Genomic DNA, 109,673 nt, shown 5'->3' with positions numbered 1-109,673 from the left:
TCGCCGAGTTCGGCGCCGCGGACCGCGAGCGGCTGCTGGCCGACGCCGGCATCGTCCGCAACCGCGCCAAGATCGACGCGGTGATTGCCAACGCCCGGGTTGCTCGGGACCTGCCGGTGAGCCTGGACGAGCTGCTGTGGTCCTTCGCGCCCGCGCCACGCCCGCGCCCGGCGACGATCGCGGATGTGCCCGCCACCACACCCGAATCCATTGCTCTGGCAAAGGAATTGAAGCGCCGCGGCTTCGCTTTCGTCGGCCCGACGACGGCGTACGCGCTCATGCAGGCGACCGGGATGGTCGACGATCACCTGGAGGTTTGCTGGGTGCGCCCGCCCGCGAACGGAACCGACTCGCGAGTCACATTTCGTACTCAGGTGTCCGCCCGAGACGGCAATAGGGAAGAATAGGACCGGTGTGGCCCGCCGAACACCCGGCGAGCCCGCTGGTTGGCGACAACCGGCAGACGAGAATCAGTGCGCAGACAGACCGCGCAGATCTGGAGGGAGCAGAGGATGGCGGCCATGAAGCCCCGTACCGGGGACGGTCCCCTCGAGGCAACCAAGGAAGGTCGTGGAATCGTCATGCGGGTTCCACTCGAGGGTGGCGGGCGTCTGGTCGTCGAACTCACACCGGACGAGGCTGCGGCGCTCGGTGACGAACTGAAGAGCGTCACCAGCTGACGGCACTCACCGAGGTCGCCGCGCTCCTGGCCTGCCCGGAGTGCGGTGACCAACTGCGACCGCGCGATCGCGCGCTGCGCTGCGGTACCGGACACAGCTTCGACATCGCCCGGCAGGGCTATGTCGGGCTGTTGACCGGCGCCTCGACGAAGATGACCGGCGATACCGCCGACATGCTCGACGCCCGCGCCGCGTTCCAGGGCGCAGGGCACTTCGCGCCCATCGCCGCGGCCGCGGCCCACGCTTTCACCGCGGAGGACGCGGCTGCCGCGCCGGGCGATCGGACGCCCACCGCCGCACCGCCCGAGGCGGCGGTGGTCCTCGAGGTCGGCGCGGGCACCGGCTATTACCTCGCCGCCGCGCTGGCCGCCGAGCCCACGTCCTTCGGCATCGCGCTCGATGTCGCCAAGCCCGCCGCGCGGCGGGCGGCCCGCGCGCACCCCCGCATGGCCTCGGTACTGGCCGACGCCTGGCGCGGCCTCCCGATCCGCGACCACTCCCTCACCGGCGTGCTGTCGGTGTTCGCGCCACGCAATCCCACCGAGGTCGCCCGGGTCCTCGCGCCCGGCGGCCGCTTCGTGGTCGTCACCCCCACCGCCGACCACCTGAACGAACTCGTCGGCCCGCTCGACATGGTTCGCGTCGATCCCGACAAGGAGCGACGGCTCGCCGATTCGCTCTCGGGGCTGTTCGACCGCACCGCCCACCTCCGCGTCGAGTTCCCGATGAAGCTGACCCGGCGCGACGTCACCGACGTCATCGCGATGGGCCCCTCGGCCTTCCACGGCACCCCCGCCGACGACCCGCGCATCGCGGCATTGCCGGACACCACCGAGGTCACCGCCTCGGTCACGGTGTCGACATACGTTCCGACCGCCTGATCGCCCGCGGCGGCTACTTCAGCACGCTCCGGTACACCTCGACGGTCTGTTCGGCGATCCGCGCCCAGTCGAACCGCGCGATGGCCCGCGCGCGCCCGGCGTCGCCGTAGCGGCGCGCCAGCGCCGGATCCCCCGCCACGGCGTTGACGGCGGCGGCGAGGCCCTGTTCGTAGTCGGTCGTCGTGCCCGCGTCGTAGTGCACCAGCCGACCGGTGACCCCGTCGTCGACGACCTCCGGGATGCCGCCCACATCGGAGGCGACAACCGCGGTGGCACAGGCCATGGCCTCCAGGTTGACGATGCCGAGCGGCTCGTAGACCGAGGGACAGACGAATACCGCGGAGGCGGTCAGGATCTGGCGGACCTGCTCGGTCGGCAGCATCTCCTTGACCCAGAACACATTCCCGCGCTCGCGCTGCAAGCCGTCGACGGCGGCGGCGATCTCGAGTTCGAGTTCCCTGGTGTCGGCCGCGCCGGCGCACAGCACCAGCTGGATGTCGGGATCGAAGTGCGCGGCGGCGGCGAGCAGGTGGCCGACGCCCTTCTGCCGGGTGATCCGCCCGACGAAGGACACGATCGGCCGATCGGCGCGCACGCCGAGCCGTGCCAGCACCGGCGTCTCGTCCCCGGTGGGCGGACCGGGATGCCAGACCGTCGCGTCGATGCCGTTGTGCACCACGTGGACCCGGGTCGGGTCGATGGCCGGATAGGCGTCGAGCACGTCGTGGCGCATGCCCTCGCTCACGGCGATCACGGCGTCGGCGTACTCCATCGCGTTGCGCTCCGACCACGACGAGAGCCGGTACCCGCCGCCGAGCTGCTCGGCCTTCCACGGCCTGCGCGGCTCCAGCGAATGCGCGGTGAGGATGTGCGGGATGCCGTAGAGCGCGCCGGCGAGATGCCCGGCCAGCCCCGCGTACCAGGTGTGCGAGTGGACCACGTCGACGGCGCCGACCGCGTCGGCCATCCGCAACTGCGCCGACATCATCTGCAGCGCGGCGTTGGCGGCGTAGAGCTCGGGATCGGGCCGGTGCACGACGGCACCGCTGCGGGGCGCGCCCATGCAGTGCACGGTGACCTCCGCCAGCGCGCGTAGCCGGGCGGTGAGTTCGGTGACGTGAACTCCCGCACCGCCGTACACCTCGGGCGGGTATTCCCGGGTCAGCATGGCGACCCGCAGCTGTTCCGCCGGCGCCAGGTCGCTGTCGGTGCCATAACTCACTGGTCCAAATTAGACCCTCGGGTCGACATGAGCCACCGTTGCGCCGCCCAGCCTGTACTTTGAGCAGGGTGAGGAGCCAGCCGCACGTACTCGGGATCGTGCTCGCCGGTGGCGAGGGCAAACGACTGTTTCCGCTCACCGCAGACAGGGCCAAGCCCGCGGTTCCGTTCGGCGGCGCGTACCGGCTGATCGATTTCGTCCTGAGCAACCTCGTCAACGCGGGCTACCTGCGGCTGTGCGTGCTCACCCAGTACAAGTCGCACTCGCTGGACCGGCACATCTCGCAGACCTGGCGGCTGTCCGGCTTCACCGGCGAGTACATCACCCCGGTGCCCGCGCAGCAGCGGCTCGGGCCGCGCTGGTACACCGGCAGCGCCGACGCGATCATGCAGTCGCTCAACCTGATCTACGACGAAGACCCCGACTACATCGTGGTCTTCGGCGCCGACCACGTGTACCGGATGGACCCGGAGCAGATGGTGGCCAGCCACATCGCCTCCGGCGCCGGCGTCACCGTCGCGGGCATCCGGGTGCCGCGCAGCGAGGCGAGCGCGTTCGGCTGCATCGACTCCGACGAGTCCGGCCGGATCACCCAGTTTCTGGAGAAGCCGGCGCACCCGCCCGGCACCCCCGACGACCCGAACATGACGTTCGCGTCGATGGGCAACTACGTGTTCACCACCCGGGTGCTGGTCGACGCGATCCGCGCCGACGCCGAGAACTCCGACTCCGACCACGACATGGGCGGCGACATCATCCCGTCGCTGGTCGCCGCGGGCAAGGCCGCCGTCTACGACTTCGCCGACAACGAGGTGCCCGGCGCCACCGAGCGCGATCGCGGCTACTGGCGCGACGTCGGCACCATCGACGCCTTCTACGACGCGCACATGGACCTGGTCTCGGTGCACCCGGTGTTCAACCTCTACAACAAGCACTGGCCGATCCGCGGCGCCGCCGAGAACCTGCCGCCCGCCAAGTTCGCCAGGGGCGGGCTGGCGCAGGAGTCGATCGTGGGTGCCGGCTCGATCCTGTCGGCGGCCACCGTCCGCAATTCGGTGCTCAGTTCCAATGTGATGATCGACGACGGCGCCACCGTCGAGGGCAGTGTGCTGATGCCGGGGGTCCGGATCGGGAAGGGCGCGGTCGTGCGGCACGCGATCCTGGACAAGAACGTGGTGGTCGGCGAGGGCGAGATCATCGGTGTCGACCTGGATCGCGACCGGGAGCGGTTCGCGGTCAGCAACGGCGGGGTGGTCACCGTCGGCAAGGGAATCTGGGTCGGTTAGCAGCGCGAGGCGCAGAGCAGCCCGTCGCCGATCGGGATCAGCACGCTGGTGAGTTCGGGGTTCTCCGCGATGGCCCTGGTCGCCGCGCGCACCGCCTGGGTGGCCGGGTCGCGCTGGGACTGGTCGGGCACGCGACCGCCGAGCAACGCGTTGTGCAGGATGAACGCGCCGCCCTCCCGAAGCAGCCGGACGCCCTGCTCGACGTAGTGCGGGTGCTCCATGGGGGCCGCGTCGACGAAGACGAGGTCGTAGGCGCCGTCGGCGAGCCGGGGTAGGACGTCGAGGGCGCGGCCGTTGATCAGCCGGGTGCGCGCGGGTGGGATCTCCGCAGTGCGGAAGGCCTCCTTGGCCGCGCGCTGATGCTCGGGCTCGGAGTCGATCGTGGTGAGCGTGCCGTCCTCGCGCATGCCGTCGAGCAGCCACAATCCGCTGATCCCGGCGCCGGTGCCCACCTCGACGACCGCGCGGGCGCCCAGCATCTGGGCGTACATGCTCAGCAGGGCGCCGACGGAGGCGGGCACGGGCACGGCGCCCAGCTCGGTGGCCCGCTCGCGCGCGTCGAGGAGGACCTCGTCCTCGACGACGGACTCCTCCACATAGGCCAGGTTCCGCTCCACGTTCGATGCCACAGCTATGAGGCTAGGGCACCGAACGGCTCTGTGTATTCAGCGAATGCGCCGATCCCGGTGAGTGTCGCGCACCGATCGAACAATTGCCGCGAGTTTGCGGAAACGTCACGAAGGGGCTGGAACTGCTGCTTTTCCCTTCTCCGGGGGACTAGGGTCGGTATCGATAAGGATTCTCAGGTCACGCTCAGGATCTCCACATCTGACCCATATCGGGGCAGGAAATAGTTGCCCTACGCAAGGCCAGCCGATCGCGGCGGGTACGAGACGCGGGAACAACCTCACACAGTTGCTGGTTGATTCCGATAGCAAGGTTCGCTGACCCGGACCGGCGTGGTTTCGTGCCAGCGGTCCCGAGTAGGAGGTGTCCCATCCCGATGGTAGACACGGCGCGTCACGCCACACCGACCGATCAGACTCTCTCCGCCGATCTCTTCGCCGCCGAGGGCGAGCAGCTCGATGCCGAACTCACCGGCACCGCCGCCTTCGACGCGACCGGTGATCGCACGGTCATGCCCTCCTGGGACGAACTCGTCCGCGAACACGCCGACCGGGTGTACCGCCTGGCCTATCGCCTCTCCGGCGACGCGCAGGACGCCGAGGACCTCACCCAGGAGACCTTCATCCGGGTGTTCCGCTCGCTGCAGAACTACCAGCCGGGCACCTTCGAGGGCTGGCTGCACCGCATCACCACCAACCTGTTCCTGGACATGGTCCGCCGCCGCAACCGCATCCGCATGGAGGCGCTGCCCGAGGACTACGACCGGGTGCCCGCCGAGGGCCCGACGCCGGAGGAGTCCTACCACGACGCCCGGCTGGATCCCGACCTGCAGAAAGCACTGGATTCGCTGGCGCCGGAGTTCCGCGCCGCCGTGGTCCTGTGTGACATCGAGGGCCTGTCCTACGAGGAGATCGGCGCGACGCTCGGCGTGAAGCTGGGCACCGTGCGCAGCCGGATCCATCGCGGGCGGCAGGCACTGCGCGAATACCTTGCGCATAATGGAACTGAGCAGCGGTACTCCGCTGACGCCTACGCAGGGTGACGCAGTTGTCGGCGTCACCGAGGCTCTCGGTTGATGTCGGTCGGAAGGAAGAACTCCGTATGAGCGTGGACCCCAGTGCCTCAGGTCGTACCCCGCGCTTTCAGCCCACCGAGCATCTGGCCAGCGAGGCGATCGCGGCCTACGTCGACGGCGAGCTGCGCATGAACGCGTATCTGCGCGCCGCCCAGCATCTTTCGGTGTGCCCGGAATGCGCGGCCGAGGTCGATGCCCAGCAGCAGGCGCGGATCGCGCTGCGCCGGGCCGCCGAGGTGGCCGTGCCGCGCAGCCTGCACGACAGCCTGACCCGGATCCCGCTGGCCGAACTGCCCGGCACGACGGCCGAGCCGCCGCGCCGTAACGAGGCATTTCTCGGATTCATCACCGATTCCTTCACCGCGACCCGGTGGACAACCTGGCGGCGCAAGTAGAGTCACGGGCGTGACAGGCGAATCGACGAATTCCGGATCGACCGAACACGCGGATTCGGCGGCCGACCGGGGGAACCTGCGGCCGTCGGACGCGCCGAACCTCGGCCCGCGTCCGGTGTACCGGCCGCACATCGACAGTCATACCGCGCACGCGTTCCGTCGCCCGAACGGCCAGACCGGCTCGTTCGCACCGCACGACCCGCAGCGGACGGGTCCGGCCGACGCCGCCGATCAGCTGGTCAGCCAGCGCCCGCCGGACGGCGTGCTGGCCGAGGCGTTCTCCCGTCCCGAGGGCTCCGACGAGCTGCTGCAGCGCGAACCGGGCTCCGACGAGCCGCGCACCGTCGTCGCCGGGCCGGTCGATCCCTGGCGTGATCCCGCCGCCGCCGCGCGCCTGGGCGCACCGGCGGTGGAGACCCCCGAGCCCGAGCGTCTGCCCGTCGCCCCCAAGCTGACCGCCCGCGAGGTGCTGTTCGGCTCCCGGGTCGCCCCCAAGGCCCTGGCCCTGCTGGCCGTGCTCGCGCTCGGCATCGCCGTCCTCGGCGGACTGGTCGGGCGGATCACCGCCGAGACCGCGTCGACGCTGACCTCCCGCAAGGTCACCCTGGACCAGACCGCGGGCATCGAGGAGCCGCACAGCCGGATCGCCGCGGTGGCCAACGCGGTGCTGCCCTCGGTGGTCTCGATCCGGGTCACCGTCGGCGACAACGGCGCGACCGGCTCCGGCGTGGTCATCGACGGCGCGGGCTACGTGGTCACCAACAACCACGTGATCTCGATGGCCGCGACCGACAAGTCCGACCGCGCCGCCATCCAGGTGCAGTTCTCCGACGGCACCCGGGTCCCGGCCAAGATCGTCGGCCGCGATCCCAAGACCGACCTGGCCGTGCTGAAGGTGGAGGCCAAGAACCTGACGGTGGCCAATCTCGGCAAGTCCTCCGACGTGCAGGTCGGCGACGACGTGCTGGCGGTCGGTTCGCCGCTCGGCCTGAGCAAGACCGTCACCTCCGGCATCGTCAGCGCCCAGCACCGCCCGGTGAAACTGGCGGGCGAGGGCAGCGACACCAACGCCGTCATCGACGCCGTGCAGACCGATGCCGCGATCAACCCCGGTAACTCCGGTGGCGCGCTGGTCGACATGCAGGGCCGGGTGATCGGCATCAACACCGCCATCCGCAGCGAGACCGGCGGTTCGGTGGGCCTCGGCTTCGCCATCCCGGTCGACGTGATGCAGACCGTCGCCCAGACGCTGATCCGCGACGGCCAGATGCACCACCCGGTGATCGGCCTGAGCGCGCGCACCAAGACCGTCGCCAACGAGGTGATGAGCGGTGCCGCCGTCGCCGACGTGGCCCCCGGCAGCCCGGCCGCCAAGGCGGGCATCGTCGAGGGGGATGTCATCGTGAAGATCGGCGACCGTGAGGTCACCGGACCGGACGAGCTGGTCGTCGCCGTCCAGGCGCGCAAGATCGGGGAGACGGTGAACGTGCAGTTGATCCGGGATGGCAGGCAGGTGGACGTCCCGGTCACCCTCGAATCCGACTGAGCCGCGACCGCGCCGTCCAGGTAGCCTGGACGGCGTGTTCAGCAACATCGGGTGGAGCGAGATGATGATCCTGCTCGTCGCCGCCCTCGTGATCCTCGGCCCGGAGCGCCTCCCCGGCGCGGTCCGCTGGACCACGCGTTCCCTGCGCCAGGTGCGCGACTACGCCAGCGGCGCCACCTCGCAGCTCAAGGAGGAGCTGGGGCCGGAGTTCGACGAGCTGCGCAAGCCGCTGGCCGAGCTGAACGAGCTGCGCAACATGAGCCCGCGCGCCGCCGTCACCAAGCATCTGCTGGGCGGTGACGATTCGGTGCTGCGCGAGCTGGAGACCGCGGTGCCCGACAAGCAGCAACTGTTCGGCACGAGCAGCGGGATGCCGGGCGGATCGGGGTCGTCCGCGCCCTCGCTCGCCAAGCCGCTCGGGCACAACGAGCGCCCGCCGATCGACCCCGACGCCACCTAGATCGCCGGATCACACCGCACGGTCGGCATTTGCCCCGGGGTCGCGCAGCCCGAACACAGCCGCGCTCACCTCGAAATATTGTGATAGCGGACAAGTCGGGCAGGATAGCCCTTGTGCCGCAATACAGTTCGATGTCAACCGATATAGACACGGAATGCTGTCGAGCTGTCTAGACTTCGCACATGTCGGCCGATGACGTGGCACGAGTCTTCGCGATCGAGGACAAGGTCGAGAGACTCAAAGCAGCCACCGACGGGGTGGCGGCTGCCCAGCAGACCATCAACGAACTCACCAGGATCAGGCGCGCCGTGATCCGCGAACTCCATGCCGAGGGCTGGACGTTCGCCCGGATCGGCGCCGCCGCCGGCCTCTCGCGTGCGCGCATCCATCAGGTGAGCACCCAGGGACCGGTCCCCGAGGGCCTGTTCTTCGGGCACGGCACGCTGACCGTGCTCGCGCCCGAGGTCCGCGCCGGGCGGCTACTCGGCGCCCCCGATCCGGCCGCAGCCCAGCGGCTGGCCGAGCTGCTGCGCCAGCTGGGCTTCGTGGCGAACGTGGAGACCTTCCTGCCCGGCAGGCCGGTCGACCTCAACCGCGACGGCCTGGTGATCCTCGGCGGCCCCGAGCTGTCGCCCAGCCTGCGCCAGCTGGTCGTGGCCGATCCACGGCTGCGCCGGACCGTCACCCGCGCGGGCGACACCCGGCGCGGCATCGAGGACCGGGCCGCGCGCCGCGTCTACCGGCCCGGCGGCACCGAACCACACGACATCGCCTACCTGGCCCGGCTGCCCCGTCCCGACCGGCGCGGCAGCGTCATGCTGATCGACGGCCTGCATCCGCCCGGCTCGCTGGGTGCGATCCGATTGCTGGCCACCCGGCTCGCCACCCTGCACGAACGCGCCAGCAGCCACCTCTTCTCGGTCCTCATCGCGGTCAGATACGACCGCACCTCCGGCGAACCCGTAGATGCCGACCTGCTCACCCCGGTTTATCGCCACGAAACCGACCCCAGGTTGGCTACGACCCGGGTTCGTCCATAGTTAGATCTAAACTAAGCTCACTTTGTGATCTGCATCACGCTATTGTTATGCAGCACAGAACGACGACGATGTTTAGATTGCTAGCGAGTAACCGAATGTGAGTAGGTGAGCGTCACATGTTCTCGTCTCCCGAGGCCAGCGCGTGCCGGGTCCTGCCCGTGCGGACGGCAGGCACCCAGGATCCGCGACCCGTCCCGCCCTTCGAGGCCGAGTCGACCGCCGCCGACGTCATCGTCGCGACCCATCGCCTCACCTACAGCGACCGCCTGAAGGTCTTCATCGGCCCGCACGAGGACGTGGACAGCTTCCTGCGCCCGTTGCGCCGGATGGACGGCAGGCAGCGCTACGCGCTCGATCTGACCGTGCTGCCCGAGCCGATGCCCGCCACGGAGGTCACCACGGCGGTGAGTGGCGCCCGCGGCGATCTCGCGCTGCGCTGCGCGGGCTCGGCCGACGCGATGACCCTCCAGCTACGCATGACGATCGACCACGTCACCCGCCGCTACACCCTCGGCTTCCCCGGCGGCAGGCTCGGCCTGCCGACGGTCTACCTGCCGCACGGCGACGACGACACCTACGTCTACCCCGAAGAGGTCTTCACCGCCGAACGCGCGGCGGAGGTCTTCCGCGCCTTCTTCCACGACGCCGCGATCCCCGGTGACCTGCAGCACCGCGAGATCCTCGACTGAGCTCCGCTCGCCGCGCGCCGATGCTGCGCGATAGCTAGGCTGGTCAGCACGGTCACAACGGCGAATCAGTGGCCGTGGAGAGGCCGGTGGGCGATGCGTGAGTTGTTCGGAGAGATCCTCGCGCTGCTGGCCGAGCAGCCCGTCGCACTGGCCAGGATCATCGATCGGACCGGGCCCGGACCCCGCGACACCGGCACCGCGATGGCGGTCGCCACCGACGGGCGGGTGATCGGGTCGCTGTCGGGCGGATGCGTCGAGGCCGCGGTCGTCACCACCGCGCGCCAGGTCCTGCGCGACGGCCACGCGAGCACCGAGCGCTTCGCCGCGGCCGACGAGTTCGCCGTCGGCCTCCCCTGCGGCGGTGAGATCGAGGTCTTCGTCGAACTCCTCGACGCGACCGATCGCCCCCTGATCCGCGCACTCGTCACCGCGCTCGCGGCCCACGAACCAATCGCCTACGCCACCACCCTCGAGGCCGCGCCGGACCGCAGGCTGCTGTCCCCCGGCCGGGTCGAGCCGTGGCGCGACCTCGACCGGGACGCGGCCGCGCTGCTGGCCGCGGGCCACAGCGGTCTCGTCGGCGCCCAGGACTGCACCCCGGCCGCCGCCACCCGGCCGCGCGCCTTCGTCCAGGTCTTCCGCTCCCCCGCGCGGCTGATCCTGGCCGGGGCCAACGACTACACCAGGGCGCTCACCGTGGCGGCGGCCCAGCTCGGCTATCACGTCACCGTGGTCGACGCCCGCGAAACCTTCACCACCCCGGCCCGTTTCCCCGCGGCCGACGCGGTGGTCGTCGACTGGCCGCACCGGTATCTGGACGCGGAGCGGCGGGCGGGCCGGGTCGACGAGCGCACGGTCGTCTGCGTGCTCACCCACGACGCCAAGTTCGACGTCCCGATGCTGGCGAGCGCGCTGCGGCTGCCCGCCGTCGCCTTCGTCGGCGCGCTCGGTTCCCGCCGCGCCCATGCCGACCGCACCGCGCGCCTGCGCGAGGCGGGGCTCAGCGCGGCCGAGATCGCCCGTGTGCGTAGCCCACTCGGGCTCGACCTGGCCGCGCACACCCCCGAGGAGACCGCGATCTCCGTGCTGGCGCAGATCCTCGCCGAGCGCGGTGGCGCGTCGGCCCGGCCACTGGCCGATCTCGACGGCCCGATCCACCGCCCCTGACCCGAATCCGCGCCCACCCCTGTTCTTGCCGCCCGAACTTCGATACAGTCTGTTTCATAGTTTTGAAACAGTTTGTCTCACAGGAGGTGCTGTGCGCCCACCCGATCCCCGGACCGTGCGCAGTCGCGAGGCCGCGCTGGTCTCGGCCAGGGAACTACTCGTGGAGCAGGGCCTGGCCGGGCTGACGCACAGCGCGGTCGCGGCGCGCAGCGGGATCAGCCGGGCCACGCTGTACCGCCTGTGGCCGGAGCCGACCGAGCTGGTGCGCGCCACCATCACCTGGCACATCACCTCGGCCCAGGCGGCGCCGACCGGTGACCTGCGCGCCGACCTGCTGACCCAGCTGGCGGGCACCCGCGCGATGCTGCACGAGCCCGCCAGCGAGCAGGCGATGCGGGTGCTGATCGAAAGAGCCGCCGTCGACCCGGCATTCGCGGCGGTCAAGGAGTCGCTGTACCGGTCGGGCACCCGGGTGGTGCGCGCGATCCTGACCGCGGCGGTCGAGGGCGGCGATCTGCCCGCCGATCTCGATGTCGACCTGGCCGTCGACCAGCTGCACGGCCCGCTGTTCTTCCGCAGGCTCGTCGCCCACCGCACCTTCGACCTCGACTACGTCCAGGCGGTCGTCGACGACTTCCTGCGCCGCCCACCGAATCCCGCACACCAGCAAGGACCTTCGTGACATGACGACCACCACCCCCGTCACCCGCTCCGTCCCACGGCTGCTCGCCGTCCTCGTCGCCCTCGTCACCGTCTTCGGCGCGCTGCTGGCGGATTTCGTCATCCCGGCGAGCGCCGACCAGCACCTCGGCAACGACGCCTGGCCCCCGCACGCGAAATTCCACGACGCCCAATACATCGTGATGTCGATCCTGCTCGGCGCCGTCGCCCTGTACCTGCTCCTGCGCGACACCACCCGATCCCGCTACCTGACCGCCTGCGCCCTCCTCGCCATCCCCTGGCTCAGCCTGCTCGCCGCATTCCTGTTCCCCGGCACCGCCATCCAGGACCCCGGCTTCGACAACCCGGCACCCCTGGGCCTGCACCCCCAGGTCCTTCTGTCGGTGATCCTGCTGGCCGTCCTGACCATCGCCGCCGCGCTCGTCGCCCGGCAGCAGACGGGCGCCCCGTCGAGGTGACGGGGCGCCCGGTGCGGTCGGTGACTACGCCGCGACTTGTTCGGGGCGGAGGGTTTTCATCGGGGGGCGGTCTTCGAGGGAGACCTCGGTGGCGTGGGCGATGAATTCGCCGCCGATCATCGGGAACTGGGTGAGGGCGGCGCCGGAGTCGATGACGCCGCTGCGGCCCAGCGCGGTGCCGAGGATCTGGCGGCTCATCACGCCGAGGTCGGCCAGCGGGCGGTTGCGGTGGGTGCGCACGCCCAGGTTGACCTGGGTGATGGCGTCCATGCCCATCTGGTCGTAGGTGTCGAGCAGCAGGCCGATCTCGACGCCGTAGCCGGGGGCGAACGGGACGGCGGTGAGCAGTTCGCGAGTGCCCGCGTACTCGCCGCCCAGGGGCTGGAGCACCTGGGACAGCTCGGGTCGCAGCGCCGCCAGCAGCGGGCGGGCGACGAGTTCGGTGACCCGGCCGCCGCCGTTGGCGTCGACGGACTCGCCCTGGCGCAGCGGACGGCGGTAGTAGGCCTTGGACAGGTGGGTGCCCGGCATGGTCAGCAGCGGGCCGAGCAGCTTGGGCACGAAGGCGGGGTCGGGGTCGATCAGGTCGGAGTCGACGAAGGCGATGAGGTCGCCGGTGGTGCAGGCCAGCGAGCGCCACAGCACCTCGCCCTTGCCCGGGACCGGCTCCAGCTCGGGCACGGCTTCCTCGCGGGTGATCACCTCGGCGCCCGCCGCGCGAGCGCGCTCGGCGGTGGCGTCGGTGGAGCCGGAGTCGAGCACGATCAGTTCGTCGACGAGTGTGCCGAGCAGCGGCCGGATACTGGCCACCACAGTGGCGACGGTGTCTTCCTCGTTCAGCGCGGGCAGCACCACCGAGACGGTGCGACCCGCCTTGGCGGCGACCAGGTCGCCGACCGTCCAGTCAGGGGTGTCCCAGGTGTGGGTAGTGGCCCAGGCGGGCTCGCGGTGTTGGATTTTCATGCCAGACCTCGCAGAGTTCGTGCGGGGGGCCGGATGCCCTGGATCGCGGCGATCATGTCCACCACCCGCCGGGTTTCGGCGACTTCGTGGACCCGGAAGATTCGAGCGCCCGCGGCGGCCGACCAAGCCGTCGCCGCCAATGTGCCCTCGACCCTTTCGGTCAGACCGACACCTAAAGTCTCCCCGATAAAATCCTTGTTGCTCAGTGCCATCAAGACTGGCCATCCGGTTTTTACAAGACCGTCGATTCCGCGCAACAACTCGAGCCCGTGATAGGTGTTTTTCCCGAAATCGTGGGTGGGATCGATCACGATCCCATCGCGCCGGACGCCGGCCGCGGCCGCGTTCTCCGCCGCGGCGACCACCGTCGCGGTCACCTCGGCCACCACATCGGTATAGCGGACCCGGTGCGGTCGCGTCCGCGGAATCGCGCCGCCGGTATGACTGCAGACGAGGCCCGCCCCCAGCTCGGCGGCCACGTGCACCAGCTCGGGGTCGGCGCCCGCCCAGGTGTCGTTGACGAGATCGGCCCCGGCCTCGACCGCGCTGCGCGCTACATCGCCGCGCCAGGTGTCCACACTGATCAACAGGTCGGGATACTTCGCGCGAATCGCCGCGACGAACGGGACCACCCGCTGCGTTTCCTCGGCCGCGTCGACGGTGACGCCAGGCCCGGCCTTCACCCCGCCGATATCGACCAGGTCGGCGCCCTCGTCGACCGCCCGCGCCACCCGGTCCATGGCGGCCTCGTCGCTGAAGGTGGCGCCACGGTCGTAGAACGAATCGGGGGTGCGATTCACGATGGCCATGACCAGGGCCCGATCGGTCGCCACCGCCCGCCCACAAAACGTCGGGCTAGCCCGCCTCTCCGCGGTTTCTGCCGACGGCTCAGGGCCGCTACTGCTTGTGCTTCGGGCAGGCGGTTGGTCGTGTGGTCGGGGTTCGGGCGTGCCCGACGAGTTACCCATGTTCATGCGAGATCAGACGTTACCTTGCTAGCGCGGGGCCTGACCGGCCGCGACGTCGGCGGCGTAGCCGTCGTAGGCGGGGACGTAGCCGGTGGACGGGCCCGACAGGACGTACAGCCGACTGTCGCTGTCGGGGGCGTAGCCCTGTTTGCGCAGCTCCACCTTGCGGCTCTTGAACGTCGAGGTCTGTTCCAGTTCGGCGACCACCCGGACGAACAGCGGGATCGCGTACATCGGCAGGCGCTGGTACGCGGTGGCCGCCAGCGACTTGCCGTCGAATTCCGCGCCGGGGTGCAGGGTGACCGCGGCCATGCCCGCCTTGCCGTCGGTGCCGGGGATGTCGACGCCGTAGACCACGGCCTGCTCGATGTTCTCGTCGTGGTCGAGCGCGCCCTCCACCTCGGTGGTCGCCACGTTCTCGCCCTTCCAGCGGAAGGTGTCGCCGAGCCGGTCGACGAAGGCGATGTGCCAGAAGTGCTGGTCGCGGACCAGGTCGCCGGTGTCGAACCAGCAGTCGCCCCGCTTGAAGCCGTCGCGGACCAGCTTGGACTCCGAGGCCCGCTTGTCGGTGTAGCCGTCGAAGGGCTGGCGGTCGTTCACCTTGGCCAGCAGCAGGCCGACACCGCCCGAGCGCACCCGGCGCAGTTTCCCGTCGCGCCCGCGCTTGGCCTTGCCGGTCTCGTCGTCGTATTCGACGACGGCGTAGGGCAGCGGGCACAGGCCTGCGGTGCGGTCCAGACCGAAGGCGTTGACGAACGCCAGTGGCGCCTCGCTGGACCCGTAGAACTCCACCACCCGGCCGATCCCGAACCGGCGGCGGAACTCGTCCCACAGCTCCGGCCGCAGCCCGTTGCCGACGGCCAGGCGCACCCGGTTGTTCCGCTCGGCCGGGCGCACCGGCTGATTGAGCAGGTAGCGGCACAGCTCGCCGATGTAGATGAACGCGGTGGCGCGCTCGCGGGCGATCTCGTCCCAGAAGCCCGAGGCCGAGAACTTGCGGCTGAGCACATAGGTCGACTCGCCCGCCAGCACCGCCGACAGCGCGACCGTCAGCGCGTTGTTGTGATACAGCGGCAGGCAGCAGTACAGGCCGTCCTCGGCGCGCAACCGCACCCCGAGACCGCCGAGCCCGGCCATGCTCTTGGTCCAGCGGTGGTGGGTCATCACGCTGGCCTTGGGCAGGCCGGTGGTGCCGGAGGTGAAGATCAGGAACGCGCGTTCGCCCGCGGTCACCTGGGCGCACACCGCCGGGTCGGCATCCGGTGCGGTGCGGGCGGATTCGGCCAGTTCCTCGGCGGCGAGCAGGTTCTCGGCGGGCGCGGGCAGCGAGTCCAGCGCCTCCCCGCACTCGGCGCCGACGACGGTGAGCACGCTGTCGAGCAGGCCGATGCTGTGCGCGAGCACCTGATCGCGCTGGTTGTAGTTGAGCAGGCCGACGGTGCCGCCGAGCTTGAGCACCGCCAGCACGGTGAACAGGGTCTCCGGCCGGTTGGTCATCAGCACGCCGACCACGTCACCGCGGCGCACCCCGCGCGCGGACAGCACCGACGCGTACCGGTTGACCTCGCTGTTGGCGGCGCGATAGGTATAGGAGCGGCCCTCGAACCGCAGGAACACCCGATCGGGCCTGCGGTGCGCGACCCGCTGGAAGTACAGGCCGATGGAGGCTTTGTCCTTGGGCCCCACCAGCATTCCGCGCGCGTTGCGCAGCATGCCGGGCGCGTCGAGCGCCATCGCGGGCAGCGCCTTGGCGAGGTCGAACACGCTGACGGTCGAGCGGGCGTCGTTGCTCACGTCGAATATCTCCTAGCCCTCGGCCGGTGCGGCCGGTTCCAGCGCAGCGAAGGCGGCGGGCAGATCGGTGACCACGGTGATGCGGTCGCGCGCCTGCTGCGTCACGATTCTGCGTTCGTACAGTTCATCGATCCAGCGGAAGAGTCCGCCGTAGAAGTCGTCGGCGTCCAGCACCACCACGGGTTTGGCGTGTTCGCCGAGGTAGCCGCCGGTCCAGGTCTCGAACAGTTCCTCGAGCGTGCCGACCCCGCCGGGCAGCGCGAGGAACGCGTCGGCGCGCGCCTCCATCAGCTGCTTGCGCTGGCGCATGGTGTCGGTGACGAGCAGTTCACCCGCGTCGACGTCGGCGACTTCCTTGTGCACCAGGTGTTTCGGGATCACGCCGACGGTGTGCGCCCCGCCGGCGCGGGCCGCGGTGGCGACCGCGCCCATCATGGACACGTGGCCACCGCCGGAGACCAGTTGCCAACCGCGCCGGGCGATCTCGGTGCCCACCCGGGCGGCCAGGCTGATCAGGCCGGGATCGGTGGTGCTGGCGGAACAGTAGACACAGACGGAGTAGGGGGCGCTCACCACTGGTCCTCGGTGCCGAGGCGCTCGATGTCGGCGTGATCGCCGGTCTCGCCACGGATGATCCGCACGACCTCGTCGACGCTGTCGGTGATCTGGATCAGGTCGAGGTCCTCCGGGGAGATCTTGCCCGAGACCGCCATCGTGTTCCGCAGCCAGTCGACCAGGCCGGACCAGTAGGCGCTGCCGAACAGGATGATCGGGAACCGGGTGATCTTGCGGGTCTGCACCAGGGTCAGCGCCTCGAACAGCTCGTCGAGGGTGCCGAAACCGCCGGGCAGACAGACGAAGGCCTGCGAGTACTTCACGAACATCGTCTTGCGGACGAAGAAGTACCGGAAGTTGATGCCCAGGTCGACCCACTCGTTGAGCCCCTGCTCGAACGGCAGCTCGATGCCGAGCCCGATCGAATAGCCGCCCGCCTCGGAGGATCCGCGGTTGGCGGCCTCCATCGCGCCGGGACCGCCACCGGTGATCACCGCGAAGCCCGCGTGCGAGAGCGCGGCGCCGATCTCCCGGCCCGCGATGTACTCGGGATCGTCGCGGTGCGTGCGCGCCGAACCGAAGACTGTCACCGCGGGCGGCACCTCGGCCAGCGCGCCGAAACCCTCGACGAACTCGGCCTGGATCCGCAGCACCCGCCACGGATCGGTGTGCACCCAATCGCTGTCCTGCCGGGAGTCGAGCAGGTTCCGGTCGGCGGTCCGCATGCCCTGCTTGCGATTGCGCCGGAACATCACCGGCCCCCGGAACTTCGCCGTGGATTTGACCTTCCCGGCCTGATCAGCGGAATCGGTAGACATACCCCCACGCTACTGGGTCGGGTCGAACACCAGTCGTCAGCGGGCTGACAGGTAGGTGCGCAGCATCGCGGTGACGGCGGTGATCTGGCTCAGCGGCACGTGCTCGTCGCGCTTGTGCGCGAGATTGGGGTCGCCGGGGCCGAAGTTGACCGCGGGGATGCCGCGCGCGGCGAAGCGGGAGACGTCGGTCCAGCCGTACTTGGCGCGGACCCCGCCGCCGCCGTGGGCGTTGACCGAGTCGATCAGGGTGCGCGCGGCGGGCGCGGTGAGGCCGGGCAGCGCGCCGGGCGAGGAGTCGGTCACCACGAACTCGACGTCGAGTCCGGCGAAGACCTCACGCACATGCGCGACGGCCTGCTCCACGGTCCGATCGGGCGCGAAACGGAAGTTCACATCCACCTCGGCGACATCGGGCACCACATTGCCCGCGACCCCACCGGAGACGCGCACCGCCGACAGTCCCTCGCGGTACACGCAGCCGTCGATGTCGACCTCGCGCGCCGCGTAGGCCGACAGCCGCGCCAGCACCGGCGCGAGCCCGTGGATGGCGTTCTCGCCCAGCCAGGCCCTGGCCGAGTGTGCGCGCACCCCCGAGGTGGTCAGCCGGACCCGCAGCGTGCCCTGGCAGCCCGCCTCGATCCAGCCGCCGGAGGGCTCGCCCAGGATGGCCAGGTCGCCGTCGAGCCACTCGGGAAGCTCGCGCTCGATATGACCGAGGCCGTTGAATTCGGCGGCGATCTCCTCGCCGTCGTAGAAGATCAGCGTCAGATCATGGGCCGGGTCGGCGATGGTGGCGGCCAGATGCAGGAACACCGCGTCGCCGGACTTCATGTCGACGGTGCCGCAACCGAACAGCACCGGCTCGCCGCCGACCTCGTCGGGGCGGCTCGGCACATTGTCGGCGATCGGCACGGTGTCGAGGTGACCGGCCAGGATCACCCGGGTCGGCAGCCCGCGCTGGGTACGCGCCAGCACCACGTTGCCGTGCCGCAGCACCTCGAACCCGGTGGTCTGCTCCCGTAATGCCTGCTCCACCAGATCCGCGATCTTGGCCTCGTCGCGCGACACGCTGGGGACGTCGACCAGGGCGGCGGTCAGCTGAATGGGGTCGGCATGCAAATCGAGAGTCACATCTCGACAGTAGTACGGACGCCGATCCGACTCGCGGGTTCGCCGACCACGCGAGGCGAATCACCGTGTCGACACAATCATTACCTGAGCGAATTAATGGCAAATATTACGATTGTTTGACGATGAACCCCCTTGCGCGGCAGTGAAATTCCACCGCGCTAGCGTTCGTTCGCCGCCTTTTCCGGGCGGTCGAGAATACGGAGGGATTCACACGAAATGAAGTTCGGAAAGATCACTACCGCTGCATTCCTGGCGATCACCGCGATGGGGATTACCGCGGCCACCGCCAATGGTCAGCCCGCCGTGGCGACCGAGCAGCCCGCGGTAGTGGCTGCGGGGGGCGCGACTTCCGGTACTACCCACGGGATCAACTACACGACCTCGGTGTCGCCCGCGGACAAGACCATCACCTGGGCGGTCGACAGCGGCCGGTTCGAGCTCGCCGCCGACGGCTCGGCCGTGCAGCTGCGCACCCAGGACGGCGTGACCGTCGACCAGGCGCCGCTGCGCTCCGAGGTCGCCGGGCTGCCGATCGCGGTCACCCCGCAGATCAGCGAGGACGGCCGCACCGTGAAGCTGGCGGCGGCGATGACGCCGGAGGACACCGCGAAGCTGCAGAGCGTCGCGGGGGCCAAGGACATCAGCTCCTACGACCGGCTGATGGAGCAGGTCAACAAGAACCTGCCCGGCATCGTCATCGGCGCGCTCATCGGCGCGTTCATCCCGTTCCTGTGGCTGATCACCATCCCGGCGGGCGCGCTGATCGGCGGCTACGTGATGGGTGGCCAGGAGTTCCTGGACGCCGTGATCGCGTTCGCCACCGGCCAGCCCTGATCGACCCGGCATGACGCGCGAGCGCGCGGACGTCGAACGTCCGCGCGCCCGCGTTCCGCGGCCGCCCCGGGGGTGGCCGACACAAAGCGCCGCGGAACCGGCAAAATGAACTCCGTGAGCATTCAGGGAGCAACTGCAGTCGGTATCGCGAACGTGACCTCGGACGGCACCGTCCTCGACACCTGGTACCCCAGCCCCGAGCTGGGCGAATTCACCGAAACCGGCTCCAAGCGCGTCGACGCCGCCGAGGCGGGCGAGTTCGCGGAGCTGCTCGGCGTTGACGCGGCGCGTGGCGTCGAGGTGATCGCGGTGCGCACCACGATCGCGGACCTCTCGGCCGCCCCGGTCGACGCGCACGACGTGTACCTGCGCCTGCACCTGCTCTCGCACCGCCTCGTGCAGCCGCACGGCCTGAGCCTGGACGGCCAGTTCGGCCTGCTCAGCAATGTGGTGTGGACCAACCACGGCCCGTGCGCGGTGGACGGCTTCGAGCAGACCCGGCTGAAGCTGCGCGCCCGCGGCCCGGTCACCGTGCTCAGCGTCGACAAGTTCCCGCGCCTGGTCGACTACGTGGTGCCCTCGGGCGTCCGGATCGGCGACGCCGACCGGGTCCGCCTCGGCGCGCACCTGGCCTCGGGCACCACCGTCATGCACGAGGGCTTCGTCAACTTCAACGCGGGCACCCTGGGCAATTCGATGGTCGAGGGCCGCATCTCGGCCGGCGTCGTCGTGGGCAACGGCACCGACGTGGGCGGTGGCGCGTCGATCATGGGCACCCTGTCCGGCGGCGGCACCCAGGTGATCTCGGTGGGCGAGCGCTCGCTGCTCGGCGCCAACTCCGGTCTGGGCATCTCGCTGGGCGACGACTGCGTGATCGAGGCGGGCCTCTACGTCACCGCGGGCACCAAGGTCACCGGCCCCGACGGCACCGTGGTCAAGGCCGCGACCCTGTCCGGCCGGAACAACCTGCTGTTCCGCCGCAACTCCACCACCGGCGCGGTCGAGGTCGTCCCGCGCAAGGGCACCGGCATCGAGCTCAACGCGGCGCTGCACGCCAACGACTGAGCGGAACTCCCCGGCGGCCCCGTACTCGCGAGAGTGCGGGGCCGCTGCCGTCTCCGGGCCCACACCGCCTAGCAGCTGTGACCCGCATCACCATCACAAATCGCGCCCCTGTCGCATCACATGGTCGAAGGCAGAAACCGACGGCAGGAGACAGAGATGAACATCGTGGTGGTCGGGGCAGGGTACGCGGGCACCGTCGCGGCGAACAGGCTGGCGCGCAAGGCCGGGGACGCGCGGATCACGGTCGTCAATCCACGACCGGATTTCGTCGAACGGGTGCGGCTGCACGAGCAACTCGCCGGGACCGGCTCGGCGGCGACCCCGCTCGCCGAGATGCTCGGTGCCGGGATCGCGACGCGCGTCGCCGGGGTCGACAAGATCGGCGACGGTGCCGTCACCCTCGACGACGGCACCACCCTCGGCTTCGACCACCTGTTCCTCGCGGTCGGCAGCACCGCGCGGCCGCTGCCCGGCTCGATCCCGATGGGCACCTGGGAGGGCGCCGAGCAGGCGCGCACCGCCCTCGCCACCCTGCCCGCGGGCGGCCGCGTCACGGTGATCGGTGGCGGCCTGACCGGCATCGAGACCGCGGCCGAGATCGCCGGCGCCCGGCCGGACCTGCGCGTCCGGCTGATCGGCGCGGAGCTCGGCGCGAGCCTGTCCGGCGGCGGACAGCGCAGCGCGCGGGCGGGGCTGACCCGGCTGGGCGTGGAGATCGTCACCGACGAGGTCGAGCGGATCGAGGCCGCGACGGTGTGGCTGCGCTCCGGCGACACGCTCGAATCGGACCTGACCCTGTGGGCGGTGGTGTCGACCGTGCCCGACCTGGCGGCCCGCAGCGGACTCGCGGTCGACACCGACGGGAAGGCCCTGGTCGACCCGTATCTGCGCAGTGTCACCGATCCCCGGATCTTCGCCGTCGGCGACTGCGCCGCCGTGCCGGGTCAGCGCATGGCCTGCGCCACGGCCGCACCGCAGGGCGCGCACGCGGCCGATACCCTGGCCAGGGTGATCGAAGGACGTGCGCCACGGCCCTATTCGATGGGGTACACCGGCCAGGCACTGAGCATCGGCAGGCGCGGTGGCATCGTGCAGACCGGGCGGCTGGACGGCACCGCCCTGCCGCTGCACGTCAGCGGCCGTCTCGCCGCGATCGTCAAGGAACGCATCAATCGCTACGCCGCCTACGCCGCCCGCACCGGCAACAGCGTGTGGCTGCCGGGCCCGACGCGGTGACCGACGAGTTCGCCGAGAACCGCAGGCTGCTGTTCTCCATCGCCTACGAGATCCTCGGTTCGGTCGTCGACGCCGAGGACGTGCTGCACGACAGCTACCTGCGCTGGCGCGAGGTCGACCACGCGAGCGTCGACAATCCGCGCGCCTACCTGGCCCAGATCGTCACCAGGCAGGCGATCGGCGTGCTCCGCTCGGCCGCGCGCAGGCGCGAGGAGTACGTCGGGCCCTGGCTGCCCGAGCCGCTGGCGGCGGAGTCCGAGGGCGGGGTCGAGCACGTGCTGACCGGCGAGGCGGTGACCACCGCGATGCTGCTCGTGCTGGAGACGCTGACGCCGGTGCAGCGCGCGGTCTTCGTGCTCCGCGAGGTCTTCGCGTTCAGCTACGCCGAGATCGCCGCGGCCGTCGGCAAATCCGAGACCGCGGTACGGCAGCTGAACCAGCGGGCCAGGGCGCGCGTGCACGCCAAGCGGCACACCGTGATCGCGACCCCGGCCGAGGCGCAGTCGGTGGTCGAGCGGTTCTCGATCGCGGCGGCCACCGGCGACGTCCAGGCGCTGATGGACGTGCTCGCCCCCGACGTGGTCTACATCGCCGACGGCGGCGGCGTGGTCAACGCGGTGCGCAGGCCGGTCCTCGGCCCGGACAAGGTGGCCCGGCTCGTCATCGGCCTGCTCCAGAAGGGCGACCGGCTGGGCGAGATGGGCGTGCGGGTCGGCGTCTTCAACGCGATGCCCGGCGTGGCGGTGACGATCGACGGCGTCCTCGACCAGGTGACCTCCATCGAGGTCACCGACGGCGTCATCACCGCGGTGTACTGCGTGCGCAACCCCGAAAAGCTCGGCGCGGTACGGATTCCGGGGTGAGGCCGGGTCGGCTGGGCGCGTCGGGACGTTCGGTGATGTAGGACTCGAGTGCCTCGACGCCGCCTCGGCGACCCGCTACGCTGATCGAGTATACGGAGCCGTATATCTGGAGGATCGTCATGGCACTCCCCCCTGGTCAGCGCGCGGTCGAGGGATTCCCGCGCTTCGGTACCCACCTCCATCACCCGCCGCCGCCGGTGCCCACCCACCCGACGATCGAACTCGGCGGCGAGCTCACCGAGCCGGTCTCGCTCTCGCGGACCGATCTCGCGGGGCTCCCCCGGCGCACCGAGCTGGCCGACTTCCACTGCGTCGCGGGCTGGTCGGCCACCGGGCTGCGCTGGGAGGGCATCCCGTTCGCCACGTTCTACCGGGATGTCGTCGAGCCGCGCCTGCGGCCGGGCGCGGCCATCAGCCACGTCGTCTTCGCCGGGCTGGACGGCTACCAGTCGATCGTCCTGCTCGACGACGCCCTGGCCGCGGACGTGCTCATCGCCGACCGGCTCGACGGGCAGCCGCTCGACAGCGACCACGGCGCGCCGATCCGGCTGGTGAGCCCGAGCCAGTACGGCTTCGTGAACACGAAACACCTGTGCCGCATCGAGTTCCACGTCAGCGAACCGCCCGATCCCGAACGGTTCTCGCCGATCGCGGCGCACCGTCGCGCCCGGGTGTGGGCGGAGGAACGACACCGCTACCTGCCCGGCCGGGTGGTGCGGCCGATCTACCATCGGCTGATCGGGCCGATCCGGGCGCTGAGCGCGCGCGGCAGCAGCACCCGGCGGGCCTGAGTCAGCCGAGCAGCTTCTTCTGCACCTTGCCCATGGCGTTGCGCGGCAGCGCGTCGACGAACCTGACCTCGCGGGGCCGCTTGTGCGCCGAGACCTGGTCGCCCACATGGGCGATCAGCGCGGCGCCGAGCTCGGCGGACCCGCCGTCGCGCGCGACGACGAAGGCGACGACGCGCTGGCCCAGATCGTCGTCGGGCAGGCCGACCACGGCGACCTCGGCGACCGCCGGATGGCCGAGCAGCGCGGTCTCGATCTCGCCCGCGCCGATCCGGTAGCCGCCGGACTTGATGAGGTCGATGGACTCGCGCCCGACGATGCAGTGGAAGCCGTCGGCGTCGATGACCGCGACGTCACCGGTGCGGAACCAGCCGTCCTCGGTCCAGTCCGCGGCGGTGGCGTCGGGGCGGTTGAGGTAGCCGTCGAACAGCATCGGCCCGCGCACCTGGAGCGCGCCGATGCTCTCGCCGTCGTGCGGGACCGCGGCGTCGGACTCGTCGCGCAGCCGGGTTTCCACCCCGCGCACTGGCGTGCCGACCCAGCCCGGCCTGCGTTCGCCGTCGGCGCGGGTGGACAGCGTGATCATGGTTTCGCTCATGCCGTAGCGCTCCACCGGCGCCTGCCCGGTGAGCTCGGCCAGCCGCTCGAACACCGGCACCGGCAGCGGCGCGCTGCCCGACACCAGCAGCCGCGCCTTGCCCAATTGCCGTGCCAGCTCGGGCTGTTCGACGACCCGCGACCACACGGTCGGCACGCCGAAGTACAGGCTGCCGCCCGCCGCCGCGTAGGCCTGCGCCGTCGGCTTGCCGGTGTGGATCACCGGGCTGCCGACCCGCAGCGGGCCGAGCAGGCCCAGGATCAGTCCGTGCACGTGGAACAGCGGAAGCCCGTGTACCAGGGTGTCTTTCCAGGTCCAGCCCCACGCCTCGGCGAGCGCGTCGAGACCGGCGGCGATGGCGGCGCGGCTGAGCATCACGCCCTTGGGCGCGCCGGTGGTGCCCGAGGTGTAGAGGATGAAGGCCGTCGACGCGGGATCGGGCTCGGGGTAGGTGTGCCAGGACCGCGCGTGCAGCCGCACCGGCACCACCGGCAGCCCGGTCCCCTCGGGCGCGGCGCCGAGCCAGGCCTGCGCACCGGAATCGCGCAGGATGTGCTCGAGTTCGGCCGCGCCGGAGTCGGGCGGCACCGGCACCACCGTCACCCCGGCGATCAGGCACCCGACGACGGCGAGCACGGTGCGCACGGTCGGTTCGGCCAGCACCGCGACCCGGTCGGCGCGGGCGATCCGCTCGGCCACCGAGGTCGCCGCACCCAGCAGATCGGAGCGCGACAGAGTGGCATCATCGATGGTGACGGCGTCGGGAATGTCGGCACCGGCGGCGACGGCGATCGGATCGAGCGAGGCGAGCAGCAGCGGCGGACCGTAAGGCATCCGTCCACGCTAACGCGGCGAGGTTCGGCGGTCGCGCGCCGCCGTCCGTTGACTCCCCGACGACATGATGAGACATTCGTCATATAGTTCTCTCACCGATGAAGGGGTCAACGATGACCATCCTTGCTCGCGCACGTTCGGGTCGCACCGAACCGGCCGAATTCGACATCCGGGACTACGTCGACGGTTCGACCGCCTTCTGGGGCGCGACCGCCAACGTGATCATGCAACTGAGTCTCGCGCCCGTCGGCTACGGCGTCGCGGAATCCCGGGTCCACAGCGGCAGCATCATGAAGCATCCGGTGAAGAGAACCCGCACCACCCTGACCTATCTGTCGGTGGCGCTGATGGGCGACGACGCCGATCGCGCCGCCTACCGCACCGCGATCAACGGCGCGCACAAGTACGTCCACTCCACCGCGGACAGCCCGGTGAAGTACAACGCCTTCGACCGGAAACTCCAGCTGTGGGTGGCCGCCTGTCTGTACTGGGGCGCGGTCGACGTGATGGCCCGCATCTACGGCCCCACCGACGACGACATCGCCGACACCTTCTACGAATACGCCCACCACCTGGGCACCACCCTGCAGGTGCCGAAGGAGATGTGGCCCGCCGACCGCGCCGCCTTCGACGCCTACTGGACCGAGCATCTGCCGCAGGCCCACATCGACGCCACGATCAAGGCCTACTTCGACGACCTGCTCGATCTGAAGATGGTCAGCCCGGCCCTGCGGCTGCCGTTCGCCCGGTTCCACCGCTGGTTCACCACCGGCCTGCTCCCCGCCCACCTCCGCGACGAGATGGGCATGACCTGGACCGAGCGCGACGAACGCGCCCTCAACCAGCTGATGCGCGCAGGCGGCAAGGTGACCGGCAGGCTGCCGCGGGTGGTCCGCAACTTCCCGTTCAACCTCACCCTGGCCGACATGCGCCGCAGGCAGCGCCGGGGCAAGCCGCTGATCTGACCGGTCCTGCCGCGCGCCTTCCGCGCCGACCTGCGACGTTCGGGTTTCATACCCACGATCGGATCGCCGTCGCACAGAACCGGAGGACGCTCATGAGCAGGCGAACAGTGATGTGGTGCGTGGCGGCGGCCGCCGCCGGTCTGGTGATCGGCGCGCCCGCCGCCAACGCCGACGAGGACCCGGCGACGGTGCCGTCCCGGACAGCGCTGTCGGTGCGGACCCCCGGTGGATTCGCCTGGGGGACGGCCAACGAGCACGAAACGCGGTCGGCGCTGTCGATGTCGAAGCTCTACATCGTCGACTACGCGCTGCGCCACGGCGACGGCGCGCCGGAGGACCGCGCGCTGGCCGAACGGATGATCCGCGACTCCGACGACGGCGCCGCCACCCAGCTGGCGAACAAGTATCCCCAGGCCATCGAGGCCACGGCGAGCGAATACGGGCTGCGCGCGACCCACGGCACCGCCGACTGGGGCCGCTCCAGCACGAGCACCGCCGATCTCACCGAATTCCTGGTCACCAAGCAGCGCACCGATCCCGGCTCGCCGATCTTCGGGTGGATGTCGGGCGCGAGCAACACCGCCGCCGACGGCACGCCCCAGAACTGGGGCACCGCCCAGCTGCCGGGGGTGCAGGGCAGCAAGTGGGGCTGGTCGGACCTGGATGCCCCCGAGGTGGCGTCGGCGTCCTTCGGCACCGGGTTCTCGGTCGCCGCGCACACCTACGGCACCCCGGCCGAGCAGTCCGCCGACGTGCTCGACGCGCTGCCCGCGGTGATCCTCAAGCTGGTCAGCGGGCGCTAGTCCATGTGCGGGTAGCGGTAGTCGGTCGGCGGGACGAAGGTCTCCTTGAGCACGCGCGGGGCGACCCAGCGCAGCAGGTTCAGCGGGGAGCCCGCCTTGTCGTCGGTGCCGGAGGCCCTGGCACCGCCGAAGGGCTGCTGGCCGACCACCGCGCCGGTGGGCTTGTCGTTGACGTAGAAGTTGCCCGCCGCGTAGCGCAGTGCGGCGCTCGCCTTCTCGATCACCGCGCGGTCGCGGGCGAAGACCGCGCCGGTGAGCGCGTAGGGCGAGGTCGAGTCGACCTCGGCCAGCAGGACATCGAAGGCGTCGGGCGCGTCGTCGTCGTAGACGTACACCGACAGGATCGGCGCGAAGTACTCGGTGCGGAAGGCGTCGTCGTGCGGGTCGTCGGCGAGCAGCACCGTCGGGCGGACGAACCAGCCGACGCTGTCGTCGTAGGTGCCGCCCGCGGCGATGGTGAGGCCCGCGTCCCTGGCGCGCTCGATGGCGGCGACGCCCTTGTCGTAGGCGCGCTGATCGATCAGCGCGCCACCGAAATTCGCGAGGTCGGCGACGTCACCGTAGGTCAGCTCCTCGACCGTTGCCAGGAACTTCTCCCCCATCGTCCGCCACAGCGAGCGCGGCACGTAGGCGCGCGAGGCGGCCGAGCACTTCTGGCCCTGGTATTCGAACGCGCCGCGAATCATGGCCGTGGCCAACGCGTCCGGGTCCGCGGAGGGATGGGCGAGGATGAAATCCTTGCCGCCGGTCTCCCCGACCAGGCGCGGATAGCTGTGGTAGCCCGCGATATTCGCGCCGACCTGCTGCCACAGGTAGCGGAAGGTCTTGGTCGAGCCGGTGAAGTGGATGCCGGCCAGGCGCGGATCCGCGAGCGCGATCTCGGAGAGGTCGCGGCCGTGGCCGGTGACCAGGTTGATCACGCCCGGCGGCAGCCCGGCGGCGACCAGGATCCGCATCGTGACCCAGGCCGCCAGGGTCTGCGACGAGGACGGCTTCCAGATCACCGTGTTGCCCATGAGCGCGGGCGCGGTGGGCAGATTGCCCGCGATGGCACTGAAATTGAACGGGGTGATCGCGTAGACGAAGCCCTCCAGCGGCCGGTAGTCCATCCGGTTCCAGACGCCGGGACCCGACTGCGGCTGCCCCTCGAGGATCTGGCGCGCGTAGGCGACATTGAACCGCCAGAAGTCGACCAGCTCGCACGGCGCGTCGATCTCGGCCTGCACCGCCGACTTGGACTGCCCGAGCATGGTGGCCGCGGCCACGGTCTCGCGCCACGGTCCCGACATCAGATCGGCGGCGCGCAGGAAGACCGCGGCCCGCTCGTCGAAGGACATCTCCCGCCACTGCGGCGCCGCGCGCACCGCGGCCTCGATCGCGTCGCTCGCCTCCTCGTGCGTGGTGTCGGTGTAGGTCCCCAGCACCAGCGACCGCCGGTGCGGCGCCACGATCCCGTGCCGCTCACCGTCCCCGCTCCGCTCCTGACCGCCGATCAGCAGCGGCACGTCGACGCACTCCCCCGCGATCTCGGCCAGCCGCGCTCGCAGCCGCTCCCGCCCCGCCGTCCCCGGCGCGTACGACTGCGCGGGCTCGTTCGCGGGCACCGGAACCACCGTGACAGCGTCCATACCCCGAGGCTATCGCCGCGGCCCCAAGATCGCCCGGACCGAGCTGTCGCCCGGCGCGTGGCGAGCTCCCACCGCTACAGCGGCGCCCACAGGTACCAGCCGAGCTGGGTCGATTCGAACGAGCCGCCCGCCGCGGCGACCTCGACGACGACCGGCTGGCCGACGCCGTCGACGGCACGCCGCACTGCGAGGGTGAAGGGCTCACCTGCGCGCGAGCGCCAGGCCGTGACGGTGGCGTTCGCGCCGAGCGCGGCCCCACGGGTGGTGGTGGGATCCGCCGTGGCGTGGCGACCGAGATAGGCGTCCGCGTCGGCGGCGGTGGCGTATTGGGTGTACCAGGAGGTGACGCCCAGCGAGTCCGTGCAGGTGATCTGCCGGACCGGCACCGGATCACCGGGTTGCACGATCATCGCGCCCGTGGGGAAACACTTCGAGTCCGACCACCCCGTGGCGGTCGGATCCTTGGGCAGCATCTGGGGGAAGTCGGAGACCAGCGCACTGTGCTCACCCCACGACGCGACGGGCGGCGGCGCGATCCGGCCGGGCCGCACGAACTTCCAGTAGACCGCGCCGATCCCGACCACCCCGACACCGCCCACCATGGCGAGCACGAGCAAGGTGACCGCGAGCGCGCGCCAGCGCGACGACACGGACTTGCGCGGCGGGGCGGACCGCGTACCGGACGCGGGGCATAGCCGGGTGGCGGCGCGTGCCAGCCGGGACCACCCGCGATCGGCAGCTGCGGCGCCGAGGGTGGCGGCGCCACAAGCGTCGCCATCGAGCTCGACTCCGGCTGCGTGCCGGGCCGCGGCGCCGGGTGGCTCGAACCGGGTGCGCTCGGCCCCTGGTGCGGTGCCCGCTCACCGTGCCCGGACGGCGTGAATGCCGTCGGCACTTGCTGATTCGGAGCGGACGGCGACTGCGCGTTCCGCACCGGCCCACCGCCGAGCGCGTCCACCACCGCCTGGGCGAATTCCGCACAGCTGTCGAATCGTTCGGCTGGGTCCTTGGCCAGCGCGCGGGCGATCACCGCGTCGACCCCCGGCGGCAAGGACGGCACCGTCGCGGATGCGCGCGGCACCGGCTTGCTCAGATGCGCGGCGACCACCGCGCCGGGATTGTCTGCGGGAAAAGGGCTTTCACCGGTGAGCAGGGTGAACAGGGTGCATCCGAGGGAGTACTGGTCGGAGCGGTGGTCGACGGCCGCACCGGAGAGCTGTTCGGGCGAGGCGTAGGCCAGGGTCGCCAGGAACGCGCCGGTCCGGGTGAGCTGGCGGGCGTCGCCGCGCAGGCGGGCGATGCCGAAGTCGGTGAGCAGCACGCGGTCGCCTGCACGGGCCGCGGCCAGCAAGATGTTGGCGGGCTTCACATCCCGGTGCAGCACACCGCGCTCGTGGGCGTAATCCAGCGCCTCGGCGGTCTGGGCGACGATGCCGACCGCACGGGCGGGGTCAAGTGCCGCGCCGCGGAACACCGACGCGTCGGTGCCGTCGACGTACTGCATGGAGATCCACATCAGCCCGGCCTCGACACCGCGGTCGAGCACCGACACGATGCCGGGATGGTCCAGGTGCGCCGAGACATCGGCCTCGCGTTCGAACCGGCCGCGCACCTCCGGGTCCGAGGACAGTTCGCGATTCAGCAGTTTCAGCGCCACCTGGCGCGGCAACCGCGGATGCGCCGCCAGGTAGACGGTCCCCATCCCACCCCGGCCGAGCAACCGTTCGATCCGATACCCGGCGAACACCGAGCCCGCGCCGAATTCCACCCCGTGCATCCGTGACGAGCCTTTCGATCCCATACCGCTCCGACTGCCGGACCCTAGCCGATCCGGCAGCCGGAACGCGAGATCAGCGCAGATCGTCGGCGATGATCCGCTCGATATTGCGCTCGGCCAGCGCGGTGATGGTGACGAAGGGATTCACGCTGGTGTTGCCGGGGATCAGCGCGCCGTCGATGACGTAGAGACCCGGGTAGCCGTGCAGGCGACCGTAGTTGTCGGTGGCCTCGTTGAGCACACAACCGCCCAGCGGGTGGTAGGTGAAGTCGTCACCCCAGGTCTTGTAGACGCCGAACAGATCGGTCCGGTAGATCGTGCCTTCCTTCTTGTTGATCTTGTCGAAGATCCGCTTGGCGGCGTCGATCGAGGACTGGTTCCAGGCGGTCTGCCAGTTCAGATCCACCTTGCCGGTGCCGGAGTTGAAGGTGAACTTGCCCCGGTTCGGGTTCTTCGTGATCGCCAGGTACAGGCTGACATAGGTCTCGATCCCGGACGGGAACGGCGCGACCTCGGCGAAGGCCGGACCGCCCGCGTCGGCCCAGTTGTCGATGCCCAGGCACGGCATGGCCGACTGCAGGCTGCCGGTGGCGTCCCACATGTGATTGGCCCGCCCGACCATGACATTGCCGTTGTTGCCCCACTTCTGCCCCACCGCGTCGGACAGATTGCGCAGCTGCCCTTTGGCTTTCATCGCGACCAGCAGCTTGCTGGTGCCGACGCTGCCCGCCGCGAAGAAGACCCGGTCCGCGGTCACCTTCTTGGTCGAGGTGGTCCGGCCCTGCGTATCGATCACCGCCATCTCCACCTCGTAGCCGCTGCCGCTGGGCGTGACCGAGGTGACCATGTGCTGGGCGGCGATGGTCACCTTGCCGGTGCCGGTGGCCGCCGCCAGGTAGGTCTTGTCCAGCGAGCGCTTGCCCGCGTTGTTGCCGTAGATCACCTCGCCCGCGAGCGCGGACCGGCGCACCGTGTTCGCCTGCTCCTTCTTCATGTACTCGAAGTCGTAGACGTTGGGCACGAAAGTCCAGCCGAATCCGGATCTTTCGGCATGTTTGCGCCCGACCCGCGCGAACTGGTAGCACTCGGCCGATTCGAACCAGTTCTGGTCGATGGTGTTCACCCCGAGCGCGCTGTTGGCGCGCGGGTAGTAGGTGGCGTACATCTCGTCGGCGTTCACCGAGGGCAGGATGGCGCCGAAGTTCTCCCGCTTCGGCGTCACCGCCATGCCGCCGTTGACCAGCGAGCCGCCGCCGACGCCACGGCCCTGGTAGACCCGGATGCCGCCGAAGCCCTCGGAGTCGAGCACGCCGGTGTAGCGGTCGATGTCCTTGTTGTAGGACCCGCCCATGAAGTAGCCCACCGGCTGATCGGTGGTCTCGCGCAGCCAGTAGGAGCGGCCGTCGGGCTTCAGGACCGGACAGAAGATGTCGCCGTCGGGCCCCGGCTTGGTCCAGGACATACCCATCTCGGCGACGAGGACGTCGACACCCGCCTGGGCCAGGCGCAGCGCGGCGACCGAGCCGCCGTAGCCGCTGCCGATCACCAGGGCGGGCACCTTGTCGCCGTCGGCCGCGGGCGCCGCCGCGGCGACCGCGCGACTCGCCAGCACGGCCGCGCCTAGCGTGAAACCTGTTGCAGCTAGGAACCCGCGGCGCGAAATGCCCCGGGTGTATTGGTACTGACCTGGCTTTTCATACAAGAATTCACGCACAGAGAGGCTCCTCATCGAGACTGCAATGAGAACCTGTTATACCGAGACTTGCACTGAAACGAACGTGTTTCGAACAAACGAAACCCCGGGCACTACGGTGCCCGGGGTTTGCGGAAGCGGTGCTTCAGGCCAGACGTTCGGCCGCGGCGGCCACCCGTTCGTCGGTCGCGGTGAGCGCGATCCGCACGTGCTCCGGCGAGCGCGGACCGTAGAAATCACCGGGCGCGGCGAGGATTCCACGCTCGGCCAGCCAGTCCAGGGTGCGTCGGCACGCCTCGCCGCGGGTGGCCCACAGGTACAGTCCCGCGTCGGAGTAGTCGATCCGGAAACCTGCCTCCTGCAATGCCTTTCGCAGGATCTCGCGACGCGCGCGGTAACGCTCGCGCTGGCGCGCCTCGTGCTCGTCGTCGGTCAGGGCGGCGGTCATCGCGGCCTGGATCGGGAACGGCAGCATCATGCCGGAGTGCTTGCGCACCTCGAGCAGTTCGGCGACCAGTTCCGGGTCGCCCGCGACGAAGCCGGCGCGGTAGCTGGCGAGATTCGAGGTCTTCGACAGCGAGTGGATCGCCAGCAGACCGGTGTGGTCGCCGTCGCACACGCGCGGGTCGAGGATCGAGACGGCCTCACCCTCCCAGGTCAGACCCAGGTAGCACTCGTCGGAGGCGACGACGGCCCCGCGCTCGCGCGCGAACGCGACCACCTTGCGCAGGTGCTCGATCCCGAGCACCTTGCCGGTCGGGTTCGACGGCGAGTTCACGAAGATCAGCGCGGGCTTCTGCGGGCCGATCTGGGTCAGACCGTCCGCGCGCCACGGCTTGGCGCCAGCCAGCAGCACGCCGACCTCGTAGGTCGGGTAGGCGATCTCGGGGATCACGACGAGATCGTCGGAGCCGAGCCCGAGCAGGCGCGGCAGCCCGGCGATGAGCTCCTTGGTACCGATCACCGGCAGCACGGCGGCCGGGTCGACGCCGGTGATCCCGAACCGGCGCGCCATGGCCGCGACGGCGGCGGCGCGCAGCTCAGGGGTGCCGTGCGTGGTCGGGTACCCGGGCACCTCGGCGACCGATCGCAGCGCCTCCTGGATCAGCGGATCGACCGGGTCGACCGGCGTACCGACCGACAGGTCGACCAGCCCACCGGGGTGGGCGGCCGCCTTCTCCTTGACCGCGGCGATCGTGTCCCAGGGGAAATCCGGCAGCAGGCTGCTGACCCTCATTCTTCAGCCATGGGCGGCAGCGCCTTGATGAAGGCCGGGTCGAAGTCGACCTTGCCCACCTTGGTGGCGCCACCGGGGGAACCGAGCTCGTCGAAGAAGTCGACGTTGGCGTTGATGTAACCGCTCCACTGGTCCGGGGTGTCGTCCTCGTAGAAGATCGCCTCCACCGGGCAGACCGGCTCACACGCACCACAGTCAACGCACTCGTCGGGTTGGATGTAGAGCATGCGGCCACCCTCGTAGATGCAATCCACGGGGCATTCCTCGATGCACGCCTTGTCCTTCACGTCAACGCACGGTTCAGCGATGATGTACGGCACTGCCGTTCTCCTAGTCTGTCCTCACCTGCGGTGGTACTCCGCCACCGAAACCCTATCCCGAGACCGCACCTCAGTCCCAGGTCAGCCTGCCCTAACTCGCACTCTCGATCAGCCGATCACTCTTTACCTCCGGCGTATCGGACCCTAGATTCAGAACAGGATCTCGTTGTCGTCAGCGCAACGAAGGGAGCCGCCATGAGTACGGCGGAAGATCGTGCGGCCGCGCTTGATCTGGTAGCCCGGCTGAAATCCGCATATCCCGAACTTCCCGACGCGCCGCCGCCGGACCTCCTCGACCACGCACGGCTGTGGGCCTATCTCAAGACCGACCACGATGTCGGCGGTGAACCCGACGCTGCGATCACCTACGAGAACAAACAGTACGAGGTCTGGGAGCACAACACCTATGTGATCTGCGAGGTACTCGCCTGGCGCGGGATCTGGCTGTCCGAGGAGCGGCGCCGGATCGGCAATGTCGACCTGGGCCGCACCATGTACCTGGGCCTGCCGTATTACGGCCGCTGGCTGCTGGCCGTCGCCCGGGTGCTGGTCGAGAAGCAGCACATCGGCCTGACCGAACTGAGTGAACGCCTGCTCGAGGTCCAGGCGCGGTACGTGGACGGCCTGGGCGGGAAACCGCCGACCGCCCAGCCGAAGTTCGAGGGCGACGGCACGGGGGTCGTCCGCAACCGGCACCACCTCGCTGCGGTCGGCAAGGGTGATCCACAGGTCTTCGCCGGGCAGGCGGGCGCGGCGGCCTTCGCGGTCGGCGATGCCGTGCGGGTCAGGGAACTGCCCGCGCTGTTCTACACCCGCACGCCGGAGTACGTGCGCGGCGCGGTCGGCCGGATCACCTCGCTGGCCTACGAGAGCCCGGCCCCCGAGGACGAGACGTGGGACCGGCACGACGCGACACCCGAGTGGTTCTACGTCGTCGAGTTCGAGCTCGCGCGCCTGTGGCACGGCTACACCGGCACCGCCGCCGACGTGCTGCGCACCGAGATCCCCGAACGCTGGCTCCAGGTGGCGTCATGACCGACCACGAGCACGACCACGATCACGAGCGCACCGTGGCGCCCATGGTTGACGAGATCACCGATTTCGAGGTGCTCGAGATCGCGCTGCGCGAACTGTGCATCGAGAAGGGGATCTTCACCGCCGAGGAGCACCGGCGGTTCACCGAGTTCGCCGAACAGATCGGGCCGACGCCCGCGGTGCGCCTGGTGGCCAGGGCCTGGCTCGATCCCGGCTTCCGGGCGCTGGCGCTGGCCGAGCCGATGACGGCGAGCAAGGCGGTGGGCGTGGACTGGCTGGAGCCGACCGGTTTCGGCACGCCCAGCGACTTCACCGCGTTCTCCATCCTCGCCGACACCCCGACGCTGCACAACGTGATCGTGTGCGCGCTGTGCTCGTGCTACCCGCGCCCGATCCTGGGCAACTCGCCCGAGTGGTATCGCACGCCGAACTACCGGCGCCGCATGGTGCGCTGGCCGCGTCAGGTGCTCTCGGAGTTCGGGCTCACCCTGCCGCCGGAGGTCGCGGTGCGGGTGCACGATTCGAATCAGAAGCACCGGTTCATGGTGCTGCCGATGCGGCCCGACGGCACCGACGGCTGGACCGAGGATCAGCTCGCGGAGATCATCACCAGGGACTGCCTGATCGGCGTCGCGCTCCCGAAACCGGGGGTGACCACCAACGTGATCACCGCGACCCGGCCAGCCATCCACCCGGCGACCTAGCGGAAGGCAGCGATGAGTACCCCACGCGAGATCGCGGCGTTGCGGGCGATCGTCGATCGCGACCAGGTGTGGCCCCGGATGGCCGCCGAGTACGGCGTGACCAATCCCCTGCCCCCGTGGAAGTCCAGCCTGGACGGCCTCTGCGACGCGCTCGATCACGCCGCGTGCGCACCGGGCGGCCTGGACTTCCAGGCCAGACGCGACGACGAGGACACGCTCGCGGCGACCGTCTACCCCGGCCTGCCCTACCCCGAGAACCAGCTCGTCGCCCTGGCGCACTCGCTGGTGGCCCGGGGCGTCATCGACGAGACCGAGCTGGCGGAGCGCCTGATCAGGATTCGAGCCCGGCTCGAATCCTGATCCGCCCGTTCGGCATTCGCCGCGCTCAGCCGATCGTCAGCGGCAGCGCCACCGGCTTGGGCGGCACCGTGCCGTAGACGGTGGTGCGCTCGCGCACCGGCCGGTCGATGCCCGCGGCGATCTCGGTGAGCTCGGCGACGGTCTTGGCCGAGCCGTGCTGGGAGCCCGCCATCCGGGAGATGGTCTCCTCCATCAGGGTGCCGCCGAGGTCGTTGGCGCCGCCGGTGAGCATCATCTGGGTGCCGACGGTGCCGAGCTTGACCCAGCTGGTCTGGATGTTGTCGATGCGGCCGTGCAGCATGATCCGGGCCAGCGCGTGCACCGCGCGGTTGTCGCGGTTGGTCGGGCCCGGCCTGGCCGCGCCCGCCAGGTAGAGCGGGGCGCTCTGGTGGACGAACGGCAGCGGGACGAACTCGGTGAAGCCGCCGGTCTGGTCCTGGATGCCGCGCAGCACCCGCAGGTGACCCACCCAGTGCTTCGGGTTGTCGACGTGGCCGTACATCATCGTCGAGCTGGACCGGATGCCCAGCTGGTGCGCGGTGGTGATCACCTCGATCCAGGCCGAGGTGGGCAGCTTGCCCTTGGTGAGGACCCAGCGCACCTCGTCGTCGAGGATCTCGGCCGCGGTGCCGGGAATCGAGTCGAGCCCGGCCTCCTTCAGCGCCGCCAGCCAATCGCGGATGCTCTGGCCGCCACGGGAGGCGCCGTTGACGATCTCCATCGGGCTGAACGCGTGCACGTGCATCGACGGGACGCGGGCCTTGATCGCGCGGACCAGATCGGCGTATCCGGTGACCGGCAGCTCGGGGTCGATACCGCCCTGCATGCAGATCTCGGTGGCCCCGTCGACGTGGGCTTCCCAGGCGCGGTCGGCGACCTCGTCGGTGCTCAGCGTGAACGCGTCGGCGTCGCCCTTGCGCTGGGCGAACGCGCAGAACCGGCAGCCGGTGTAGCAGATGTTGGTGAAGTTGATGTTCCGGTTCACCACGTAGGTGACGTCGTCGCCGTTGACCGTGCGGCGCAGCGAGTCGGCCAGCGCCGCGATGGCGTCCAGGTTCACCCCGTCGGCGGTGGCCAGGGCGAGGTACTGGTCGTCGGTCAGGCCCGCCGGGTCGTGCTCGGCGGCGCGCAGGGCGTCGAGCACGTCCGAGTCGAGCCGTTCCGGCGCGGTGACGGCCAGGTCGCGGGCGTGTTCGCGGATGGTCTCCCAGTCGCCGAAGGCGCCGACGACCTCCTGACCGAGCCCGGAATCGCTGCGGCTCTCGGTGTTTCGCCCCTCGGTGTCGATCGCGGTGTTCAGGTCGACGCGGCCGACCGAGTCCCACGATTCGTCGGGCTCCTGCCACGGCAGGCCGACCGGCAGCGCGTCGGGCCTGGCCAGGCCGGTCGCCGGATCGGTGAGCGCGGCGACGTGCGCGCCGATGCGCGGGTCGATCCACGGGTGGCCCGCGCGCACGTACTTCGGGTGCGCGGAGGTGCGCTCGACCAGGGTGTAGCCGGCCGCCTCGGTGATCTCGCGCAGGGTGTCCAGGTTCGGCCACGGGCGTTCGGGATTCACGTGGTCGACCGTCACCGGCGACACCCCGCCCCAGTCGTCGATGCCGGCGTCGATCAGCGCGCGGCAATCGCTGTGCGAGACCAGGTTCGGCGGCGCCTGCACCGGAACATCCGGTCCGAGCAGCAGTCTCGTCACCGCGACGGTGGCCAGGAACTCGGCGACATCGGCGTCGGGGACATCGCGCATGGCGGTGTCGTCCTTGGCGCGGAAGTTCTGCACGATCACTTCCTGGATGTGCCCGAACTCGCGGTGCTGCTTGCGAATCGCCATGATCGACTCCGCGCGCTCGGTGAGCGTCTCACCGATGCCGACCAGGATGCCGGTGGTGTAGGGCACCGAGAGCCTGCCCGCGTCGGTGATCGAGCGCAGCCGCACCGCGGGGTCCTTGTCGGGACTGCCGTAGTGGCACTGCCCCTTCTCGGTGAACAGCCGCGTCGAGGTGGTCTCGAGCATCATGCCCATCGACTGCGCGACCGGCTTGAGCCGGGCGATCTCGGCCCAGCTCATCACGCCGGGGTTCAGATGCGGCAGCAGACCGGTCTCCTCCAGCACCAGGATGGAGACGGCGCGCAGGTAGTCCAGGGTGGAGTCGTAGCCGCGCTCGTCGAGCCACTGCGCGGCCTCGGGCCAGCGGTCCTCGGGCCGGTCGCCCAGGGTGAACAGGGCCTCCTTGCAGCCGAGCGCGGCGCCCTCGCGGGCGATCGCGAGCACCTCGTCCGGTTCCAGGAACATGCCGTGGCCCTCGGCGCGCAGCTTGCCCGGCACGGTCACGAACGTGCAGTAGTGACACTTGTCCCGGCACAGCTTGGTGAGCGGGATGAAGACATTGCGCGAATAGCTGATCGTGCGGGGCCTGCCCGCCGATTCCAGGCCCGCGTCGCGGACCCGGGCCGCGCTGGCGCACAGATCGGCGAGATCGTCGCCGGTCGCGTGCAGCAGGACGGTCGCCTCGTCGACATTGAGGGTGACACCGTCGCGTGCCCGGCGCAGCGCCCGGCGCATGGCGGCGGGAGTCGGCGGCGGCAGGGGAACGCTCGGGTTCGGAAGCTCGGTCACCCCGTCGATCATGCGCTACTTCTTTCCGGAACGTGCGGTCGGCTGGTCACGGGCCCGGCTGGGCACGAGTTTGTCGTCCTCGTCGCACGACAACCCTCCACACGACCCCGCATATTCCCGAGGGGGTGAACTCCCCGGCCGCGCATGGAACCATGGCTTCATGTCGCTGCCGCGCTCCACCATTCTGGCCGAACCGGCCTGGCGTCCGAGTTCCAAGGCCACGCTGCTGTGGGCGCTGGAGAACGCGATCGCGATCGCGGTGCTGTGCGTGGTGCTCGTCGGGTGGGCGCTGCTCGACGACGACCATCGTGGATGGCAGCTGGTCGCGGCGTTGGCCGTGGGCGCGCTCGCGGTGCTCGGCGTGGTCGTGGTGCCGCTGTGGCGGTACGCGGTGCACCGGTGGGAGGTCACCGACGAGGCCGTGTACACCCGGGTCGGGTGGCTGGATCAGGAGTCGCGGGTCGCGCCGATCTCGCGGGTGCAGACCGTCGACACCGAGCGCGGACCGCTGGAGCGGATGCTCGGGCTGGCCACCGTCACCGTGACCACCGCGTCCTCGGCGGGGGCGGTGAAGATCAGCGCCCTGGATCTGCCGGTCGCCGAGCAGACCGTGGCCCGGCTGGCCGCCATCGCCGCCCAGCACCGCGGGGACGCCACGTGAGCACTCCGCCCGCACCGCAGGCCGAGTGGCAGCGACTCGATCCACGCATGCTGATGGTGTATCCGATCAACGAGATCATGAAATACATTCCGGTGCTGCTCGGTTCGATCATCGTCGGCACCACCAGCGGCAATCCGCTGTGGAGCCTGATCCCGGTGACGCTGGTCGCCGGCTTCGGTGTCGCCCGCTGGTTCACCACCTCCTATCGGATCGATGCCGATCACGTGCAGCTGCGCAGCGGCATCGTGCAGCGGCGGACGCTGTCGGTGCCGCGGCCGCGGATCCGTTCGGTGGACGTGGAAGCGCCGCTGCTGCACCGCGCGCTCGGGCTGGCGGTGCTGGCGATCGGCACCGGCAAGCAGACCGACAAGGGCGAGGAGTTCAAGCTCGACGCGCTCGACACCAGCCGGATTCCGGCCCTGCGGGCCGAATTGCTCTCGCACACCGGGCAATTCCCCACCGACCGGCCGGGATCGCCAGCGGCGCCACACGTCGCGCCCCACGACGCGGTCACCGAAGCCGGGGTCGAGATCGGGCACTGGCGGGCCGCGTGGGTGCGCTACGCGCCGCTGTCGCTGACCGGGCTGGCCGTGGTCGCGCCGATCGCGGGCATCGGCGCGCAATACGGGCTCATCGACATCCTGTCGGAGTCGCCCGCCGTGCAGCATCTCGACGACGACAGTCCGCCCATCGTCGCGATCGTGATCGTCGGCCTGTCGCTGTTCTCGGTGGCGCTGGTGAGCGTGGCCGCGTGCGCCCAGTACCTCGCGACCTGGTTCGGGCTCCGGGTGATCGACAACGGCGCCACCCTGCACCTGCGCCACGGCCTGTTCACCACCCGGCAGATCACCCTGGACCTGGCCCGATTCCGCGGCGCGACGCTCAACGATCCGCTGCTGCTGCGCGCCGCCAGGGCCGCGCAGCTGGAGATGATCATGACCGGGGAGAACCCGCGGCAGAAGATCCTGCCGCAGGCGCCCCGGTCCGCGGTCGAGCGCACGCTCGACGAGCTGCTGCGCACCCGCCGCAAGCCGGACGGGCCGCTCGGTGCCGCCACGGCCTCCGCCGGTGGCGGCGAACCCGCGGTCCCGCCCGCGTCGCTGACGAAACAGGCCGCGCCGCAACCGATCACCGGCGCGGCGCTGGGCACGATCGAGCTGGTCCAGCACGGTCCGGCGGCGCGTCGGCGGCGCTACACCAAGGCCGCGTGGCCGGTCGGTGGGCTGATCGTCGTGATGCTCGTCCTCGCCCTGGTCAGCGGCCCGCTGCCGGGGTGGCTCTGGGGTCTGCCCGGGGCGTTCGCGGTGATCATGGCCGCGCTGGCGGAGGACCGCTATCGCAGCCTCGGCCATCGGGTGCTGCCCGGCAGCACCGGCCCCACCTGGCTGATCACCCGGCGCGGCAGCCTCGACCGCAATCGCGACTGCCTGGAAGCCCCCGGCATCATCGGCTGGACCATCCGCCGCACCTACTGGCAGCGGCGGGCCGGGCTGGCCACCGTGGTCGCCGCGACGGCGGCGGGCAAGAAGGCCTACCTGGTGGACGACATCCCGTTCGACCAGGCCGTCGCGCTCATCGAGTCCGTCACGCCCGGGGTGCAGGGCAGCCGCTGACCGGCCGTCACCGGTCGGCGATCACGCCGCACCCGCCGGTCGGCCCGAGTGTCGGCCCGCCGCCGCGCCCGCGCGCGGCGTAGCGTTCCGTACAGCGTGCTCTGTGCTGTGGACGGAGGCTGGTTGGTGTGGAGTTCACCGAGATCATCGAGACCGCGGGTCAGGCGCTCGACGGCGCTGGCGTCGCGGCGATCGTCATCGGCGGGCTCGTCGGCACCGTCAAGTTCGTCCGCGCGCTGGCAGGGCACACGGATTTCGACGCCGCCTATCGCGTCTACCGGCGCGGCCTCGGCCGGGCCATCCTGCTCGGGCTGGAATTCCTGGTCGCCGCCGACATCATCCGAACCGTCGCCATCGCACCGACTTTCACCAGCGTCGGGGTCCTGGCCCTGATCGTGCTGGTCCGGACGTTCCTCAGTTACTCACTCGAGCTGGAGCTCACGGGCCGATGGCCGTGGCAGCGGCCGCTCCCCGAGGACGCGGCGACCACGGCATCCTGATCGAGCCCGCCCCCGGCGGAGACCGCGAAACGGCCGGAAAGCGAACGCTTCCCGGCCGTTTCCGCGCTCGGTGACCTAGACCGCCGCCGCCTCGAGCTCCGGCTCCGGCGCATCGGTTTTCACGTCCCGCATCAGGATGACCGCGAGCACCGCGGCGGCGACCGAAGCCAGCGCGCCGACGCCGAAGGTGACCTGCATGGCGGTGCAGAAGGCGTCGCGCGCCAGCCCGATGACGGTGCCGTCGCCGGTACCGAGCGCACCCGCGATCGACTCCCTGGCCGCGGCGGGCGCCGAGTCCGGCATGGCACCGGCGAAGGTGCCCGCCAGCACCGCGCCCAGCACCGCGACGCCCAGCGCCGCACCGGCCTGCTGGATGGTGTCGTTGAGCGCCGAGCCGACACCCGCGTGGTCCTCGGGCACCGCGCTCATCAGGGCGCCGATCGCGGCGGGCATCGCCAGGCCGCCACCGGCACCGAGCAGCGCCATCGCGACGGCGGGCAGGGTGAAGCTCGCCCCGGCGTCGAGGGTGGCCAGCACCGCGAAGCCCGCGGCGACCACGATCAGACCCGCGATGGTGACGATCCGCGCGCCCAGCTTGCCGACCAGCACCGCGCCGATGCCGTTGGCCACCAGCAGGGTGACGGCCATCGGGGTGAAGGCCAGCGCGGTCCGCATCGGCGAGTAGTCGAGCACGAACTGCAGGTACTGGGTGAGCACCAGGACCAGGCCGCCGTTGGCGAAGGTCACCAGGACCAGCGAGAAGCTGGAACCGGTGAAGGTGCGATTGCGGAACAGCTGCAGCGGGACCATCGGCTCGTCGGTGCGCAGTTCGCGGACCACGAAGGCGCCGAGGGCGAGCACCGTGACGGCGAAGCCGGCCAGCACGTCACGATCGGTCCAGCCCGCGTGCGGCACCGAGATGATGGTCCACACCAGCGCGGTCATGCCGATGATCGAGGTCAGCATGCCGGGGAGGTCGGGCCTGCGCCACGGGCCCTTGGACTCGGGCATCAGCACCAGCGCGGCCACGATGGCGACCGCCGCGATCGGCACGTTCATCACGAATACCGACCCCCACCAGAAGTGGTCGAGCAGCACACCGCCGACGACCGGGCCACCGACCATGCCGACCGTGGCCACCGCGCTCCACGCGCCGATCGCCTTGGGTCGTTCGTCGTCGTCGAAGACGGTGATGAGGATCGACAGCGTGCTCGGCATGATCAGCACGCCGCCGATGCCCATCAGCGCGCGGCCCGCGATCAGCAGTTCGGCGCTGGTGGCGTAGGCGGCCAGCAGGGACGCGCCGCCGAAGAGGACCAGGCCGATCACCATCACCAGCTTGCGGCCGAACCGGTCCGAGAGGCTGCCCGAGGTGAGTAGCAGGCCGGCGAACACCAGCAGATAGGCGTCGATGATCCATTGGATCTGCTGCGCGCTCGCGTCCAGATCGGTGGCGATCTGCGGGATGGCGACGGTGAGGACCATGTTGTCCACGATCAGCACCAGCGAGCTCAGGCACAGCACGATCAGGATCAGCCACCGGCGGGGGTTGCGGGCCACCGGATCGGTGGCAGCCGTTGCGAGCGGGTCCATCCTGCTCTCCTCTCGAGTATCGCCGCACAGCGTGCGGTCATGTCGAACACTGTACGATCGCGGAACGCTGTGCGCAATAGGTACGGCGTGCGTGATCCGTACACCGTTCTCAAGGGGCTATGCTGTGCGGACACGCGACGTGGAGACCGACATCACCAGCACAGGAGGCAGCGATGGCCGCGGGCAGCACGAATTCGACCGAGATCGCATCGGTGTGGACCAGGCCGACCCGTGAACGCCGAGATCAACCCGCGCTCAGCCGAGATCAGATCGTCGACGAGGCGATCGCGCTGCTCGACGAGGAGGGTTTCGACGCGCTGAGCATGCGCAAACTCGGCGCGCGCCTCGGCGCCGGAGCCACCTCGCTCTACACGCACGTCGCGAACAAGGACGAGCTGCTCGAGCTGGTCGTCGACCAGGTCATCGGGGAGGTGCCGTGCCCGGAACCGGACCCGGCGCACTGGCGCGAACGGGTACACGCCCAGGCCGACGGACTGCGCGCGACACTGCTGGCCCACCCGTGGGTCACCATCGTGTTCGGCAACGCGGCGCTGACCTACCTCGGCCCCAACATGATGCGGCTGACCGACTCGATGCTCGGGCTCGTCGAGGCGGGCGGTTTCTCCGACGAGGTCGTCGACGCCACCACCAACACGGTCTTCCGGTTCATCGTCGGCTCGTGCGCCAACGAGGCCGCGATGCTGATGACGATCGCCCGCAGCGGACTGTCCACCGACCAGTGGGTCGACCAGGTGATGGCGGCCAGCGTCGCGGCCTCGGCGGACTTCCCGCGCCTGCACCGGCGCTACGTCGACCAGCGCGAGGAGGTCGTGGCCGAGGCGGCGAGCGGGGTCGTCAACCGGTTCACCCAGGCCATCGACCTGATCCTGGACGGCGCCGAGACCCGCCGCTGACCCTCAGGCCCGGAACAGCCCCACGTTGGAGCGGTAGTACAGGTAGGCGGCGGGCGCGAGCACCCCGCAGGCCAGCAGCAGCAGGGTGCGACCGTCGCTGCCGAGCAGGATGTCACCGCCCGGTCCGCGCGAGGCCGCCACCAGGAATCCGAAGACCCACACCACGATCGGCGCGAAGGCGAAGCCGAGCCGCGAGGTCACCGACTCCATGCCGTAGACCAGCGCCACGTTGATCGGCGCGGCCAGCAGCGCCGCCACCGGCAGCGCGACGGCACCGACGTAGAGCGGCAGGAACAGCACCTCGAGCGCCAGCGTGATCAGCGCGTCGACGAGCAGCAGCACCACGATCAGCCCCGAGATCACCGGGTCGAACCGGGCGGGCAGGCGCACTGACCGCAGCACGGCGGTCGGCGTGCCTGCGGGCTGATCGGAGTCGGTCACCATGGGGGCGAGTCTATTCGGCCGGGCGGGCAGACCACGCCGCCGTCGGCAGCCGCCATCAGCGGACGCGTGTCCGGCTCAGTCGAGCCCGGCGAACAGGTCGTGCTCGAAGCCGTCGGCGCCTGCCTGCCCGCGCGTGCCGCGCACGAGCGTGAAGTGTTCCTCCGGCAGCACCGGCAGCGCGATGTTGTTGGACAGGGCGAACTCCCGGCCACTGGGCGCGACGGTCACCTGGGTGGCGTGCGCGCGCATGGCGGCGCGCTTGGCGGAGACGGCGTCGGCGACATCGACCACGGTGGTCACGCCGGTCGTCGTCATCGCGGCCAGCTCGGCCTCCACCGGCAACCGCCAGCCCGCGGGCAAGGCGCCGGGCAACTCGTCCACGGTGCGGCGGGCGAGCGCCGCGGTGTGCTGGCGCAGCAGGTCGCCGTCGGTGACGGTCCAGTAGAACTTGGGCACGTCCCAGCCCCGCGCCGCGGCGGCTTCGACCGCGGCGGTGGTGATCTCGTGCGCACGGATGTGGTCGGGATGGCCGTACCCGCCGCGCGGATCGTAGGTCACCACGACCCGCGGCCGCAGCTCCAGCAGCACCTCCACCAGGGCCTCGACCGCCGCGTCACCGGAGTTCACGAAGGCCCGCGGATGCGCGGCAGACGGGGTGCCCGCCATGCCGGAATCGCGCCACCGGCCCGCGCCGCCGAGGAACCACGGCGCGCCCGCGTCCAGCGCGGCCAGCGCCGCGGTGAGTTCGGTGATGCGGTAGCCGCCGAGCTGGTCGGCCTCGGCGGCGACCAGGCCCGCCCAGCGCTCGCCGATGACCTCACCCTCCTCGCCGAGCGTGCAGGTCACCACGGTGACGGGGACGCCGCGCTTGCGATAGTGCGCGATCGTGCCACCGGTGGTGAGGGTTTCGTCGTCGGGATGGGCGTGCACCAGCAGCAGGCCGCCGGTCTCGCGGGTCGAATGCGTCATGGGATCCTCCGCCATTGCGCCGTGTCGCCGAAGATGCCGACCTGGATCGCGCCCGCCATCGAGACGCCGTCCACCCGCGGACCCGCCGCGGCGACGACGTTGTCCTGCACGATCGGCAGCACCGTCGACAGTTCCCACAGCTTGGGCTCGGCCTCGGCCAGCACGCGCGGCACCTCGACACCGCGCAGCGCCTCGTCGATCGAGGGTTGCAGGGACGGATCGCACACGCCGCCGATATTGCTCGGCGCCTTGCGGTAGGCCTCGGCCGCGGCCAGCGCCTTGCTGTCGGCACCGGGGAGTTCCGGCGGCGGGCAGCCGTAGCGGGAGGCCAGCACCGTCGCCGGGTCGTCCCCCGCCAGTTCCCAGCCGACGATGGCGTCGATCGCGGATTCGGTGAGGTCCTTGCCGTACAGCTCGTCGGCGGGCACGCCGCGCACGGTGGCATCGATGCCCGCGCTGCGCAATTGGTCGGCGGCGGTGTTGGCCACCGCCAGCGTCGCCGCGTCCTCGTTGACGGCGCCGATCCGCACCGACAGGACCTTGCCGTTGCGCGCGACCGAGCGCGGGCGCGGCGCCGGCGAGGTCGGCGAGCCGGTCTGCGGCGTCTCCGGCGCGCGGCCGAAACCGGCCTCGGCCAGCAGCGCGAACGCCTCCTCGGTGCTCAGCCGCGGCGGCGCGGTCGGCACGTAGCCGGGACTCGACGGCGGAAGGACCTGGGCGCGTGCGGGTTCCACCCAGCCGCCGGTCTGCGCGCCGACGGTGGCCAGCAGCGCCGAATCGAGCAGCGCGAGCACCGCTTTGCGCACGCGCGGGTCGGTGAGATCGCCCGAGCGGCCGTTGAGCGCCAGTTGCAGCTCGCGGGCCTGCGGCATGATCGTGGTCCGCACCGAGGGGATCGCGGCGAGCTGGGCCTGGGTCGCGACACCACCGTGCACCAGCGCCATCTGGGCGTCGCCGGTGCGCAGCGACTCGGCCAGCTGCGAGGGGGTGCCACCGCGGCGGAACAGGATCTGGTCCGGCGCGGCCGGGGTGCCCCAGAAGCGGTCGTTGCGCTCGAGCAGGATCTCGTCGCGACCGCGGTCGACCGACTTGATGGTGAAGTTGCCGCCCGAGACCGGAATCCGATCGACCAGGCCGCTGGTGAAGCCGCCCGGCGAATCCTTCACCAGGTGCGAGGGCAGCAGGTTCGAGAACAGTTCGCGCCAGGCCGGATACGGCTGGGACAGCGTCACGGTCACCGTCTTGCCGCCGCCGGAGGACGCCACGTCCGAGATCAGCCGGTAGCCGGCCGGATCGACCACCCCGGGCTGCGTCGTCATCTGCTGCCACAGGAACCGGAAGTCCTCGGCCGCGATCGGGGCGCCGTCGGACCAGTTGGCCTGGTTGCGCAGCGTATAGGTGATCGTGAACGGTTCCTGCGCGGTCACCTCGGCCGATTCGATCAGCGAGGCGTCGGGCACCCAGTCGACCACGGCCGGATGCGCCTGCGCGGCCACCGGCCGGAACGGGCTCGGCAGCACCATCGAACTCACCGCGTTGGTGGCCGGCGACTGATCCGAGCGCAGATGCGGATTGAACCCGATGCCGATGTCGTCGATCGCGACCACGACCGTGTTCTTCCCCGGCTTGGCCTGGGTGGTCTTGGGCGAATCGGTGCTCTCGATCGGCGGCGGTGGATTCGCGGTGCAACCGGCGAGGACCGCCGTCGAGGCCGTCATCGCCATCACCGCCACGCGCCACCTCGCGCGTCTGACCCCCGAACTCACTCTGGCACCCTACCTCGCTCATCTGCCCGGAGCCCGGCACCGGTCACTGCGGAAACGACAGTGGGACGGTACCGAAGTACCGTCCCACTGTCAGAACCCGATCAGGAGTTGCTCACCGCGCGGTCGCGCGCCTTGCGGCGCGACAGGTCGCGAGCACGCTCGTTGGCGCCGAGCACCACCTTGCGCACGCGGACGACCTCCGGGGTGACCTCGACACACTCGTCGCCTGCGCAGAACTCCATCGCCAGCTCGAGGTCCAGGGTCAGCGGCTTGGCCAGGGTCTCCATCACGTCGGCGGTCGCGCTGCGCATGTTCGTCAGCTTCTTCTCGCGGGTGACGTTGATGTCGAGATCCTCGGCACGCGGGTTGATGCCGACGACCATGCCCTCGTAGGTGTCGGCACCCGGCTCGACGAAGAACTGACCGCGGTCGGCCAGCTGGATCATCGCGAACGGGGTGACGGAGCCTGCGCGGTCGGAGACCAGCGAACCGGTGTGGCGGGCGCGGATCTCACCGGCCCACGGCGCGTAGCCGTGCGAGACGGCGTTGGCGATGCCGGTGCCGCGGGTCTCGGTGAGGAACACGGTCCGGAAGCCGATGAGGCCACGCGAGGGCACGATGAACTCCATGCGCACCCAGCCGGCGGCGTGGTTGCTCATCTGCACCATCTTGCCCTTGCGGGCGGCCAGCAGCTGGGTGATCGCGCCCAGGTACTCGTCGGGGCAGTCGATGGTCAGCTCTTCGAACGGCTCGTGCACCTTGCCGTCGACCTGCTTGGTGACCACCTGCGGCTTGCCGACGGTCAGCTCGAAGCCCTCGCGGCGCATCTGCTCGACCAGGATGGCCAGCGCCAGCTCACCACGGCCCTGCACCTCCCAGGCGTCGGGACGGCCGATGTCGAGCACGCGCAGCGACACGTTGCCAATCAGTTCCTGGTCCAGGCGCGACTTCACCATGCGGGCGGTCAGCTTGTGGCCCTGCACCCGGCCGACCAGCGGCGAGGTGTTGGTGCCGATGACCACCGAGATGGCGGGCTCGTCGACGGAGATGCGCGGCAGCGCGACCGGGTTCTCGATGTCGGCGAGGGTGTCGCCGATCATGATGTCCGGGATGCCGGCGATGGCGACGATGTCACCGGCGACGGCGACCTCGCCGGGCTGACGCTCGACACCGATGGTCTGCAGCAGCTCGGTGATCTTGACCTGCTTGGCGCCGTCGGCGTTGATCCAGGTGACGTTCTGGCCCTTGCGCAGCTCGCCGTTGTGCACGCGCACCAGCGCCAGGCGGCCGAGGAAGGCCGAGGCGTCGAGGTTGGTGACGTGGGCCTGCAGCGGCGCCTCCGGGTTGCCCTTGGGCGCCGGGATGTTCTCCATGAGCACGTCGAACAGGGCGTCGAGGTTCTCGGCGGCGGGCGCCTGACCGTTCTCGGGACGCTCCTTGGAGGCCTTGCCCTCACGGCCGGAGGCGTACAGGACCGGCAGGTCCAGCGCCAGCTCGGCGGCTTCGGCGGCCTCGTCGTCGAGGTCGGAGGCCAGGTCGAGCAGCAGGTCGTGCGACTCCTCGACGACCTCCTCGATCCGGGCGTCGGGGCGGTCGGTCTTGTTGACGACCAGGATCACCGGCAGCTTGGCCGCGAGCGCCTTGCGCAGCACGAACCGGGTCTGCGGCAGCGGGCCCTCGGACGCGTCGACCAGCAGCACGACACCGTCGACCATGGACAGACCGCGCTCGACCTCACCACCGAAGTCGGCGTGGCCGGGGGTGTCGATCACGTTGATGACGGTGACGGAGCCGTCGGGGTGATGGCGGTGGACCGCCGTGTTCTTGGCGAGAATGGTGATGCCCTTCTCGCGCTCCAGATCTCCGGAGTCCATGACCCGGTCGACCAGCTCGGCTCGCTCAGCGAACGCGCCCGACTGACGAAGCATGGCGTCGACCAGCGTCGTCTTGCCGTGGTCGACGTGGGCCACGATGGCGACGTTGCGAAAATCGCGTGTAGACGACACGCCTCAATCCTCCTGCTGTTGGTGTATTGGCGCGCATTCATCTGGCATCGCGGCCTGTTACACCCTACCGGTACCGGAGTGGCACGCACGTGTCAGGCTTTGTACTTAGGGTACGCTAACCCGCATGGGCAAGGTGAAGGCTAAGAAGGTGTCGAGCCTGAAGCCGAAGAAAAAGTGCTGCAGGAAGAAGACGCGGTGCTTCAAATGTCCCGTCGTCATCATGCGCATGAAGAAGGCCGAGGCCGCCGGAGTGTGCGGCAAAGATCTCAAAAAGGCGCTGGAGAAGGCGCGCGCGGCCTGAGGCGGATGACCACGGGCGATGCGTGCTGCCCGAACCAGGCGTAGAACTGCAGGTATGGGTACTCCGAAACCGGCGTTGCTCTCCGATCCCGAGATCACCATCGCCCTGGCCACTCTCCCGGAGTGGTCCCGCGACGGTGCCGCGATCACCCGCACGGTGCAGGCCGCGTCGTTCCCGGCAGGCATCGAACTGGTGCGCAAGGTCGCCACCGCGGCCGAGGCGGCCGATCATCATCCCGACATCGATATCCGATGGCGCACACTGCGATTCACCCTGAGTACGCACTCGGCCGGTGGCCTCACCGCCAACGACACGGCCATGGCGCACACCATCGACGACATCGTCGGCGGCTGAGTCCTCAGCTGGTCGCGGGGACTTCGGCACGGCGGCCGAGCCAGCGCGCCTGGGCGCGCAGGGTGTCGCGGCCGTGCCAGATCAGCCAGCCGAGGAGCACGAACACCCCGATCACGTCGACCGCGCCGAGCCAGGCCAGCGGCCACGGCCGGGGAATCGTCCAGATCGTCGGCTGCGCGAACGACAGCACCCAGGGGACGCCGATCAGCATCGTCAGCACCCAGAAGCCGGCGATGATCCGCGCGACGCGCTCCCGCCGCAGCGGCCCGTAGAGCAGCCACAGCACGGTCGGGATCAGCCAGACCCAGTGGTGCGACCAGGAGATCGGCGAGATCATCAGCCCGAACAGCTGCACCAGCACCAGGGTGCCGAGCCGGTCGTCGGGGCCGAGCGTGCGCCAGGCCAGGACCGCCAGCACCGCCGTGACCAGCACCGCGGCGATCCACCACGGCCCGGACTGCACGTCGTAGCCGAGGATCCGGCTCAGCGTGCCGCGCAGCGACTGATTCCAGACAGAGCCGACCGGCCCGATCCGGTCCGCGTCACCGAGCAGGGTGCCGAAATACCGCTTCGCCTCGTGCGCGTTGATGAGAAAGCTCACAGCGACGGTCAGCCCGAAGGCCGCCGCCGACCACAGCACCGTCGCCCAGCGGCGGCGGGCCACGAAGTACAGCCCGGTGATCGCGGGCGTCAGCTTGATGCCGGCGATCACGCCGACCAGCGTGCCCGAGATCCACCAGCGCGCACTGCGCACCGCCAGCATCGCGCCGAACACCAGGAACACATTGACCTGGCCGTAGTCGATGGTGGTGCGCACCGGCTCCAGCCAGACCCCCAGCGCCGTCCAGCCGACCGCGGCGGTGATCCAGCGCGGCTGCCGGGCCCGGTCGGCGCCGAGCAGCAGGTCGAAGCTGATCCGGATCACGCCGTAGAGCGCGGCGACGGTGGCCAGCATCCAGCCGACCGCGACCGCCGAGAACGGCAGATAGTGCAGCGGGAAGAAGACCAGCGCGGCGAACGGCGGATAGGTGAACGGCAGCGGGAAGTCCGGCGTCTTCTCCGCGTAGGTGAAGTCGTAGAGGCGATCGGTGAGCAGCGCGGCCGACCCGTCCACATAGACGTGCAGATCGACGACATTGAGGCCGTTCTTCGCGAACAGCATCCAGCCCAGCCTGGCGAGCACGGACAATCCGAGCAGCGCGAGAGCCCATCGGAGGTGTCGGTTCAATGCCAGGCTTTCGGTCGAGTGGGCGGCGTCGCGGTGCTTTCCTCACCTTAACCGGGCGGGCACGGACAGCCGCGCGCACGGCCTCTCGCGCGGGCGCGCGACACCATCGGTAACATTTGCATCAACATCCCCAGGTGTAACACCGGTGGGGGTTAGCGTCGATGAACACGGCTGCCGGTTCGCCGCCGACGGCCGGGCGGCTGTACAACACGGCAGCGATGTCCTTAGAGTGACCCCGACATCGAAGGGCTCGACACCCCTCGCCCCATCGCAACACCGAGGTAAGGACGGCTAGACAAGTGCTTCGTAGCCGAGGATCGCGGATCGCAACGACCGCATTCGCCATTGCGGCAAGCGCCATGCTCGTCGCGCCGGCGTCGACCATCGCCGCTCCGGCGCCTGCCCCGCAGGCCGCGCCGATCAGCGTGCCGATGGTGCCCGAGGGCGTCCCGGTCGACGCGCTCGCCGCCTTCGCCCCCGCCGTCGCGGGCCTGATCGCCGGCCCCGCCGACGTCGCGAGCCCGCAGACCGCGCTGCTCGATCAGGCGCGCGCCCTGCTGGCCACCCTGAACCTGCCGCCCGCCATCAAGTCGACGCTCGAGCGGATCATCACCTTCCTCGACGGCAGCGGCGGCGGTGGCCCGGAGATCCCGCAGGACGGCCCGGTCATCGCCCAGTTCCTGTACCCGACGATCGGCAAGGGCTGCATCGGCGACGGCGCCGACTCGGTCGGCACCGCGCTCGCGGTCGCCGGTCCGGCGCAGCTGCCCCCGCCCGGCGTCGCCGCCGGTCAGGCCGGTTTCGTGTTCACCGCGCTCGGCACCAAGGCGCCGACCGCCGAGCAGAACCCGCCGATGACGGTGCAGTGGCTCAACCTCGACACCCGCCAGTCCGCGATCCAGACGCTGACCGACGAGGCCAAGATCAACCCCGGCGGCCCGGCCACCCTGTCGGCCATCGCCAGCACCGGACACGGCCGCGTCGTCGCCGTCGTCTCCGGTTCGCTGACCACGCAGGCCGAGGGCGCCGCCCCGCGCACCTGCAACTTCCTGCCGACCCTGGGCTTCTTCACCGTCTAGGTCCGCGACACACCGAGCCCGGTCCGTTCCCTCGGGAACCGGCCGGGCTCTGTCGTTGTCAGCGGGTTCCCGCGAGCACCGCGATGTGGTAGACCGAGAACCATGGCGACCACGCAAGGTTCACCCCGCGCCGCTCGGTCGATCCGCAGTCGGCGGTCCAGCCGCTCCATCCTGTCCTATCGGTCCGAGGGCTCGATCCTGTCGATCGGGTCGGCGTATTCGATCCTGTCGATCGGCAGTGTCGGCTCGGTGCTGTCCGTCGGATCGGTCGGCTCGTTCGGGTCGGCGATCTCCTCCGGCTCGTTCCTGAGCCTTGGCTCGGCGCTGTCCGGCCTGTCCCGCTGGTCACTGCTGGCGTGGCGGGGCGTGCTCGCCGAACCGGAGGGCAGGCCGACGCTGCGGGTCATCCCCGACGACGAGCCGGACCTGCGGCTCGCGCCGACCTGCCACTGCCAGACCTAGCTCACCACTGGCCGTAGTCGGTGGCCAGCACCCGATTCAGGTCGACACCGATGCCGTCGATGTCGCGCTTGTCGATCTCGAACTGGTGCAGCTGCGCGCCGGGGTGCACATAGCCCTTCGGCGTGCCCCAATTGTGCTGCCAGAACCAGGAACCCAGCCCGGCGTCGAGCGCGCGGTCGATGGTGGGGGTATTGGCGTAGATGCCGACGAGGTCAGCGCCGAGCACCGACTGCCACCCCTCGATATACGGGGCGATCATCTCGTCGAACTCCTCCTCGGACGGGTTGTCGTCGATGGAGGCGTAGATCGGCGCGGTGTCGGGACCGCCCGCGGCGGTGTGTAATTCCCAGCCGCGCTCGGCGTGCCGCTTGCCCGCTTCCAGGCCGCCGCGCCAGTCGGCCGTCGGGCCCTTGCCGAACTGATAGTTCGACACGATCGACAGCCCGGCCGCCCACAGGTCCTCGACCTCGGCCGCCAGCAGCGGTTTGCCCTCCATCCACTCCGCGCCGGGCCTGCGGTCGGACACATACCGGATCACCCCGATGTGCCCCGCGGCCCTGATCGACTCGGCCGAGGGCACCCCGGCGGCGTAATCGACCAGCGTGCCGAAGGATTGGGCGGCCGCGGGCGCGGCGGAGGTGGCGGCCAGGCCGAGCCCGACCGTGGTCGCGGCGGCGGCGAATCCGAAGAACTCCCGCCGGGTCACCGGAACAGAACGCATCGCAGAGCTCCTTCGCGCAACCCGACCCTCAACCGGCAGCGTGCCCGGCGCGCCTTCCCCGAATCCCGCGCGCCGGGAGCCTCGAACGTGCACTCATTTCACCACAACCACAGGAGAACCGCCAGAACCAAAGGTCACTTTCGTCCCAGCTGTCACACGGGTCAGGTGGCGCTGTCGATGGCCGCGCCCACATCGATCGTGCGGGTCGACGGGTCGGCCAGCTCGGTGCTGACCACGGCGACGACCTGCGCCACCACCTGCCGCTTGATCCCGGCCAGCCGGGCCAGCGTGGCCGCGCGCAGCCCCTTGGCGGTGAACTCCATCGAGATGTCCTCGACCGCGGGCGGCGGCACATCGATGACGATCTGTAACGGCTCGGCGGCCTTGGCCGTGAGGACCAGCGGAATCTGCAGGTCGGCGCGGTAGTGGTTGGCCTTGAGCACGTCGACGGTGATGTCGAGGCCGACGGGCAGGGTCATGTCGAACACGCGCGGGTCGCCCGGGGCACCCACCCCGCGATCGATCACGCGCGGCTGCTCGATCGCGCCGCGCACGGTCACCGTGGCCGCGCCGCGCGGACCCTCCGAGAGCGGCCCGACCACGATCTCGCTGCCCGCCATCTGCGCGACGACGTCGTGCACGCGGTCCCTGGTGACGATGTGGGTGAAGAACCGCAGGCCGAACTCGCGGAAGTCGATCCACTCGAAGACGGTGTCGTTGCGGTGCGGCGAGCGGTAGCCGTCGAGGATGGCCTCGATGTCGAAGACCCGCTCGGAGCGGACCTTCGGATCGCCGACGATGGCGTTCACCCGGTTCGCGACCTCGCGCTGCACGAGACCGGCGATCGGGTCGAGCAGCATCTCCCACGCGGTGTCGATGGCCTCGGCGCGCAGGGTGAAGCTCACGTCCCTGGCGGTCACCGGAGCCACGTCGATCACCACCAGCAGTGGTTGCGCGGTGCGCGCGTGCAGGTTCAGCCCGATCTCGACCACGGCGGCCAGGCGCAATTTGCGCCCGCCGAGCACGAGGTTCACCGCCAAGGTGAGCGGTACGCGGACATTGAAGGCCAGCGCGTCACCGGCATTGCGGGTGACGGCGGGAGTGCCGAGGGTGCCCTCGGCGACGAATCCGGCCAGTCCGGCGGGGCCGAGGGAGAACGGTCCGATCGTGACACCGCGTCCGGTCATGCCCGCGACCGCCGCGGCGATGCGCTCCTCGGTCACCGCGTAGGTGACGAAGCGCTCGCCGAAATCGGCATAGTCGATCCACCTCGGGTCTCGACGAGCGTCCTCGGTCACCTTCGCGCGCACATCGGACACCGTACGTGACGGAGGGAAACCCCCGGGTAATGGCACAACTCCCCCGTCCTGCCGATGAGGGGGAAGCAGGACGGAGGGGTCGGCCGGGGCGCTGCCGGGCGCCACCGCTTCCATCGTACGGGTACCCGCGTGGTACCGCCGTCCAGGTTCATGGCAGTTATCTTGAGCGACAATCGATTTCAGAAACGCCCATAACCGACCAGATCAGCGGTTTCGGCCGGTCGGATGGTCCGCACCCGCACCCCGCCCAGTTCGTTGCCGCCGATCGTGGTGATCGTGTCGCCCTCGGCCTTCAGCACGATGTTGGTGTGCTGGCCGAGCGGGCTGTCCGGGCCGTAGAGCACCACATCGCCGGTCCGGGGCCGGTAGCCGACGTTGCCGGGGGTGAACCGGCCGACCTGCTGGTAGTACTCGGTCAGCGTGTAGACGCCGGGGATGCGCCAGGACCCGGAGTTCGGATTGGCCAGCGGCCTGCCCGCCGCGCGCATCGTCCAGCTGACGAAGTCGGCGCACCACGCCTCCTCGACACCCTCGGCGTACTTCGTGCCCGCGCCGGGGCGGTCGTATTCCTGGCGGAGCACGTCGACCAGGGCGATCTGCTGTTCGTCGAGGTGTTCGCTGTCCAGCGCGGGGAACTGCTCGCCCCAGTCGTGCTGCCACCACACGAGCCCGACGACGACCACCGCCGTCACCGCGAGCAATCCCGAGATGCCGAGCGCCCAGCGCCCCAGGCGACCGGTACGTTCGGCTTGCAGTTGCGTCATCGCCCCCCGCTTTCGATCTGTCTTCTGTCCTCTAAGACGAACCGGAGGCGGTCGCGGTTCCCGGATCGGGAAGCGAATTTGTGTGCTCCGGAGCGGGCCGGGCGGGAGACGATCACCGGGTGGACCCCTGCGCCACCCGGGTATCGGCTCGCTACCGCGCTCTCGGCGCGCATCCAGCGTGCGTGCCGTCCCCTCCGGCGACGTCCACGCGCGGGGCGCGGACGTGGTTTCGAACACGTACCGCTCCGGAACACACAGTCTTGACCAGCGCGTACTCCGGCCTGGATCACCGGGAAGCGATGGACAGTCAGCCGGGCGCTGTCCCGTCCGGCTGTGAGAATTTTTGCGAACGCTTTACTGTCGGTCAAGCTAGACGACTGTCCCAGTTTGTCCCAATGATTGCCCGAAGGGGTCGCGCGTGGAAGACCCGCATGCGCCGATCGCGCGGTACCTCCGCGAACGACGCGAGACGGCCGGCCTGACCAGAACGGCGCTCGGCGCCCTCGCCGGCGTCTCACCGGCGCTCATCCAGAAGATCGAGCAGGGCACCCGCTCGCCCACGCTGGAGGCGCTCACGGCGCTGTGCCACGCGCTGCAGGTCCCCGACCTGATCCGCGACCACCTGGTGTCGCTGTCGCTGTCGCACCGCTTCGACAAACCCGAGCCGCCGGTGCAGACCGCGGTCTCCGCGACCGATCAGCTCCTGCTCGACAGCTTCGCGTATCCGGCCAGCATGCAGCGGTTCCCGACCTTCGACGTGCTCGCCGTCAACGACGCCTGGGCCCGGCAGTTCCCCGGGCTGGAGCCGGGCACGACCCTGCTGGAGTGGATGCTGCTGCACCCGGCGGCGCGGACGGTGGTCCTGCACTGGGAGCGGCAGATCCACATGAGCGTCTACAGCTTCCGGGTGATCGGCCCCGGCGTGGTGCCGCAGGCGCGGATCGACGAGCTCATCGCGTCGTGCGCGCGGGCGCCGGAGTGGCAGGCGCTGTGGTCGACGGAGCCGCCGCCGCCCTACGGCATCGAGTCGCCGGAGCTGGTGGTCCGGCACGTCGACACCGGCGAGCCCACCGCGATGGCGATGCACAACCTCGATTTCACGTTGCCACACCGCACCTGGTCGCTGGTGGTCATGGTGCCGAAGGGGACCGCCTAGTCTCTTTCCATGGCCACGCCGGCCGCCCGCCCCGAGTCCACCGGCCCGAAAGAGGAACTGCGACGTTGGAGAATCCGCATCCGCCGATCGCCCGGTACCTGCGCGAACGCCGCGAGTCGGCGGGCCTGACCCGCGCGGCGCTCAGCGCCGTCGCCGGGATCTCGCCCGCGCTCATCCAGAAGATCGAGCAGGGCACCCGGCCGCCGACCCTCGAGGCGCTGACCGCGCTGTTCGACGCCTTGACCGTCCCCGACGTCATGCGCGATCACCTGATCTCGCTCGCGATCGCGGCCCGCTACGAATCCGTGCCGCTGCCCCTGGTGCGCCCGGCCGACCTGGTGTTGCTCGACGGGATCACCCATCCGGCCAGCCTGCAGATGCACCCGACATTCGACGTGGTGGCCACCAACGCGGCGTGGCGGCAGTGGTTCCCCGGCCTGGAGGCGGGCGCCTCGATGCTCGAGTGGATGCTGCTGGACCCGCGCGCCAAGACCGCGCTCGTGGACTGGGACGAGCAGACCCACATGTGCATCTACGGTTTCCGGCTCATGGGACCCGGCCTGGCCCCGGAGCGCCGGATCGCCGAGATCGTCGAGACCTGCGCGCAGGCGCCCGAGTGGACGAAGTTCTGGACCACCGACCCGGCCGGGGCGCACAGTCTCGACGGACCGCTCATGTACCTGCGCGACCCGGCGACCGGCGCGACCACCGCGATGACCGTGCACTCGCTCGGCTCGTCGCTGGTGCCGCGCCGGGACTGGTCGCTGGTCGTCTACGCGCCGATCCCGGCCGGCTGAGCGTCAGTCGGTCTTGCGGACCGGGATGCAGGCGGTCAGCACGATCGCGACCGCCGCGCCCGCCATCGCGATGAAGAAGGCGGTGTGGAAACCCTCGCGCGAGGGCAGCACGTGCGGGCCGAGCTGCATGGTCATGTGCGCGAGCACCACGCTCATCACCGCCGCCGAGGTGGAGGTACCGATCGAGCGCATCAGCGAGTTCAGGCCGTTGGCCGCGGCCGTCTCGCTGATCGGCACCGCGCCCATGATCAGCGCGGGCATCGCGGCGTAGGCCAGGCCGACGCCACCGGCGACGATCACCGCCGACAGCACGATCTGCCAGACGCTGTCCATCATCACCAGCGCGCACAGGTAGCCGATGCCGATCACCGCCGAGCCGAGGGCCAGCGTCAGCTTGGGGCCCTTCTTCGCCGACAGCCGCGCCGAGACCGGCGAGAGCAGCATCATGACCAGCCCGGTCGGCGCCATCGCCAGACCGGCGACGACCATCGACAGGCCGAAGCCGTAGCCGGTCGCCTCGGGTGCCATCAGCAGCTGCGGGAAGGTCAGCGACATGCCGTAGAGCGCGAACCCGACCGCGATCGAGGCCAGGTTGGTGAACAGCACCCGCGGCCGCGCGGACACCCGCAGATCGACCAGCGGCGCGGACTGACGCAGTTCGTAGAGACCCCAGAGCAGGAAGCTCGCCAGCGAGACGGCGAACAGCGACAGGATGGACGCGCTGGCCCAGCCCCAGTCGGCGCCCTTGGTGATGCCGATCAGCAGCGTGAGCAGCGCGATCGACAGGCCGACCGCACCACCGAAGTCGAAACGCGCCGGCGTGCGCACCGGCGACTCCGGCACGAAGACCAACACCAGCACCGCGCACAGCGCGCCGAGCCCGGCGGCGGTCCAGAACAGCACGTGCCAGTTCGCGTTCTGCGCGATGACGGCCGCGAACGGCAGCCCGATCGCGCCGCCCACGCCGAGGGTCGCGCTCATCACGGCCATCGCGCCGCCGACCTTCTCGGCGGGCAGCTCGTCGCGCATGATGCTGATGCCGAGCGGGATCGCGCCCACCGCGGCACCCTGCAGCGAGCGGCCGACGATCTCGGGCAGCAGCGAGGAGAAGCTCGCGCAGATCACCGAGCCGACGATCATGAAACCGAGATTGACGACGAGCACCAGCCGCTTGCCGAACATGTCGCCGAGCTTGCCCGCGATGGGCGTGGAGACCGCGCCCGCCAGCAGCGTCGCGGTGACCACCCAGGAGGCGTTGGACGCCGAGGTGTTCAGCAGGCCGGGCAGCGACGGGATGATCGGGATGACGAGCGTCTGCATGAGCGAGACGACGACACCGACGGTACTGAGCACCGCGATGAGCACGGCCGGCGTGACGCCGCGGGTTTCGGGAGAGGCCGGCGAGACGTCGGCTGCGGTAACAGACACGTTATGCACCGTACACAGCATGTGTATAGTACACAATTTGGATTCGCGGTGATCCACGCGACATAGTTGGCACATGTCCGATTCCGGCCCCGCCGACGACACCCCGTTCACCCGCCTGGTGTTCGAGCTGAACCTGATCTCGCGCCACTTCCCCACCACGACGCGCCGCCGCCCCGGCTTCGCGCTGGACCGCTCCGCGTTCCTCATCCTCACCCGCCTCGACCTGGGCGAACCGCTGAGCCTGCGCGAACTGTCGGAGGCGTTCCAGCTGGACATCTCCACCATCAACCGGCAGGTCGGCGCGATGCTGAAGCAGGATCTGGTCGAGCGGGTGCCCGATCCGGAGGGCGGCGTCGCGAGGAAGGTGCGCGCGACCGCCGAGGGCAAGGCCGCGCTGGCCGCCGATCAGAAACACCGGGCCGCGGGGATCGGCGTGGTCGTCGCCGACTGGGACGCCGACGATGTCGCCGAATTGAGCAGGCTCATGCAGAAGTTCAACCACTCGGTCGAGCGGATCGAGGAAAACCCGTGGCCGAGACCGCCGCGCGCGCACGACTGAGCGCGCTAAGCTCCGCCGCGTGGTCACTCAACGGTCTACCCGCCCGAGCTGGCTCGCCTGGGACAACTACTTCGTCGGCGTCGGCGGACTGGTCCTCGGCCTGTGCTTCGGCACCTGCGCCGCGCTGATCGCCGGCCCCGGCCGCAATCTCGCGGCCGTCGTCCTCGTCGTGCTCGCGGTGATCTGTGTCCTGCCCGCGCTGCTGCGCGCCGTCGCCGAACTCAGCGTCTGGGTCCGGCTGGCCGTGCTGATCATCGGCTTCGCGCTGCTGCTGCCCGCGATCGCGCTCAGCCCCGACGTGCGGGACTGGGCGGCGGAACGCTGGGAACGGGCCTGGAAGTAGCTGTCCTACAGCTGATTACGCGGCACCGCGAGCAGCATCTGGATCGCCTTCTGGATGAACTGCGACGACTGCCAGGTCAGGTAGGCACCCGCGGCGCCCGCCGCGGCCGCGCCGCCCGAGGATCCGGTGGCCGAGCCAGAGGCCAGGTCCGCCGAGCCCGTGGCCGAACCGGTCGCCGAGCCCGAGCCGGGCAGCGCCGAGGCGGGCGCGGCCGCGCCGAGCAGCCCGATCGTCATGGCGACGCCCACCAGGGCGGCGCGCGCTGCGTACTTGGACGTTTCCCGACCGGACACCATCAGCTGAATCCCACTCTCCGAAAAGCACTGCGAACATGCAGTATTCACGCCGAATACACCCGCCAAACCCGATTCGCGTGGATTGACCATTTCGCACGGTTCTCGGCGGGCATTTTTCGGCGATACGGCCCGACCCGTGTTCATTCTCCGCCGGGCCGGGCATCGTCGACAGACCACGGATCTCGGGGCAGGCCTGAACACCGGTGTGGGTCAGCGCCTCCCGAGGTGAGCCGATGCCGTCGGCTCCCTGGTCAGCGGGCGGCCGCCCGGCGTTCCCGCGCCGCCTCCTCGAATCGCTCCGCCCCCTCGCGGACGAGGTCGGCCGCCTGCGCGCCCCGCGCCCAGGCGACATCGAGCAGATGCGCGCCCCGCTCCCGCGCGGCCTCGGCCAGCACCGGCCCACGCTCCCTGGCCACCTCGGCAAGATGCGCGCTCCGCGCCCTGGCCACCTCCGCCAGCGCGGGACCACGCTCCTTGGCCACCACAGCCAAATGCGCACCCCGCTCCCGTGCGGTCCCGGCCAGCTCGGGGCCACGCTCCCTGGCCACCTCGGCCAGCTGCACGCCCCGTTCCCGCGCGGCCTCGGCCAGCTCCGGGCCACGCTCCTTGGCGACCTCGGCCAGCTGCGCACCACGCTCCCGGGCTGCCTCGGCGAGCTGCGGGCCACGATCGCGCGCGATCTCGGCGAGTTGCGTGCCCCGCTCGTCGGCGACTTCGGCGAAGTGCGCGCCCCTGACCTTGGCCGCGCCGACGATGGCCGCGCTCTCGGCCGCCACCCGCGATTCCCGGCTCGACAGCGCCTGCCTGGCCCGCCAGCCCAGCGACGGCTTGCCCGCCGTATCGGACGCGGTGATCAGCAAGCCGCCGAGCAGCCCGAGATCCTTGAGGAACCCGGCGCGCTTGGCCGCCCGGCGATCCGGGTCCGGCTCGGCCCAGAAGTCCTGCTCGGTGACGGTGCCGGGGATCACCGTCGCGGCCAGCACCAGCGCGGCCGGGCGCGGTGCGCGGCCGCTGGCCAGCAGCACGCCGCCCGCGATCTGGGTGACGGCATTGACCTTGACCAGGCGGCCCGGGTCGTCGGGTATCCGCGCGGCCAGCGCATCGGGCAGGCTGCCCCGGCTCTGGTCGGCGAGCGCGGCCGCGGCCGCGGCCCGCGGTTTCGGATGCAGCAACGCGTTGACACCACCGGCGACGAACGTCGCCGCCAACAGGGTGCGGGCAACACGGCGGACTGGCTTGATCGGCATCGTCTGATCCCTTCGTCTACGACTGGGGAGAACGGCTCCTCCCCATTCGACTACCCGGGACCCCGCACCACAAACGATCCACACAACGATCCGATCACACCGCGCTAGCGTCGAGGCCGTGTCCGACACCACCGTTCGCACGGCCTACGCCGCGATCCACGAGCTCTACATCGACCTGTTCGGCAGCCCCGCCGACCTGCATCCCGACGACGCCGACCTGGCATTACGCCATCTCGCCGACGCCCCCGGCCCGGTCCTCGATCTGGGATGCGGTCCCGGCCACTTCACCCAGTTCCTGCACGCGGCGGGCATCGCCGTCACCGGCGTCGATCTGGTCCCCGAGTTCATCGCCCACGCCCGTTCGCGCTACCCGGATGTGCCGTTCCGCGTCGATTCCCTGCGCACCGTCGACGCACCGACCGCCTCGATCGGCGGCGTGCTCGCGTGGTTCTCGCTGATCCACTTCACCCCGGCCGAACTGCCGGCGATCCTGGCGGAATTCGCCCGGGTCCTCGTGCCCGGCGGGCGCCTGGTGCTCGGCTTCTTCGACAGCGCCGAGCAGGTCGAGGTGTTCCCGCACAAGGTGACCGCGGCCTATCGCTGGCCGGTCGACGAGCTGGCCGAGGTGCTGCGCGCGGCCGGTTTCACCGAACGGGAACGGCGGCAGCGCTCGGCCGAGGGTGACGTCCGCCCGCTGGCCGCGCTGGCCTGCTCACGCACTCATCGGTAGTTCGGGCTGGGCGGGCAGCCGCACCGAGGTCGCCCTGACCACCCGGAACTGTCCCGGCGTCATGCCGGTCTCGAGCTGGAAGGCACGGTAGAACTGCCGCGGCGAGGAGAATCCGCTGGCCTCGGCGATCCTGGCCACCGCCCGCGCCCGGTCGCGCAGCAGCAGCTGGCGGGCGTGGCGCACCCGCATCCGGCGCAGCATGGCGGCCGGGCTGGTGCCCAGCGACGCGAAGGCGCGGTGCAGGGTCCGGCGCGAGACCAGGCAGCCGCGCGCGATGCCGTCGACGGTGAGCAGCGGATCGGTGAAGTGCCTGCGCAGGAACACCAGCAGCTGACCGCGCGAGAGGACCCGCGCCTGCCGCACCACCGTCCGGCGCGCGGAGGCGGCGACGATCGAGCGCACCAGATCCAGCCCACCGGCCGCCAGCGGCCCGGCCTGCTCGGGCTGCGGCAGCGCCACGACACCGGCGAAGAACCGGGCGATCACCTCGCCGGCACCCGCGGCCGGAATGTGCAGCGGCAGCGCCGCGCGGAACGCCGGGCTCTCGGCGAGCACCTCGGCGGGCAGCCGGAGCACGACCTGGGCCCACTCGCCGTGCATGGCCCACCGGAAGGGCTCGCTCGCGCGGTACACGATCAGGTCGCCGGGACCGACCTGGATGGTCCGCCCCGCGTGCGCGAGCTCCCCGGTCCCCTCGAGCTGGATGCTCACCAGCAGTTCGTCGCCGCGCGGCGCCGACTCGCGCGGCGCGCGCCGCAGCGTCTGCCGCCCGGCTCGCAGGATCGTCAGATCGAAGCCGGGGAACCGGTGTGATTCGATCCGTCCCGTGCAGCTCGGCTCCGCGCCGGACTCCACCAGGACCGGGACGACGGCCTGCGAAACCCGTCGTGCCCAGTCCTCTCCAATGCACATCTCAGATGCCCCCTGACCCAACACATTTCGCGATTCGGACGGTTATCCGGCGGTTTCTCTCTCGAGATCACCTCTGCGCCAAAGGTTTTCAGATGGCAGTGACCCACACCAACCGAGCGGCCGGAATCCCCGCCGCGGCGATAGTGAAATCTTCAACAAATAGCGCGCGGACATCGCTGTTCGTGGTGTCGACAAATAGCTTCGGCGCGTCGGGTGTGATCGACATCAAGGCGGTAATATCCGCTCCATGGTGGACGAGCGTTCCCGCTCGGCGCACGAGAGCGACAACGAGCTGACGCCACGGGAGCGACTGGCCTGGCGCACCTACCTCGCCGGAAAGTCCAATCTCGACGAGGTCGTCAACCGCCAATTGGAACAGGGGCACAACCTGAGCTTTCCCGAATTCCGGATTCTGCTCGCCCTGCACCGCGCACCCCAGCAGGCCCTGCGCATGAGTGTGCTCGCCGACCGGGTCCACGTCTCCCGCGGCCAGCTCACCCACCTGGTCCGCGCCCTGGAAGCCCGCGATCTGGTCCTGCGCAAGCCCGACCCGCACGACCGCCGCGGCGTCGTCGCCCACCTCACCCCGACCGGCAGCCGGACCGTGGAAGCCGCCCTCCCCGGCCACGAGAGAATAGTTCGGGACCACTTCGTCGAACCCGTCACCGACATCGCGCTCGATACCGTCGCCGACGCCTTCGGGCGCATCGCCCGAAATACGACGGAATTGTCGGCGGGCACCGGAAAAGGCTCCGGAAAAGTCCGCCGGGAACCGACTGATTCGAATAAATGAATAGGAACTCGGCCGAGTTCAGTTCGGCTGGTCCGCGGTAGCGCCGAGGACGCCGCGCACCACACTTTCCAGCGCCTCGGCGGTCTGGTCGAGCGGGCGGATGCTGCGCTGCGCCCGGCACAGCGCGACGGTGCCCTCGATGGCGGCGACGATCAGGGTGGCGGTCCGCTCGGCAGCGTCCGCGGTCGCGCCGTGCTCGCGCAGCGCGTCGGCGAGCAGGACGGTCCAGTGACCGAATGCCTCTGCGGCGGCGCGGCGTGGTTCGTCGTCATCGTCGGGCTGGTCTTCCACCGACACCGCCAGCACCGGGCACCCAGCCTGGAAATCGCTGTCCACCACGATCTTTCGCCACATGCCGACGAACGCGCGCAGACCGTCGACCGGACCGGCCGACAATTCCGCCGTCAGTTTGCGCACCGTCAGCGCGTCCGCCAGCCGCACCGCCTCGGCCGCCAGCTGCGACTTGCCGCCGGGAAAGTAGTGATACGTCGAGCCCAGCGGCGCGCCGGAGTGCTTGGCCAGCTCGCGCACGCTGGTCGCGTTCAAGCCGCGACGCCGCAGCATGTCGGCGGCACCGGCCACCAAGCGATCGCGCGCATCCGACTGCGCCATCCCACACCTCCTTGACCATAACGACCGTCATAGCGTACCGTCCGAGACTTATAACAGTCGTTATAACGGAGGTGTTCCCATGCCGATGATCCAGCTCACGCTGCCCGTGGACGTCCTGTCCGGCGCCGCCCGGCAGCGGTTGCAGAAGACGCTCGCCACCACCCTGCTCACCTGGGAAGGCGCACCCGACACGGCGTTCTTCCGGGCGCAGGCGTGGTGCCTGATCCACGAGGTGCCCACCGGCGCCTTCGGCACCGCCGAGGACGACCTGCCCCGCTTCCGGGTCGACGCCACCGTCCCCGCAGGCGCCCTCTCCGACCGCCGCAAGGCCGGTCTGGTGCGGCAGGTGACCGACGACGTCCTCGCCGCCGTCGGCCTCACCGAGGCCGACGCCCTGCGGGTCTGGGTCCTCATCCACGAGCAGCCCGAAGGCACCTGGGGCGCGGCGGGCAACATCATCCGCTTCGCCGAACTGAAAGCGCTCGCGGCCCAGGCCCGCGGCTGATGCGGGAACTGCACCTCGTCCGCGCCCACCACCTGGCCTGGCGCGAACGACCCGACCCGGTCCTGGAAGGGCCACGCGACGCGCTCGTCCGCCCGTTCGTCGCCGCCCGGTGCGACGGCGACACCCTGCCGATCCATCGCCACGTCTCCCGGGCCATGCAGGTCGGCGTGCGGGCCGGATTCATCGATCCGGTGGTCGCGAGCATCTGCGGTGACGTCCCGTTTCGCGGTCCGTTCGCCATCGGCCACGAGTGCGTCGCGGAGGTCGTGGCGGTGGGCGCCGAGGTCACCGGCCTCGCCCCCGGCGACCTCGTCATTGTGCCGTGGGCGGTGTCGTGCGGGGAGTGCCAGGAATGCGCGCGCGGGCTGACCGCCAAGTGCGCGACGACCCGCACCGGCACGTTGGCCGCGTTCGGTTTCGGACCGGCCAGCGGACCGTGGGGCGGCATGGTCGCCGATCTGCTGCGCATCCCGTTCGCCGAGCACATGCTGGTGCGGGTGCCCGCCGGGGTCGACCCGCTGCGGGTCGCCGCCGCGAGCGACAACCTCACCGATGCCTGGCGCTGTGTCGTCGGCCCGCTGGCCGAGCGACCCGGCGGTTCCGTGCTCGTCCTCGGCGGTGCCGCGCAGAGTATCGGCCTGTACGCGGCCGGACTGGCGGTCGCGCACGGCGCCGAGGTCGTCGACTACGTCGATCACCGGCCCGAACGCCTCGCGATCGCCGAAAAGCTCGGCGCCCGCGCGCATCCGATCGCCAAGGGCAAGCTGCGCCGGGCCGATCTCCCGCCCCGGCGGTACGACATCGCCGTCGAGGGCACGTCGACCGCCGCCGGGGTCGACGCGGCCCTGCGCGCCCTGCGACCGGGCGGCATCTGCACTCCGGTCGGCTACTACCTCGCGCCGGGCACCAAGGTGCCGCTGATGCACATGTACGCCACCGACGCGACGCTGAAAATCGGTGTCTCCCATGTCCGCCCGCATCTGCCGGACCTGCTCGCCTTCGTCGCCGAGACCGGGTTCCCGGCCGAGGAAGTCACCACCCTGCTGGCCGACTGGGACGACGCGCCCGCGGCCTACCGCGCCCACACCACCAAGCTCGTCCTGCATCGGGCGCCGCTGGGAGTGTCGGCGTAGCGGCGGATCAGGCCGCCAGCGCCAGGCTCTCGACGTCGAACCGGTCGGCGCTCGCGCGGGCGACCAGGCGCGCGACGGCGTCGGTGACCTGCGCGGGCTGCTCGAGGATCACCGAGTGGCCCGCGCCATCGATCTGCACGAAGTCCGCGTAGTCGACGGCGGCGGCCATGGCGATCGAGTGCGACGGCGGCGTCATCAGATCGGCGGAGCCGCACAGGATCAGCGTCGGGATCGTCGACAGCGTCGGCAGCGCGTCGGTGCGATCGAAGATCTTGAAGGAGCTCAGGAAGGTCGCCATCGTGACGATCGAGGTGGCGTTGTGCATCGCCTCGGCCAGCGCCAGCACTCGCGCGCTGACCTGGCGATCACCGAACTCGGCGGTCCGCACCACCGGCGCGAAGACCTTGCAGGCCAGCAGCTTCGCGCGCTGCATCAGCCGCGGCGCGCGCCGGACGGCGGCCTGGAAGACGCCGATGATCGGGTTGCGCAGCAGCCGCCCGAAGCCCGCGTCGGCGAGCCCGTTCGCGGCGGTCGCGACCAGCCCGACGCCGACGATGCGGGTGCCGATCTCTTCCCGGTACTGGCTGACGTAGGTCAGCACGGTCATCCCGCCCATCGAATGACCGACCAGCACGACCGGTCCGGTCGGGGCGACGGCGTCGAGCACATCGTGCAGGTCGCGGCCGAGCTGTTCGAGGGTGTAGGTCTGGCGCGGCGCCATCGCCGAGTCGCCGTGGCCGCGGTGGTCGTAGCAGACGACCCGCGCGCCGGGGTGCTCGCGCAGCAGCGTGTCACGCACATCGGTCCAGGACTCGGTGCGCAGGCAGTGCCCGTGCAGGAGGACCACGGTGAGGTCCGCGTAGCGCTGTCCGTATTCGCGGACCGCGAGCTCGACCCCGTCACCGGTGGTGACCGTGAACCGGCGCTCCGCGTTGGCGGTGATGCTGATCGACATCGGGACCTCCGGATCGGCTGACGGTGACAGGATCAACTCTCCGCCGAATCCGCCCCCGTCATCAGGTCCCCGAGTGCTGGCGCCGAACCACCGAGGGTGCGCAGAACCCCACCTTGGTGCCTACCGCGGCGTCGCCCCCGGTTCGAGCAGCCGCTTCGGGTGCATGCCGTCGACCTGGCCGACGAACGGTGGGTGGATGCTGTAGCCGAGCATGCGCCGGATGTCCTCCGAGACCCGGCGCACGGTGTCGCGGGTCATCGACAGGGTGAACGCCTCCTGCGGCCGCAACCACGGCTCGCAGTACTGCGCGGTGACGGCCAGGCGCGGGCGATCGGTGCGGTTGGCGCCGCCGCCGTGCCACAGGGTGCCGGGGAAGAACACGCACGACCCGGCGCGCATCACCACGGGTTCGCGGGCCTCGTCCGCGGGGAGCCGATCGCCCCACCGGTGGCTGCCCGGGATGATGTCGGTCGCGCCGTTGTCGGCGGTGAAGTCGTCGATGGCCCAGATCGTGGCCGCGCCGAGCGCGGCGCGGGGGCGCGGCAGCGGGTAGAAGCCGTCGTCGGTGTGCAGCATCTGCGCCTGCTCGCCGGGCAGGATATTGATCACCTGCAGCATCGACAGCAGGTAGTTCGGCTGGAACAGCCGGTCGAGCAGGGCCAGCACGCGCGGATGATCGGCGATGCGGTCGCAGCTCGCCGTCTTGTTCAGCACGCTGTACACCCGCTGGGTGGTGTGACCCTCGAACTGGTTGCGCCCGGGCCGATCCAGCAGCGGCGCCACCGCGGCCCGGATCTCGTCGAGCTGATCCGGCGTGAGCAGGTCCGGCAGGATGACGTACCCGTCGCGCAGCACCGCCGCCAGATCCGCCTCGGCGACGGCCGGATCGACCGCGGCCCCGCTGCTCGCGGTCCGCCGATAGGTCCCGGCCAGGTCGCCACCCAGGTCCGTCAACGAGGAAACTTCGCCGGTCATGGGCCACTCCCTTGAACATAACTGAGTTCTGTTATGTTTCGAATATGGCACGCGCCCCGATCGGACGTCAACAACTTCTCACCGCCGCCCGCGAGGAACTGGTCCGCGGCAACGGCGTCCTGGAACTGAGCGCGCTCACCCGCCGCGCCAAACTGAGCACCGGCGCGCTCTACCACCACTTCGGCTCCAAGAGCGGCCTGCTCGCCGCCATCTACGACGGCTTCTACGACGGCCTCCGCCACGCCATCGCCGACGCCCACCTCCCCGCCGACGCCGATTGGGCCACCCGCGAACGCGAACGCACCCACCTCTTCGTCGCCTACCACTACGCCGACCCCCTGGCCCCCATCCTCCTCACCCGCGCCGCCCTCGACCCCGAACTCGCCGAACTCGAAGCCGTCCACATCGAAACCATGAGCGCCATGGCCGCCGACAACATCCGCCACGGCCAATCCTTCGGCCAACTCCCCCTCGACCTCGACCCCGACAGCGCGGGCGCCTACGTCATCGGCGGCCTACGCCACGGCATCGCCCAGCAACTCCGCTCCACACCCCCGACCGACGAGCACCGAGCAACCGCCCGCCTCTGGCACCTGACCGCCGCTACCCTCGGAATCACCAGGAGCCAGGGGGGCACATGAAAGACAGCCGCGCAGCCGTGCGTCACCGTTCACGCGGATTCCGAATCGCCACGGCCACCGCACAAGTCGCACTCGGCTGCGCCGCCGGCTACCTGATCAACTGGGCAACCCTCCTCGCCACCCTCGACCTCCAGATCGCCACCGGGTGGAACCTGCCGTGGCTCACCGACATCTGGCTGATTCCCCTCGCGGTGACACTCGTCCTCATCACCGCCCTCTGGTCCAACCACCCGAAGATCAGAATCGCCCTGACAGCGGCAACGACGAGTTCCCTCCTGACCTCAGCATTCTTCGTCTGGATCTTCGCGACCTGGTAGCGCCGGCATCCGACAGTCGGGAAATTCGACCGTGGTGGAAAGGGTGCTCGGTGGGCTAGCGTTCGACCAGGACCCCGCTCGGTGGACTACGACCGTAGGAGATCGATATGCCGGAACCACGTGAACCCAGCGAGACCAAGGAAGAGATGACCTGGGATACCGACTCGTTCATCAACGACGAGTCGAATCCGCCCCTCGTCCAGTCCGTGAACTACGACACGGGCACCTCGGAGCGCCGCGACCGCCGTTGAGCCGGTTCCCCTCAGCGGAGGCCACCCATCGGGCCTCCGCTGGGTGGACCGCGGCGCTAGGCGTCCTTCGGCGGCGGGACGTGCTGGAGCAGGAACGGAACGTAGTCGGCCACCGCGGCTTCGAACGCGGCGCCGAGGTAGATGTCGAAATGCCCGACCGGATAGCGACGCACGGTCGCGGCCGGTGCCGAACGGGCGTACTCGAGCGTCGGGACCGGCGGTGCCACGGTGTCGTTGTCACACACCCCGAACAGGATGGGCGCCTTCACCGCCGCGGCCGCCTTACCGGGGAAGTACAGCGGGATATCGGCGGCGACGCGCGCATGCACGGCATTGGTGAACGCCATGCCCGGCGGCACCAGCGCGAGGTAGCCGTCGAGGACATCGGCCGCGTTCATCAGCGCGACCTCGCCCGGACGCCCGGCCAGCGGAATCATGACCGGCCCCTGCCCCGAGGACGATTGCGCCAGATCCTCGGCCGCCAGCGCGAGTGCCTTCGGCGCGGACAGGCCGAGCGTCATCGACGACACGGCACCGTCGGTGAACGGGCACTGGCTCACCACCGCGGCCACCCGGGGGTCCGCCTTGGCGATTTCGAGTACGTGCCCACCACTGAAGCTCGTCCCGAACAGCGCCACCGCCTCCGGATCGACGCCGGGAAGTGCCCGTGCGTAGGCGATGGCCGCGTGCCAGTCCGAGTGTTGCAGGCCGATATCGAGCAGCTGCCGCGGCTCGCCGGTGCTGGCGCCGAAGTGCCGGTAGTCGAAGGCGAGGACGATGTAGCCGGCGGCCGCGAAGCGCGCGGCGAAGGCGTCCAGCCGCATCTCCTTCACACAGCCGAGCCCGTGACCCATCACGACGACCGGGCGTTTGCGGGAGACATCGGCGCTCGGCCGATACAGCCAGGCGGCACACCGGTCCGCGCCGGAAGCGAAGGTGACGTTCTCACGAATGGCGTCCTGCGCGAACGATATTCCGGGCGCGAGCAGCAGCGGCGCGAGCGCGGCGGTACCGATCAGGAACGAACGACGGGAAACGGACATCGGATCCTCTCGGGAAACAGACTGCGCGGCTGCACTTCTCGGACGATGCACCGCGATGAGATATCGCGCGGCGGGCAGGTCCGGGCCGCACGACCGGGATCGCCGGTCCGCATGCCCCCGTCGGCAGCGCGCTGACACTCTGACAAATTTACGCAAATATGTCAACGCGTCGCAGCACGAACCCAGAGCAGATCCGGGATTGCCGGTGCGGTGGATCAACTCGCCGCGCGATATCGCGCGGCGGCACAGGTCAGGAGTGTTCGAGCCCGATCACGACCAGGGTCACGGTGCGCCGCAGCCGTCGGCCCGCCGACCGCAGATCGTCGATCTCGCGTTCCAGACCATAGGTCAGCGCGATCAGCGCGGCCGCGAGCTCCTCGGCCTCGCGCGGAGTCGTTCGCTCGCGCAGGATCTCGGCGACGATGCCGGTCAGCGCCGCGATGTGATCGTCGACCATGGTGCCGAGCCTGCGCGCGCCGTCGACCAGGAAGTCGGCGGCGTGCGCCGGACTGTCCCGGTGGAGCTGAGCGGCCAGCCCGAGTTTGCACTCCAGGACCGCGATCACTCGATCGGCCGTGGTGCCCCGGCGCTGCGCCGCCGCCGTGGCGGCAGCCAGCGAGCGATCCAGCATCCGCTCCGCCACCAGGCGAAACGCCTCGTCCTTGTTCTTGACCGACAGGTACAACGTCGGCCGCGACAGTCCGACCTCGCCCGCGATGTCGTCCATCGTGGCGCGCCGGAGACCATGGCGGGCGAAGCAGATGTACGCGGCATCCAGCACCGCGTCCAGCCGCCCGCTCACTTCGGACACGTCGGATCCCTCGAAAAGCCCTGTGGCCCTTTAGACGTTGAAGCGGAATTCGACGACGTCGCCGTCGGCCATGATGTAGTCCTTGCCTTCCATGCGGACCTTGCCCGCGGCCTTGGCGGCGGACATGGAGCCGGCCTCGACGAGGTCGGTGAAGGCGACGAGTTCGGCCTTGATGAAGCCGCGTTCGAAATCGGTGTGGATGACGCCTGCGGCCTTGGGGGCCGTGTCGCCCTGGTGGATGGTCCAGGCTCGGGCTTCCTTGGGGCCTGCGGTGAGGTAGGTCTGCAGGCCCAGGGTGTGGAAGCCGGCGCGGGCCAGGGCGTGCAGGCCGGGCTCGGTCTGGCCGATGGACTCGAGGAGTTCGAGGGCGGACTCGTCGTCGAGTTCGAGGAGTTCGGCTTCGACCTTGGCGTCGAGGAAGACGGCGTCGGCGGGGGCGACGGCGGCCTTGAGTTCGGCGACCTTGGCCTCGTCGGTGAGCACCGATTCGTCGGCGTTGAAGACGTAGAGGAACGGCTTGATGGTGAGCAGCGAGAGTTCGCGCAGCAGTTCGCCGTCGATCTTCTTGCCCGCGGCGAACAGGGTGGTGCCCTCGTTGAGGAACTCCTGGGCGACCTTGGCGGCGTCGAGCAGCGGCTTGCGGTCCTTCTTGACCTTGGCTTCCTTCTCGAGGCGCGGGATGGCCTTCTCGAGGGTCTGCAGGTCGGCCAGGATCAGCTCGGTCTCGATGACCTCGATGTCGGCGGTGGGATCGACGCGACCGTCGACGTGCACCACGTCGTCGTCGGCGAACACGCGCACCACCTGGCAGATGGCGTCGGCCTCACGGATGTTGGCCAGGAACTTGTTGCCAAGGCCCGCGCCCTCGGAGGCACCCTTGACGATGCCCGCGATGTCGACGAAGGACACCACGGCGGGCACGATCTTCTCGGAACCGAAGATCTCGGCCAGCTTGTCCAGCCGCGGGTCCGGCAGCGGGACCACGCCGACGTTGGGCTCGATGGTCGCGAACGGGTAGTTCGCGGCCAGCACGTCGTTCTTGGTCAGCGCGTTGAACAGCGTCGACTTTCCGACGTTGGGCAGGCCGACGATTCCGAGGGTGAGGCTCACGAGGAGCAGAGTCTACGCGGTGCGGCCGGTCACCGAACCACCGGAACCCGCCCCGCGCGGGCGGGGCGGGCCGACGGTGATCACGGAACCAGGACGACCTTGCCCAGGTTGGCGCGCTGCTCGATGACGGCGTGCGCGGCGGCGGCCTCGTCGAGGGCGAACTCGGCGTGCACGACCGGATGCAGCAGGCCGGAGGCGTAGAACTGCCAGACCTCCTGGCGCAGGTCCTCGTAGCGGGCCGGGTCGCGCTGGGCGAGGCGGCCGATCCGGAAACCGGACAGCGTCTTGCCGCCGGCCAGCAGGTCCTCGGTGTCGATGAGGCCGCCGCCGGTGCCGTAGGTGACGACCCGGCCGCCCTCGGCGAGCGCGCCGATCGCGGCGCCCAGCCCGGTGCCGCCGACACCGTCGAGGGCGAAGTCCGCCTGCTTGGCGGCCTGGAGCTGGTCGTAGGTGACGACCTCGTCCGCGCCGAGCCCGCGCACGAAGTCGGCCTTGGCCTCGTCCGACACCGCCGCGACGACCCAGCCCGCGCCACGGACCCGGGCCAGCTGCACGGCGAGGTGGCCGACGCCACCGGCGGCGGCGGTGATCAGGGCGGTCTCGCCCTCGCGCGGGGCCGCGGTGTCGAGCGCGCCGAGCGCGACCAGGCCGCTGCGCATCAACGCGACGGCGTCGACCGCGGACGCGCCGTCGGGAATGGCCGAGGCCTGGTCGGCGGGCAGCACGACGTACTCGGCGTAGGCGTCGGCGCACAGGCCGACGACGCGATAGCCGGGTGCGTAGCCGTCGACGCCGTCACCGACCGCGACGACCTCACCGGCCACCTCGGCCCGCAACTGCTGCGGGCCGCTGATCCGCCGGATCGCCGACAGGGTGACCCCGATGGCCTCGACCTTGACCAGCAGCTCACCGGGACCGGCCACCGGCACCTCGGCCGCGACGACCTCGAGCACCTCCGGACCACCGCTGCGCTCGTACCGAACTCGCCGCATGACACCTCCTGAGATTGGGCGAAGGCGCAACGGTAACCGCCTGAGTGCGCGTAACCACAGCTCACGGACCTGTGAGTGCGAAATCTCACCGCCGCGCACCGGGCGCGGCGAGCACCTTCACAGAATGGTTACCCCGCACGGGAGCGCGGGACGCGTGCGCCACACCACATCGCTCACGACCCTGGTCGCTGCCACTGTTTCCGGCGTAGCGTGACGCGTATGGAGTCGACCACGGAGGTGGTGACCGCGGCCCCAGCGCCGATCCTGGCGGCCTTCATCGACCGCTACATCGGCTACCGGCTCGCGGGGTTCGAACCCGGCCTGCACCGGGGCCTGCCCTCGCGGCACATGACCTTCATCGTCGCCATCGGCCCGACCATCGACGTGGTCGAGCACACCGATCCGCACCAGGCGCCCGGCAGCTACCGCTGTGTACTCAGCGGCCTGCAGGCGACCCCGGCGATGATCTCGCACACCGGTTTCCAGGAGGGCATCGCGATCGAGCTGACCCCGCTGGGCAGCCGGGTCCTGTTCGGGATGCCCGCGAGCGAGCTGTGGGACGTCTCGATCGAATGTTCCGACGCCGGTGGACCGCTGGGTGACCAGCTCGCCGATGCCGTGCAGTCACAACCGGATTGGCCCGGCCGCTTCGCCGCCTGCGATCGGGCGCTGACCGCGGCGGCGCGCACCGAAACCCTCGCCGGACCCGAACTGTCCTGGGCCTGGCGCACCCTCGTCGGCACCGGCGGTACCTGCGAGATCACCCCGCTGGCGCAGCGGATCGGCTGGAGCCGCCAGCATCTGACGCGCAAGTTCACCGCCGAGTTCGGCGCGAGCCCGAAACTGGCCGCGCGGATCATCCGGTTCGAGCGGGCGCGGCGGATGCTGGCGAACACGCCGTCCTATGTCTCCATCGCCCAGGTCGCCGCCGCCTGCGGCTACTACGACCAGGCTCATCTGAACCGCGACTTCGCCGAGCTGGCCGGCTGCGCCCCGACGACCTGGCTGGCCGAGGAGATTCCATCCGTCCAAGACCCGAACGCCCCCGAGGCGAGAGGCTGAGCACATGGACACTTCCACCAACACCCAGACCGCGGTCTGGCCCTGCCTCGCCTTCGACGACGCTCGCGCCATGATCGAATTCCTCACCACCGCCTTCGGTTTCGACGAGGTCGCCGTCTACGCCAGGGAGGACGACGCGTCGGTCGTCGAACACGGCGAACTGCGCTGGCCCGCGGGCGGCGGCATCATGTTCGGCTCCACCGGTCGCGACGACAGCCCCTTCGGCACCCGCCCCGCCGGCGTCGCCTCGCTCTACCTGGTCACCGACGAGCCCGACGCGCTGCACGCGCGGGCCACCGCGGCGGGCGCCCGCCTCATCCGCGGCCTGCGCGACGAGGACTACGGCTCGCGCGGGTTCACCGTCGCCGACCCCGAAGGCAACCTCTGGAGCTTCGGCACCTACCGCGGCGAATGACCCGCTGAACAAAATTTCATCTTGGCCGCGACGGTGGGTGATCCTGTCCGGCGCGCTGGGCCGATCGGCTACGTTGTCGATGTTTCACCCGAGGCTCTGCGCGTTATACCAGGAGAGTTGGCACATGGCGACCATCGAATATCTGCGGACCGACCCGGACTTGCCTCCGGTCGGTGTCGTCGATCGCACCCCGATCACGCCCGCCAAGAAGGCCGTGTTCGCGGGGATCGCCGTGCTCGGCGCGATCGCCTGGGCGATCATCGCGTTCGTCCGCGGTGAGTCGGTCAACGCGGTGTGGATCGTCATCGCGGCGGTCTGTACCTACATCATCGCGTACCGGTTCTACGCGCGGTTCATCGAATGGAAGATCACCAAGCCGCGCGACGATGTCGCCACCCCCGCCGAGATCTACGACAACGGCAAAGACTTCATGCCGATGGACCGGCGGGTCCTCTACGGTCACCACTTCGCCGCGATCGCGGGCGCCGGGCCGCTGGTCGGCCCGGTGCTCGCCGCGCAGATGGGGTACCTGCCCGGCACGATCTGGATCATCGTCGGCGTGGTCTTCGCCGGCGCGGTGCAGGACTACCTGGTGCTGTGGGCCTCGACGCGCAGGCGCGGCCGCAGCCTCGGGCAGATGGCGCGCGACGAGCTCGGCACGGTGGGTGGTGTCGCCGCGATCGTGGCGATCCTGGCCATCATGACGATCCTGCTCGCGGTGCTGGCACTGGTCGTCGTCAACGCGCTCGGGGAGAGCCCGTGGGGCGTGTTCTCGATCGCGATGACCATCCCGATCGCCCTGTTCATGGGCGTGTACCTGCGGTTCCTGCGGCCGGGCCAGGTCGGCGAGGTCTCCGCGATCGGCATCGTGCTGCTGCTGGCGGCGATCGTCGGCGGCGGCTGGGTGTCGGAAACCGAGTGGGGCGCCGACTGGTTCACCCTCTCGCGCACGACCATCGCCTGGTGCCTGATCGCCTACGGCTTCTTCGCCTCGGTGCTGCCGGTGTGGCTGCTGCTCGCCCCGCGCGACTACCTGTCGACATTCATGAAGGTCGGCACCATCGTGCTGCTGGCGGCGGGCATCCTGATCACGATGCCGGTGCTGAAGGCGCCCGCGGTCTCCGAATTCGCGCACACCGGAACGGGTCCCGCGTTCGCGGGCAGCCTGTTCCCGTTCCTGTTCATCACCATCGCCTGTGGCGCGCTGTCGGGTTTCCACGCGCTGGTCTCCTCGGGTACCACGCCCAAGCTGCTGGCCAAGGAATCCAACGCCAGGATGATCGGCTACGGCGGCATGCTGATGGAGTCGTTCGTCGCGGTGATGGCCATCATCACGGCCTCGATCATCGACCAGCACCTGTACTTCGGCATGAACGCGCCGCTCGGGCTCACCGGCGGCACTCCGGAAAAGGCCGCGGCCTACACGAATACGCTCGACCTGTCGGGCCCGCCCGCGACGCCGGAACTGTTCGCCGACGCGGCCGCCGACGTGGGTGAGAAATCGATCATCTCGCGCACCGGTGGCGCGCCGACGCTGGCGGTCGGCATCTCCGAGGTCTTCCACAAGTTCCTCGGCGGCGAGTCGATGAAGGCGTTCTGGTACCACTTCGCGATCATGTTCGAGGCGCTGTTCATCCTCACCACGATCGACGCGGGCACCCGGGTGGCCCGGTTCCTGGTCTCCGACGCGCTGGGCAACTTCGGCGGCGCGTTCACGAAGTTCCGCGATCCGTCCTGGCGGATCGGCGCGTGGCTGTGCTCGCTGCTGGTCGTCGCGGGCTGGGGTGGCGTGCTGCTGATGGGCGTCAACGATCCGTTCGGCGGTATCAACGCGCTCTACCCGCTGTTCGGCATCGCCAACCAGCTGCTCGCCGCGATCGCGCTGACGATCGTGCTGACCATCATCATCAAGCGCGGCCTGCTGAAGTGGGCCTGGATCCCCGGCGTCCCGCTGGTCTGGGATCTGCTGGTCACCATGACCGCGTCCTGGCAGAAGATCTTCTCCGCCGATCCCAAGCTGGGCTACTGGAAGCAGCACAGCCTGTGCCAGGCCGCCAAGGAGGCGGGCACGGGCTGCCTGACCGCGAAGACGCCCGAGCAGGTCGACATCGCCATCCGCAACACCTTCATCCAGGGCACGCTCTCGATCGTGTTCGCGGTGCTGGTGCTGATCGTCACCGTGGTCGGCGCGATCGTGTGCGCGCGGGCGATCCGGTCGGGCACGGTGTCGAGCACCGAGTCCGAGGAGCAGCCGTCGAAGATCTTCGCGCCCAGCGGTTTCGTCTCGACCGCCGCGGAGAAGGACGTGCAGAAGGAGTGGGATGTGCTGATCGCCGAGGGCAAGGTGACCGCACCCGGATCGGCGCACGTGTCGTGAGTGTGTCGCGGGACGGGAGCGGCCGGTTCACCGGATCGGCCGCCCCCGCCCCTGCGGCCACGGCGCCGCGCCCGGCCGCGCCGGCGCTGCTGTCGCGGGTGTGGGCGGGCGTGCGCGGGGTCGCCCGGTGGTACAGCGCGATCAACGGCGGCCAGGACTACCAGCGCTACGTCGACCATCTGCGGCGCACCCACCCCGGCTGCCCCGTCCCCAGCGAACGCCAGTACTGGCGCGACCGCTACGCCGAAGCCGAGCGGAATCCGACCACCCGCTGCTGCTGACATCGGCCTCCATATCGTTTATCGTTAATATCGAAAAACGATAAACGGGGGGTCGATCATGCCTACGTCATCCGCATTCCGCTGGTCCGGTACCGACAATGCCGTGCTCCGGGCCGTGCTTCTCCTCGCGATCGGGATCACCGGTCTCGTCGCGGCCTATCAACTGCTGTGGATCGCCGCGCTGGTGCCCGTGCGCGGTGGCGGCCATCCGACAGCGATCGTCGTGGACCGGCCGGGTGACATCGCCGCGCCGGTCGTCGACGCGAGAACGGCGGGAGATGTCGGCGTCGCCGTCGACGGGAACCTGACGATCACCTTCCATCAGCCCGATGCCGTGGAGCGACTGCTGCTCGCGACGCCCGGGCTGCTGCTCGCCGCGGCCGTCCTGGTCGCGCTGATCGCGGTCCTGCGGATCGTCGGGACCCTGGCGCAGGGCGACCCGTTCGTCGCGCCGAATGTCCGCCGGATCTACACCGTCGCGGGCGCGGTCCTCGGCGGCGCGCTGCTGGTTCCGACGGTCGCGGCGTTCACCAGGGCCGAACTCCAGTCCCGGGCGCTCGACGGCCACGATCTGGTGCTGCTGCGGTTCACGATCGACGCCGGATCGCCCACCCTCGCAGCACTTCTCGTCGGGATGGTGCTCGTCGCGCTGGCCGAGGTGTTCCGGCGCGGCACCGCGCTGCGCGACGACACCGCGGGCCTGATCTGATGCCGCCGGAAGAAGCAACGGGCGTGCGCGTGCACCTCGACCACCTGCTCGCCGAGCGGGGGCTGACCCTCACCGAACTCGCGGAGCGGGTCGGGATCACCGTGGTCAATATGTCGGTGCTCAAGAACGGGCACGCGAAGGCCATCAGGTTCTCCACCCTCGCCGCGCTGTGCCGGGAGCTGCAATGCCAACCGGGTGACCTCATCAGCTACGAATTACCGTCATCGGGTCACCGGGGATAGTGGCCGATTTCCGCTAGCGACCCGCTCGCTTCGCGGGCATTGTGGAACCCGTGACGATCACGGCTTTGGACTTCGAGCGCTGCTACCGTGCGGTCTCGACCCGGGACTCCCGCTTCGACGGGCAGTTCTTCACCGCGGTGCGCACGACCGGTATCTACTGCAGGCCCTCCTGCCCCGCGATCACACCCAAGCGGGCCAATGTCTCCTTCCTGCCCACCGCCGCGGCGGCCCAGCAGGCCGGGTATCGCGCCTGCCGACGGTGCCTCCCCGACGCCGCGCCGGGCTCGCCGCTGTGGAATGTCCGGGCCGATCTGGCCGCGCGGGCCATGCGGCTGATCGGCGACGGGGTGATCGAACGCGGCGGCGTGCCCGCGCTCGCCTCGACCCTCGGTTACTCCCAGCGACAGCTCACCCGGGTACTCACCACCGAACTCGGTGCCGGACCGCTGGCCCTGGCCAGGGCGCATCGCGCGCACACCGCGCGGCTGCTGATCCAGACCACCGAGATGCCGATGTCCGACATCGCCTTCGCGGCCGGGTTCGCCAGCATCCGCCAGTTCAACGACACCGTGCGCGAGGTGTTCGCGGTCAGCCCGACGACCATGCGCACGGAGTCACGGCGCTCACCGCGCTCCGATGCCGTCGCACCCGCCGCGCCGGGCCTGCTCACGCTGCGCCTGCCGTACCGGGAGCCGCTCGACACCGGGTGGCTGGCGTGGTTCCTGTCCGCGCACACCGTGCCCGGCATGGAGCTGTGGGAGGACGGCGTCTACACCCGCGGGCTGCGAACTCCGCACGGGCACGCCACCGTCCGGTTGTCGTTCCAGCCGGGACACGTGCGCGCCGAACTGGCGCTGCGCGACATGCGCGACCTGGCGCCGACAGTGGCGCGCGTGCGGCACCTGCTCGACCTGGACGCCGATCCGCAGGGCATCGACGAGGGTCTCGGCCTCGCCGTCCCGGACAACGGACTTCCCGTCGTCGCGACGGCGGCTCCCGGCCACGGGTTCGGACCGGGCATTCGCGTGCCCGGCTGCCTCGACGGCCCGGAGTTGTTGCTGCGCACCATGATCGGTCAGCAGATCTCGGTCCAGGCGGCGGCGACCCACACCGCGCGCCTGGTCGGCGCCCTCGGCGATCGGATCGACGGCCCGGCACCCCGGCTGTTCCCCACCCCCGACGTGGTCGCCGAGCGCGGCGCGGAGGTACTCACCGGACCGGCCCGCCGGGTGTCGGCCGTCGTGGCGGCGGCACGGGCGATCGCCGAGGGCGAGCTGGTCCTGCACTCCGGCCGCACGGCCGCCGAACTACGCCGCGACCTGCTCGCGCTGGCCGGCGTCGGGCCCTGGACGGCCGACTACGTCACCGTGCGCCTGCTCGCCGATCCGGACATCCTGCTCGGCACCGACCTGGTCGTCCGCCAGGGCGCGACGCTGGCCGGCGTCGACCTCGACCACACCACCCGCTGGGCGCCGTGGCGCTCCTACCTGTCCATGCACCTGTGGAAGACGGCACTCGAACATCGCGGCGTCATCGCCGCGCCCCGCCCTTCCCGCCCCGTCAACGGAAGCGAAGCATCATGACCGACACCAGCATTCGACGCGCCGACATCGCCACCGTCGCCACCCCGATCGGACCGTTCACCGCCATCGTCGACGCCGACGGCGCGGTCCTCGCCTCGGGCTGGACCGCCGACCCGGCCGAGCTCACCAGCGTCATCCACGCCACCCTGCGTCCCGTCGAGCTGCGGCAGCGGGACGCGCTCGGCGAGGTCACCCGGGCGGTGACCGCCTACCACGCCGGCGAGCTCACCGCGATCGACGCGATCACCGTGCGCCAGCGCTCCGGCGAGTTCCTCACCCACGCGTGGGAGGTGCTGCGCAAGGTGCCCGCGGGCGAGCCGGTCACCTACACCGAGTTCGCCGGGCTGTCCGGTCGGCCGGCGGCGACCAGGGCCGCGGCGAACGCGTGCGCGCGCAATGCCGCGGCGCTGTTCGTGCCGTGTCATCGGGTGCTGCGGATCGGTGGCGCGCTGGGTGGGTTCCGCTGGGGACTCGACGCCAAGCGGTGGTTGCTCGCGCACGAGGCCTGAGACAGTAAGGCCAGTAACTCACGATTGGCTCTTTCGTGAGGTCCAGTCGGCCCGGATGCTGATACCCATGCTCACTCGTCGCCTGATCGCGCTCTACACCGGTCTGTGGTTGTACGGGACGTCGATGGCGGTGATGATCCGGGCCGGGCTCGGGCTCGATCCGTGGGACGTCTTCCACCAGGGCGTCGCCGCGCACGTGCCGCTGAGTTTCGGCGCCGTCACCGCGGTGACCGGGGTCGTCGTGCTGCTCGCGTGGATTCCGCTCCGGCAGAAGCCGGGGCTGGGCACGGTCAGCAATGTGATCGTGATCGGGGTGTCGGTGGACGTCGGGCTGTGGCTGATCCCCGCGGCCGACGCGCTGTGGGTGCGGGTGGCGGCGATGGTGCTCGCCGTCGTCGTCAACGCCGCGGCGACCGTGCTCTACATCGGCGCGGGGATGGGTCCAGGACCCCGTGATGGACTGATGACTGGACTGGTCGCCCGGACCGGGTGGCCGGTGTGGTCGGTGCGCACCGGCATCGAGGCGACGGTGCTGATCACCGGCTGGCTACTCGGGGGCAGCGTCGGCATCGGCACCCTCGTGTATGCCTTCGGTATCGGGCCGCTGATCCAGCTGATGATCCCGTATGTCGACGGGTGGTTGCCGGGGTTCGCGCCGAAGTCCGGGGGTGCGGTCCGGGCTGATCCGGTGCCCGAACCGACGGCCTGATCGGCGGGGCTCCGGGCCGGAGCGACTACCTGATCGACGGCTGCCATCGGCCACCCGGCGGCAGCTGCCCAGAGCTGATCTACCAACTGACGGCAGCTACCCGGGGAGGAACTACCGCCTGGCGGTAGCTCCTCGGGGGTGAGCGACGACAGACCGAGGAGAAACCCGGCCCCGTCGTCAGGCGACAGTTGCTTGGAGCTGCGAGCCCGTTCGGCCGCGGAGGACGTGCAGGCGGCTGGGAATCCGCTGGCGCATCTCGTCGACGTGGCTGACCACGCCGACCACGCGGCCGCCCGCCCGCAGTTCGTCCAGGACGCCCATGACCGCGTCGAGGGTGTCGGCGTCGAGACTGCCGAAGCCCTCGTCGATGAACAGGGTGTCCAGGACCAGGCCGCCTGCTTCGGCCGCGACCACATCCGCCAAGCCGAGCGCCAAAGCCAGTGAGGCCATGAAGGTCTCACCGCCGGAGAGGGTCTTCGCGGAGCGGACCGCGCCGGTGTAGTCGTCGCGGACATCGAGGCCGAGGCCACCGCGCCTGCCACGCGGACCCGCCTTGTCGGAGTGCACGAATTCGTAGCGGCCACCGGACATCCGGCGCAGCCGCAGCGAACCGGCGACCGCGACCTCCTCGAGGCGCGCGGCGAGCACGTACGAGCGCAACGACATCCGGCGATTGTTCTCGCCACGCCCCGCGACCACGTCGGCCAGCGTGGCCAGCTCGTCGAAATCACGCTGCCTCGGCGCGATCCGCTCGACCTCACCCCACAGCTGGGTCCCCAGCTGCTCCAGCTGCGCGACCCGCTCGGCGGCGGCCGACTGGGTCGCCACCGCCGCGGTGAACGCGGTCTGGGCGTCGGCGAAACGCTGTTCCAGCGCGGCCAGATCGGCAGGCACCTGCTCGGCCACCGCCTGGATCTGCGGTTCGGCGAGGACCGCGTCGGCGTGGGCACGGGCCCGGTCGGCAGCGGTGAGCTCGGATTCGATCGCCGACTGCTGGGCCGCGGTGCGGGCGAGCACGGTGACGAGCTGGGCATACGCCGTGAGCAGGGCGATATCGTCGCGCCACGGCGCCGGTTCGGGCTCCGGTTCCGGTTCGTCCTCGACCGACTCGTCGTCGAAAAGGTCGAACAGCGTGGGCATCTCGGGCTCGACCCGCACCGACCGCGCGGCTCGCTTGGAACGCGATCGCACCCCATCCCCAGCGCCAGCGTCCGCGCCATCGCTACCCGAGGCCTGCCCCTCGACACCATCGGTCATCGCCTCCGCACCGGCCCCGCCGTCGATCGGCGAAGATCCCGTGCCGTCACCAGCGACATCATCCGGTGCTCCCGGGCCGCTCACTGGCACCGCATCCCCCACACCATCACCGGACATCGAAGCCTGAGGATCGCTGGGAGCCAACGACTTCGACGCCGCGTCCGCGATGTCGACCGGGGTCGTTGTCGCGGGGACACCATCGGCAGGCGCGCCCGTGGCGGCACCGCTGGTAGTCGCACCGGCGGTGCCATCAATCGACGCCTCGTGCGACGCGGCGGCGATCCGTTCATAGCCCTCGGGGACGAAACCGGCTGACTGGGCGAGGTTTTCGACGCGGGTGGCGATGTGGCGGACGGTGTCGCGGGCGGCGGATTCCTCGGTGCGGGCGGTGCGCAGGGTGGTGGCGGCGGTGATGAGGGATTCGAGGCGGGTGGTGCGGGCGTCGACCGAGTCGTCGGCGCCGGCGGCGGTGCGCAGGCGGAGGGTGAGTTCGTCGAGGCGGGCGCGGGTGGCGGTGATGGTCGCGGTGGCGGTGCCGAGGCGGGCGTCGAGGTCGCGGGACTGCTCGTGCAGGGTGGTTTCCTCGGCGCGCAGGGTGTCGAGGCGGGTGGTGAGGGGGGTGACGCGGGCGGCGCTGTCGGCGGCGTCGTCGAAGCGGTGGGTGGCGGTGCGCACGGCATCGGCCAGGGTGACCGGGTCGGCGTCGCCGCCGCGCGCGGTCAGCGCCTCGATCTCGCGTTCGATGACGCCGATGCGCTCGGCGATCCGGTCGCGTGCGGCTTCGGCCGCCTGCTCGGCCGTGGTGGCGGCGTCCTCGGCGTCCTTGGACACCGCGTCGTCGGTGGGGCGTGCGGGGTCGGGATGCTCGGCCGAACCGCACACCGCGCACGGTGCGCCGACCGACAACGCGCCGGCGAGTTCGGCGGCCATGCCCGCCAATCGGCGCGTGCGCAGATCGAGCACCCGTTCCCGGGCGTCGAGATATGTCCCCCGCGCCGCGTCGAACTCAGTTTGTGCCCGGTCCAGCGCGGGCCGCTGCTTGGCCAATTCGACGGCGGCCGCGGCGGATTCCTGCCACTTGCCGAGCTCGGTCCGCAGTCCGGGCAGCGCGGCCGCGGCATCGGTGGCCTCGCGCAACTGCTCCCCCGCTCCCGCGAGCACGGCGGGCAATTCGGTACGGCGCTGCGCGAGTTCGCCGGCGCGCGCGGTCAGGCGCGTCACCTCGGCCTCGTGCGCGGTGAGATCCACGGCGAGCTGACGTGCGGTCTCGGCGTCGGCCCGCACCTCACCGAGCACACCGAGCTGGGCGTTCCACTGGCTCACCGCGGCATCGAGATCGCCCTCGACATCGCGGACGCGGCCGAGATCCTCCGGCCGCGCGCCACGTGGACCGGAGGGGCTGCCCGCCCGGGTGCCCTGTTCACTACCCAGTCCGGGCGCCCCGCCGTCAGATCGCACGCCGCCGACGCGTCGCGTATCACCTAGTCCACCAGTGGAATCCACTCGCTCAACCGGCGTATCAGCATCGTCGAAGACCACCGTCAGCAGATCCAGCCCCGCGATATCGGCGGCCGCCTCGGCACCCAACTGGACGGCCAGCTCACCGGCGACCGACCGGCTCGACCCCTCCGCGCGGCGCAGCGCGCGCACCGCCGACCGCGCCTCATCGATGGCGTGCACCACCGGCTCGGCCCGGCGAGCCTGTTCGAGTTCGCGTTCCAGCTCGGCCCGGCGCGGGGCGTCGGCGGTGTACGCGGCCAGTTCCGCGCGGGCCGCCGCCATCCGGGCGTGCAACCCGGCAACGCGACGCTGCTCCTCGGCCTCGGCGCGGGCTTCGCCTGACTCCTGCTGTCGGAGTTCGGCGTTCGCGTTCGCCTCGGCCAGCTCGGTGCGCGCGGTGGCGAGCAGATCCTGGGACCAGGTGACCGCGTCGGGCAGGCCGACCGATTCCGCGCCGCCATAGCCCGCGGCCATACCGACCTTGGTGATCAGTCGGTCGATGCCCTGGGTGCGGGCGGTGAGGTCGGCCTCGGCGGCGCGACGGCGATCCGCCAGCCACGTCTCGGCGGTGCCGAATCGCTGGGTGTCGAAGAGCTTTTCGAGCAGCTTCTCGCGGTCCTCGTTCTCGGCACGCAGGAACTTCGCGAAATCGCCCTGGGGCAACAGCACGACCTGGAAGAACTGGTCGGCGCTCATGCCGAGCAGGCGCACGACCTCGTCGCCGATATCGGTGAGCCGGGACAGATTCTCGCCCGACCCGTCCAGCCATTCCAGCGTGCCCTTGGCCTGCACCTCGGTGAACCGGGTGCTGTCGCGACTGCTCGGCCGCTCGAACGCCGGGCTGCGAGTGAGCCGGAGCCGACGACCGCCGAGGGTGGCCTCGAGGGTGACCTTCGGCGGCGTCTGTGGGTCGGCGTGATCGGAATGCAGCCGCTTTCCCTCCCCGCGCGCGCCGGGCACCCGCCCGTACAGCGCGAAGGCGATGGCGTCGAGGATGCTGGTCTTGCCCGCGCCGGTGTGCCCGTGCAGCAGGAACAGACCATCCGCGCCGAGCACGTCGAAATCCACGACGGTGGACTCGGCGAAGGGACCGAACGCGACCATCTCCAGTCGATGCAGCCTCACGCGGCACCGCCCAGCGCAGCCCTCACGCGGTCACGTCCATGGCCTCGAATTCGTCGGCCGCGCGACGGGTTTCGGCGCGACCCGCATCGGGTTCACGCACGGCGGCGGCCAGCGCACGCTCTACCCATCGCATCTCGCCTCCGGTCGGCGCACCGCGCACATCGGTCAGGAAACTCGCCGCGACCTCGACATCGCGGCGGCCGTGCACCCGCTCGCGGTAGCGCAGCTCCGGATTGCCCTCGGGGCGTACCCATTCCACGTGTACCGCGTGCGGGAAACGCTCGCGCAGTTTACGCATGGGGTCGACCGGGCGGGTGCTGTCGGTGAGCGTCGCGGAGACGTAATGCGGCTCGGCGTCGGCGAATCCGGCATCGGTGAGCAGCTCGTCGAGGGTGCCGGTGAGCTTGCTGAGCCCGCGCACCAGCGGTAGGTCGTGGCGGTGCACCGCGGCCAGTCCGTCGGCGTCGAGGTCGACGATCCAGACCGCCTTGCGGTGGGAATTCTCGGCGAACGAGTACGGCAGCGGAGAACCGCTGTAGCGCACCGACTCCGACAGGGTCTGCGGCGAATGCAGGTGTCCCAGCGCCACATAGTCGATCCCGTCGAACGCCGACATCGACACCGTCTCGACCCCGCCCACCGAGATCGATCGCTCCGACCCCGTCGCCTCCCCGCCGACGACGAACGCGTGCGCGAGCACCACGGTGCGCGTGCCCGGCCGACCGGCGAGATCGGCGCGGATGCGGCCCATCGCGGCGTCGAGGATCTCCGCGTGCGAGCGGGCCTGCGGCACACCGAGTTCGGCGCGGGTGATCTCCGGCTCCAGATACGGGATCCCGTAGAAGGCCACCTCGCCGTGACTGTCGGCGAGCAGCACCGGCCGGTCGGCGTCGGCGACCCGGGTGCACAGGTGCAGCCCGCCCGCCGCCGCGAAGCTGGCGCCGGCGCCGAGCCGGGCGGGCGAATCGTGATTGCCCGAGGTCGCGACGATCACCGCGCCCGCGGCCCGGATCGCCTCGAACCCGCGGTTGCAGACCGCGATCGCGTCGGCGTTCGGGATGGACCGGTCGTAGACGTCGCCCGGCACGACGACCACGTCGACGGACTCCGCCGCGACCAGCTCCGCGATCGACGCCAGCACCGCCGCCTGATCGGCTAACAGGTCGACACCGTGGAAGGTGCGCCCGATGTGCCAGTCGGAGGTGTGCAGGATCCGCATGCCGCGAAACTTAGGCCACACCCCCGACAGAATTCAATCGACGCACCCCTCGGGTGTGCCGCACCGGCGCGTCACCACGCCCGGGTTGCCCGGTGATTGCGAGTTTGTCGGTGGCTTCCGGCACTATCGCCGCTATGACCGCCTCGATGCTCGTCGCGCTCGTCTTGGTATTCGCTGCCGGGTTCGGTCTCGGCTGGTTGGGGCATTCCGCCCGGGGCGGGCAACGCGCCGCCGCGGCGGAGGCCAGGCTGGCGGCGGCCGGGGACAATCAACGGTTGCTGCAGCAATCGCTGCACGCGGCGAACGAGGATGCGGCACGCAGGCATTCGGCCGCGATCGGCGCGATGGTCGATCCGCTGCGCGATGCCGTCGGCGCGCTCGAGCAGCAGATCCGCCAGGTCGAGCACCACCGGATCGACGCGTACTCGGGGCTGCGGGAGCAGGTCGCCGGAATGCAGCGCACCTCGCACCGGCTCTCCGACCAGACCGGACAGCTGGTCGCGGCGCTGCGCGCGCCGCAGGTCCGCGGCCGCTGGGGGGAGATCCAGCTGGAGCGGGTCGTCGAGCTGGCGGGCATGACCAGGCACTGCGATTTCGATACCCAGGTGCACCGGGCCGGCGGCGGCGACCGCGGTGGGGTGCGGCCGGACCTGGTGGTCCGGCTGGCGGGCGGCAGGCACATCGTCGTCGACGCGAAGGTCCCCTTCACCGCCTACCTCGACGCCGCGACCACCGACGACCCCACCGCCCGCGACCAGCTGCTGGCCCGGCACGCCAAGCATCTGCGCGCCCATGTCGACCAGCTGGCGGACAAGGCGTACTGGGCGGCGTTCGATCCGGCGCCGGAGTTCGTCGTCCTGTTCGTGCCGGGCGATCCGTTCCTCGACGCCGCGCTCACCACCGACGCGGGGCTGCTGGAGTACGCGTTCGGGCGGAACGTGATCCTGGCAACCCCCACGACGCTCATCGCGCTGCTGCGGACGGTCGCGTTCAGCTGGCGCCAGGAAGCGCTGTCCCGCGATATGGCAACGGTGCAGCAATTGGGCAAGGAGCTCTACACCCGGGTCGGCAAGGTGGCCGATCACCTGGACAATCTCGGGGTGAATCTCGGTAAGGCAGTAGCGGCTTTCAACGCCACCGTCGGCTCGGTCGAGTCACGGGTAATGGTCACCGCGCGCCGGATGCACGATCTCGGGATCGCCGATCAGGAGCTGCCGGCAATCCGGTTGACCGAGGCCAGGCCGCGGGCCGTGGCCTTCGCCGAGGCCGAGGATCGTCGCTGAGATCCCCGTGCCGCAGCGCCTGACGGCGCGTTGTGCGGTTAGTGTCATGGTGTGGCTGCTTCCCAACGTGCGCGACCCCGGGTGCCCGCGCCGCAACGTTCGATCATGCCCTCGGTGCCCGGCATCCCCGCCTGGGGCGCGATTCTGCTCGCCGCGGGCATGACGATGGTGGGGTTCGCGATCGACGCGGTCGGGGGCGAGACCTACCCGACGGGCACCTTCTCGGCGCTGTATGTGCTGGGCTGCGTACTGGCCGTGTGCGCCGTGCGGTTCCGCGGGCTGTTCTCCACCATGGTCATGCCGCCGCTGCTGCTGTTCGTCGCGGTGCCGGTGGCCTGCCAGCTGCTGGGTGGGCGCGCCACCACCTCCATCAAAGACGTGCTGATGAACCTCGTCATCCCGCTGGTGGAGCGCTTCCCGACGATGATGCTGGCCACGGTCCTGGTCCTCGCCATCGGCGGTGCCCGGATCGCGATCGCCAAGCGCACCCCCGCCACCGCCCGCCCGCTCTCCGACGAACGCCGGGCCGAACGCAAGACCGAGCGCAAGCCGGTCAAGCGCCGCCGTCCCGAGGCCGCGGGCGACACCGGCCGCCAGCGCACCCGCCGCGCCACCGCCGTCCTGGACGACCCGGTCACCGAGGTCGACATGGCCAGCCCGGCCCGCCGCGCACCGCGCGCGACCGATCCCAAGCGCGCCCCCGCCGCGGCCAGGACCAGGGAGCCGCGCGCCGCCCGCAACGCCGCCCCGCGCGAGGCCGACGCCGCGCGCACCCCGCGCCGCAGGCCCGACCCGCAGCCGCATCCCCAGCCGACGGTGCGCTACCGCGATCGCGCCGACACCGGTCGCACCGAACGGCGCAGGCCCGACAACGTGTGAGAACCAGGAAGCCCCCGCCGCGAACTTCGCGACGGGGGCTTCCTTTATGTGTCGGTCCTGTGTCAGCCCTGGGCGGGGGCGTCGCGGCGCGCGGCGCGCAGCTCACGCGGCAGCGAGAACACCAGGGTCTCGTTGGCCGTGGTCACCGGCTGCACCTCGCCGAAGCCGTGCTCGGCGAGCAGGTCGAGCACACCGGTCACCAGGATCTCCGGCACCGACGCGCCCGAGGTGATACCGATCGTGCGCACCCCGTCGAGCCAGGCGAGGTCGACCTCGCGGGCGTAGTCGACCAGGTACGCGGCCCGCGCGCCCGCGCCGAGGGCGACCTCGACCAGCCGCACCGAGTTGGAGGAGTTGCGCGAGCCGACCACGATCACCAGATCGCATTCGGGTGCCATCGCCTTCACCGCGGTCTGCCGGTTGGAGGTGGCGTAGCAGATGTCGTCGCTGGGCGGATCCTGCAGCGTCGGGAACCGCTCGCGCAGCCGCTGCACCGTCTCCATGGTCTCGTCGACCGACAGCGTGGTCTGCGACAGCCAGATCACCTTCGACGGATCACGCACGGTGACCTTGTCCACCGAGTCGGGGCCGTCGACCAGCTGGACGTGCTCGGGCGCCTCACCGGCGGTGCCCTCGACCTCCTCGTGGCCCTCGTGGCCGATCAGCAGGATGTCGTAGTCGTCGCGGGCGAAGCGCTTGGCTTCCTGGTGCACCTTGGTGACCAGCGGACAGGTCGCGTCGATGGTGCGCAGGTTCCGCTCGGCGGCGGTCTCGTGCACGATCGGCGCCACGCCGTGGGCGGAGAACACGACCAGCGCGCCCTCGGGCACCTCGTCCGTCTCGTCGACGAACACGACACCGCGCTCACGTAGCGTCTCCACCACGTGCCGGTTGTGCACGATCTCCTTGCGGACGTAGATCGGGGCGCCGTGCTTCTCCAGCGCCTTCTCCACGGTCTCGACGGCGCGGTCGACGCCTGCGCAGTAGCCGCGCGGCTCGGCCAGCAGCACGCGCTTGCCACCGGCAGCGGACGCGCCCGCGGAGCGCGCGATACCGACGTTCAAGGGAATTGCCGAGGTCATAGTCCACAGCTTACGTGCGCCGCGCGGGCGGGATCAGGGCGGATCGAGGGGCGAAAGTCACATCGGGGTGGTCTGGACCTTTGCATCACAGGCGGTTTGCGGCAGGCTGGGACCATGTTCCGTCCTCCGTACCTGGCCCGGGTCGCCGCCGGTGCCGCCGTCTACGCCTTAGAAGAGACCCGGCGGCTGCCCGTCGCCGCGGTCAACTTCCCGATCACCGCGCTGAGCCGCGTGCTGCAGACCACCATGCACGTGCAGCAGTTCGTCACCAGCCTCGCGCTCAAGGGCGACGGCCTGTTCGAACGTCTGGGTTCGGCCCCGCAGGAGCAGCCCGCCTGGGCCACCTTCGACGAGGACGTCGCCCCGGAGCCCGCCGTCGCCACCAACGGCCATGCCAGCCGCTTCGATCTGTTCACCGAGGAGATCCCGGCCGAGCAGACCAACGGCAAGGCCGCGCCCGCGTCGCTGCTGCTGCTTGAGTCCGAGCAGACCGCCGAGGAGCCGGCCGCCGAGCCGGAGCCCGAGGAGGTGCAGGCCCCCGAGGTCGCCATCCGCTACGACTACCCGGCGATGACGCTGGCCCAGCTGCGCGCCCGGCTGCGCATGCTGACCGTCGAGGAGCTGGCCCAGCTGCTGGCCTTCGAGCAGCAGACCCGGGCCCGCGCGCCGTTCGTCACCATGCTGACCAACCGGATCGCGACGGTCCAGGCGCAGTAGCCTCCCCCCTTTGCAGCGACCGCGACCGGGGCCAACGCGCCGGTCGCGGTCGCTTTTGTTTGTGTCGGTAGCGCCGCGTATACCTGACGTATGACTGAGGACGGCTCCGGCGCTTCCGCCCCGGCGGACACCGCCGCGGGCGCACCGGGCAGTTCCGCGGAGCAGCCGTGGCCGGTGCGCTCGATCGCGGTGAAGGTCGCGCAGTGGATCGACCGGCTCGGCAGCGTGTGGGTGGAGGGCCAGGTCACCCAGATCAGTCTGCGGCCCGGCACCCGCACCGCCTTCCTGGTGCTGCGCGATACCTCGGCGGACATGTCGCTGTCGGTGACCTGCGATCCGGAGTTGTTGCGGCGCAGTCCCGTTCCGCTCACCGAGGGCAGCCGGGTGGTCGTCTACGGCAAGCTGCAGTTCTTCACCGGACGGGGCACGCTGTCGCTGCGGGTCACCGAGATCCGGCCGGTCGGCATCGGCGAACTGCTCGCCCGGATCGAGCGGCTCAAGGCGCTGCTGTCGGCGGAGGGGCTGTTCGATCCACGGCTCAAGCGGCCGTTGCCCTTTCTGCCCGGCACGGTCGGGCTGATCACCGGGCGGGCGAGCGCGGCCGAACGCGACGTGCTGACCGTCGCCCAGAATCGCTGGCCCGCGGTGCGTTTCGTCGTCAAGAACACGGCGGTGCAGGGTCCGACGGCGGTGCCGCAGATGCTGGAGGCGCTGGCCGCCCTCGATCGCGATCCGGCCGTCGACGTGATCGTGCTCGCCCGCGGCGGCGGCAGCACCGAGGACCTGCTGCCGTTCTCCGACGAGGCGCTGTGCCGGGCCATCGCCGCCGCGACCACCCCCATCGTCAGCGCGATCGGGCACGAACCCGACGCGCCGCTGAGCGATCTCGTCGCCGACGTGCGCGCCGCCACCCCCACCGACGCCGCCAAGCGGATCGTCCCCGATGCCGCCGCCGAGCTCGCGGGCGTGCGCGAGATGCGGGCCCGCTCGGCCGCCGCGCTGCGCGGCTGGGTGCAGCGCGAGACCCACATCATCGCCCAATTGCGCTCGCGCCCTGTGCTCGCCGATCCGCTGCGCGAGCTGCGGCACCGCCACGACGAGGTGGAGCGATTGCGGCTAGCGGCCCGGCGCACCGTCGAGCAGACGCTGCGCACCGAGTCGACCGCCGCGGCGCACCTGCGCGAGAAGCTCACCGCCGTCGGCCCGGCCGCGACGCTGGCCCGTGGCTACGCTGTCGTGCAGCGCGTCGCCGGGAAGGACCGTCACGTGGTCCGCGCGATCGAGGATGCCCCCGCGGGCAGCCAGCTCCGCATCCGGGTCGCCGACGGCGCCGTCACCGCCGCCGCGCTCGGCACCCAGCGCCTGACACCCACCAACGACAAGGGGAACTGACCGTGCCCGACGCCGGAACCGAGCCCGCCGACACCCTCGCCGAGATCGCCGCCTTCGGCTACGAACGCGCCCGCGACGAACTCGTCAACGTCGTCAAGATGCTGGAGCAGGGCGGTCTCGATCTCGACGACTCGCTCGCCCTCTGGGAGCGCGGCGAGGCCCTGGCGACCCGCTGCGAGCAGCACCTGGCCGGTGCCCGCAAGCGCGTGGAAGACGCCATCTCGCACGCCGACGACGCGAGCGAGTAGCCGGGCAACGCCGCCTTTACGGCGACGAAACACGGTGCGGGCACCCTGGTGCGCACGTCTCGACGGCACTGGGAGGCACCGCGATGTCACGCACCGAAGCGCTGGCCCGACTGCGCACCGAACTCGGCGCGGTCGACCATTCCGTCGACACGCGCAGGCTGCGCACCAAGAGCCGGGACCGGTTCGCCCAGAGCCCGGTCCTGCGTGACCTGCTGCGCGGCCGCAATGCCGAGATCTTCATCGCCCCGCGCACCAAGGAGGAACTGCGCGTCGCCGTCGCGGCGTGCGCCCGGCACCGGGTTCCGATCACGGTGCGCGGCGCCGGTTCCGGCCAGTTCGGCCAGGGTGTTCCGCTCTCCGGCGGCGCGGTGATCGATGTCACCGCCATCGCCGGGGTCGTCGGCTGGCACGGTGACCGGGCCCGACAGCCACCGCGCTCGGTGCGCGCGCTGACCGGCACCGTGGTCGCCGACATCGACGCGACGATCCGCCCGTCCGGCTGGGAGCTGCGCATGCACCCCTCCACCGCGCACCAGGCCACGATCGGCGGCTACATCGCCGGTGGGCACGCGGGGGTCGGCAGCTGTCAGTGGGGCATCCTGCGCGACGCGGGCAACATCACCGCGCTGGAAGTGATGACGGTCGAGGAACAACCCCGCCTGGTCGAGCTGCGCGGCAGCGACGTCACCACGGTGCACCACGCCTACGGCGCCAACGGCATCATCACCGAGGTCGAACTGCCCGTCGCGCCCGCCTGGGAGTGGCACGAGCTGGTGATCGCGTTCCCGGAATTCGAGCAGGCCGCCCGGTTCTCGGTCGACCTCGGCACCAGCGACGGGGTGCTCAAGAAGGTGGTCTCCCCGCACGCGCATCCGCTCCCGCAGTACTTCCCCGGCCTGGCCGGGCTGATCCCCGACGGCGCGGCGATGGTGCTGGTGCTGGCCGCGGTGCAGTCGGTGCCGAACGTGGAGGATCTGGCGCACGCGTGCGGCGGGCAGGTCCGCTACCGCTGCCTCGAGGGCAAGGGCGTCTACGGCGTGCCGCTCTACGAGTTCACCTGGGGCCATTCGATGCTGCACTACCAGCGCCGCGACCCGACGCTCACCGGGTTGATGGCGCTGTTCCCGCCCGCCGACCTGTACGCGTCGATCGTGCGGGTGCACCGGGAGTTCGCCGACCTCGGGCCGCTGCACGTGGAGATGAAGCGGATCGACGGCGCCCTGTCCGCCCAGGGCTCGCCGGTGTTCGCCTACGAGAGCCGGGCCCAGCTCGCCGCGATCACCGAGCGCTTGCAGCGGGCCGGGCTCTCCATCGCCAATCCGCACACACCGGTCCTCGGCGCGGGCGGCATGAAACCGTGGGGACCGCGGGAGATCGCGACCAAACGCGCCTTCGACCCGCACGGTCTGCTCGCGCAGGGCAAGGTCGACGACCTGCTCGCCACCGACGTCATCACCACCTCGACGGCCCTGCCCACCTCCGGCTGGACCTACCGGCTCAGCGACACGGCAGGCCGCTGAGCTACTTCGACAGCGGCTGCGCGGTGGTGACCGCCTGCGCCAGCGTGGTGAACGCGGCCTCGTTGCCCGCGCCGGTGATCAGGATCCGGACGCCGCCCAGATCGGTGATCCAGGCGGTCTCCTCGGTCGGTTCGGTGTAGACGACCCACTTCTGCCCGGCGATGTCCTGGGTGCCGGTGGCGTAGCGCGAGCCGAGCACGTGGCGGGCGAGGGCTTCCTCGGAGGCGGAGGTCTGCGAGTACCGCATGTAGGTGCCCTGCGGAGTCAGGTAGCCGACGGTGCTGACCGGGCCGACGCCCGAGCTGACGATCGTGTCGCGGCTGCCCGAGTTCGACACCCAGTCCTGCGGCAACTCCGGCTTGCGGATCGCGAACGGCAGGGTCTTCGCGTCGGACTTCAAGGCCGCGTCGGCGTCGAAATGGGGGATCTGACCTTGGGTCGGGCCGTTCGTCGCGACGGTGCACTGGCTCGCCGCGCCCGCCAGCACGATGGCGATCAGCACCAGCGGAATCAGCGACCAGAACAGGTCGCGATAGTCGTTGAAGATCCGGTGCTTCTGCTGGGCCACGGCTACCAGTATCCACTCGGGCTCTGACCAGGCCACCGACGGGGCATCGCAGGTCGTGCACGGGTGTGCCGATCCTAATGCGACAATTGCCCCCGTACACCAACGCCCAAGGAGGCACTTCGCAATGACGGCATCATCGCCCGCCCCCAGCCGCCGCGAGGCACCCGACCGTAACCTCGCACTCGAGCTGGTCCGAGTCACCGAGGCAGGCGCGATGGCAGCGGGCCGCTGGGTCGGCCGCGGCGACAAGGAAGGCGGCGACGGTGCGGCCGTCGACGCCATGCGTCAGCTCGTCAGCTCCGTCTCCATGCAGGGCGTCGTCGTCATCGGCGAGGGCGAGAAGGACGAAGCGCCGATGCTGTACAACGGCGAGGCGGTCGGTGACGGCACCGGTCCCGAGGTCGACTTCGCGGTCGACCCGATCGACGGCACGACGCTGATGTCGAAGGGCTCCCCCGGCGCCATCTCGGTGCTCGCGGTCGCCGAGCGCGGCGCCATGTTCGACCCGTCGGCCGTGTTCTACATGCACAAGATCGCCGTCGGCCCCGACGCCGCGGGCTCGATCGACATCACCGCCCCGATCGGCGAGAACATCCGCCGCGTCGCCAAGGCCAAGAAGTCCTCGGTGTCCGACCTCACCGTCTGCATCCTGGACCGCCCCCGGCACGCCGACATCATCCAGCAGACCCGCGACGCGGGCGCCCGCATCCGCCTGATCTCCGACGGTGACGTCGCCGGCGCCATCGCCGCCGCGCGCCCCGAGTCCGGCGTCGACATCCTGGTCGGCATCGGCGGCACCCCCGAGGGCATCATCGCCGCCGCCGCGCTGCGCTGCCTCGGCGGTGAGCTCCAGGGCATGCTCGCGCCCAAGGACGACGAGGAGCGCCAGAAGGCCATCGACGCGGGCCACGACCTGGACCGCGTCCTGTCCACCACCGACCTGGTCGCCGGCGAGAACGTCTTCTTCTGCGCCACCGGCGTCACCGACGGCGACCTCCTGCGCGGCGTCCGCTACTTCGGCGGCGGCGCCTCCACCCAGTCGATCGTCATGCGCTCCAAGTCCGGCACCGTCCGCATGATCGACGCCTACCACCGCCTCACCAAGCTCCGCGAATACTCCTCCGTCGACTTCGACGGCGACGACAGCGCCAACCCGCCGCTGCCCTGATCCCATGACGGGCCGCGCACCCGGTGTGCGCGGCCCTGTCCTTGATCGATCCCTGCACGGTTCACCCACCTCGCCGGTAACCCGCATCTATGACGGGAGACCGCGATGGACGAAAACAGTCCGTCGAATGAGCTTGCGCGGGTCATGTCACATCCCGTGACCACCCCCACCGGCACTTTGGCGATGTTCTTGGTACACCCCGCCGTACCACGTCGCACATACACTCAACGCTTGCGGGAACTGATCTCAGCGGCAGTCGAGATCGCACAGACGACAGACTTCGACCAAGATGAAGTGGTTACGCTCGATCCATTGCCCACATGGTTCCGAGAGACGCCGGATGTGCCGAGCATCGAGGGCTCGAGAAACTATGTCGCAGCGGGACTGGGTGATCCTTGGGAACCGGAGGAATGGATCTACTGCTTCGACCCCGATCTGCGCGCATGGACATGGTGGGATGTCACCGAACGCTCGGATGGTGTTGCTGTCTGGGTAGACACTCTCGGAGAACCGCACGTTCCCCACGGCGAACTACTTTGGGCGCTATACATCACCGGCGCCGAACAGGTGGATCCGCTGCGCATGGAGGCGGCCAGTTCATGGTGCGATGCCACTCGGCTTCGCTGATCGGCGTCTTTCTCGAAAGGTATCGGCGATGCTGGTAATGCCATTGTCCGATATCGCCACGGGGGGATCAGGCATTTTCCGCTCACAGAACGGCGACTGGCGGGCAACCTGGGAGGGCAGCAGCTCTGGCAGTCAGGGAGTGCAGTACAACGTCGAGGTCGAAATCGATGAAGTGCTGGTCGCCGAAATGCCAGTGCCGAACAGTTCGAAATTCGGAGTAGCCGCGCGCGACGGTGAACTGGAGGTGTGTGGAACCATCGCCACCGTCTTCGATGACGGTGTTATCAGCCTCGATCTCCACCCAGGACTCGTCCTCGTCGAGACACTGAATCGCGGAGCCCTGTCTACCGGGCAGGCGATCCGCCTACGCCCTGGCAGGATCGCCATTTACCCGACAGAGGATGGAATGGCAACTAATGTTGGAATTGCCTGATGAATCAGAACTTCCGGATGAGTTTGCATATCCCAGCAGCTTCAAGGGGATCATCGATCGAGGACTGACCGACCTTGAACCGTGGCAGATCTTGGGTGGCGAACTATTGCGTATTCGCAATTCCGGATTGCAAGATCACTATCCCGACCAACGATATATTCCATTTGCAGCGCGGGGCGATTGCGATGACGTGGCATGCTGGGTTTGTCCGGATAATAGGCGCGTACTCATCGTTCACGACTTCGCCAGCCCGGGACGCGAGGCAAGAACAGAATATCCCGGCCTATACGGCTGGTTTCGCCAAGCAATCGAGGACCTGATCGAGTTCGACGAGTTGAGCTAACCAAGAGGCTATCCGATGGAGTACAACCACGAACAGGTCCAAGCCCTCGCGTCCGGACCGAAGCTAAGCACGGATCCCTCGGAGCGTCATTGCCCTGCCTGTGGCAGGAAGAAAGTCAGAAACTATCGATACCGCAGCTCCCGGAGAAACAGTCCAACACAAGTCACCTATATGTGGTGTGCATCCTGTCGCCGGTTCAAAGGATGGTCTGGACCGCTACTGGGAGAATTTACCCTCAATGATCCACTCGCGGACCTCAAACAATCGGAGCGGCTACAGCTGGAGGATGATTCGAATGCATTCTTTGCGCGCCTCGATCAGCTATGGGAGGCCGGGGAACTCCCCCAGCATTCAACTAAGAACTCTGGATAAGCACAGCCCTGCTAACAGGTATCAAACGGTTTACGTATTGCACCCAAACAGAGTGGGCGAGATTCGCCCACCCGCCTCGTTTGCTTCCAAACAAGGATGCCATCGACAGAGTAGGCGCCCATGGCAACCAGCGGAACCATCGAAATCGTCGAGCACACGGTCACCCGCCCGGGTCAGGCGGAGTGCATTGTCCGATGCCTGTCAGGAACGATTAAGATCGGAGATATCGTATACGGCGGAACACTGCGGGATGGCCGCGAGATAGCCCTGGAACTCAGAGTAGCAAATATCCTTCGCTACGGCCGTACTTGCGATCTACTCGATCCACCGCACAATGGACTCCTTCATTTTTCGGGCGTAATTTCAGAAGAATTTGAATCGGCAGTCAAGATGTCACTCTTCCGACAGAATAAAAACAGCCATGACTGACTCTGGCCCCTTGTTTGGATCCGCTGCTCATGGAGGAAGCCAACTCATAGGCCGATGCCACTAAGCTCGACGGTTGACGGCTGTCACGAATGGTCACGACCTGCTGCATGATCACCCCGTACCGCGACCTGCAAAACTCGGCCGGCCATCGCTACGTCATGGAGCGCGGACAGGACCCGCACGACAGAGACGTCCTGATCAGGTCGGCAAGGCACCCTCGATGACGTAGTGACGCAATCATTGCGTCAAAGATCGTCCAGCTGCGATCCATCGCCTTGCACCTGACGCCCAGAGAGCCGTGTCTGATTATCAGATTCTGATACCATGATGGAATGAAGGAGATCAGTGCGACCGAGGCCGCACGGGCGTTCGCGCGGGTTCTCGACGAGGCCGAGGCGGGGGAAGAGTTCGTCATCACCCGTAAGGGCGTGTGCGTGGCGCGCCTCGTTCCGGCACCGCGGGCGAACGGTAAGAGCCTGAACAAGCTGGCAAAGCAGTGGGCGGGCCACATCGGTTTGGATGCGGAGTTCGAGGCTGCGGTCGAGTCGATCGACCGATACGCGAGCGCCGACGCGGACAGCGATCCATGGGAAGACTGATCCTCGATACCGGCATTCTGATCGCCATCGATCGTGGCACTGTCGCCCTTCCCGATGTCATCGCCGATGACGACAATGTCGCTGTCGCGGCGGTCGTCATCGCGGAGTACCTCACCGGGCTGGCTGGTCAGACGAACCCGGCGAAGCAAGCGAGCGCGCGAGCCTTCCTCACCGAGTTCCGGGCCATCGTGCCGAGCATCCCTTACGACGACTCGGTCGCCGAGCATCATGCTGAGCTACTGACTTACGTCCGGGGTACGGGGTCGCCCCGAGGTGCGCACGATCTGATCATCGCGGCGACCGCGCGAGCGACCGGGCGCACCGTCGTCACTACCGACAAACGCGCCGATTTCGGCGCACTTCCCGGAGTGGACGTCCGCCTGGTCGGGTGATGGCGTATTCCCCGCCGGAGTGTGGGATTTTGCGGGGGTGTGGGGACCCCATTCGGGGTGGGATCGTCCTAGGGTCGAGTCATGGCTGATGACGACGTGCAGTACCGCATCGAGCACGACACGATGGGGGAGGTTCGGGTTCCGGTCGACGCGTTGTGGCGGGCGCAGACGCAGCGGGCCGTGGAGAACTTTCCGATCAGTGGGCGGGGGTTGGAGCGGGCGCAGATCCGGGCGTTGGGGCTGTTGAAGGCCGCTTGCGCGCAGGTCAACAAGGATCTGGGGTTGCTGGATCCGGCGAAGGCGGACGCGATCATCGCGGCGGCGAACGAGATCGCCGAGGGGCGCCACGATGATCAGTTCCCGATCGATGTGTTCCAGACCGGGTCGGGCACCAGTTCCAATATGAACGCCAACGAGGTGATCGCCTCGATCGCGGCGCGCAACGGGGTGAGCGTGCACCCCAACGACGACGTGAACATGTCGCAGTCGTCCAACGACACCTTCCCCACCGCCACGCATCTGGCCGCCACCGAGGCCGTCATCACCGAGCTGGTTCCGGCGCTGGACCATCTGCGGCTCGCGCTGCTGGACAAGTCGGAGCAGTGGCGCACGGTGGTGAAGTCGGGCCGCACGCATCTGATGGACGCGGTGCCGGTGACGCTGGGACAGGAGTTCGGCGGCTACACCCGCCAGATCGAGGCGGGCATCGAGCGGGCGCTGGCCACGCTGCCGCGGCTGGGCGAGCTGCCGATCGGCGGCACCGCGGTCGGCACCGGGCTCAACGCGCCCGCCGGTTTCGGCACGAAGGTCGTCGCGGAACTGGTGCGCAGCACCGGAATCGACGCGCTGCGCGAGGCGAAGGATCACTTCGAGGCCCAGGCCGCGCGCGACGGGCTGGTCGAGGCCTCCGGCGCGCTGCGCACCGTCGCGGTCAGCCTGACCAAGATCGCCAACGACATCCGCTGGATGGGGTCGGGCCCGCTGACCGGTCTCGGCGAGCTGCAGCTGCCCGATCTGCAACCGGGCAGCTCGATCATGCCGGGCAAGGTGAATCCCGTACTGCCCGAAGCGGTCACACAGGTCGCGGCGCAGGTCGTCGGCAACGACGCGGCCATCGCGTTCGGCGGCGCGAGCGGCGCGTTCGAGCTCAATGTCTACATCCCGGTGATGGCGCGCAACCTGCTCGAGTCGATTCGGCTGCTGGCCAACGTCTCTCGGCTGTTCGCCGACAAGTGCGTCGTCGGTCTGGTCGCGAACGAGGAGCATCTGCGCACGCTGGCCGAATCGTCGCCGTCGATCGTCACCCCGCTCAACTCGGCCATCGGCTACGAGGAGGCGGCCGCGGTCGCCAAACAGGCACTGCGCGAGAAGAAGACGATCCGCCAGACGGTCATCGACCGGGGCCTGACCCCGGACAAGCTCTCGGTCGATGAGCTCGACAGCAAGCTCGACGTGCTGGCGATGGCCAACGTGGACCGCGACTGAAACGGCGAACGGCCGTCACCTCGCGAGGTGACGGCCGTTCGCGCGAAAGATCAGGCCAGGTGCGCCAGTTCGGCGCGGGCCTTCTCGCCTTCTTCGCTGAAGTCGGTGCGGGTGAAGATGTTCCAGCGCTGCAGCAGCGGCTTGAACACCAGCTCGCCTTCCTTGGCGGGGTCGTAGATGCCCGCCACGGCCAGGGCCTCGTCGCTGGAACCGCCGCCGGGCAGGTCGACGTGCGGGACGCGGAAGGCGGCGACCTGGTCGGCGATGGCGCGCACGGCCTGGTCGGGGACCAGGTCGAGGGCGGCGGCGACGAGGACGGCGAAGAAGTCGGCCTGCAGTTCGTCGTCGGCGGCCAGCTTCTCGGCGATGGCGGTGACGACCGGGTTCTCGCCGAGCGCGGCGGTGTTGCGGTGCCGGATCGCGGCGGCGAGCTCTTCGAAGGCGCAGGTGGCCAGCACGTCGATCAGGTGCAGCGGCGGACGGTTGAAGCCCTCGGTCATGTGCGCCATGCGGGCCCGCTCGAGCGCGACCGGATCCACCGCGCGCGTCACCATCAGGTAGTTGCGGATCAGGATCTCGTGGCGGTTCTCCTCGGCCGTCCACCGGCCGACCCAGCGCCACCACGGACCGGTGCGCAGATGCTTGCCGAGCTCCCGGTGGTAGGAGGGCAGATTGTCGGCGACCAGGACGCTCACCGTCAGCGCGAGCTCGGCGGTCGCGCTCAGCTCGGACTGCTCGGGGGTCCAGTCGGTGCCACCGAGGAAGGCGAAGTTGCGCCCGTCGGCCCACGGCACGAACTCGTGCGGCTGCCAGCCCTCGGCCACCTCGGTGTGCCGCGCCAGGTTGGTTTCCACCACATCCGCGAGCGAATCCAGCAGCTCACGGTCGGTCAAAGTTTTCTGCACCCCGACAACATAGTGGTTCGGCCGTCGGCGCGGGGACCTACGGGGGCGATCGGGTCCCCACGCCGGACCGGGGCACGAGCTACTTCGTGGTCACCGTGGTCTCGCCGTTGACCCAGACGATGGTGCCGCCGGTGAACTCGCTCTGCTTGCCACCGTTGGCGGTGTTGGTCTCGTCGCTGGTCGGGTAGCCGAGCTGGCCGTTGGCGCCGCCCTGTTCCTCCCAGGTCTCGCGGATGTCACCCCAGACGATGTGGGCGCCGGAGTCGCTGCTCCAGTAGATGGTGCCGCCGGTGAAGTCCTGGTACTGGCCGCCGTTGGGGCCGCTCTCCTGGGGCTCTTCGGGGGCGCCGAGCGGGCTGCTCGCGCCGCCGACCGCGACGTACTTCTTGTAGACCTCGCCGGAGACGGTGATGTCGCCGTTCGGGGTGGAGATGGTGGTCGAGCCACCCGCCGCGGTCGCCGTGGTGGTCATCCCGCCTTCGCCGGGTGTGGTGGTCGCCGCGCCTTCGGCGGGAGTGGTCGTCATCCCGCCGTGGTCCATGGTGGTGGTCGACCCGGCGCCGCCCATGACCGAGGTCACGGTGCCGACGGTGTCGTTGGCCTTGTCCTTGTCCTCGTCGCTGCAACCCGCGGCGAGCAACAGTCCGGCGGCGGCGAGGACCGCGGCGCCGCCTGCGGCAGTACGTCGAGCGAAGTGGTTCATATCCATCCTCTCGCGAGTGGCCCCCCGGGGGCACGCCCCCGGAATGGAGCCTGGCCGACATCCGCAACGGCCCGGCGGAACAGTGTTCGCCGAGCCGTTGCTGGATTGGTGTCGTGGCGGATAATACCCACAGTTCGCCGTAATCAAACGGATTCAGGCCGCGACGCGGCCTGATTGCCGGTCGATCAGGCGTTCGGTCCGTACTCCTCGAGCATCTCGGTCACCAGCGCCGCGATCGGCGAGCGCTCGGAACGGGTGAGTGTGATGTGCGCGAAAAGCGGGTGCCCCTTGAGCTTCTCGATCACCGCGGCCACGCCGTCGTGCCTGCCGACCCGCAGATTGTCGCGCTGGGCGACATCGTGGGTGAGCACCACGCGGGAGCCGGTGCCCAGCCGGCTCAGCACCGTCAGCAGCACATTGCGCTCGAGCGATTGCGCCTCGTCGACGATCACGAAGGAATCGTGCAGCGAGCGCCCGCGGATGTGGGTCAGCGGCAGCACTTCGAGCATGTCGCGGCTGAGCACCTCCTCCATCACCTCGCGGCTGGCCAGCCCGTCGAGCGTGTCGAAGACGGCCTGCGCCCACGGGCCCATCTTCTCGCTCTCCGAACCGGGCAGGTACCCCAGTTCCTGGCCGCCCACCGCGTACAGCGGCCGGAACACGACCACCTTGCGCTGGGTCCGCCGCTCCAGCACGGCTTCCAGCCCGGCGGTCAGCGCGAGCGCCGACTTTCCGGTGCCGGCCCGGCCACCCATCGACACGATGCCGATGCTCTCGTCGAGCAGCAGATCGAGCGCGATCCGCTGTTCGGCGGAGCGGCCGTGCAGGCCGAACGCCTCCCGCTCGCGGACCAGCTGGACCCGCTTGTCGGCGGTGACCCGGCCCAGCGCGCTGGAGCTGCTGCCCAACAGCCGGATCCCGGTGTGGCAGGGCAGTTCCCGCGCCTCGTCCAGGTCGATCACCGAATCGGCGTAGAGCTGGTCGATCTGGGTGCCCGCGACATCGAGTTCGACCATGCCGCTCCAGCCGGAAGTGACCACGTCCTGGGCGTGGTACTCGTCGGCGGACAGGCCGACCGCGCTCGCCTTGACCCGCAGCGGGATGTCCTTGGACACCAGCACCACGTCCTCGCCCTCGGCCGAGAAGTTCAGCGCGCAGGCCAGGATGCGGGAATCGTTGGTCTCCGAACGGAATCCGGCGGGCAACACCGACGGATCGGTGTGGTTGAGCTCCACCTGCAGTGTGCCGCCCTCGGTGCCGATCGGCAGCGCCTGGTCGAGCCTGCCGTGGTTGACCCGCAGGTCGTCGAGCATCCGCAGGGCTTCCCTGGCGAACCAGCCGAGTTCGTGGTGGTGTCGCTTGGCCTCCAGTTCACTGATCACGACCAGCGGTAGAACCACCTTGTGTTCGCCGAACCTGGTGACGGCCCACGGATCCGAGAGCAGGACCGAGGTGTCGACGATGAAAGTCTTGCGACCGGAACGCGAGGGGCGGACCCCCTTCTTCGAGGCCGAGGCCGTGTGCATCGCGGGGGCGGAAACGGAGCGTGCAGCAGTCACGGTGGGCTCCTTATGTGTTCGCACGGCACCCGCGCGAACGATCTCGCTGGACCGGTCCGTCCTGGTAGGCGGTGACGCGCTGGTCAACCGCCACGAGGGCCGGGTGCCGGCCCTCTCGCACTGAGTTGCTCAGTCACGGTCAGGACCTCCCGTACGAGTCACACCGACGCGACCCGCATCACCGACGCTACCGTCCAACTCCCGGCCGCGCTGCCGGACAGCCGCACGTGTCCGTGAATTTGTCGTTAACCGGCGCCGACGCAGCGGATCCGCGCCAGGTGAGTCGCCGAGCGCTAGAGTCGAGGCATGGCCGAAGACCAGGATCTGGAGAAACTGTCGTCGAAGGAACTGCACGATCGCGCGGTGAAGACGGCCGTGCGGCGCGGCGACGTGAAGTTCCTGTGGAACCTGCTCAAGTCGATCCCGGCGGCCCAGGCCGAAGCGGGCGAGCTCGGCGAGAGCGAGGCCGACATCAAGTACGTGCTGCCGATGATCGACGACTACATCCACGCGGGCGACGGCAAACTGGCCGATGTCCTGCGGCCCACCTACCTGGACTACCTGAGCAAGCACCGGTAGTCCGGGCCGGGCTCAGCGGCGCAGCACCGCCCGCGCCGCTCCGACGACCGTGCCGCGCAGCACATTGCCCATGCTGAAGTGGTCGTCCCACAGCACGATCCGGCCCGCGCGCAGTTCGAAGGTGCCGCTCACCCAGAACCCGATCCGGACCGGTCCGGCGCGCAGATAATCGGTGCGGTCGGTGAGCACGATGTCACCGGTGCCCGCGATGTGGTGCATGTCCGCCCCGAACCCCAGCTGCGGCCGGTCCAGCCCGCGCAACAGCGTGGCGACCCGCTCTTTGCCGCGGACGGTCGGCAGTCCGGTGTTCTTCCAGACGATCGCCGGGTCGAGTAGGTCGAGCGCCTCGTCGACGGAGCCGAGTTCGAGCGCGGCGAAGAACTCGCGCACGACGGTGACGGCGTCCTCCGGCAGCTCCGGTTGGTCGGTCATGAGGCGAGCCTAGGGCGTTCGCCGGGCGCAGGCCAGACCTCGGCGCTACCGATCCGCGCGTCGCGCGATCAGCACCGCGAGCCCGTCCAGGATGCGTTCGATGCCGTAGTCGAAGGCGGCGCCGGGTGCGGCCGACGGCGCGGCGGCCGCCGCGGATTCCTCGGCGAAGGCCGCGCTGACCGCGGGGAACCGGCCGCCTGCGGCGTCCATCATCGCGGTGAACTGCTCGGTGAACTGGATCGCCGAATCGCCGCCGCCGACCGATTCGACCTGCTGGGCCAGGCTGCGCGCGTGCCCGTTGAGCAGCACGATGGTGTCGAGCCGTTCGGGGCCGGTCAGGCCGGTGCCGCCGAGGGCGGTGAGCGCGGCCTCGGTCCAGCTCATCTCGTTGGGGCCGATCGGCCGGATGCCGAGGGTGAGTTCGATGACCCACGGATGGGCCCGGTAACGCTCGAAGATGGCCTCCACCCAGGCGCGCAGGCCGGCGCGCCAGTGCGCGGGCGCGCCGCCGGTGGCGGGCGGGTCGCCCATCGCCGCGTCGAGCATCAGCGCGGTGAGCTGCTCTTTCCCCGGCACGTACCGGTACAGCGACATCTTGGTGAAGCCGAGCCGTTCGGCCAGCCGCTGCATCGACAGCGCGGACAGACCGTCGGCGTCGGCCAGCGCGATCGCCTCGGCGACGATCCCGTCCAGGGTGAGCGCGGGTTTGGGCCCGCGCTTGGGGCGCGGGGCGGTACCCCACAGCAGTTCGACGGTGGTCGGCGGCGGCATCGATCCATCCTCTCGAGAATTCCGGTTGACGCAAAACTGTGTCTACCATACTCTTATTCGTGTCCACCGGATACAGATTCCATCGGACGCAGATTCCGAGCCGAGGAGCAGACCATGCGCAACCTGACCGTTCTCATCTCCGGCGCCAGCATCGCGGGCCCCGCCCTGGCCTACTGGCTGCATCGCTACGGCTGCGCCGTCACCGTGGTCGAGCGCGCCGCCGCGCCGCGTCCCGGCGGCCAGGCCGTCGACTTCAAGGGCGCCACGCATCTGACCGTGCTCGAGCGGATGGGCATCCTCGACGAGGTCCGCGCTCGGCGCACCGGCACCACCGATGTCGTCTTCGTCGACGAGAACGAGCGCGAGCTGGCCTTCCTGTCCGGCGACTTCACCGGCGGCGACCTCGAGATCCTGCGCGGCGACCTGGCCGAGATCATGTACCGGCGGACCGAGCGGCACTGCGAGTACGTCTTCGGCGACACGATCACCGCGCTCACCGACACCGCCGCCGGCGTGCAGGTCGAATTCGAACACGGCGCCCCGCGCACCTTCGATCTCGTCCTCGGCGCCGACGGAATCCACTCGCGGGTGCGGAAACTGGCGTTCGGTCCGGAAGACGAGTTCGTGCGGCACCTCGGGCACTACTACTGCGTCGCGGGTGCGAGCCCGTGGAGCGACACCAGCCGCCCGCGCGAGCGAGCGCGCGGTTACGCCCACAACTCCCCCGGCAAGCTCGCGATCGACGGCGGCTCCAAGGCCCAGCAGCTGTACATGTTCGCGTCCGGGCCGCTCGACTACGCCCGCGAGGACATCGCCGCCCAGCGGCGCATCATCGAGCAGACCTACGCGGGCATCGGCTGGCACGTTCCGCGCATGCTCGCCGACCTGGCGAGCTTCGACGACGTCTACCTCGACTCGATCAGCCAGGTGCGGATGCGGGGCGCCTACACGCGCGGACGCGTCGCCCTGGTCGGCGACTCCGCCTACGGCAACACCCTCGGCGGGTTCGGCACCGGCCTGGCCGTGGTCGGCGCGTACGTGCTCGCGGGCGAACTGGCCGTCGCCGACGGTGACCACGTCACCGCGTTCGCCGCCTACGACCGGATCATGAAGCGCTACGCCAAGATCGCGGGCAACAGCAACGCCGGGCCGTTCCTCGCGCCGAAGACCGCGCTCGGGATCAAGGTCCGCAACCGGTTCCTCGGCTCACGCGCCTTCTCGATGATGCTGAAATACGGCGACAAGGCCGCCAACGACATCGACCTGATCGACTACCCGGCGCGAGTCGCCTACACCGAGGCCTGACGAGGCCTTGACTTGGAGTGCACTCCAGGTCATATCGTCGCCGGTATGAGCATTCGTCTCGGTTACCAGATGCCCAACTTCAGCAACACGTCCTCGGTGCGCGAGCTGTTCCCCACGGTGATCGCGCAGGCCAGAGCGGCGGAAGCGGCCGGTTTCGACGCCGCCTTCGTGATGGACCACTTCTACCAGCTACCCGGCATCGGCGCGCCGGACGAGCCGATGCTCGAGGCCTACACCGCGCTCGGCGGGCTGGCCACCGCGACCGAGCGAATCCAGTTGTCCGCCTTGGTCACCGGCAACACCTACCGCAATCCGGCGTTGCTCGCCAAGACCGTCACCACCCTCGACGTGGTCAGCGGCGGGCGGGCCGTGCTCGGGATCGGCGCGGGCTGGTTCGAGCTCGAGCACCAGCAGTACGGCTTCGAGTTCGGCACCTTCACCGAGCGCTTCCAGCGGCTGGAGGAGGCGCTGCGGATCATCGCCCCGATGCTGCACGGACAGCGGCCCACCGTCGACGGCGCCTGGTACCACACCGAGAACGCCATGAACGAGCCGCGCGTGCGCGACGACCTGCCGATCATGCTCGGCGGCGGCGGTGAGAAGAAGACCTTCGCGCTGGCGGCCCGCTTCGCCGATCACCTCAACATCATCAGCAATGCCTCGCTGCTGCCGCAGAAGGTCGCGGCCCTGCACCAGCGCTGCGCCGAGGCCGACCGCGACCCGGCCACCCTGGAGACCAGCTTCCTCGCCTTCGTCATCGCCGACGAAGACGGCGACCGCGCCCGCAAACTCCAGTCCGACATGCTCGCCCGTGCCGGCATCGACCTGTCCGCCCTGTCGCCGGCGGAAATCCGCAACTCCCCCGCCGACCGCCAGTTCGTCGGCACTCCCGACGAGGTCGCCGAACAGATCCAGACCCGCGTCCTCGACCACGGTATCGACGGCGTCATCGTCAACATGATCGCCAACGGACACGAGCCGGGCGTCATCGAGGCGGCGGGGCGGGCGCTCAAGCCCCTGGTCGGCTGACCGCCTCTTTCTCGTTCGGAAGCACGAGCCCGCCCCGCGGCGCCGACAGCGGCACCGCGGGGCGGCTATGTTGGCAGACCGGAACACGCGTTCGTCGCACTCCGCAATCCGGGGGAACCGAATCGACAGTTCGTGCGTCCAACAAACAGAACGAGAGAATCGGGGAGGGTAGATGACTGGAATTCTCCAGGTCGACATCGATGTCCTTGGCAAAACCGTCCAGTTGCTGCGCGGAACGGAGCAGGTGCTCACCGACGCCATGAACGCGCTGTCCAAGGACGGGAATTCCGACATCGGCACCGCCAAGCTGAACGACGCCGCCGACAACTTCCAGAGCAAGTGGAAGTACGGCATCGAACGGATCTGTGAGTCCACGACCGTCACCGCCGACGGAATCGCGCAGTGCCACACCGCCTATCAGCAACTCGATGCGGCGGTCGCGCAGGCGCTCGCCCAGGCGGGCGCGCAGACCGATCCGCAGGCGGTCGCTCCGGGGACCACGCAGTGACCGACAACCCCTACCCGAATCTCGGTTTCAACCCCACCCCGGGCGACGCCGCCGAGGTCGCCACCCTCGGTACGAAGCTCAAGACGGCGGCCGACGCCGTCACCGAGACCAACACGCTGCTCACCAGCATTCGCAACAGCAACGACGAGGTGTGGAAAGGCGAGGCGGGCGATGCCTTCCGCGCGAGCTTCGACGCCACGCTCGCCCAGGATCTCGGTCTCGCCCAGACCTCACTGCAGCAGGCCAACACCGCGATCGCCGCGTGGCACACCGATCTCGTGGCCTTCCAGGACACCGCGAAAGGGCTGGAGACCGAGGCCGCCACCGCCAGGGCCAACCACGCCCAGGCGGTCACCGCGCTCCAGCAGGCCAAGGCGGATCCCGACCTCGGCCTGGCGGGCAAGACCTTCTCCGACGCGTCCGAGCTGGCCGATGCCCAGTCCCGGCTCAACGCCGCCAACGCGAAGGTGACCTCGGCGTCGACCGCGGTCGACAACTGCCAGGGCGCGATCGACGCGATCATCGCCCGCGCGAAAGACCTCGAGATCGCGCACAACGCCAAGGCCGCCACGACGGCGAGCGAGCTGGAGGCCGCGGCGAACTTCGCGCCCAGCGAACCGGACAAGAGCTGGTGGGAGAGTTTCACCGACTGGATCGATGAGAACCGTGACGCGATCCACGAGGTGCTGTCGACGACCTCCGCGATCGCGGGCATCCTTGCCCTGGTCACCCCGCCGCCGATCAGCGCGATCGCCTTGGGCATCTCGCTGGCCGCCGGCGCGGGCGCGCTGGCCCTGACCGCCACGGACGACGAATGGCGCGACGACCTGGTCAACGGCAGCTGGACCGAGAAGCTCGGTGCCGCCGGGACTCTCGGCGGCGACCTGCTGAGCGTGGTGCCCGGCGCCTCCGGGGTGTTCAAGGCGGGCAAGGTGGGCCTCATGGGCGGCGGCGCCGACGATCTCGGCCGGTTCGGGATGATGGCCCAGACCTGGGGTGAAGCGGCGAACGATCCGGGTCTGGTCGCCCGCGTCTTCACCGACAAGAACGTGTTCGGGATCTCCGACAAGCTCACCTCCTCCGGCGCGACCACGGGTGTGCATTCGCTGTTGCAGCTCACCGGAGCCGAGGGCAAGCACTTCATGCAGGAGAGCCCGGCCACCGCGCTGGCGGTGCTGCAGCGGATGACCGGCGCCTCCTACAAGTCGATCGATCTGTCTCAAGGAGTTGGAGATTGACCGCGCACACCACCCCTGACGGGTCGACCACCTCGCTGTCGGTCGTCCTGCCGCGCGGCTACTACGAATTGCCGCTGGACTCGATTCACGAAGCGGTCGAGTCGGCCGGAAGCATCGTCGAGTTCCTGCCCGCCGAGGTCGCCGGCGATTTTCCCGAGGTCGCGGCAGCCATCGCCGACCTGCTGACCGTCCTGCGCGCCAACAACGCCTGCTACTGCGCGATCGGTCAGCACGCGTCCGCGGACGGCACCCCGGTGACCTCGTGGCTGACCCTCTCGCTGCTCGATCGCGGACGCGCCCAGAACCCCCGGGTGACCATCGCCGAACTGGCCGAGGAGAAGGCGACCGACGGCCGCGGCGCGCACATCGAAACGGTCGAGCTCGGTGGACGCACCGTCCTGTTCGTCGAATCGTCGACAACCTATGCGGTCGTGGACGATTCGTCACCGGAGCCGCCGGGCCGCGCCGTCCATCAGATCGAGGCGATCGTCGTCTCCGACGACGGCGCCCGGATCGCCGTCGCCGTGCTGTCGACCGCCGATGTGGCGCACGGGTCCGACTTCGGGGCGATGATGGTGCTGCTGGCCGGCTCGATCACCTTCGAGACCGTCGTCCATCCACAGTTCACGCTCGCGCTGTGAACGGACCGGACACCCGCGCGTGGAGCACACCACGGACCTGCTGGACGCTCCTGTGGACCACCCTGCGCGCGCTGGTCGTGCTCGGGCTCGGCGTGGGGTGCGCGGTGGCGTTCCTCCACTTCGTCGATGTGGCGCAGACGAAGACGGGCCGGACGGCGGAGGACGCCGACCGGATGGCGCTGCTGTGCTTCTTCGCGGTCTTGCCGCTCACCGTGACGGGAATCGTCATGACCCGGACCGCGATTCGGCGCCTGCGGGCCGGAAGTCGACGGTGGCAGGTCGTGACCGTGCAGCGGTTGCGCAGCGGAGTGCGGGAGTGGGTGCATTTGATCGATGACCACGACCAACTGATCGGCACGTTGAAGTTGCGCCGGTGGATCTCGGCCTCGGGGTACCGCGACGGCGCGGAGGTGTGGTTCGCGGGTGACCCGCGCAAGGCGGGACTGGTCGCGCTGCCCGGTGGCACGCGGACCCTGTTCGCCTATCACGCATCGTGGTACACGGCACCGCGATTCGGGCGGACGTTGTTCGTCGGCGGCGGTGATCCCGGTGGGCCGCCCGCGCGCGCGGAACGACCGCGGTACGAACCGACGCCGCCGCCCGCGCCGTTGCGTGGCGGGAAGGACGACGAGTCGTTCCCGTCGCCCCGCATGCTCCGTCGCACGCTCGCCTACATTCTCGATGTCACCGTGCACGTCGCGATCGGCGTCGGGATCGGTGTGCTGGCGAATCCGGCGAGCGAACAGGCGGTGGAGCAGCAGGATTGGGGCAACCTGCGGATCGACTGGGCGATGGTGGTCGGCTTCTTCCTGCTCGCCTCGTTCGTCGATCGGGTGCTGATCCAGGCGGTCACCCACACCACCCTGGGCAAGGCCGTGTTCGGGCTCGTCGTCATCGACCGCGACACGGGCCGCTATCCCCGGCTGCGGTGGCTCCTGGCGGTGTGGCTGGTCGGCGTGATCATGCCGGTGCTCGCCCTCGGCAACAGCACCGTTCCCGAACGCCCGGAGCGCTACTTGCTTCCGGCCGTGCGCCGTCGCGATGTGAAAGATCGCGCGACCGGGTCCTGAATACGGCGAACGCCCTCGGCAACCGAGAAGTCCGGTCGCCGAGGGCGTTTCGTCGGTATCGGCTCAGCCGAGCAGGCGCCAGTCCTCCAGGCCCTGGTAGAGCGGGACGCTCTGGGCCAGCTTGGCGACGCGGGCGCGCAGCGACTCGGTGTCTGCGGTGCCCGCCAGGGCGGCGGCGATGATGTCGGCGACCTCGGTGAACTCGGCGTCGCCGAAGCCACGCGTGGCCAGGGCGGCGGTGCCGATACGCAGGCCGGAGGTGACCATCGGCGGGCGCGGGTCGAACGGGACCGCGTTGCGGTTGACCGTGATACCGAC

General features: G+C 70.0%; 117 protein-coding genes and 2 pseudogenes (1 of these 119 running past the window's edge). 72 read left to right on the top strand and 47 right to left on the bottom strand.

The annotated features are described in order from the left end of the window. The 3 genes from ACFYWJ_RS11180 to ACFYWJ_RS11170 all read left to right on the top strand — a co-directional run. Positions 1-407, top strand: the 3' portion of a protein-coding gene (locus tag ACFYWJ_RS11180) for a DNA-3-methyladenine glycosylase I (RefSeq protein ID WP_355276344.1). 262 nt of this gene lie to the left of the window's left edge; only the last 407 of its 669 coding nucleotides appear in the window; the start codon falls outside the window, past its left edge; its stop codon occupies positions 405-407. A gap of 105 nt (positions 408-512) precedes the next feature. Further along, entirely contained in the window at positions 513-680 is a 168-nt protein-coding gene (locus tag ACFYWJ_RS11175) for a DUF3117 domain-containing protein (protein WP_011211259.1), read from the top strand. Next, entirely contained in the window at positions 677-1,561 is an 885-nt protein-coding gene (locus tag ACFYWJ_RS11170; RefSeq protein ID WP_387163483.1) for a putative RNA methyltransferase, read from the top strand. Before ACFYWJ_RS11175 ends, ACFYWJ_RS11170 begins: the two co-directional genes overlap by 4 nt. 13 nt (positions 1,562-1,574) lie before the next feature. On the opposite strand, the gene glgA is transcribed toward ACFYWJ_RS11170, so the two are convergent. After that, on the bottom strand, positions 1,575-2,741 hold the full coding sequence (gene glgA / locus ACFYWJ_RS11165) for a glycogen synthase (protein WP_355276568.1): 1,167 nt from the start codon (positions 2,739-2,741) through the stop codon (positions 1,575-1,577). Between the two features lie 110 nt (positions 2,742-2,851). On the opposite strand from glgA, the gene glgC reads away from it, so the two are divergent. After that, entirely contained in the window at positions 2,852-4,069 is a 1,218-nt protein-coding gene (gene glgC, locus ACFYWJ_RS11160) for a glucose-1-phosphate adenylyltransferase (protein WP_355276346.1), read from the top strand. Here the strand turns inward: glgC and ACFYWJ_RS11155 are convergent. After that, positions 4,066-4,698 (bottom strand): O-methyltransferase, encoded by a 633-nt coding sequence (locus tag ACFYWJ_RS11155; protein WP_378823279.1) that lies wholly within the window; start codon positions 4,696-4,698, stop codon positions 4,066-4,068. The two genes, glgC and ACFYWJ_RS11155, sit on opposite strands and share 4 nt — an antisense overlap. 374 nt (positions 4,699-5,072) lie before the next feature. Here ACFYWJ_RS11155 and sigE point away from each other — a divergent pair, with 374 nt between their 5' ends. From sigE to ACFYWJ_RS11110, 9 genes are all read left to right on the top strand, one after another. Beyond that, on the top strand, positions 5,073-5,738 hold the full coding sequence (sigE, locus tag ACFYWJ_RS11150) for an RNA polymerase sigma factor SigE (RefSeq protein WP_355276348.1): 666 nt from the start codon (positions 5,073-5,075) through the stop codon (positions 5,736-5,738). A 59-nt stretch (positions 5,739-5,797) separates the two neighbouring features. Then, positions 5,798-6,166 carry a zf-HC2 domain-containing protein gene (locus tag ACFYWJ_RS11145; RefSeq protein WP_218719897.1) on the top strand — a complete coding sequence of 123 codons (369 nt, stop codon included), beginning with the start codon at positions 5,798-5,800 and terminating at the stop codon, positions 6,164-6,166. Between the two features lie 10 nt (positions 6,167-6,176). Then, positions 6,177-7,712, top strand: coding sequence for a trypsin-like peptidase domain-containing protein (locus tag ACFYWJ_RS11140; RefSeq protein WP_355276350.1), 1,536 nt, complete (start codon positions 6,177-6,179; stop codon positions 7,710-7,712). A 34-nt stretch (positions 7,713-7,746) separates the two neighbouring features. After that, positions 7,747-8,172 (top strand): Sec-independent protein translocase protein TatB, encoded by a 426-nt coding sequence (tatB, locus tag ACFYWJ_RS11135; protein WP_355276352.1) that lies wholly within the window; start codon positions 7,747-7,749, stop codon positions 8,170-8,172. A 182-nt stretch (positions 8,173-8,354) separates the two neighbouring features. Continuing rightward, entirely contained in the window at positions 8,355-9,212 is an 858-nt protein-coding gene (locus tag ACFYWJ_RS11130; RefSeq protein WP_218719894.1) for a hypothetical protein, read from the top strand. A 116-nt stretch (positions 9,213-9,328) separates the two neighbouring features. Next, on the top strand, positions 9,329-9,901 hold the full coding sequence (locus ACFYWJ_RS11125) for a hypothetical protein (RefSeq protein WP_355276354.1): 573 nt from the start codon (positions 9,329-9,331) through the stop codon (positions 9,899-9,901). A 93-nt stretch (positions 9,902-9,994) separates the two neighbouring features. Further along, complete coding sequence (locus ACFYWJ_RS11120; RefSeq protein WP_355276356.1) at positions 9,995-11,068, top strand: XdhC family protein; 1,074 nt, start codon at positions 9,995-9,997, stop codon at positions 11,066-11,068. Between the two features lie 91 nt (positions 11,069-11,159). Further along, entirely contained in the window at positions 11,160-11,750 is a 591-nt protein-coding gene (locus ACFYWJ_RS11115) for a TetR/AcrR family transcriptional regulator (protein ID WP_355276358.1), read from the top strand. Between the two features lies 1 nt (position 11,751). After that, positions 11,752-12,207 (top strand): DUF6640 family protein, encoded by a 456-nt coding sequence (locus ACFYWJ_RS11110; protein WP_355276359.1) that lies wholly within the window; start codon positions 11,752-11,754, stop codon positions 12,205-12,207. A gap of 24 nt (positions 12,208-12,231) precedes the next feature. Here the strand turns inward: ACFYWJ_RS11110 and ACFYWJ_RS11105 are convergent, their stop codons facing one another. From ACFYWJ_RS11105 to dapE, 6 genes are read right to left on the bottom strand one after another with little or no spacing between them, the layout of a single operon-like run. Continuing rightward, on the bottom strand, positions 12,232-13,170 hold the full coding sequence (locus ACFYWJ_RS11105) for a glucosyl-3-phosphoglycerate synthase (RefSeq protein ID WP_355276361.1): 939 nt from the start codon (positions 13,168-13,170) through the stop codon (positions 12,232-12,234). Further along, the gene (folP, locus tag ACFYWJ_RS11100) at positions 13,167-14,138 is read right to left on the bottom strand and encodes a dihydropteroate synthase (protein WP_355276571.1); all 972 of its coding nucleotides are present in this window, start codon (positions 14,136-14,138) and stop codon (positions 13,167-13,169) included. Before folP ends, ACFYWJ_RS11105 begins: the two co-directional genes overlap by 4 nt. A gap of 27 nt (positions 14,139-14,165) precedes the next feature. Beyond that, entirely contained in the window at positions 14,166-15,932 is a 1,767-nt protein-coding gene (locus tag ACFYWJ_RS11095) for a long-chain-acyl-CoA synthetase (RefSeq protein ID WP_355276363.1), read from the bottom strand. A 12-nt stretch (positions 15,933-15,944) separates the two neighbouring features. After that, positions 15,945-16,505, bottom strand: coding sequence for a TIGR00730 family Rossman fold protein (locus ACFYWJ_RS11090; protein ID WP_355276364.1), 561 nt, complete (start codon positions 16,503-16,505; stop codon positions 15,945-15,947). Then, positions 16,502-17,305: a TIGR00730 family Rossman fold protein gene (locus ACFYWJ_RS11085; protein ID WP_378823300.1), complete on the bottom strand. Its 804-nt coding sequence runs from the start codon at positions 17,303-17,305 to the stop codon at positions 16,502-16,504. Before ACFYWJ_RS11085 ends, ACFYWJ_RS11090 begins: the two co-directional genes overlap by 4 nt. 36 nt (positions 17,306-17,341) lie before the next feature. Further along, positions 17,342-18,436: a succinyl-diaminopimelate desuccinylase gene (dapE, locus tag ACFYWJ_RS11080; RefSeq protein WP_355276366.1), complete on the bottom strand. Its 1,095-nt coding sequence runs from the start codon at positions 18,434-18,436 to the stop codon at positions 17,342-17,344. Between the two features lie 216 nt (positions 18,437-18,652). Here dapE and ACFYWJ_RS11075 point away from each other — a divergent pair, with 216 nt between their 5' ends. The 5 genes from ACFYWJ_RS11075 (at position 18,653) to ACFYWJ_RS11055 (ending at position 23,225) form a co-directional block, all read left to right on the top strand. Beyond that, positions 18,653-19,270, top strand: coding sequence for a hypothetical protein (locus tag ACFYWJ_RS11075; protein WP_355276368.1), 618 nt, complete (start codon positions 18,653-18,655; stop codon positions 19,268-19,270). 114 nt (positions 19,271-19,384) lie between these two features. Next, a complete protein-coding gene (gene dapD, locus ACFYWJ_RS11070; protein WP_355276370.1) occupies positions 19,385-20,335 on the top strand; it encodes a 2,3,4,5-tetrahydropyridine-2,6-dicarboxylate N-succinyltransferase in 951 nt (316 codons plus the stop codon). Between the two features lie 156 nt (positions 20,336-20,491). Further along, positions 20,492-21,571, top strand: coding sequence for an FAD-dependent oxidoreductase (locus ACFYWJ_RS11065; protein WP_355276371.1), 1,080 nt, complete (start codon positions 20,492-20,494; stop codon positions 21,569-21,571). Beyond that, entirely contained in the window at positions 21,547-22,434 is an 888-nt protein-coding gene (locus tag ACFYWJ_RS11060) for an RNA polymerase sigma-70 factor (RefSeq protein WP_355276372.1), read from the top strand. Before ACFYWJ_RS11065 ends, ACFYWJ_RS11060 begins: the two co-directional genes overlap by 25 nt. Before the next feature lie 119 nt (positions 22,435-22,553). After that, positions 22,554-23,225 carry a molybdopterin-dependent oxidoreductase gene (locus ACFYWJ_RS11055; protein WP_355276374.1) on the top strand — a complete coding sequence of 224 codons (672 nt, stop codon included), beginning with the start codon at positions 22,554-22,556 and terminating at the stop codon, positions 23,223-23,225. 1 nt (position 23,226) lies between these two features. On the opposite strand, the gene ACFYWJ_RS11050 is transcribed toward ACFYWJ_RS11055, so the two are convergent. Next, on the bottom strand, positions 23,227-24,654 hold the full coding sequence (locus ACFYWJ_RS11050) for an acyl-CoA synthetase (RefSeq protein ID WP_355276376.1): 1,428 nt from the start codon (positions 24,652-24,654) through the stop codon (positions 23,227-23,229). A 113-nt stretch (positions 24,655-24,767) separates the two neighbouring features. Here ACFYWJ_RS11050 and ACFYWJ_RS11045 point away from each other — a divergent pair, with 113 nt between their 5' ends. Both ACFYWJ_RS11045 and ACFYWJ_RS11040 read left to right on the top strand, forming a co-directional pair. Continuing rightward, positions 24,768-25,619: an oxygenase MpaB family protein gene (locus ACFYWJ_RS11045; RefSeq protein ID WP_355276377.1), complete on the top strand. Its 852-nt coding sequence runs from the start codon at positions 24,768-24,770 to the stop codon at positions 25,617-25,619. Between the two features lie 92 nt (positions 25,620-25,711). Then, positions 25,712-26,422, top strand: coding sequence for a hypothetical protein (locus ACFYWJ_RS11040; RefSeq protein WP_355276379.1), 711 nt, complete (start codon positions 25,712-25,714; stop codon positions 26,420-26,422). Here the strand turns inward: ACFYWJ_RS11040 and pruA are convergent. From pruA to fdxA, 6 genes and pseudogenes are all read right to left on the bottom strand, one after another. After that, positions 26,419-28,050 (bottom strand): L-glutamate gamma-semialdehyde dehydrogenase, encoded by a 1,632-nt coding sequence (gene pruA, locus ACFYWJ_RS11035; RefSeq protein ID WP_355276380.1) that lies wholly within the window; start codon positions 28,048-28,050, stop codon positions 26,419-26,421. The genes ACFYWJ_RS11040 and pruA overlap by 4 nt on opposite strands. A 74-nt stretch (positions 28,051-28,124) precedes the next feature. Then, entirely contained in the window at positions 28,125-28,700 is a 576-nt protein-coding gene (locus tag ACFYWJ_RS11030) for a hypothetical protein (protein ID WP_355276578.1), read from the bottom strand. 395 nt (positions 28,701-29,095) lie between these two features. After that, positions 29,096-29,752, bottom strand: a pseudogene (locus ACFYWJ_RS11025) (serine/threonine-protein kinase); the annotation flags it as partial. Positions 29,753-29,900: 148 nt separating this feature from the next. Continuing rightward, positions 29,901-31,556 carry a GMC oxidoreductase gene (locus tag ACFYWJ_RS11020; protein WP_355276382.1) on the bottom strand — a complete coding sequence of 552 codons (1,656 nt, stop codon included), beginning with the start codon at positions 31,554-31,556 and terminating at the stop codon, positions 29,901-29,903. 109 nt (positions 31,557-31,665) lie between these two features. Beyond that, positions 31,666-32,757, bottom strand: a complete 1,092-nt coding sequence (gene dapC / locus ACFYWJ_RS11015) for a succinyldiaminopimelate transaminase (RefSeq protein WP_355276384.1) — start codon at positions 32,755-32,757, stop codon at positions 31,666-31,668. After that, on the bottom strand, positions 32,754-33,077 hold the full coding sequence (fdxA, locus tag ACFYWJ_RS11010) for a ferredoxin (protein WP_189026332.1): 324 nt from the start codon (positions 33,075-33,077) through the stop codon (positions 32,754-32,756). Before fdxA ends, dapC begins: the two co-directional genes overlap by 4 nt. Positions 33,078-33,272: 195 nt before the next feature. On the opposite strand from fdxA, the gene ACFYWJ_RS11005 reads away from it, so the two are divergent. Genes ACFYWJ_RS11005 through ACFYWJ_RS10995 form a run of 3 tightly spaced genes read left to right on the top strand, consistent with a single transcriptional unit; the run spans position 33,273 to position 35,176 of the window. Continuing rightward, on the top strand, positions 33,273-34,112 hold the full coding sequence (locus ACFYWJ_RS11005) for an SH3-like domain-containing protein (RefSeq protein ID WP_355276386.1): 840 nt from the start codon (positions 33,273-33,275) through the stop codon (positions 34,110-34,112). Further along, on the top strand, positions 34,109-34,816 hold the full coding sequence (gene scnC / locus ACFYWJ_RS11000) for a thiocyanate hydrolase subunit gamma (protein WP_355276387.1): 708 nt from the start codon (positions 34,109-34,111) through the stop codon (positions 34,814-34,816). Before ACFYWJ_RS11005 ends, scnC begins: the two co-directional genes overlap by 4 nt. Before the next feature lie 12 nt (positions 34,817-34,828). Continuing rightward, positions 34,829-35,176 carry a thiocyanate hydrolase gene (locus tag ACFYWJ_RS10995; RefSeq protein ID WP_355276389.1) on the top strand — a complete coding sequence of 116 codons (348 nt, stop codon included), beginning with the start codon at positions 34,829-34,831 and terminating at the stop codon, positions 35,174-35,176. A 25-nt stretch (positions 35,177-35,201) separates the two neighbouring features. On the opposite strand, the gene ACFYWJ_RS10990 is transcribed toward ACFYWJ_RS10995, so the two are convergent. Continuing rightward, the gene (locus ACFYWJ_RS10990; protein WP_355276391.1) at positions 35,202-37,802 is read right to left on the bottom strand and encodes a bifunctional FO biosynthesis protein CofGH; all 2,601 of its coding nucleotides are present in this window, start codon (positions 37,800-37,802) and stop codon (positions 35,202-35,204) included. Positions 37,803-37,950: 148 nt separating this feature from the next. On the opposite strand from ACFYWJ_RS10990, the gene ACFYWJ_RS10985 reads away from it, so the two are divergent. The 3 genes from ACFYWJ_RS10985 to ACFYWJ_RS10975 all read left to right on the top strand — a co-directional run bounded on the left by ACFYWJ_RS10985 (position 37,951) and on the right by ACFYWJ_RS10975 (position 40,564). Further along, entirely contained in the window at positions 37,951-38,451 is a 501-nt protein-coding gene (locus ACFYWJ_RS10985) for a PH domain-containing protein (protein WP_355276392.1), read from the top strand. 47 nt (positions 38,452-38,498) lie between these two features. Further along, entirely contained in the window at positions 38,499-40,064 is a 1,566-nt protein-coding gene (locus ACFYWJ_RS10980; RefSeq protein ID WP_387163480.1) for a PH domain-containing protein, read from the top strand. 128 nt (positions 40,065-40,192) lie between these two features. Then, on the top strand, positions 40,193-40,564 hold the full coding sequence (locus ACFYWJ_RS10975) for a DUF1622 domain-containing protein (protein WP_355276396.1): 372 nt from the start codon (positions 40,193-40,195) through the stop codon (positions 40,562-40,564). A 75-nt stretch (positions 40,565-40,639) separates the two neighbouring features. Here the strand turns inward: ACFYWJ_RS10975 and ACFYWJ_RS10970 are convergent, their stop codons facing one another. After that, on the bottom strand, positions 40,640-42,157 hold the full coding sequence (locus ACFYWJ_RS10970; RefSeq protein WP_355276398.1) for an MFS transporter: 1,518 nt from the start codon (positions 42,155-42,157) through the stop codon (positions 40,640-40,642). A 173-nt stretch (positions 42,158-42,330) separates the two neighbouring features. Here ACFYWJ_RS10970 and ACFYWJ_RS10965 point away from each other — a divergent pair, with 173 nt between their 5' ends. After that, the gene (locus ACFYWJ_RS10965) at positions 42,331-43,071 is read left to right on the top strand and encodes a TetR/AcrR family transcriptional regulator C-terminal domain-containing protein (RefSeq protein ID WP_355276400.1); all 741 of its coding nucleotides are present in this window, start codon (positions 42,331-42,333) and stop codon (positions 43,069-43,071) included. A 3-nt stretch (positions 43,072-43,074) separates the two neighbouring features. Here ACFYWJ_RS10965 and ACFYWJ_RS10960 read toward each other — a convergent pair whose 3' ends face one another. From ACFYWJ_RS10960 to typA, 4 genes are all read right to left on the bottom strand, one after another. Further along, entirely contained in the window at positions 43,075-43,515 is a 441-nt protein-coding gene (locus tag ACFYWJ_RS10960) for a hypothetical protein (protein WP_355276401.1), read from the bottom strand. A 75-nt stretch (positions 43,516-43,590) separates the two neighbouring features. Further along, the gene (gene mshB, locus ACFYWJ_RS10955; RefSeq protein WP_355276403.1) at positions 43,591-44,484 is read right to left on the bottom strand and encodes an N-acetyl-1-D-myo-inositol-2-amino-2-deoxy-alpha-D-glucopyranoside deacetylase; all 894 of its coding nucleotides are present in this window, start codon (positions 44,482-44,484) and stop codon (positions 43,591-43,593) included. Continuing rightward, positions 44,481-46,202: an ABC transporter family substrate-binding protein gene (locus ACFYWJ_RS10950; RefSeq protein ID WP_355276405.1), complete on the bottom strand. Its 1,722-nt coding sequence runs from the start codon at positions 46,200-46,202 to the stop codon at positions 44,481-44,483. The genes mshB and ACFYWJ_RS10950 overlap by 4 nt, the downstream gene beginning before the upstream one ends. Positions 46,203-46,351: 149 nt before the next feature. Further along, positions 46,352-48,256: a translational GTPase TypA gene (gene typA, locus ACFYWJ_RS10945; RefSeq protein ID WP_355276407.1), complete on the bottom strand. Its 1,905-nt coding sequence runs from the start codon at positions 48,254-48,256 to the stop codon at positions 46,352-46,354. Between the two features lie 124 nt (positions 48,257-48,380). Here typA and ACFYWJ_RS10940 point away from each other — a divergent pair, with 124 nt between their 5' ends. Beyond that, a complete protein-coding gene (locus ACFYWJ_RS10940) occupies positions 48,381-48,557 on the top strand; it encodes a hypothetical protein (RefSeq protein WP_355276409.1) in 177 nt (58 codons plus the stop codon). A gap of 54 nt (positions 48,558-48,611) precedes the next feature. After that, on the top strand, positions 48,612-48,911 hold the full coding sequence (locus ACFYWJ_RS10935) for a 4a-hydroxytetrahydrobiopterin dehydratase (RefSeq protein WP_355276411.1): 300 nt from the start codon (positions 48,612-48,614) through the stop codon (positions 48,909-48,911). A gap of 4 nt (positions 48,912-48,915) precedes the next feature. Here the strand turns inward: ACFYWJ_RS10935 and ACFYWJ_RS10930 are convergent, their stop codons facing one another. After that, positions 48,916-50,139, bottom strand: a complete 1,224-nt coding sequence (locus ACFYWJ_RS10930; RefSeq protein WP_387163380.1) for a mannosyltransferase — start codon at positions 50,137-50,139, stop codon at positions 48,916-48,918. 359 nt (positions 50,140-50,498) lie between these two features. Here ACFYWJ_RS10930 and ACFYWJ_RS10925 point away from each other — a divergent pair, with 359 nt between their 5' ends. After that, positions 50,499-51,218, top strand: coding sequence for a hypothetical protein (locus ACFYWJ_RS10925; RefSeq protein ID WP_355276413.1), 720 nt, complete (start codon positions 50,499-50,501; stop codon positions 51,216-51,218). A 102-nt stretch (positions 51,219-51,320) separates the two neighbouring features. Then, the gene (locus ACFYWJ_RS10920) at positions 51,321-51,680 is read left to right on the top strand and encodes a hypothetical protein (protein ID WP_355276415.1); all 360 of its coding nucleotides are present in this window, start codon (positions 51,321-51,323) and stop codon (positions 51,678-51,680) included. A gap of 1 nt (position 51,681) precedes the next feature. Here the strand turns inward: ACFYWJ_RS10920 and ACFYWJ_RS10915 are convergent, their stop codons facing one another. The 3 genes from ACFYWJ_RS10915 to ACFYWJ_RS10905 form a co-directional block, all read right to left on the bottom strand. Further along, positions 51,682-52,401 carry a DUF1906 domain-containing protein gene (locus ACFYWJ_RS10915; protein ID WP_355276417.1) on the bottom strand — a complete coding sequence of 240 codons (720 nt, stop codon included), beginning with the start codon at positions 52,399-52,401 and terminating at the stop codon, positions 51,682-51,684. A 161-nt stretch (positions 52,402-52,562) separates the two neighbouring features. Next, entirely contained in the window at positions 52,563-53,711 is a 1,149-nt protein-coding gene (locus tag ACFYWJ_RS10910; protein WP_355276418.1) for a hypothetical protein, read from the bottom strand. Positions 53,712-53,899: 188 nt separating this feature from the next. Next, positions 53,900-54,484 carry a CHAP domain-containing protein gene (locus ACFYWJ_RS10905; protein WP_355276420.1) on the bottom strand — a complete coding sequence of 195 codons (585 nt, stop codon included), beginning with the start codon at positions 54,482-54,484 and terminating at the stop codon, positions 53,900-53,902. A 418-nt stretch (positions 54,485-54,902) separates the two neighbouring features. Here ACFYWJ_RS10905 and ACFYWJ_RS10900 point away from each other — a divergent pair, with 418 nt between their 5' ends. Continuing rightward, entirely contained in the window at positions 54,903-55,640 is a 738-nt protein-coding gene (locus ACFYWJ_RS10900; RefSeq protein WP_355276422.1) for a helix-turn-helix domain-containing protein, read from the top strand. Positions 55,641-55,705: 65 nt separating this feature from the next. Next, a complete protein-coding gene (locus tag ACFYWJ_RS10895) occupies positions 55,706-56,437 on the top strand; it encodes a helix-turn-helix domain-containing protein (RefSeq protein WP_355276424.1) in 732 nt (243 codons plus the stop codon). Positions 56,438-56,440: 3 nt separating this feature from the next. Here the strand turns inward: ACFYWJ_RS10895 and ACFYWJ_RS10890 are convergent, their stop codons facing one another. Beyond that, the gene (locus tag ACFYWJ_RS10890) at positions 56,441-57,886 is read right to left on the bottom strand and encodes an MFS transporter (protein ID WP_387163375.1); all 1,446 of its coding nucleotides are present in this window, start codon (positions 57,884-57,886) and stop codon (positions 56,441-56,443) included. Positions 57,887-57,938: 52 nt separating this feature from the next. On the opposite strand from ACFYWJ_RS10890, the gene ACFYWJ_RS10885 reads away from it, so the two are divergent. Both ACFYWJ_RS10885 and ACFYWJ_RS10880 read left to right on the top strand, forming a co-directional pair. After that, positions 57,939-58,424, top strand: coding sequence for a MarR family winged helix-turn-helix transcriptional regulator (locus ACFYWJ_RS10885; protein WP_355276425.1), 486 nt, complete (start codon positions 57,939-57,941; stop codon positions 58,422-58,424). Positions 58,425-58,443: 19 nt separating this feature from the next. Next, positions 58,444-58,767 (top strand): hypothetical protein, encoded by a 324-nt coding sequence (locus ACFYWJ_RS10880; protein WP_355276427.1) that lies wholly within the window; start codon positions 58,444-58,446, stop codon positions 58,765-58,767. A gap of 5 nt (positions 58,768-58,772) precedes the next feature. Here ACFYWJ_RS10880 and ACFYWJ_RS10875 read toward each other — a convergent pair whose 3' ends face one another. Together ACFYWJ_RS10875 and ACFYWJ_RS10870 are read right to left on the bottom strand one after the other, a co-directional pair. Further along, on the bottom strand, positions 58,773-59,063 hold the full coding sequence (locus ACFYWJ_RS10875; RefSeq protein WP_355276429.1) for a hypothetical protein: 291 nt from the start codon (positions 59,061-59,063) through the stop codon (positions 58,773-58,775). 251 nt (positions 59,064-59,314) lie between these two features. Next, positions 59,315-60,310, bottom strand: coding sequence for a DoxX family protein (locus ACFYWJ_RS10870; protein ID WP_355276431.1), 996 nt, complete (start codon positions 60,308-60,310; stop codon positions 59,315-59,317). A 118-nt stretch (positions 60,311-60,428) separates the two neighbouring features. Here ACFYWJ_RS10870 and ACFYWJ_RS10865 point away from each other — a divergent pair, with 118 nt between their 5' ends. Continuing rightward, positions 60,429-61,040, top strand: a complete 612-nt coding sequence (locus ACFYWJ_RS10865; protein WP_355276433.1) for a class I SAM-dependent methyltransferase — start codon at positions 60,429-60,431, stop codon at positions 61,038-61,040. On the opposite strand, the gene ACFYWJ_RS10860 is transcribed toward ACFYWJ_RS10865, so the two are convergent. Together ACFYWJ_RS10860 and ACFYWJ_RS10855 are read right to left on the bottom strand one after the other, a co-directional pair. Then, positions 61,023-61,952, bottom strand: a complete 930-nt coding sequence (locus tag ACFYWJ_RS10860; RefSeq protein ID WP_355276435.1) for an AraC family transcriptional regulator — start codon at positions 61,950-61,952, stop codon at positions 61,023-61,025. The two genes, ACFYWJ_RS10865 and ACFYWJ_RS10860, sit on opposite strands and share 18 nt — an antisense overlap. An 88-nt stretch (positions 61,953-62,040) precedes the next feature. After that, positions 62,041-62,178 carry a hypothetical protein gene (locus tag ACFYWJ_RS10855; protein WP_355276437.1) on the bottom strand — a complete coding sequence of 46 codons (138 nt, stop codon included), beginning with the start codon at positions 62,176-62,178 and terminating at the stop codon, positions 62,041-62,043. A gap of 21 nt (positions 62,179-62,199) precedes the next feature. On the opposite strand from ACFYWJ_RS10855, the gene ACFYWJ_RS10850 reads away from it, so the two are divergent. Next, complete coding sequence (locus ACFYWJ_RS10850) at positions 62,200-62,745, top strand: MarR family transcriptional regulator (protein WP_355276438.1); 546 nt, start codon at positions 62,200-62,202, stop codon at positions 62,743-62,745. Positions 62,746-62,763: 18 nt separating this feature from the next. On the opposite strand, the gene ACFYWJ_RS10845 is transcribed toward ACFYWJ_RS10850, so the two are convergent. Continuing rightward, positions 62,764-63,357, bottom strand: coding sequence for a helix-turn-helix domain-containing protein (locus ACFYWJ_RS10845; protein WP_355276440.1), 594 nt, complete (start codon positions 63,355-63,357; stop codon positions 62,764-62,766). Positions 63,358-63,436: 79 nt separating this feature from the next. On the opposite strand from ACFYWJ_RS10845, the gene ACFYWJ_RS10840 reads away from it, so the two are divergent. Both ACFYWJ_RS10840 and ACFYWJ_RS10835 read left to right on the top strand, forming a co-directional pair. Further along, positions 63,437-63,862 carry a tautomerase family protein gene (locus ACFYWJ_RS10840; protein ID WP_355276442.1) on the top strand — a complete coding sequence of 142 codons (426 nt, stop codon included), beginning with the start codon at positions 63,437-63,439 and terminating at the stop codon, positions 63,860-63,862. Further along, positions 63,862-64,995, top strand: a complete 1,134-nt coding sequence (locus ACFYWJ_RS10835; RefSeq protein WP_355276444.1) for an alcohol dehydrogenase catalytic domain-containing protein — start codon at positions 63,862-63,864, stop codon at positions 64,993-64,995. Before ACFYWJ_RS10840 ends, ACFYWJ_RS10835 begins: the two co-directional genes overlap by 1 nt. 7 nt (positions 64,996-65,002) lie before the next feature. On the opposite strand, the gene ACFYWJ_RS10830 is transcribed toward ACFYWJ_RS10835, so the two are convergent. After that, positions 65,003-65,950: an alpha/beta hydrolase gene (locus tag ACFYWJ_RS10830; RefSeq protein ID WP_355276446.1), complete on the bottom strand. Its 948-nt coding sequence runs from the start codon at positions 65,948-65,950 to the stop codon at positions 65,003-65,005. A 120-nt stretch (positions 65,951-66,070) separates the two neighbouring features. Then, the gene (locus ACFYWJ_RS10825; protein ID WP_355276448.1) at positions 66,071-66,925 is read right to left on the bottom strand and encodes a phytanoyl-CoA dioxygenase family protein; all 855 of its coding nucleotides are present in this window, start codon (positions 66,923-66,925) and stop codon (positions 66,071-66,073) included. 44 nt (positions 66,926-66,969) lie between these two features. Between ACFYWJ_RS10825 and ACFYWJ_RS10820 the strand changes: the two genes are divergently transcribed. The 3 genes from ACFYWJ_RS10820 to ACFYWJ_RS10810 all read left to right on the top strand — a co-directional run bounded on the left by ACFYWJ_RS10820 (position 66,970) and on the right by ACFYWJ_RS10810 (position 68,134). Beyond that, a complete protein-coding gene (locus ACFYWJ_RS10820; RefSeq protein WP_355276450.1) occupies positions 66,970-67,566 on the top strand; it encodes a TetR/AcrR family transcriptional regulator in 597 nt (198 codons plus the stop codon). Further along, a complete protein-coding gene (locus ACFYWJ_RS10815; protein ID WP_355276452.1) occupies positions 67,563-67,883 on the top strand; it encodes a hypothetical protein in 321 nt (106 codons plus the stop codon). Before ACFYWJ_RS10820 ends, ACFYWJ_RS10815 begins: the two co-directional genes overlap by 4 nt. Positions 67,884-67,990: 107 nt before the next feature. Continuing rightward, positions 67,991-68,134: a hypothetical protein gene (locus ACFYWJ_RS10810; RefSeq protein ID WP_355276454.1), complete on the top strand. Its 144-nt coding sequence runs from the start codon at positions 67,991-67,993 to the stop codon at positions 68,132-68,134. A 56-nt stretch (positions 68,135-68,190) separates the two neighbouring features. Here the strand turns inward: ACFYWJ_RS10810 and ACFYWJ_RS10805 are convergent, their stop codons facing one another. From ACFYWJ_RS10805 to ACFYWJ_RS10790, 4 genes are all read right to left on the bottom strand, one after another. Continuing rightward, entirely contained in the window at positions 68,191-69,177 is a 987-nt protein-coding gene (locus ACFYWJ_RS10805; protein ID WP_355276456.1) for an alpha/beta hydrolase, read from the bottom strand. A gap of 250 nt (positions 69,178-69,427) precedes the next feature. After that, positions 69,428-69,988: a helix-turn-helix domain-containing protein gene (locus tag ACFYWJ_RS10800; RefSeq protein ID WP_355276458.1), complete on the bottom strand. Its 561-nt coding sequence runs from the start codon at positions 69,986-69,988 to the stop codon at positions 69,428-69,430. Between the two features lie 30 nt (positions 69,989-70,018). After that, positions 70,019-71,098, bottom strand: coding sequence for a redox-regulated ATPase YchF (gene ychF, locus ACFYWJ_RS10795; RefSeq protein WP_355276460.1), 1,080 nt, complete (start codon positions 71,096-71,098; stop codon positions 70,019-70,021). Positions 71,099-71,178: 80 nt separating this feature from the next. Beyond that, complete coding sequence (locus ACFYWJ_RS10790) at positions 71,179-72,090, bottom strand: zinc-binding dehydrogenase (RefSeq protein WP_355276462.1); 912 nt, start codon at positions 72,088-72,090, stop codon at positions 71,179-71,181. A gap of 219 nt (positions 72,091-72,309) precedes the next feature. Between ACFYWJ_RS10790 and ACFYWJ_RS10785 the strand changes: the two genes are divergently transcribed. The 9 genes from ACFYWJ_RS10785 to ACFYWJ_RS10745 all read left to right on the top strand — a co-directional run bounded on the left by ACFYWJ_RS10785 (position 72,310) and on the right by ACFYWJ_RS10745 (position 79,977). Continuing rightward, entirely contained in the window at positions 72,310-73,152 is an 843-nt protein-coding gene (locus ACFYWJ_RS10785) for a helix-turn-helix domain-containing protein (RefSeq protein WP_355276464.1), read from the top strand. A 4-nt stretch (positions 73,153-73,156) separates the two neighbouring features. Further along, complete coding sequence (locus tag ACFYWJ_RS10780; protein ID WP_355276466.1) at positions 73,157-73,567, top strand: VOC family protein; 411 nt, start codon at positions 73,157-73,159, stop codon at positions 73,565-73,567. A gap of 124 nt (positions 73,568-73,691) precedes the next feature. Continuing rightward, positions 73,692-75,944, top strand: a complete 2,253-nt coding sequence (locus ACFYWJ_RS10775; protein ID WP_355276468.1) for a carbon starvation CstA family protein — start codon at positions 73,692-73,694, stop codon at positions 75,942-75,944. Positions 75,945-76,054: 110 nt separating this feature from the next. Further along, a complete protein-coding gene (locus ACFYWJ_RS10770; RefSeq protein ID WP_355276576.1) occupies positions 76,055-76,225 on the top strand; it encodes a YbdD/YjiX family protein in 171 nt (56 codons plus the stop codon). Positions 76,226-76,283: 58 nt separating this feature from the next. Then, complete coding sequence (locus tag ACFYWJ_RS10765; RefSeq protein WP_355276470.1) at positions 76,284-76,934, top strand: DUF2975 domain-containing protein; 651 nt, start codon at positions 76,284-76,286, stop codon at positions 76,932-76,934. After that, positions 76,934-77,176, top strand: a complete 243-nt coding sequence (locus ACFYWJ_RS10760; protein WP_355276472.1) for a helix-turn-helix transcriptional regulator — start codon at positions 76,934-76,936, stop codon at positions 77,174-77,176. Before ACFYWJ_RS10765 ends, ACFYWJ_RS10760 begins: the two co-directional genes overlap by 1 nt. Positions 77,177-77,217: 41 nt before the next feature. Beyond that, the gene (locus ACFYWJ_RS10755) at positions 77,218-78,759 is read left to right on the top strand and encodes an Ada metal-binding domain-containing protein (RefSeq protein WP_355276474.1); all 1,542 of its coding nucleotides are present in this window, start codon (positions 77,218-77,220) and stop codon (positions 78,757-78,759) included. Beyond that, on the top strand, positions 78,756-79,268 hold the full coding sequence (locus ACFYWJ_RS10750; protein ID WP_355276476.1) for a methylated-DNA--[protein]-cysteine S-methyltransferase: 513 nt from the start codon (positions 78,756-78,758) through the stop codon (positions 79,266-79,268). Before ACFYWJ_RS10755 ends, ACFYWJ_RS10750 begins: the two co-directional genes overlap by 4 nt. Before the next feature lie 67 nt (positions 79,269-79,335). After that, positions 79,336-79,977 (top strand): hypothetical protein, encoded by a 642-nt coding sequence (locus tag ACFYWJ_RS10745; RefSeq protein WP_355276478.1) that lies wholly within the window; start codon positions 79,336-79,338, stop codon positions 79,975-79,977. Between the two features lie 177 nt (positions 79,978-80,154). On the opposite strand, the gene ACFYWJ_RS10740 is transcribed toward ACFYWJ_RS10745, so the two are convergent. Beyond that, entirely contained in the window at positions 80,155-83,859 is a 3,705-nt protein-coding gene (locus tag ACFYWJ_RS10740) for an SMC family ATPase (protein WP_355276480.1), read from the bottom strand. Between the two features lie 22 nt (positions 83,860-83,881). Beyond that, a complete protein-coding gene (locus ACFYWJ_RS10735) occupies positions 83,882-85,078 on the bottom strand; it encodes an exonuclease SbcCD subunit D (protein ID WP_355276482.1) in 1,197 nt (398 codons plus the stop codon). Positions 85,079-85,212: 134 nt separating this feature from the next. On the opposite strand from ACFYWJ_RS10735, the gene ACFYWJ_RS10730 reads away from it, so the two are divergent. Both ACFYWJ_RS10730 and ACFYWJ_RS10725 read left to right on the top strand, forming a co-directional pair. Next, positions 85,213-86,361, top strand: a complete 1,149-nt coding sequence (locus tag ACFYWJ_RS10730; protein WP_355276484.1) for a DNA recombination protein RmuC — start codon at positions 85,213-85,215, stop codon at positions 86,359-86,361. A 51-nt stretch (positions 86,362-86,412) separates the two neighbouring features. Beyond that, positions 86,413-87,240, top strand: coding sequence for a DUF6542 domain-containing protein (locus tag ACFYWJ_RS10725; protein ID WP_355276486.1), 828 nt, complete (start codon positions 86,413-86,415; stop codon positions 87,238-87,240). A gap of 62 nt (positions 87,241-87,302) precedes the next feature. Here ACFYWJ_RS10725 and ACFYWJ_RS10720 read toward each other — a convergent pair whose 3' ends face one another. Next, positions 87,303-88,322 carry a 4-hydroxy-3-methylbut-2-enyl diphosphate reductase gene (locus ACFYWJ_RS10720; protein WP_355276488.1) on the bottom strand — a complete coding sequence of 340 codons (1,020 nt, stop codon included), beginning with the start codon at positions 88,320-88,322 and terminating at the stop codon, positions 87,303-87,305. A gap of 114 nt (positions 88,323-88,436) precedes the next feature. Between ACFYWJ_RS10720 and ACFYWJ_RS10715 the strand changes: the two genes are divergently transcribed. From ACFYWJ_RS10715 to ACFYWJ_RS10700, 4 genes are all read left to right on the top strand, one after another. After that, positions 88,437-89,039, top strand: a complete 603-nt coding sequence (locus tag ACFYWJ_RS10715; protein WP_355276490.1) for a lipid droplet-associated protein — start codon at positions 88,437-88,439, stop codon at positions 89,037-89,039. Positions 89,040-89,129: 90 nt separating this feature from the next. Next, entirely contained in the window at positions 89,130-90,431 is a 1,302-nt protein-coding gene (gene xseA / locus ACFYWJ_RS10710) for an exodeoxyribonuclease VII large subunit (protein WP_355276492.1), read from the top strand. Between the two features lie 2 nt (positions 90,432-90,433). Beyond that, complete coding sequence (locus ACFYWJ_RS10705; RefSeq protein ID WP_355276494.1) at positions 90,434-90,679, top strand: exodeoxyribonuclease VII small subunit; 246 nt, start codon at positions 90,434-90,436, stop codon at positions 90,677-90,679. A gap of 83 nt (positions 90,680-90,762) precedes the next feature. Further along, on the top strand, positions 90,763-92,199 hold the full coding sequence (locus ACFYWJ_RS10700; protein WP_355276495.1) for an FAD-binding oxidoreductase: 1,437 nt from the start codon (positions 90,763-90,765) through the stop codon (positions 92,197-92,199). Between the two features lies 1 nt (position 92,200). Here the strand turns inward: ACFYWJ_RS10700 and ACFYWJ_RS10695 are convergent, their stop codons facing one another. Then, positions 92,201-92,767, bottom strand: coding sequence for a DUF4245 domain-containing protein (locus ACFYWJ_RS10695; RefSeq protein ID WP_355276497.1), 567 nt, complete (start codon positions 92,765-92,767; stop codon positions 92,201-92,203). Positions 92,768-92,891: 124 nt separating this feature from the next. Here ACFYWJ_RS10695 and glpX point away from each other — a divergent pair, with 124 nt between their 5' ends. From glpX to ACFYWJ_RS10655, 8 genes are all read left to right on the top strand, one after another. Further along, positions 92,892-93,935, top strand: a complete 1,044-nt coding sequence (gene glpX, locus ACFYWJ_RS10690; protein ID WP_355276499.1) for a class II fructose-bisphosphatase — start codon at positions 92,892-92,894, stop codon at positions 93,933-93,935. Between the two features lie 105 nt (positions 93,936-94,040). Further along, positions 94,041-94,562, top strand: coding sequence for a hypothetical protein (locus ACFYWJ_RS10685; protein WP_355276501.1), 522 nt, complete (start codon positions 94,041-94,043; stop codon positions 94,560-94,562). 28 nt (positions 94,563-94,590) lie between these two features. Next, positions 94,591-94,995: a hypothetical protein gene (locus tag ACFYWJ_RS10680; RefSeq protein WP_355276503.1), complete on the top strand. Its 405-nt coding sequence runs from the start codon at positions 94,591-94,593 to the stop codon at positions 94,993-94,995. Beyond that, entirely contained in the window at positions 94,964-95,338 is a 375-nt protein-coding gene (locus tag ACFYWJ_RS10675) for a hypothetical protein (protein WP_355276505.1), read from the top strand. Before ACFYWJ_RS10680 ends, ACFYWJ_RS10675 begins: the two co-directional genes overlap by 32 nt. A 492-nt stretch (positions 95,339-95,830) precedes the next feature. Next, positions 95,831-96,139, top strand: a complete 309-nt coding sequence (locus ACFYWJ_RS10670) for a hypothetical protein (RefSeq protein ID WP_355276507.1) — start codon at positions 95,831-95,833, stop codon at positions 96,137-96,139. A 332-nt stretch (positions 96,140-96,471) separates the two neighbouring features. Continuing rightward, positions 96,472-96,738 (top strand): type II toxin-antitoxin system prevent-host-death family antitoxin, encoded by a 267-nt coding sequence (locus tag ACFYWJ_RS10665; protein ID WP_355276509.1) that lies wholly within the window; start codon positions 96,472-96,474, stop codon positions 96,736-96,738. Continuing rightward, entirely contained in the window at positions 96,726-97,130 is a 405-nt protein-coding gene (locus ACFYWJ_RS10660; protein ID WP_355276511.1) for a type II toxin-antitoxin system VapC family toxin, read from the top strand. Before ACFYWJ_RS10665 ends, ACFYWJ_RS10660 begins: the two co-directional genes overlap by 13 nt. An 81-nt stretch (positions 97,131-97,211) precedes the next feature. Next, positions 97,212-98,615, top strand: a complete 1,404-nt coding sequence (locus tag ACFYWJ_RS10655) for a class II fumarate hydratase (protein ID WP_355276513.1) — start codon at positions 97,212-97,214, stop codon at positions 98,613-98,615. Positions 98,616-98,665: 50 nt separating this feature from the next. Here ACFYWJ_RS10655 and ACFYWJ_RS10650 read toward each other — a convergent pair whose 3' ends face one another. From ACFYWJ_RS10650 to ACFYWJ_RS10640, 3 genes are all read right to left on the bottom strand, one after another. Next, the gene (locus ACFYWJ_RS10650) at positions 98,666-99,520 is read right to left on the bottom strand and encodes an acyl-ACP desaturase (RefSeq protein ID WP_355276515.1); all 855 of its coding nucleotides are present in this window, start codon (positions 99,518-99,520) and stop codon (positions 98,666-98,668) included. A 79-nt stretch (positions 99,521-99,599) separates the two neighbouring features. Next, positions 99,600-100,223, bottom strand: coding sequence for an esterase (locus ACFYWJ_RS10645; RefSeq protein WP_355276517.1), 624 nt, complete (start codon positions 100,221-100,223; stop codon positions 99,600-99,602). 185 nt (positions 100,224-100,408) lie between these two features. After that, positions 100,409-101,782 carry a PhoH family protein gene (locus ACFYWJ_RS10640; RefSeq protein ID WP_355276519.1) on the bottom strand — a complete coding sequence of 458 codons (1,374 nt, stop codon included), beginning with the start codon at positions 101,780-101,782 and terminating at the stop codon, positions 100,409-100,411. A gap of 306 nt (positions 101,783-102,088) precedes the next feature. Here ACFYWJ_RS10640 and ACFYWJ_RS10635 point away from each other — a divergent pair, with 306 nt between their 5' ends. Beyond that, the gene (locus ACFYWJ_RS10635) at positions 102,089-102,361 is read left to right on the top strand and encodes a hypothetical protein (RefSeq protein WP_355276521.1); all 273 of its coding nucleotides are present in this window, start codon (positions 102,089-102,091) and stop codon (positions 102,359-102,361) included. Positions 102,362-102,373: 12 nt separating this feature from the next. Here the strand turns inward: ACFYWJ_RS10635 and ACFYWJ_RS10630 are convergent, their stop codons facing one another. Both ACFYWJ_RS10630 and ACFYWJ_RS10625 read right to left on the bottom strand, forming a co-directional pair. Further along, positions 102,374-102,793: a limonene-1,2-epoxide hydrolase family protein gene (locus ACFYWJ_RS10630; RefSeq protein ID WP_355276522.1), complete on the bottom strand. Its 420-nt coding sequence runs from the start codon at positions 102,791-102,793 to the stop codon at positions 102,374-102,376. Between the two features lie 45 nt (positions 102,794-102,838). Then, entirely contained in the window at positions 102,839-103,564 is a 726-nt protein-coding gene (locus tag ACFYWJ_RS10625; protein WP_355276524.1) for a TetR/AcrR family transcriptional regulator, read from the bottom strand. Positions 103,565-103,678: 114 nt separating this feature from the next. Between ACFYWJ_RS10625 and ACFYWJ_RS10620 the strand changes: the two genes are divergently transcribed. The 6 genes from ACFYWJ_RS10620 (at position 103,679) to ACFYWJ_RS10595 (ending at position 109,355) form a co-directional block, all read left to right on the top strand. Next, positions 103,679-104,869, top strand: coding sequence for an FAD-dependent monooxygenase (locus ACFYWJ_RS10620; RefSeq protein WP_355276526.1), 1,191 nt, complete (start codon positions 103,679-103,681; stop codon positions 104,867-104,869). A 45-nt stretch (positions 104,870-104,914) separates the two neighbouring features. Continuing rightward, complete coding sequence (locus ACFYWJ_RS10615) at positions 104,915-105,898, top strand: LLM class F420-dependent oxidoreductase (protein ID WP_355276528.1); 984 nt, start codon at positions 104,915-104,917, stop codon at positions 105,896-105,898. A 172-nt stretch (positions 105,899-106,070) separates the two neighbouring features. Then, a complete protein-coding gene (locus tag ACFYWJ_RS10610; RefSeq protein WP_355276530.1) occupies positions 106,071-106,406 on the top strand; it encodes a hypothetical protein in 336 nt (111 codons plus the stop codon). Then, positions 106,403-107,644: a hypothetical protein gene (locus tag ACFYWJ_RS10605; RefSeq protein WP_355276532.1), complete on the top strand. Its 1,242-nt coding sequence runs from the start codon at positions 106,403-106,405 to the stop codon at positions 107,642-107,644. The genes ACFYWJ_RS10610 and ACFYWJ_RS10605 overlap by 4 nt, the downstream gene beginning before the upstream one ends. Beyond that, positions 107,641-108,285: a hypothetical protein gene (locus ACFYWJ_RS10600; RefSeq protein WP_355276534.1), complete on the top strand. Its 645-nt coding sequence runs from the start codon at positions 107,641-107,643 to the stop codon at positions 108,283-108,285. Before ACFYWJ_RS10605 ends, ACFYWJ_RS10600 begins: the two co-directional genes overlap by 4 nt. Continuing rightward, positions 108,282-109,355 (top strand): RDD family protein, encoded by a 1,074-nt coding sequence (locus tag ACFYWJ_RS10595; RefSeq protein WP_355276536.1) that lies wholly within the window; start codon positions 108,282-108,284, stop codon positions 109,353-109,355. Before ACFYWJ_RS10600 ends, ACFYWJ_RS10595 begins: the two co-directional genes overlap by 4 nt. Positions 109,356-109,418: 63 nt before the next feature. Here the strand turns inward: ACFYWJ_RS10595 and ACFYWJ_RS10590 are convergent. Continuing rightward, positions 109,419-109,673 (bottom strand): annotated as a pseudogene (locus ACFYWJ_RS10590) (serine hydroxymethyltransferase); the annotation flags it as partial.

It is taken from the genome of Nocardia sp. NPDC003269, from assembly GCF_042888005.1.
Lineage (GTDB): Bacteria > Actinomycetota > Actinomycetes > Mycobacteriales > Mycobacteriaceae > Nocardia.
The sequence above is the reverse complement of the archived record's forward strand: the minus strand, read 5'-3'. Positions and strand labels throughout refer to the sequence as shown.

What these genes read in the sequence shown, in the direction of transcription:
- glpX (WP_355276499.1), top strand. Translation starts at nt 92,892, where the DNA reads ATGACGGCATCATCGCCCGCCCCCAGCCGCCGCGAGGCACCCGACCGT.
- ACFYWJ_RS11085 (WP_378823300.1), bottom strand. Translation starts at nt 17,305, where the DNA reads ATGTCTACCGATTCCGCTGATCAGGCCGGGAAGGTCAAATCCACGGCG.
- ACFYWJ_RS10845 (WP_355276440.1), bottom strand. Translation starts at nt 63,357, where the DNA reads ATGGCGCAGTCGGATGCGCGCGATCGCTTGGTGGCCGGTGCCGCCGAC.
- ACFYWJ_RS10610 (WP_355276530.1), top strand. Translation starts at nt 106,071, where the DNA reads ATGACTGGAATTCTCCAGGTCGACATCGATGTCCTTGGCAAAACCGTC.
- ACFYWJ_RS10685 (WP_355276501.1), top strand. Translation starts at nt 94,041, where the DNA reads ATGGACGAAAACAGTCCGTCGAATGAGCTTGCGCGGGTCATGTCACAT.
- ACFYWJ_RS10940 (WP_355276409.1), top strand. Translation starts at nt 48,381, where the DNA reads ATGGGCAAGGTGAAGGCTAAGAAGGTGTCGAGCCTGAAGCCGAAGAAA.
- scnC (WP_355276387.1), top strand. Translation starts at nt 34,109, where the DNA reads ATGACCGACCACGAGCACGACCACGATCACGAGCGCACCGTGGCGCCC.
- ACFYWJ_RS10935 (WP_355276411.1), top strand. Translation starts at nt 48,612, where the DNA reads ATGGGTACTCCGAAACCGGCGTTGCTCTCCGATCCCGAGATCACCATC.
- ACFYWJ_RS10825 (WP_355276448.1), bottom strand. Translation starts at nt 66,925, where the DNA reads ATGACCGGCGAAGTTTCCTCGTTGACGGACCTGGGTGGCGACCTGGCC.
- ACFYWJ_RS10965 (WP_355276400.1), top strand. Translation starts at nt 42,331, where the DNA reads ATGGCCGCGGGCAGCACGAATTCGACCGAGATCGCATCGGTGTGGACC.
- ACFYWJ_RS10840 (WP_355276442.1), top strand. Translation starts at nt 63,437, where the DNA reads ATGCCGATGATCCAGCTCACGCTGCCCGTGGACGTCCTGTCCGGCGCC.
- ACFYWJ_RS10860 (WP_355276435.1), bottom strand. Translation starts at nt 61,952, where the DNA reads ATGTGCATTGGAGAGGACTGGGCACGACGGGTTTCGCAGGCCGTCGTC.
- ACFYWJ_RS11075 (WP_355276368.1), top strand. Translation starts at nt 18,653, where the DNA reads ATGAAGTTCGGAAAGATCACTACCGCTGCATTCCTGGCGATCACCGCG.
- ACFYWJ_RS11110 (WP_355276359.1), top strand. Translation starts at nt 11,752, where the DNA reads ATGACGACCACCACCCCCGTCACCCGCTCCGTCCCACGGCTGCTCGCC.
- ACFYWJ_RS10855 (WP_355276437.1), bottom strand. Translation starts at nt 62,178, where the DNA reads ATGTCGATCACACCCGACGCGCCGAAGCTATTTGTCGACACCACGAAC.
- xseA (WP_355276492.1), top strand. Translation starts at nt 89,130, where the DNA reads ATGACTGAGGACGGCTCCGGCGCTTCCGCCCCGGCGGACACCGCCGCG.
- pruA (WP_355276380.1), bottom strand. Translation starts at nt 28,050, where the DNA reads ATGGACGCTGTCACGGTGGTTCCGGTGCCCGCGAACGAGCCCGCGCAG.
- ACFYWJ_RS10645 (WP_355276517.1), bottom strand. Translation starts at nt 100,223, where the DNA reads ATGAACCACTTCGCTCGACGTACTGCCGCAGGCGGCGCCGCGGTCCTC.
- ACFYWJ_RS11105 (WP_355276361.1), bottom strand. Translation starts at nt 13,170, where the DNA reads ATGAAAATCCAACACCGCGAGCCCGCCTGGGCCACTACCCACACCTGG.
- ACFYWJ_RS10820 (WP_355276450.1), top strand. Translation starts at nt 66,970, where the DNA reads ATGGCACGCGCCCCGATCGGACGTCAACAACTTCTCACCGCCGCCCGC.
- ACFYWJ_RS10735 (WP_355276482.1), bottom strand. Translation starts at nt 85,078, where the DNA reads ATGCGGATCCTGCACACCTCCGACTGGCACATCGGGCGCACCTTCCAC.
- mshB (WP_355276403.1), bottom strand. Translation starts at nt 44,484, where the DNA reads ATGACGCATTCGACCCGCGAGACCGGCGGCCTGCTGCTGGTGCACGCC.
- ACFYWJ_RS10850 (WP_355276438.1), top strand. Translation starts at nt 62,200, where the DNA reads ATGGTGGACGAGCGTTCCCGCTCGGCGCACGAGAGCGACAACGAGCTG.
- ACFYWJ_RS11130 (WP_218719894.1), top strand. Translation starts at nt 8,355, where the DNA reads ATGTCGGCCGATGACGTGGCACGAGTCTTCGCGATCGAGGACAAGGTC.
- ACFYWJ_RS10675 (WP_355276505.1), top strand. Translation starts at nt 94,964, where the DNA reads ATGGAATGGCAACTAATGTTGGAATTGCCTGATGAATCAGAACTTCCG.
- ACFYWJ_RS10655 (WP_355276513.1), top strand. Translation starts at nt 97,212, where the DNA reads ATGGCTGATGACGACGTGCAGTACCGCATCGAGCACGACACGATGGGG.
- ACFYWJ_RS10635 (WP_355276521.1), top strand. Translation starts at nt 102,089, where the DNA reads ATGGCCGAAGACCAGGATCTGGAGAAACTGTCGTCGAAGGAACTGCAC.
- ACFYWJ_RS10720 (WP_355276488.1), bottom strand. Translation starts at nt 88,322, where the DNA reads ATGACCTCGGCAATTCCCTTGAACGTCGGTATCGCGCGCTCCGCGGGC.
- ACFYWJ_RS10745 (WP_355276478.1), top strand. Translation starts at nt 79,336, where the DNA reads ATGCTCACTCGTCGCCTGATCGCGCTCTACACCGGTCTGTGGTTGTAC.
- ACFYWJ_RS10980 (WP_387163480.1), top strand. Translation starts at nt 38,499, where the DNA reads ATGCTGATGGTGTATCCGATCAACGAGATCATGAAATACATTCCGGTG.
- ACFYWJ_RS10780 (WP_355276466.1), top strand. Translation starts at nt 73,157, where the DNA reads ATGGACACTTCCACCAACACCCAGACCGCGGTCTGGCCCTGCCTCGCC.
- ACFYWJ_RS11040 (WP_355276379.1), top strand. Translation starts at nt 25,712, where the DNA reads ATGAGCAGGCGAACAGTGATGTGGTGCGTGGCGGCGGCCGCCGCCGGT.
- ACFYWJ_RS10920 (WP_355276415.1), top strand. Translation starts at nt 51,321, where the DNA reads ATGGCGACCACGCAAGGTTCACCCCGCGCCGCTCGGTCGATCCGCAGT.
- ACFYWJ_RS11045 (WP_355276377.1), top strand. Translation starts at nt 24,768, where the DNA reads ATGACCATCCTTGCTCGCGCACGTTCGGGTCGCACCGAACCGGCCGAA.
- ACFYWJ_RS10620 (WP_355276526.1), top strand. Translation starts at nt 103,679, where the DNA reads ATGCGCAACCTGACCGTTCTCATCTCCGGCGCCAGCATCGCGGGCCCC.
- ACFYWJ_RS11175 (WP_011211259.1), top strand. Translation starts at nt 513, where the DNA reads ATGGCGGCCATGAAGCCCCGTACCGGGGACGGTCCCCTCGAGGCAACC.
- ACFYWJ_RS10805 (WP_355276456.1), bottom strand. Translation starts at nt 69,177, where the DNA reads ATGTCCGTTTCCCGTCGTTCGTTCCTGATCGGTACCGCCGCGCTCGCG.
- ACFYWJ_RS10830 (WP_355276446.1), bottom strand. Translation starts at nt 65,950, where the DNA reads ATGTCGATCAGCATCACCGCCAACGCGGAGCGCCGGTTCACGGTCACC.
- ACFYWJ_RS10985 (WP_355276392.1), top strand. Translation starts at nt 37,951, where the DNA reads ATGTCGCTGCCGCGCTCCACCATTCTGGCCGAACCGGCCTGGCGTCCG.
- ACFYWJ_RS10765 (WP_355276470.1), top strand. Translation starts at nt 76,284, where the DNA reads ATGCCTACGTCATCCGCATTCCGCTGGTCCGGTACCGACAATGCCGTG.
- ACFYWJ_RS11125 (WP_355276354.1), top strand. Translation starts at nt 9,329, where the DNA reads ATGTTCTCGTCTCCCGAGGCCAGCGCGTGCCGGGTCCTGCCCGTGCGG.
- ACFYWJ_RS10885 (WP_355276425.1), top strand. Translation starts at nt 57,939, where the DNA reads ATGTCCGATTCCGGCCCCGCCGACGACACCCCGTTCACCCGCCTGGTG.
- ACFYWJ_RS10950 (WP_355276405.1), bottom strand. Translation starts at nt 46,202, where the DNA reads ATGACGGCCTCGACGGCGGTCCTCGCCGGTTGCACCGCGAATCCACCG.
- ACFYWJ_RS11020 (WP_355276382.1), bottom strand. Translation starts at nt 31,556, where the DNA reads ATGAGGAGCCTCTCTGTGCGTGAATTCTTGTATGAAAAGCCAGGTCAG.
- ACFYWJ_RS10785 (WP_355276464.1), top strand. Translation starts at nt 72,310, where the DNA reads ATGGAGTCGACCACGGAGGTGGTGACCGCGGCCCCAGCGCCGATCCTG.
- ACFYWJ_RS11120 (WP_355276356.1), top strand. Translation starts at nt 9,995, where the DNA reads ATGCGTGAGTTGTTCGGAGAGATCCTCGCGCTGCTGGCCGAGCAGCCC.
- ACFYWJ_RS10835 (WP_355276444.1), top strand. Translation starts at nt 63,862, where the DNA reads ATGCGGGAACTGCACCTCGTCCGCGCCCACCACCTGGCCTGGCGCGAA.
- ACFYWJ_RS10960 (WP_355276401.1), bottom strand. Translation starts at nt 43,515, where the DNA reads ATGGTGACCGACTCCGATCAGCCCGCAGGCACGCCGACCGCCGTGCTG.
- ACFYWJ_RS11145 (WP_218719897.1), top strand. Translation starts at nt 5,798, where the DNA reads ATGAGCGTGGACCCCAGTGCCTCAGGTCGTACCCCGCGCTTTCAGCCC.
- ACFYWJ_RS10890 (WP_387163375.1), bottom strand. Translation starts at nt 57,886, where the DNA reads ATGCTGTGTACGGTGCATAACGTGTCTGTTACCGCAGCCGACGTCTCG.
- ACFYWJ_RS10730 (WP_355276484.1), top strand. Translation starts at nt 85,213, where the DNA reads ATGACCGCCTCGATGCTCGTCGCGCTCGTCTTGGTATTCGCTGCCGGG.
- dapC (WP_355276384.1), bottom strand. Translation starts at nt 32,757, where the DNA reads ATGAGGGTCAGCAGCCTGCTGCCGGATTTCCCCTGGGACACGATCGCC.
- ACFYWJ_RS10680 (WP_355276503.1), top strand. Translation starts at nt 94,591, where the DNA reads ATGCTGGTAATGCCATTGTCCGATATCGCCACGGGGGGATCAGGCATT.
- ACFYWJ_RS11050 (WP_355276376.1), bottom strand. Translation starts at nt 24,654, where the DNA reads ATGCCTTACGGTCCGCCGCTGCTGCTCGCCTCGCTCGATCCGATCGCC.
- ACFYWJ_RS10905 (WP_355276420.1), bottom strand. Translation starts at nt 54,484, where the DNA reads ATGACGCAACTGCAAGCCGAACGTACCGGTCGCCTGGGGCGCTGGGCG.
- ACFYWJ_RS10810 (WP_355276454.1), top strand. Translation starts at nt 67,991, where the DNA reads ATGCCGGAACCACGTGAACCCAGCGAGACCAAGGAAGAGATGACCTGG.
- ACFYWJ_RS10925 (WP_355276413.1), top strand. Translation starts at nt 50,499, where the DNA reads ATGCTCGTCGCGCCGGCGTCGACCATCGCCGCTCCGGCGCCTGCCCCG.
- ACFYWJ_RS11055 (WP_355276374.1), top strand. Translation starts at nt 22,554, where the DNA reads ATGGCACTCCCCCCTGGTCAGCGCGCGGTCGAGGGATTCCCGCGCTTC.
- ACFYWJ_RS10790 (WP_355276462.1), bottom strand. Translation starts at nt 72,090, where the DNA reads ATGCGGCGAGTTCGGTACGAGCGCAGCGGTGGTCCGGAGGTGCTCGAG.
- ACFYWJ_RS10670 (WP_355276507.1), top strand. Translation starts at nt 95,831, where the DNA reads ATGGCAACCAGCGGAACCATCGAAATCGTCGAGCACACGGTCACCCGC.
- ACFYWJ_RS10625 (WP_355276524.1), bottom strand. Translation starts at nt 103,564, where the DNA reads ATGCCGCCGCCGACCACCGTCGAACTGCTGTGGGGTACCGCCCCGCGC.
- ACFYWJ_RS10995 (WP_355276389.1), top strand. Translation starts at nt 34,829, where the DNA reads ATGAGTACCCCACGCGAGATCGCGGCGTTGCGGGCGATCGTCGATCGC.
- sigE (WP_355276348.1), top strand. Translation starts at nt 5,073, where the DNA reads ATGGTAGACACGGCGCGTCACGCCACACCGACCGATCAGACTCTCTCC.
- ACFYWJ_RS10775 (WP_355276468.1), top strand. Translation starts at nt 73,692, where the DNA reads ATGGCGACCATCGAATATCTGCGGACCGACCCGGACTTGCCTCCGGTC.
- ACFYWJ_RS10665 (WP_355276509.1), top strand. Translation starts at nt 96,472, where the DNA reads ATGAAGGAGATCAGTGCGACCGAGGCCGCACGGGCGTTCGCGCGGGTT.
- ACFYWJ_RS10915 (WP_355276417.1), bottom strand. Translation starts at nt 52,401, where the DNA reads ATGCGTTCTGTTCCGGTGACCCGGCGGGAGTTCTTCGGATTCGCCGCC.
- ACFYWJ_RS10615 (WP_355276528.1), top strand. Translation starts at nt 104,915, where the DNA reads ATGAGCATTCGTCTCGGTTACCAGATGCCCAACTTCAGCAACACGTCC.
- ACFYWJ_RS10715 (WP_355276490.1), top strand. Translation starts at nt 88,437, where the DNA reads ATGTTCCGTCCTCCGTACCTGGCCCGGGTCGCCGCCGGTGCCGCCGTC.
- folP (WP_355276571.1), bottom strand. Translation starts at nt 14,138, where the DNA reads ATGGGTAACTCGTCGGGCACGCCCGAACCCCGACCACACGACCAACCG.
- ACFYWJ_RS11065 (WP_355276371.1), top strand. Translation starts at nt 20,492, where the DNA reads ATGAACATCGTGGTGGTCGGGGCAGGGTACGCGGGCACCGTCGCGGCG.
- ACFYWJ_RS10760 (WP_355276472.1), top strand. Translation starts at nt 76,934, where the DNA reads ATGCCGCCGGAAGAAGCAACGGGCGTGCGCGTGCACCTCGACCACCTG.
- ACFYWJ_RS10700 (WP_355276495.1), top strand. Translation starts at nt 90,763, where the DNA reads ATGTCACGCACCGAAGCGCTGGCCCGACTGCGCACCGAACTCGGCGCG.
- ACFYWJ_RS10815 (WP_355276452.1), top strand. Translation starts at nt 67,563, where the DNA reads ATGAAAGACAGCCGCGCAGCCGTGCGTCACCGTTCACGCGGATTCCGA.
- ACFYWJ_RS10990 (WP_355276391.1), bottom strand. Translation starts at nt 37,802, where the DNA reads ATGATCGACGGGGTGACCGAGCTTCCGAACCCGAGCGTTCCCCTGCCG.
- ACFYWJ_RS11005 (WP_355276386.1), top strand. Translation starts at nt 33,273, where the DNA reads ATGAGTACGGCGGAAGATCGTGCGGCCGCGCTTGATCTGGTAGCCCGG.
- ACFYWJ_RS10750 (WP_355276476.1), top strand. Translation starts at nt 78,756, where the DNA reads ATGACCGACACCAGCATTCGACGCGCCGACATCGCCACCGTCGCCACC.
- ACFYWJ_RS10870 (WP_355276431.1), bottom strand. Translation starts at nt 60,310, where the DNA reads ATGCCGATCAAGCCAGTCCGCCGTGTTGCCCGCACCCTGTTGGCGGCG.
- ACFYWJ_RS10630 (WP_355276522.1), bottom strand. Translation starts at nt 102,793, where the DNA reads ATGACCGACCAACCGGAGCTGCCGGAGGACGCCGTCACCGTCGTGCGC.
- ACFYWJ_RS10875 (WP_355276429.1), bottom strand. Translation starts at nt 59,063, where the DNA reads ATGGTGTCCGGTCGGGAAACGTCCAAGTACGCAGCGCGCGCCGCCCTG.
- ACFYWJ_RS10660 (WP_355276511.1), top strand. Translation starts at nt 96,726, where the DNA reads ATGGGAAGACTGATCCTCGATACCGGCATTCTGATCGCCATCGATCGT.
- ACFYWJ_RS10970 (WP_355276398.1), bottom strand. Translation starts at nt 42,157, where the DNA reads ATGGACCCGCTCGCAACGGCTGCCACCGATCCGGTGGCCCGCAACCCC.